Source organism: Pseudomonas sp. WAC2, from assembly GCF_030403525.1.
Taxonomy (GTDB): Bacteria; Pseudomonadota; Gammaproteobacteria; order Pseudomonadales; family Pseudomonadaceae; genus Chryseomonas; species Chryseomonas luteola.
In genome coordinates, this window is record NZ_JAUEPD010000002.1 from 1 (window position 1) to 112,770 (window position 112,770).

Annotated in this window: 114 protein-coding genes (1 of these 114 only partly in view); 52 read left to right on the top strand and 62 right to left on the bottom strand. The window is 55.7% G+C overall.

Annotated elements, in window-relative coordinates:
* Positions 1–142: 142 nt before the first annotated feature.
* The 9 genes from birA (at position 143) to QWJ10_RS04035 (ending at position 6,347) form a co-directional block, all read left to right on the top strand.
* Positions 143–1,099: a bifunctional biotin--[acetyl-CoA-carboxylase] ligase/biotin operon repressor BirA gene (gene birA, locus QWJ10_RS03995; protein ID WP_289924544.1), complete on the top strand. Its 957-nt coding sequence runs from the start codon at positions 143–145 to the stop codon at positions 1,097–1,099.
* Positions 1,089–1,838 carry a type III pantothenate kinase gene (locus QWJ10_RS04000; protein WP_289924545.1) on the top strand — a complete coding sequence of 250 codons (750 nt, stop codon included), beginning with the start codon at positions 1,089–1,091 and terminating at the stop codon, positions 1,836–1,838. Before birA ends, QWJ10_RS04000 begins: the two co-directional genes overlap by 11 nt.
* Before the next feature lie 253 nt (positions 1,839–2,091).
* A complete protein-coding gene (locus QWJ10_RS04005) occupies positions 2,092–2,499 on the top strand; it encodes a DUF3301 domain-containing protein (protein WP_010795495.1) in 408 nt (135 codons plus the stop codon).
* Positions 2,500–2,866: 367 nt separating this feature from the next.
* Positions 2,867–3,175 (top strand): hypothetical protein, encoded by a 309-nt coding sequence (locus tag QWJ10_RS04010; protein ID WP_125887813.1) that lies wholly within the window; start codon positions 2,867–2,869, stop codon positions 3,173–3,175.
* A gap of 98 nt (positions 3,176–3,273) precedes the next feature.
* On the top strand, positions 3,274–4,068 hold the full coding sequence (locus QWJ10_RS04015) for an SDR family oxidoreductase (RefSeq protein WP_074825128.1): 795 nt from the start codon (positions 3,274–3,276) through the stop codon (positions 4,066–4,068).
* Positions 4,034–4,567: a hypothetical protein gene (locus QWJ10_RS04020; RefSeq protein WP_162997600.1), complete on the top strand. Its 534-nt coding sequence runs from the start codon at positions 4,034–4,036 to the stop codon at positions 4,565–4,567. The genes QWJ10_RS04015 and QWJ10_RS04020 overlap by 35 nt, the downstream gene beginning before the upstream one ends.
* A 219-nt stretch (positions 4,568–4,786) precedes the next feature.
* A complete protein-coding gene (locus QWJ10_RS04025; protein ID WP_289924546.1) occupies positions 4,787–5,683 on the top strand; it encodes a MurR/RpiR family transcriptional regulator in 897 nt (298 codons plus the stop codon).
* Between the two features lie 77 nt (positions 5,684–5,760).
* Positions 5,761–5,916 carry a hypothetical protein gene (locus QWJ10_RS04030; RefSeq protein WP_019364271.1) on the top strand — a complete coding sequence of 52 codons (156 nt, stop codon included), beginning with the start codon at positions 5,761–5,763 and terminating at the stop codon, positions 5,914–5,916.
* Positions 5,917–5,921: 5 nt separating this feature from the next.
* Positions 5,922–6,347 carry a DUF1810 domain-containing protein gene (locus QWJ10_RS04035; RefSeq protein WP_289924547.1) on the top strand — a complete coding sequence of 142 codons (426 nt, stop codon included), beginning with the start codon at positions 5,922–5,924 and terminating at the stop codon, positions 6,345–6,347.
* Positions 6,348–6,361: 14 nt separating this feature from the next.
* On the opposite strand, the gene QWJ10_RS04040 is transcribed toward QWJ10_RS04035, so the two are convergent.
* The 8 genes from QWJ10_RS04040 to yidD all read right to left on the bottom strand — a co-directional run bounded on the left by QWJ10_RS04040 (position 6,362) and on the right by yidD (position 10,914).
* Positions 6,362–6,715 (bottom strand): hypothetical protein, encoded by a 354-nt coding sequence (locus QWJ10_RS04040; RefSeq protein ID WP_289924548.1) that lies wholly within the window; start codon positions 6,713–6,715, stop codon positions 6,362–6,364.
* A gap of 141 nt (positions 6,716–6,856) precedes the next feature.
* Entirely contained in the window at positions 6,857–7,999 is a 1,143-nt protein-coding gene (locus QWJ10_RS04045) for a hypothetical protein (protein WP_122041829.1), read from the bottom strand.
* Positions 8,000–8,082: 83 nt separating this feature from the next.
* Positions 8,083–8,586, bottom strand: a complete 504-nt coding sequence (locus QWJ10_RS04050) for a hypothetical protein (protein ID WP_026003746.1) — start codon at positions 8,584–8,586, stop codon at positions 8,083–8,085.
* Positions 8,587–8,818: 232 nt separating this feature from the next.
* Positions 8,819–9,316 carry a hypothetical protein gene (locus QWJ10_RS04055; RefSeq protein ID WP_019364277.1) on the bottom strand — a complete coding sequence of 166 codons (498 nt, stop codon included), beginning with the start codon at positions 9,314–9,316 and terminating at the stop codon, positions 8,819–8,821.
* Positions 9,317–9,477: 161 nt separating this feature from the next.
* Positions 9,478–9,606, bottom strand: coding sequence for a hypothetical protein (locus QWJ10_RS04060; RefSeq protein WP_289924549.1), 129 nt, complete (start codon positions 9,604–9,606; stop codon positions 9,478–9,480).
* A 55-nt stretch (positions 9,607–9,661) separates the two neighbouring features.
* The gene (locus QWJ10_RS04065; protein WP_019364279.1) at positions 9,662–9,799 is read right to left on the bottom strand and encodes a hypothetical protein; all 138 of its coding nucleotides are present in this window, start codon (positions 9,797–9,799) and stop codon (positions 9,662–9,664) included.
* Between the two features lie 242 nt (positions 9,800–10,041).
* Positions 10,042–10,539 carry a hypothetical protein gene (locus QWJ10_RS04070; protein ID WP_289924550.1) on the bottom strand — a complete coding sequence of 166 codons (498 nt, stop codon included), beginning with the start codon at positions 10,537–10,539 and terminating at the stop codon, positions 10,042–10,044.
* 120 nt (positions 10,540–10,659) lie between these two features.
* Positions 10,660–10,914 carry a membrane protein insertion efficiency factor YidD gene (yidD, locus tag QWJ10_RS04075; protein ID WP_122041835.1) on the bottom strand — a complete coding sequence of 85 codons (255 nt, stop codon included), beginning with the start codon at positions 10,912–10,914 and terminating at the stop codon, positions 10,660–10,662.
* Between the two features lie 126 nt (positions 10,915–11,040).
* Here yidD and pcaQ point away from each other — a divergent pair, with 126 nt between their 5' ends.
* From pcaQ to QWJ10_RS04125, 10 genes are all read left to right on the top strand, one after another.
* Positions 11,041–11,976, top strand: coding sequence for a pca operon transcription factor PcaQ (pcaQ, locus tag QWJ10_RS04080; protein ID WP_125887805.1), 936 nt, complete (start codon positions 11,041–11,043; stop codon positions 11,974–11,976).
* A 107-nt stretch (positions 11,977–12,083) separates the two neighbouring features.
* Positions 12,084–12,806 (top strand): protocatechuate 3,4-dioxygenase subunit beta, encoded by a 723-nt coding sequence (pcaH, locus tag QWJ10_RS04085; protein WP_289924551.1) that lies wholly within the window; start codon positions 12,084–12,086, stop codon positions 12,804–12,806.
* Between the two features lie 10 nt (positions 12,807–12,816).
* Complete coding sequence (gene pcaG, locus QWJ10_RS04090; RefSeq protein ID WP_019364283.1) at positions 12,817–13,419, top strand: protocatechuate 3,4-dioxygenase subunit alpha; 603 nt, start codon at positions 12,817–12,819, stop codon at positions 13,417–13,419.
* On the top strand, positions 13,419–14,477 hold the full coding sequence (gene zapE / locus QWJ10_RS04095) for a cell division protein ZapE (protein ID WP_019364284.1): 1,059 nt from the start codon (positions 13,419–13,421) through the stop codon (positions 14,475–14,477). Before pcaG ends, zapE begins: the two co-directional genes overlap by 1 nt.
* Before the next feature lie 321 nt (positions 14,478–14,798).
* On the top strand, positions 14,799–16,508 hold the full coding sequence (locus QWJ10_RS04100; RefSeq protein ID WP_289924552.1) for a subtype B tannase: 1,710 nt from the start codon (positions 14,799–14,801) through the stop codon (positions 16,506–16,508).
* 256 nt (positions 16,509–16,764) lie between these two features.
* Entirely contained in the window at positions 16,765–17,697 is a 933-nt protein-coding gene (locus tag QWJ10_RS04105; protein ID WP_289924553.1) for a 4-hydroxyproline epimerase, read from the top strand.
* A 5-nt stretch (positions 17,698–17,702) separates the two neighbouring features.
* Positions 17,703–18,839, top strand: coding sequence for an FAD-dependent oxidoreductase (locus tag QWJ10_RS04110; protein WP_289925038.1), 1,137 nt, complete (start codon positions 17,703–17,705; stop codon positions 18,837–18,839).
* Positions 18,836–19,072: a 2Fe-2S iron-sulfur cluster-binding protein gene (locus QWJ10_RS04115; RefSeq protein WP_019364288.1), complete on the top strand. Its 237-nt coding sequence runs from the start codon at positions 18,836–18,838 to the stop codon at positions 19,070–19,072. The genes QWJ10_RS04110 and QWJ10_RS04115 overlap by 4 nt, the downstream gene beginning before the upstream one ends.
* Entirely contained in the window at positions 19,069–20,334 is a 1,266-nt protein-coding gene (locus QWJ10_RS04120) for an FAD/NAD(P)-binding oxidoreductase (protein ID WP_289924554.1), read from the top strand. The genes QWJ10_RS04115 and QWJ10_RS04120 overlap by 4 nt, the downstream gene beginning before the upstream one ends.
* Positions 20,335–20,433: 99 nt before the next feature.
* On the top strand, positions 20,434–21,195 hold the full coding sequence (locus tag QWJ10_RS04125) for an AraC family transcriptional regulator (RefSeq protein ID WP_202801398.1): 762 nt from the start codon (positions 20,434–20,436) through the stop codon (positions 21,193–21,195).
* On the opposite strand, the gene QWJ10_RS04130 is transcribed toward QWJ10_RS04125, so the two are convergent.
* Positions 21,192–22,112 carry a dihydrodipicolinate synthase family protein gene (locus QWJ10_RS04130; protein ID WP_019364291.1) on the bottom strand — a complete coding sequence of 307 codons (921 nt, stop codon included), beginning with the start codon at positions 22,110–22,112 and terminating at the stop codon, positions 21,192–21,194. The two genes, QWJ10_RS04125 and QWJ10_RS04130, sit on opposite strands and share 4 nt — an antisense overlap.
* Positions 22,113–22,324: 212 nt before the next feature.
* Between QWJ10_RS04130 and QWJ10_RS04135 the strand changes: the two genes are divergently transcribed.
* The 7 genes from QWJ10_RS04135 to pcaC all read left to right on the top strand — a co-directional run bounded on the left by QWJ10_RS04135 (position 22,325) and on the right by pcaC (position 30,332).
* Positions 22,325–23,170: an IclR family transcriptional regulator gene (locus tag QWJ10_RS04135; protein ID WP_010795470.1), complete on the top strand. Its 846-nt coding sequence runs from the start codon at positions 22,325–22,327 to the stop codon at positions 23,168–23,170.
* 208 nt (positions 23,171–23,378) lie between these two features.
* The gene (locus QWJ10_RS04140; RefSeq protein ID WP_019364292.1) at positions 23,379–24,719 is read left to right on the top strand and encodes an MFS transporter; all 1,341 of its coding nucleotides are present in this window, start codon (positions 23,379–23,381) and stop codon (positions 24,717–24,719) included.
* A 254-nt stretch (positions 24,720–24,973) separates the two neighbouring features.
* A complete protein-coding gene (pcaF, locus tag QWJ10_RS04145; protein WP_073449465.1) occupies positions 24,974–26,179 on the top strand; it encodes a 3-oxoadipyl-CoA thiolase in 1,206 nt (401 codons plus the stop codon).
* A gap of 256 nt (positions 26,180–26,435) precedes the next feature.
* Positions 26,436–27,725: an MFS family transporter gene (locus QWJ10_RS04150; RefSeq protein WP_010795467.1), complete on the top strand. Its 1,290-nt coding sequence runs from the start codon at positions 26,436–26,438 to the stop codon at positions 27,723–27,725.
* 15 nt (positions 27,726–27,740) lie between these two features.
* A complete protein-coding gene (locus QWJ10_RS04155; RefSeq protein WP_289924555.1) occupies positions 27,741–29,111 on the top strand; it encodes a 3-carboxy-cis,cis-muconate cycloisomerase in 1,371 nt (456 codons plus the stop codon).
* A gap of 10 nt (positions 29,112–29,121) precedes the next feature.
* Positions 29,122–29,910: a 3-oxoadipate enol-lactonase gene (pcaD, locus tag QWJ10_RS04160; RefSeq protein WP_150346781.1), complete on the top strand. Its 789-nt coding sequence runs from the start codon at positions 29,122–29,124 to the stop codon at positions 29,908–29,910.
* Positions 29,911–29,921: 11 nt separating this feature from the next.
* Entirely contained in the window at positions 29,922–30,332 is a 411-nt protein-coding gene (pcaC, locus tag QWJ10_RS04165; RefSeq protein ID WP_010795464.1) for a 4-carboxymuconolactone decarboxylase, read from the top strand.
* Between the two features lie 55 nt (positions 30,333–30,387).
* Here the strand turns inward: pcaC and QWJ10_RS04170 are convergent, their stop codons facing one another.
* A complete protein-coding gene (locus tag QWJ10_RS04170) occupies positions 30,388–31,671 on the bottom strand; it encodes an OprD family porin (protein ID WP_019364297.1) in 1,284 nt (427 codons plus the stop codon).
* A 569-nt stretch (positions 31,672–32,240) separates the two neighbouring features.
* Complete coding sequence (gene sseA / locus QWJ10_RS04175) at positions 32,241–33,092, bottom strand: 3-mercaptopyruvate sulfurtransferase (protein ID WP_289924556.1); 852 nt, start codon at positions 33,090–33,092, stop codon at positions 32,241–32,243.
* A gap of 204 nt (positions 33,093–33,296) precedes the next feature.
* On the opposite strand from sseA, the gene epsC reads away from it, so the two are divergent.
* Complete coding sequence (gene epsC / locus QWJ10_RS04180) at positions 33,297–34,244, top strand: serine O-acetyltransferase EpsC (RefSeq protein ID WP_289924557.1); 948 nt, start codon at positions 33,297–33,299, stop codon at positions 34,242–34,244.
* A gap of 288 nt (positions 34,245–34,532) precedes the next feature.
* Here epsC and QWJ10_RS04185 read toward each other — a convergent pair whose 3' ends face one another.
* Positions 34,533–34,664, bottom strand: a complete 132-nt coding sequence (locus QWJ10_RS04185) for a hypothetical protein (protein WP_010795460.1) — start codon at positions 34,662–34,664, stop codon at positions 34,533–34,535.
* Positions 34,665–34,959: 295 nt separating this feature from the next.
* On the opposite strand from QWJ10_RS04185, the gene QWJ10_RS04190 reads away from it, so the two are divergent.
* The 3 genes from QWJ10_RS04190 to QWJ10_RS04200 all read left to right on the top strand — a co-directional run bounded on the left by QWJ10_RS04190 (position 34,960) and on the right by QWJ10_RS04200 (position 37,637).
* Complete coding sequence (locus QWJ10_RS04190) at positions 34,960–36,102, top strand: hypothetical protein (protein ID WP_289924558.1); 1,143 nt, start codon at positions 34,960–34,962, stop codon at positions 36,100–36,102.
* Between the two features lie 280 nt (positions 36,103–36,382).
* Positions 36,383–37,330 (top strand): curved DNA-binding protein, encoded by a 948-nt coding sequence (gene cbpA, locus QWJ10_RS04195; protein WP_289924559.1) that lies wholly within the window; start codon positions 36,383–36,385, stop codon positions 37,328–37,330.
* Position 37,331: 1 nt separating this feature from the next.
* Entirely contained in the window at positions 37,332–37,637 is a 306-nt protein-coding gene (locus tag QWJ10_RS04200) for a chaperone modulator CbpM (RefSeq protein ID WP_010795457.1), read from the top strand.
* A 43-nt stretch (positions 37,638–37,680) separates the two neighbouring features.
* On the opposite strand, the gene QWJ10_RS04205 is transcribed toward QWJ10_RS04200, so the two are convergent.
* From QWJ10_RS04205 to QWJ10_RS04220, 4 genes are all read right to left on the bottom strand, one after another.
* The gene (locus QWJ10_RS04205) at positions 37,681–38,379 is read right to left on the bottom strand and encodes a TIGR04211 family SH3 domain-containing protein (protein ID WP_074825042.1); all 699 of its coding nucleotides are present in this window, start codon (positions 38,377–38,379) and stop codon (positions 37,681–37,683) included.
* 481 nt (positions 38,380–38,860) lie between these two features.
* Complete coding sequence (locus tag QWJ10_RS04210; protein ID WP_010795455.1) at positions 38,861–39,451, bottom strand: NUDIX domain-containing protein; 591 nt, start codon at positions 39,449–39,451, stop codon at positions 38,861–38,863.
* 134 nt (positions 39,452–39,585) lie between these two features.
* Positions 39,586–39,948 carry a hypothetical protein gene (locus QWJ10_RS04215; protein WP_019364305.1) on the bottom strand — a complete coding sequence of 121 codons (363 nt, stop codon included), beginning with the start codon at positions 39,946–39,948 and terminating at the stop codon, positions 39,586–39,588.
* Between the two features lie 135 nt (positions 39,949–40,083).
* A complete protein-coding gene (locus tag QWJ10_RS04220; RefSeq protein WP_010795453.1) occupies positions 40,084–40,308 on the bottom strand; it encodes a hypothetical protein in 225 nt (74 codons plus the stop codon).
* Between the two features lie 251 nt (positions 40,309–40,559).
* On the opposite strand from QWJ10_RS04220, the gene QWJ10_RS04225 reads away from it, so the two are divergent.
* Positions 40,560–41,360 (top strand): glycosyltransferase family 9 protein, encoded by an 801-nt coding sequence (locus tag QWJ10_RS04225; protein ID WP_289924560.1) that lies wholly within the window; start codon positions 40,560–40,562, stop codon positions 41,358–41,360.
* 38 nt (positions 41,361–41,398) lie between these two features.
* Here QWJ10_RS04225 and yedF read toward each other — a convergent pair whose 3' ends face one another.
* Both yedF and yedE read right to left on the bottom strand, forming a co-directional pair.
* A complete protein-coding gene (gene yedF / locus QWJ10_RS04230) occupies positions 41,399–41,671 on the bottom strand; it encodes a sulfurtransferase-like selenium metabolism protein YedF (RefSeq protein WP_026003751.1) in 273 nt (90 codons plus the stop codon).
* Positions 41,616–42,863 carry a selenium metabolism membrane protein YedE/FdhT gene (gene yedE, locus QWJ10_RS04235; RefSeq protein ID WP_289924561.1) on the bottom strand — a complete coding sequence of 416 codons (1,248 nt, stop codon included), beginning with the start codon at positions 42,861–42,863 and terminating at the stop codon, positions 41,616–41,618. The genes yedF and yedE overlap by 56 nt, the downstream gene beginning before the upstream one ends.
* Positions 42,864–43,098: 235 nt before the next feature.
* Between yedE and QWJ10_RS04240 the strand changes: the two genes are divergently transcribed.
* From QWJ10_RS04240 to QWJ10_RS04250, 3 genes are all read left to right on the top strand, one after another.
* Positions 43,099–44,109, top strand: a complete 1,011-nt coding sequence (locus QWJ10_RS04240; protein WP_019364309.1) for a hypothetical protein — start codon at positions 43,099–43,101, stop codon at positions 44,107–44,109.
* Between the two features lie 115 nt (positions 44,110–44,224).
* Complete coding sequence (locus QWJ10_RS04245) at positions 44,225–44,491, top strand: DksA/TraR family C4-type zinc finger protein (RefSeq protein ID WP_019364310.1); 267 nt, start codon at positions 44,225–44,227, stop codon at positions 44,489–44,491.
* A 355-nt stretch (positions 44,492–44,846) separates the two neighbouring features.
* Positions 44,847–46,790, top strand: coding sequence for a methyl-accepting chemotaxis protein (locus tag QWJ10_RS04250; RefSeq protein WP_289924562.1), 1,944 nt, complete (start codon positions 44,847–44,849; stop codon positions 46,788–46,790).
* 57 nt (positions 46,791–46,847) lie between these two features.
* Here QWJ10_RS04250 and QWJ10_RS04255 read toward each other — a convergent pair whose 3' ends face one another.
* Positions 46,848–47,447, bottom strand: coding sequence for an NUDIX domain-containing protein (locus tag QWJ10_RS04255; protein ID WP_289924563.1), 600 nt, complete (start codon positions 47,445–47,447; stop codon positions 46,848–46,850).
* A 235-nt stretch (positions 47,448–47,682) separates the two neighbouring features.
* Between QWJ10_RS04255 and QWJ10_RS04260 the strand changes: the two genes are divergently transcribed.
* Positions 47,683–48,492, top strand: a complete 810-nt coding sequence (locus QWJ10_RS04260) for a DsbA family protein (protein ID WP_289924564.1) — start codon at positions 47,683–47,685, stop codon at positions 48,490–48,492.
* Positions 48,493–48,563: 71 nt separating this feature from the next.
* Here the strand turns inward: QWJ10_RS04260 and ureC are convergent, their stop codons facing one another.
* From ureC to QWJ10_RS04375, 23 genes are all read right to left on the bottom strand, one after another.
* Positions 48,564–50,264, bottom strand: coding sequence for an urease subunit alpha (gene ureC, locus QWJ10_RS04265; RefSeq protein ID WP_289924565.1), 1,701 nt, complete (start codon positions 50,262–50,264; stop codon positions 48,564–48,566).
* A 185-nt stretch (positions 50,265–50,449) separates the two neighbouring features.
* The gene (locus tag QWJ10_RS04270) at positions 50,450–50,755 is read right to left on the bottom strand and encodes an urease subunit beta (RefSeq protein WP_289924566.1); all 306 of its coding nucleotides are present in this window, start codon (positions 50,753–50,755) and stop codon (positions 50,450–50,452) included.
* The gene (locus QWJ10_RS04275; protein ID WP_289924567.1) at positions 50,752–51,288 is read right to left on the bottom strand and encodes a GNAT family N-acetyltransferase; all 537 of its coding nucleotides are present in this window, start codon (positions 51,286–51,288) and stop codon (positions 50,752–50,754) included. Before QWJ10_RS04275 ends, QWJ10_RS04270 begins: the two co-directional genes overlap by 4 nt.
* A complete protein-coding gene (locus QWJ10_RS04280; protein WP_010795440.1) occupies positions 51,281–51,793 on the bottom strand; it encodes a GNAT family N-acetyltransferase in 513 nt (170 codons plus the stop codon). Before QWJ10_RS04280 ends, QWJ10_RS04275 begins: the two co-directional genes overlap by 8 nt.
* Positions 51,794–51,800: 7 nt before the next feature.
* Entirely contained in the window at positions 51,801–52,103 is a 303-nt protein-coding gene (locus QWJ10_RS04285) for an urease subunit gamma (RefSeq protein WP_010795439.1), read from the bottom strand.
* Positions 52,103–52,942: an urease accessory protein UreD gene (locus QWJ10_RS04290; RefSeq protein ID WP_289924568.1), complete on the bottom strand. Its 840-nt coding sequence runs from the start codon at positions 52,940–52,942 to the stop codon at positions 52,103–52,105. The genes QWJ10_RS04285 and QWJ10_RS04290 overlap by 1 nt, the downstream gene beginning before the upstream one ends.
* 91 nt (positions 52,943–53,033) lie before the next feature.
* Positions 53,034–53,732: an urea ABC transporter ATP-binding subunit UrtE gene (gene urtE / locus QWJ10_RS04295; protein ID WP_125887782.1), complete on the bottom strand. Its 699-nt coding sequence runs from the start codon at positions 53,730–53,732 to the stop codon at positions 53,034–53,036.
* Between the two features lie 99 nt (positions 53,733–53,831).
* The gene (gene urtD, locus QWJ10_RS04300; RefSeq protein ID WP_289924569.1) at positions 53,832–54,665 is read right to left on the bottom strand and encodes an urea ABC transporter ATP-binding protein UrtD; all 834 of its coding nucleotides are present in this window, start codon (positions 54,663–54,665) and stop codon (positions 53,832–53,834) included.
* Positions 54,662–55,741: an urea ABC transporter permease subunit UrtC gene (urtC, locus tag QWJ10_RS04305; RefSeq protein ID WP_289924570.1), complete on the bottom strand. Its 1,080-nt coding sequence runs from the start codon at positions 55,739–55,741 to the stop codon at positions 54,662–54,664. Before urtC ends, urtD begins: the two co-directional genes overlap by 4 nt.
* On the bottom strand, positions 55,738–57,312 hold the full coding sequence (urtB, locus tag QWJ10_RS04310) for an urea ABC transporter permease subunit UrtB (RefSeq protein ID WP_289924571.1): 1,575 nt from the start codon (positions 57,310–57,312) through the stop codon (positions 55,738–55,740). Before urtB ends, urtC begins: the two co-directional genes overlap by 4 nt.
* A gap of 108 nt (positions 57,313–57,420) precedes the next feature.
* Complete coding sequence (gene urtA, locus QWJ10_RS04315; protein WP_289924572.1) at positions 57,421–58,695, bottom strand: urea ABC transporter substrate-binding protein; 1,275 nt, start codon at positions 58,693–58,695, stop codon at positions 57,421–57,423.
* 291 nt (positions 58,696–58,986) lie between these two features.
* Positions 58,987–61,740, bottom strand: a complete 2,754-nt coding sequence (locus tag QWJ10_RS04320; protein ID WP_289924573.1) for a hybrid sensor histidine kinase/response regulator — start codon at positions 61,738–61,740, stop codon at positions 58,987–58,989.
* A 93-nt stretch (positions 61,741–61,833) separates the two neighbouring features.
* Complete coding sequence (purD, locus tag QWJ10_RS04325; protein WP_010795431.1) at positions 61,834–63,117, bottom strand: phosphoribosylamine--glycine ligase; 1,284 nt, start codon at positions 63,115–63,117, stop codon at positions 61,834–61,836.
* 123 nt (positions 63,118–63,240) lie between these two features.
* Entirely contained in the window at positions 63,241–64,848 is a 1,608-nt protein-coding gene (gene purH / locus QWJ10_RS04330) for a bifunctional phosphoribosylaminoimidazolecarboxamide formyltransferase/IMP cyclohydrolase (protein WP_289924574.1), read from the bottom strand.
* Positions 64,849–64,927: 79 nt separating this feature from the next.
* On the bottom strand, positions 64,928–65,248 hold the full coding sequence (gene fis, locus QWJ10_RS04335) for a DNA-binding transcriptional regulator Fis (protein ID WP_010795429.1): 321 nt from the start codon (positions 65,246–65,248) through the stop codon (positions 64,928–64,930).
* Positions 65,245–66,240 (bottom strand): tRNA dihydrouridine synthase DusB, encoded by a 996-nt coding sequence (dusB, locus tag QWJ10_RS04340; protein WP_289924575.1) that lies wholly within the window; start codon positions 66,238–66,240, stop codon positions 65,245–65,247. Before dusB ends, fis begins: the two co-directional genes overlap by 4 nt.
* Positions 66,241–66,417: 177 nt before the next feature.
* Positions 66,418–67,695 (bottom strand): DUF3426 domain-containing protein, encoded by a 1,278-nt coding sequence (locus QWJ10_RS04345; protein ID WP_197870851.1) that lies wholly within the window; start codon positions 67,693–67,695, stop codon positions 66,418–66,420.
* A gap of 105 nt (positions 67,696–67,800) precedes the next feature.
* Positions 67,801–68,676: a 50S ribosomal protein L11 methyltransferase gene (gene prmA / locus QWJ10_RS04350; protein ID WP_289924576.1), complete on the bottom strand. Its 876-nt coding sequence runs from the start codon at positions 68,674–68,676 to the stop codon at positions 67,801–67,803.
* Positions 68,677–68,756: 80 nt separating this feature from the next.
* The gene (gene accC / locus QWJ10_RS04355; RefSeq protein WP_019364327.1) at positions 68,757–70,103 is read right to left on the bottom strand and encodes an acetyl-CoA carboxylase biotin carboxylase subunit; all 1,347 of its coding nucleotides are present in this window, start codon (positions 70,101–70,103) and stop codon (positions 68,757–68,759) included.
* Between the two features lie 16 nt (positions 70,104–70,119).
* Complete coding sequence (accB, locus tag QWJ10_RS04360) at positions 70,120–70,575, bottom strand: acetyl-CoA carboxylase biotin carboxyl carrier protein (protein ID WP_010795424.1); 456 nt, start codon at positions 70,573–70,575, stop codon at positions 70,120–70,122.
* 87 nt (positions 70,576–70,662) lie between these two features.
* On the bottom strand, positions 70,663–71,115 hold the full coding sequence (gene aroQ, locus QWJ10_RS04365) for a type II 3-dehydroquinate dehydratase (protein WP_019364328.1): 453 nt from the start codon (positions 71,113–71,115) through the stop codon (positions 70,663–70,665).
* Between the two features lie 124 nt (positions 71,116–71,239).
* Complete coding sequence (locus tag QWJ10_RS04370; protein ID WP_289924577.1) at positions 71,240–73,021, bottom strand: protein-disulfide reductase DsbD; 1,782 nt, start codon at positions 73,019–73,021, stop codon at positions 71,240–71,242.
* 90 nt (positions 73,022–73,111) lie between these two features.
* The gene (locus QWJ10_RS04375; RefSeq protein ID WP_019364330.1) at positions 73,112–74,740 is read right to left on the bottom strand and encodes a PleD family two-component system response regulator; all 1,629 of its coding nucleotides are present in this window, start codon (positions 74,738–74,740) and stop codon (positions 73,112–73,114) included.
* A gap of 208 nt (positions 74,741–74,948) precedes the next feature.
* Between QWJ10_RS04375 and QWJ10_RS04380 the strand changes: the two genes are divergently transcribed.
* From QWJ10_RS04380 to speA, 4 genes are all read left to right on the top strand, one after another.
* Positions 74,949–76,004 (top strand): DUF2333 family protein, encoded by a 1,056-nt coding sequence (locus QWJ10_RS04380; protein WP_289924578.1) that lies wholly within the window; start codon positions 74,949–74,951, stop codon positions 76,002–76,004.
* Between the two features lie 137 nt (positions 76,005–76,141).
* Positions 76,142–77,131 (top strand): aldo/keto reductase, encoded by a 990-nt coding sequence (locus tag QWJ10_RS04385; protein WP_019364332.1) that lies wholly within the window; start codon positions 76,142–76,144, stop codon positions 77,129–77,131.
* A gap of 188 nt (positions 77,132–77,319) precedes the next feature.
* On the top strand, positions 77,320–77,691 hold the full coding sequence (locus QWJ10_RS04390; RefSeq protein WP_010795418.1) for a translation initiation factor Sui1: 372 nt from the start codon (positions 77,320–77,322) through the stop codon (positions 77,689–77,691).
* 94 nt (positions 77,692–77,785) lie between these two features.
* A complete protein-coding gene (speA, locus tag QWJ10_RS04395; protein WP_010795417.1) occupies positions 77,786–79,699 on the top strand; it encodes an arginine decarboxylase in 1,914 nt (637 codons plus the stop codon).
* Positions 79,700–79,734: 35 nt separating this feature from the next.
* Here speA and mtgA read toward each other — a convergent pair whose 3' ends face one another.
* Positions 79,735–80,430 carry a monofunctional biosynthetic peptidoglycan transglycosylase gene (mtgA, locus tag QWJ10_RS04400; RefSeq protein WP_289924579.1) on the bottom strand — a complete coding sequence of 232 codons (696 nt, stop codon included), beginning with the start codon at positions 80,428–80,430 and terminating at the stop codon, positions 79,735–79,737.
* Positions 80,431–80,497: 67 nt separating this feature from the next.
* Between mtgA and QWJ10_RS04405 the strand changes: the two genes are divergently transcribed.
* From QWJ10_RS04405 to trmB, 4 genes are all read left to right on the top strand, one after another.
* Complete coding sequence (locus tag QWJ10_RS04405; RefSeq protein ID WP_074824961.1) at positions 80,498–80,869, top strand: DUF423 domain-containing protein; 372 nt, start codon at positions 80,498–80,500, stop codon at positions 80,867–80,869.
* Between the two features lie 76 nt (positions 80,870–80,945).
* A complete protein-coding gene (gene thiS / locus QWJ10_RS04410; RefSeq protein ID WP_010795414.1) occupies positions 80,946–81,146 on the top strand; it encodes a sulfur carrier protein ThiS in 201 nt (66 codons plus the stop codon).
* 18 nt (positions 81,147–81,164) lie between these two features.
* Positions 81,165–81,959: a thiazole synthase gene (locus tag QWJ10_RS04415; RefSeq protein WP_074824958.1), complete on the top strand. Its 795-nt coding sequence runs from the start codon at positions 81,165–81,167 to the stop codon at positions 81,957–81,959.
* A 113-nt stretch (positions 81,960–82,072) separates the two neighbouring features.
* The gene (gene trmB / locus QWJ10_RS04420) at positions 82,073–82,744 is read left to right on the top strand and encodes a tRNA (guanosine(46)-N7)-methyltransferase TrmB (RefSeq protein ID WP_289925043.1); all 672 of its coding nucleotides are present in this window, start codon (positions 82,073–82,075) and stop codon (positions 82,742–82,744) included.
* A 42-nt stretch (positions 82,745–82,786) separates the two neighbouring features.
* Here the strand turns inward: trmB and QWJ10_RS04425 are convergent, their stop codons facing one another.
* The 9 genes from QWJ10_RS04425 to QWJ10_RS04465 all read right to left on the bottom strand — a co-directional run bounded on the left by QWJ10_RS04425 (position 82,787) and on the right by QWJ10_RS04465 (position 91,148).
* Positions 82,787–83,110, bottom strand: a complete 324-nt coding sequence (locus QWJ10_RS04425; protein WP_122041877.1) for a DUF3392 family protein — start codon at positions 83,108–83,110, stop codon at positions 82,787–82,789.
* Between the two features lie 13 nt (positions 83,111–83,123).
* A complete protein-coding gene (gene hemW / locus QWJ10_RS04430) occupies positions 83,124–84,281 on the bottom strand; it encodes a radical SAM family heme chaperone HemW (RefSeq protein ID WP_289924580.1) in 1,158 nt (385 codons plus the stop codon).
* A complete protein-coding gene (gene rdgB, locus QWJ10_RS04435) occupies positions 84,278–84,871 on the bottom strand; it encodes an RdgB/HAM1 family non-canonical purine NTP pyrophosphatase (protein ID WP_019364339.1) in 594 nt (197 codons plus the stop codon). The genes hemW and rdgB overlap by 4 nt, the downstream gene beginning before the upstream one ends.
* 130 nt (positions 84,872–85,001) lie before the next feature.
* Positions 85,002–85,601, bottom strand: a complete 600-nt coding sequence (gene metW, locus QWJ10_RS04440; RefSeq protein WP_010795408.1) for a methionine biosynthesis protein MetW — start codon at positions 85,599–85,601, stop codon at positions 85,002–85,004.
* A 10-nt stretch (positions 85,602–85,611) separates the two neighbouring features.
* Positions 85,612–86,751 (bottom strand): homoserine O-acetyltransferase, encoded by a 1,140-nt coding sequence (locus QWJ10_RS04445; RefSeq protein ID WP_122041879.1) that lies wholly within the window; start codon positions 86,749–86,751, stop codon positions 85,612–85,614.
* 106 nt (positions 86,752–86,857) lie between these two features.
* Positions 86,858–88,813 (bottom strand): dynamin family protein, encoded by a 1,956-nt coding sequence (locus QWJ10_RS04450; protein WP_289924581.1) that lies wholly within the window; start codon positions 88,811–88,813, stop codon positions 86,858–86,860.
* Positions 88,814–88,971: 158 nt separating this feature from the next.
* Positions 88,972–89,604: a YggT family protein gene (locus QWJ10_RS04455; protein WP_010795405.1), complete on the bottom strand. Its 633-nt coding sequence runs from the start codon at positions 89,602–89,604 to the stop codon at positions 88,972–88,974.
* Positions 89,605–89,613: 9 nt separating this feature from the next.
* Positions 89,614–90,432, bottom strand: a complete 819-nt coding sequence (proC, locus tag QWJ10_RS04460) for a pyrroline-5-carboxylate reductase (protein ID WP_289924582.1) — start codon at positions 90,430–90,432, stop codon at positions 89,614–89,616.
* Between the two features lie 11 nt (positions 90,433–90,443).
* Entirely contained in the window at positions 90,444–91,148 is a 705-nt protein-coding gene (locus QWJ10_RS04465) for a YggS family pyridoxal phosphate-dependent enzyme (RefSeq protein WP_019364343.1), read from the bottom strand.
* A gap of 73 nt (positions 91,149–91,221) precedes the next feature.
* Here QWJ10_RS04465 and QWJ10_RS04470 point away from each other — a divergent pair, with 73 nt between their 5' ends.
* Both QWJ10_RS04470 and QWJ10_RS04475 read left to right on the top strand, forming a co-directional pair.
* Positions 91,222–92,256, top strand: coding sequence for a type IV pilus twitching motility protein PilT (locus tag QWJ10_RS04470; RefSeq protein ID WP_010795402.1), 1,035 nt, complete (start codon positions 91,222–91,224; stop codon positions 92,254–92,256).
* Complete coding sequence (locus QWJ10_RS04475; protein ID WP_010795401.1) at positions 92,256–93,395, top strand: PilT/PilU family type 4a pilus ATPase; 1,140 nt, start codon at positions 92,256–92,258, stop codon at positions 93,393–93,395. Before QWJ10_RS04470 ends, QWJ10_RS04475 begins: the two co-directional genes overlap by 1 nt.
* Before the next feature lie 3 nt (positions 93,396–93,398).
* On the opposite strand, the gene QWJ10_RS04480 is transcribed toward QWJ10_RS04475, so the two are convergent.
* The 3 genes from QWJ10_RS04480 to QWJ10_RS04490 form a co-directional block, all read right to left on the bottom strand.
* On the bottom strand, positions 93,399–94,817 hold the full coding sequence (locus tag QWJ10_RS04480) for a UdgX family uracil-DNA binding protein (protein ID WP_289925045.1): 1,419 nt from the start codon (positions 94,815–94,817) through the stop codon (positions 93,399–93,401).
* Positions 94,818–94,819: 2 nt separating this feature from the next.
* Positions 94,820–96,031 carry a putative DNA modification/repair radical SAM protein gene (locus QWJ10_RS04485; protein WP_074824925.1) on the bottom strand — a complete coding sequence of 404 codons (1,212 nt, stop codon included), beginning with the start codon at positions 96,029–96,031 and terminating at the stop codon, positions 94,820–94,822.
* 97 nt (positions 96,032–96,128) lie between these two features.
* Positions 96,129–96,797: a C40 family peptidase gene (locus tag QWJ10_RS04490; RefSeq protein ID WP_197870873.1), complete on the bottom strand. Its 669-nt coding sequence runs from the start codon at positions 96,795–96,797 to the stop codon at positions 96,129–96,131.
* A gap of 208 nt (positions 96,798–97,005) precedes the next feature.
* Here QWJ10_RS04490 and QWJ10_RS04495 point away from each other — a divergent pair, with 208 nt between their 5' ends.
* Positions 97,006–97,422, top strand: a complete 417-nt coding sequence (locus tag QWJ10_RS04495; RefSeq protein ID WP_197870875.1) for a TM2 domain-containing protein — start codon at positions 97,006–97,008, stop codon at positions 97,420–97,422.
* A 39-nt stretch (positions 97,423–97,461) separates the two neighbouring features.
* On the opposite strand, the gene QWJ10_RS04500 is transcribed toward QWJ10_RS04495, so the two are convergent.
* The 7 genes from QWJ10_RS04500 to gshB form a co-directional block, all read right to left on the bottom strand.
* Positions 97,462–98,733, bottom strand: a complete 1,272-nt coding sequence (locus QWJ10_RS04500; RefSeq protein WP_289924583.1) for a dihydroorotase — start codon at positions 98,731–98,733, stop codon at positions 97,462–97,464.
* Positions 98,734–99,732: an aspartate carbamoyltransferase catalytic subunit gene (locus QWJ10_RS04505; protein ID WP_019364347.1), complete on the bottom strand. Its 999-nt coding sequence runs from the start codon at positions 99,730–99,732 to the stop codon at positions 98,734–98,736.
* An 18-nt stretch (positions 99,733–99,750) separates the two neighbouring features.
* Positions 99,751–100,263 carry a bifunctional pyr operon transcriptional regulator/uracil phosphoribosyltransferase PyrR gene (gene pyrR, locus QWJ10_RS04510; RefSeq protein ID WP_019364348.1) on the bottom strand — a complete coding sequence of 171 codons (513 nt, stop codon included), beginning with the start codon at positions 100,261–100,263 and terminating at the stop codon, positions 99,751–99,753.
* The gene (gene ruvX, locus QWJ10_RS04515) at positions 100,260–100,721 is read right to left on the bottom strand and encodes a Holliday junction resolvase RuvX (RefSeq protein WP_019364349.1); all 462 of its coding nucleotides are present in this window, start codon (positions 100,719–100,721) and stop codon (positions 100,260–100,262) included. The genes pyrR and ruvX overlap by 4 nt, the downstream gene beginning before the upstream one ends.
* Entirely contained in the window at positions 100,722–101,291 is a 570-nt protein-coding gene (locus QWJ10_RS04520; protein WP_289924584.1) for a YqgE/AlgH family protein, read from the bottom strand. It lies immediately after the preceding gene.
* A 51-nt stretch (positions 101,292–101,342) separates the two neighbouring features.
* Positions 101,343–102,236, bottom strand: a complete 894-nt coding sequence (locus QWJ10_RS04525; protein ID WP_122041887.1) for an energy transducer TonB — start codon at positions 102,234–102,236, stop codon at positions 101,343–101,345.
* A gap of 108 nt (positions 102,237–102,344) precedes the next feature.
* Positions 102,345–103,307, bottom strand: a complete 963-nt coding sequence (gene gshB / locus QWJ10_RS04530; protein ID WP_010795390.1) for a glutathione synthase — start codon at positions 103,305–103,307, stop codon at positions 102,345–102,347.
* A 229-nt stretch (positions 103,308–103,536) separates the two neighbouring features.
* On the opposite strand from gshB, the gene pilG reads away from it, so the two are divergent.
* The 6 genes from pilG to QWJ10_RS04560 all read left to right on the top strand — a co-directional run.
* Positions 103,537–103,944 carry a twitching motility response regulator PilG gene (pilG, locus tag QWJ10_RS04535; RefSeq protein ID WP_010795389.1) on the top strand — a complete coding sequence of 136 codons (408 nt, stop codon included), beginning with the start codon at positions 103,537–103,539 and terminating at the stop codon, positions 103,942–103,944.
* A gap of 39 nt (positions 103,945–103,983) precedes the next feature.
* A complete protein-coding gene (gene pilH, locus QWJ10_RS04540; protein ID WP_010795388.1) occupies positions 103,984–104,349 on the top strand; it encodes a twitching motility response regulator PilH in 366 nt (121 codons plus the stop codon).
* Between the two features lie 24 nt (positions 104,350–104,373).
* Positions 104,374–104,910 carry a chemotaxis protein CheW gene (locus QWJ10_RS04545; RefSeq protein ID WP_019364353.1) on the top strand — a complete coding sequence of 179 codons (537 nt, stop codon included), beginning with the start codon at positions 104,374–104,376 and terminating at the stop codon, positions 104,908–104,910.
* A gap of 183 nt (positions 104,911–105,093) precedes the next feature.
* On the top strand, positions 105,094–107,124 hold the full coding sequence (locus tag QWJ10_RS04550; RefSeq protein ID WP_010795386.1) for a methyl-accepting chemotaxis protein: 2,031 nt from the start codon (positions 105,094–105,096) through the stop codon (positions 107,122–107,124).
* A gap of 30 nt (positions 107,125–107,154) precedes the next feature.
* Positions 107,155–108,039, top strand: coding sequence for a CheR family methyltransferase (locus tag QWJ10_RS04555; RefSeq protein WP_125887761.1), 885 nt, complete (start codon positions 107,155–107,157; stop codon positions 108,037–108,039).
* 19 nt (positions 108,040–108,058) lie between these two features.
* Positions 108,059–112,770, top strand: the 5' portion of a protein-coding gene (locus QWJ10_RS04560; RefSeq protein WP_289924585.1) for an Hpt domain-containing protein. Its footprint extends 2,347 nt past the window's final position; 4,712 of the gene's 7,059 nt are visible here — the first part of the coding sequence; it begins with the start codon at positions 108,059–108,061; its stop codon lies beyond the right edge, outside the window.

The following is a 112,770-nucleotide window of genomic DNA, read 5'->3' on the forward strand; positions in this document are numbered from 1 at the left end:
TTTCCGAACTCAGAAGTGAAACGATGCATCGCCGATGGTAGTGTGGGGTTTCCCCATGTGAGAGTAGGTCATCGTCAAGCACCTATACCCAAAACCCCCAGGCCTAACCGCCCGGGGGTTTTGCTTTGTGTGGATAAAAAATATGGCTGTTTCCCTACTACTTGAATGCCTTGCTGATGGTCAGTTTCATTCCGGAGAAGAGTTGGGGGCGCTTCTAGGTGTTAGCCGTAGTGCCGTCTGGAAGCAGCTGCAAGGAATAGAGCAACGTACAGGTTTATCTTTTTTTAAAGTACCTGGAAAAGGGTACCGTCTCGCTGAACCTCTCAATCTGCTGGCAAATAGCCGGATAGACTTTGATGAGTGGCCAATAGAAATCCTGGATACGATTGACTCTACGAATGCTGAGGCGCTGCGGCGTGTCATGGGGCAGCGTGGCCACGCGCCTTTCGTGCTGTTGGCTGAGCACCAGACCTCTGGCAGAGGGCGTCGGGGAAGGGCCTGGGTTAGTCCATACGCAAAAAATCTCTACCTGACAGCAGCTGTTACCATTCATGGTGGTATCAAGCAGCTTGAAGGGTTGAGTCTGGTAGTGGGGCTTGCGGTTGCTTCAGCACTAAAAAAGCTCAGCTTAGTTGATGCTGGTTTAAAGTGGCCTAACGACATTCTCCTGTTTGGACGCAAGCTATCTGGCATTCTTATCGAGTTGTCAGGTGATCCTGCTGATAGCTGTACGGCAATTATCGGCATTGGCTTGAATGTGAATATGAGAAATGCAGACAATATCGATCAACCATGGATTTCCTTATACGAGGCGCTCGGTAGGCCCATTGATAGAAACCAGTTGGCTTCTAATGTGTTGCATGAGTTAAGTGATTATTTGAAACTGCATCAATCACATGGCTTTGCTGCATTGAAGGATTCATGGGAAGCCAATCATTTGTGGCAGGGACGAGAGGTGATTCTTTCTGCCGGTGCCAATCAAATCGAAGGTAAGGTGCTGGGTGTTGGATTGGATGGATCACTTAGATTAAATGTTAATGGCTACGAAAAGTCTTTTAATGGCGGTGAGCTCAGTTTGAGATTGCGTAATGATTCTTGAGCTTGACTGCGGCAACAGCCTGATCAAATGGCGCGTTCTATCTAAAATTGATGGCGTTGTTGCCAGTGGTATTGCTCATTCTGATGATGAGTTGCTTGTAACGCTTGAATCTCATGAAAGCCTCTCCCTCAGCCATGGTCGGCTTGTCAGCGTTCGTAGCGATCTGGAAACTACAGGCTTAATTGAACGACTAGACAGCACGTTTGGTTTTTCATGTCAGCAGGCAAAACCCGTAGCATCGTTTCTTGGTGTAAAGAACGGATATTCAGACTATGAACGCCTGGGGATGGATCGTTGGCTTGCCCTTTTAGGCGGCTTTAAGCTGGCGGGTAACAAAGCATGTGTCGTGATTGATCTGGGAACCGCCGTTACTTCAGACTTTGTTGATCAGACTGGACAGCATGCGGGTGGCTTCATCTGTCCGGGGATTCCACTCATGCGTCGAGAATTGCAGACGCATACTCGTCGAATTCGCTATAACCCAGAACTTGAGGCCACCAACGGGCATCCTCTGCCTGGAAGAAATACGATGCATGCTGTTGAGGGCGGATGCGTGTATATGCTCCGCGGATTTGTGAGGATGCAATATGATTTAGCCCTTGAGCTGCTAGGGGCTGATTTTGCTGTCTTTCTTACAGGGGGAGACGCTGAGCTGGTAAAAGACGTCATTCCCACTTCTCGTGTTGTGCCTGATCTGGTCTTTGACGGTTTGGCCTTGGCTTGCCCTGTGGACTCATAAATATGCGATGGCTTTTCGTTTTCCTGTTGGCATTGAATGTGTTCTATTACGTGTGGAACCAACAGCAGGCGCCTTTGCGCGCAAAGGAAATTACTCCGCTAAGCTTGTACAAGAGCGAGCGTGACAACATACGTTTGCTACATGAGCCTGAGGCACCCTCAATGGGCGTTGGGGCTAAGCAATAAGCTAGCAGGGGCTGAATGGCTTTCTTGGTATTGAAGCGCTTGGGACGGCTTGGTTTAGGTGATTATTCATGCTGACCTTAGGTAACATTTTTGGATTTCTTCTGGTGGCCTCAGCTTGCGCTTGGCTATGGCATTCCCATGGTTTGCGTGAACGTGCGCTCGCTTTGGCCAAAGAGCATTGTCGCAAGCGTGATGTAGAGCTGTTGGATGAGAATGTAGCGTTCCGCCGGTTTTCTTTTATGCGCGATGCTAAAGGCTTCAAGCGGTTTGCTCGCGTTTATGATTTTGAATTTACCGCTACTGGCGAGCAGCGTCTGGCAGGTAAGGTAGTGCTGTTTGGTTACCGCTTAGGGCTTATTGAATTTGCCCCTTATGCGGTACCTGAGGCGCCAATGCTCAATGACCCGCGTGTGGTTGATATGGCTTCATGGCGACGTGCCCGTGAAGAAAAAGAGGATCGCCGCCGAGCCGACTGATCCATTGTAATTGCATCATGTTACCAATGATCCTTCTCCTACCGTAATAGCCGCTGTTGAGCCTCTTGGGTCGCTTAGGCCTTGTAGCCAACGTAACATCGCCAGGCTGGAAACGGTTCTGCAAACAGCACTTCAGCAAACGCCTCATCATTCTTTATCGGCTTCTTTTAGCATCATTGCTGTAGAAACCTTTAGCACCTCTAATCTGCTAGCCCGCGCATAAGCCTGGTAAGACTCATGAGCTAGCAGTGTGGTGACATCCATCCGAAGTGTTTGAATCTGTTTTTTGTGTTATGCGACCATTTATAGCTGCCGAACATCAGGACAATTTTATCCTGCGTTCAATTGGGCTGGACGATTCGGCTTTGTGCTGGAGCAAACAACCACATCTATTTCTGACTTGGAGATCGCACCGTTGAGCAGCAATGTCGTCTCGATCAAACCTGACAGCCTAGAAGATCAAGAGCAGCTAGAGGCCCAGCTGAGTTTCTTACAAAAGGCCTCTTTGAGATTGATGCATCGCAACGGTACAAAGGCGACCCTATTGGTTCTAGAGCGCTGGAAGACCAGTGACGATGAGATTCAGGTCGTGTTTACTCCCGGTGTCGTTGAAGCCTTAGGATCGTTGGAGGGTCGTGAGTTGCTCAAGGCAGCCATGAACGCTGCAACAGCCTGAGCGGCGCCAGGGACCTTTGCGCTGGATTTTTCGTCAGACTCGAATAATGGACTAGCCGTTGTGCTCATTGGCTCTTTTAACGTGTCTGGAGATTTTTCATGCAGATCGATCTTTCTGGTAAAACGGCAATCGTAACCGGCTCTACTCGTGGTATTGGTTTCGCTATTGCGAAAGGATTGGCTCAGGCAGGAGCGACTGTAGTTATAAACGGTCGATCGGCTCCATCAGTAGATAAGGCGGTTAGTCTCCTGCAGCAGTACGTACCGGATGCGACATTACGTGGAGTGGTTGCGGATGTCGGGAGCGTTGACGGATGTGCTGTATTGAAAGCTGCTGAGCCTGAGGTTGATATTCTAGTCAACAACACGGGTATATACGGGCCTAGAGACTTTTTTGAAACGGGCGATGATATTTGGACGGAGTTTTTCGAGGTCAACGTGATGTCTGGCGTTCGGCTCTCTCGGGAATATTTGCCTGGCATGGTCTCGAGGCAATGGGGGCGCGTAATCTTTATTTCTTCTGAATCAGCGCTCAATATTCCGGCCGACATGATTCATTACGGCTTTACCAAAACAGCCAACCTGTCCGTGGCGCGTGGATTGGCCAAACGGATGGCTGGTACAGGCGTGACAGTTAATTCCATTCTGCCAGGTCCAACGCTTTCTGAAGGCGTAGCGGAGATGCTCAAGGAGGCGAGCGAGCGTACTGGTCAGACTCTAGAGGAGGTGGCCGCTGATTTTGTAAGGGAAAACCGACCTAGCTCCATTCTCCAGCGTGCAGCAACTACAGAGGAAGTCGCTAATCTGGTTGTCTACACAGCTTCTCCTCTGGCTTCAGCGACAACGGGTGCCGCGTTGCGTGTTGATGGTGGTGTTGTCGACACTATCGCCTGATATGTCATTGTTAAACTGGCTAGGGGTGTGGCTTCTTGGCAGTATTGTCTTAGCGACCGTCAGTGAGGCTGCGCCTTTGTCTCTTGGATTGGACAAGGCGCAGCTCGAACGGAGAATTCCTGCCTATTTAGCGGTGCTGCCTAGCTGCAAAGCCCTGATGCTGGGAGCGCCACACCCAATGAAGGATGAGGCCGGGTGGGTATATTCCGCTCGGGGCGCGTCCAGCTTTGACATGTCAGTAGAGACTACAGGCGAGCAGCTTACGCGTATCACTGTAAAAGCAGCAGCGCCTGTTTCTGATGCAGTGCTGCGCGATATGCGGTGCATAACTTATGCGCTGATGCGTGCGGTGGAACCTAAGTATTCAGTTTCGCATTTGGCTTTATCGTCTTCAAAACAGCTTTGGAGACTTGCGCAAAGCGAGCCTTATAGTCAGCTGTATTTTTTTACAGCATTTGAAGTACGGCTGGCCCCTGTTCAGCTGGTTGTACAGCGATAATCTAGTCCAGAACAAGTCAATAAATTATTTTTCTAAAAAATTTTGTTTAGAAAAATAATCCTATGTTCTAAGCTGATATTCCGGCGAATGACAACGAAGCGAGCCGCCTTTAAATTCCTTTCTTTTGCAAATATTCCTGAAGAATGAAAGCATTTTCGACTACGTTGGCGTCTGGTTTCGCTAAGTGCTTGCTGTAACGATTCATCTAAAGGATTCGAAATGCTTAATACTGATTCTTCAAGCTCTTCCCTTGTAGCGCCTACTAGTGTGGAAACTCTGCAGCAGATGATTACGGCTGAGTACGAGTCTCTGCCTCGTCAGCTCAAGCGTGTAGCGGCCTACATGAGCCAGCAAAGTGATCGTGTCATGGTTGATCGTATTAGCGATATTGCCCGCCAATGCGAAGTACACCCTTCGGCAATCGTACGGTTCTCTCAGCGTTTCGGCTTCAAAGGCTTCAGTGAAATGCAATCCCTATTTCGTGAGGCTTATACGCATAAGGCAACACCTGTCCAGAACTATCAGCAGCGTATCCGGCGAATGATCGCCAACAAGTCTCAACCGGCTGCCGGAAGCGATTTGGCACGTGAATGCATAAGTGCCACACGTTCAGGACTGGATAGATTGGGAGATGAGCTGGACGATCAGGCGTTCGAGAAAGCGGTCGACCTGCTGGTCAATGCGGAGAACATTTATGTAGTGGGGGTTCGTCGTTCATTTGCGGTAGCGCACTACCTTGTTTATAACCTGCAACACACCAACAAGCGTATTCATCTTGTGTCTGGCCTTGGCGGTAGCTATCGAGAACAGATGCGTAGCGTACGAGCCAACGACCTCATCGTAGCCATTAGCTTTACGCCTTATGGCAAGGAAAGCCAGCAGTGCGTACGTATCGCTCAGCATAATCAAGCTAAGACGCTCATCATTACAGACAGCCAGTTGTCACCCCTGGCCAAGCGAGCCAGCGCATTGTTGCTGGTCAACGAGGGCAGTGCATTCGCTTTTCGTTCCCTGAGCGCAACGCTATGCCTTTGCCAGGCACTGTTCATTGCTCTGGCCTACCGCCTGGAAATGAAAGTGGATGAAATGCATGAGCAGGTGGGTTTCGATGACTGAATTTGCTCTTCAACTGTTGGGCACTACTGGCTGAGGATATTGCCTAAGCAGTACGTACTGAATCAATGAGGTGCATCATGGCCGACGAACATGCGAAGCGCAGCACGGCGGAAACGCCCGAGGAAGCCAGCAAGGTAGGTGAGGTGAACAAGTCCCAGAATGAGAAGGGAGGAGAGCAGCGCCGTACCAAATTCAACGAGCCAGAGGATCCACAGTCGCAGCGCTCACGGTAATCCACATGTCAGATCGTCATGATTTGCAACGCTTCGTGAGCGCTCAAGAGACTGTTTGGCAACAAGTGATTGCAGAACTCCGCTCAGGTCATAAACGTACCCACTGGATGTGGTTCGTATTTCCGCAGTTGCAAGGACTTGGGCATAGCGCCATGGCGAGGCGGTATGCCATATCCGGGCTGGATGAAGCTACTGCCTACCTTGAGCATGAGCTTCTAGGGAGTCGGCTGAAAACGTGTTGTGAGATTGTGAATAGCCTGGAAGGGGCGTCGGTAGCGCAGATTTTTGGTCATCCTGACGATTTGAAATTTCATTCATCAATGACGTTATTCGCACACGTTGCAGGGGAGCAGAGCCCTTATCAGGCGGCGTTGATCAAGTATTTCAATGGCCAGGAGGACGCTCAAACGTTGCGGTTGCTGAAGCAATAATACTCGCTACGTGCTTAGGCGCGGGTGTCTTTGTTTTCTTGCAGAGAGTCGCCTAGTTGCTTATGGACTTCAGGTTGCTCAATTCCATCGACCCACCATTTCAAATGAGCACTGACCATTGTCTGAGGGGCGAAGCCCAGTTTGTTACGTACAGGGCAGGCTCCGTCTTCGCTTGCCTTGACCTCACCAGCTTGGCGGGATCGGTTATTGCCGGCTTTGCCACTGGCCTGAACAATCATCTCAAACCGTACGGCTTGCCCGCTGCCTTTGAAACAGAGCTCTATGGAGGCTTGCTGTGGTGAAATTGCACTCAGGTTCAGATTGGCCTCTACAGGTGGAGTCGAGGCGGCAAGTAACATGGCAGTCATAGGCAGGGCGAAGAGTCCAGGCATGTCAGTCTACGTTACGATCATATGAACAGGCTGGAGATCAGAGTAGCGCATCTTTGACCTCCTTGTGCAGACGCCCTCTAAATGAGGGCGTCCAAGGTACTGCTCAGATGCAAGCGCTTACTGCTGGGTAATGACAGCGCTGTTACCAGTACCCGTCTGCGAGATGGTTGCAGAGTTGCCGATGGCAAACTCACCACGCTGCGTAATAGCAGCTTGGTTAGCTACCCCGGACTGGTAGACAACGGCATTGGCGGCCAGCTGCGATTCCAGCTGTTGAACGGTAGCGATGTTGTCGCTGCCATCCTGAGTAACGCTGGTGTAGTTGCTGTCGCCGCTCTGGCTTACATCAGCCGAATTGTTGGTGCCTGAAGTGGCGCCAGTCAAGTTGTTGCCACGACCAATCTGGGAAACGCTCAGCGTGTTGGCTGTGCCGTTCTGATCAAAATACAATTCGTTGAACTTACCATCCTGGAAGCTGGTAATAGCGTTGTTATCGCCGCGCTGGGAGATAGTGGCGAAGTCTGGACCACTGTACCCATCCTGGACCATGGCCACGGTATTGGCAGTGCCGTCCTGAGTAACGGTAGCTGTTTGTCCGTCGCCCGTCTGGGTCAGGGTAATGGCGTTGTTATCGCCTGTCTGGGCCAGTGTTGCAGAAGCCGTCATACCGCTTTGCGTTACTTCAACCTGGTTGCCATTGCCGGTCGCGGTAGCGCTCAGCTGATGGGCATAGCCATCCTGGTTTACGATGTGGGAGTTGTCGTTGCCATTCTGGTCGATGGTAGCCACGCTGCTGTTGGACATGCCGTAAGCAACCCCACCACCCTGGGTGACTTCAGCCACGTTGTTGTTACCCAGCTGGACAACCTGGGCTTGGTTGCCGTTGCCGGTCAACTGATAAACCGTAGACGAGTTGGTGTCGCCAGTTTGTGTTACGGCTACCTGGCTGCTCTCCTGAGCCTCCTGATAGATGCTCGAGTAATTGTCGCTACCTTCCTGTGCAGTGTTGGCAACGTTATTTGATCCGTCCTGGTACTGATAGGAAGTGCTATTCAGGGCAGCGCTCTGGGTCAGGGTTGCAGCATTACCATTACCGATCTGCTCCTGAATGCTCTTGCTGTTTTGAGTGCCGTTGATTTGTTCGGTCGTAATGGAGTTGTTGTCTCCATCCTGAGTAGTTTCAGCAGAGTTCATCTCAGCAAAGGCGTGTGAGCTGAGAGCGATCAGGATGGCGGCAGCAAGAGGCTTGAAGCTGTGCATGATTATTCCCTTCGTAGTAATCACAATAACGAGAAATGAAAATGTCGACGTTCTAATGCGTGATGTTTAAACATCCGTTGTTATCAGTACTGACGTACCACTGCGGTTTGGTTATTACCGTATTGCGTAATACTGGCCTGTTGACCGGTACCGTTCTGCTCAATGGAAGCGCTGTTATAAGCGCCGTACTGGTTGATCAGTGCGACGTTTGCCGAGCCGATCTGGGTAATGGAAGCCGTGTTGCCATAACCAGCCTGGGTAATAACTGCGGAGAGGTCAGCCCCTTGCTGAAGGATAAAGGCCTGCTGATCGTTACCAAGTTGTGAGATGAGCGCCTGTGAGTTAAGGCCTTGTTGGCTTAAGGTGGCCTGGTTGTTGTTACCGTTCTGCTGGATTTGAGCAACCAATCCGCCAGCCGATGCTGTAGCTGCCAGTGCGCGCGGGTCAGGCGTACCGGCAAGGTCTGAAGTCGTCGTGGCGATATCGAAATTATCAAGCAGATCAGCCGCCTGGAGCGGCGGTACAACGAGGCTCATGCCAGAAAAGGCGAGCGCAAGTCCTGAGCACAATCTTTGCAGCGAATTCATGGCTAATCCCTGTATAGCGCTGTGCGGATTGTTGGCCGTACAGGCGAAACTGGGTATCAACCAAAAGATTGAAAAGATGGGGCATTTAAGCCATAGAGGGATTAATCCATGGCTGCCGGAGGAGGCGGATCTAGAGCTGGCCAGGCCCGATGAACGGTACACCTAGCCAACCTCTACCATCAAGAGGCGTTAACTGATCTGGCTTTTGCTAAGCATTGATGGCTCCTTGGGCTCAGTATTGGCGAATGACAGCATTCTGATTGTTTCCGTATTGGATAATGCTGGCTTGCTGACCAGTACCATTCTGTTCGATGGCAGCATTGTTACCGTTGCCGTACTGACTGATAACAGCAGCATTTGCTGACCCGGTCTGGGAGATCAGTGCGCTATTGGCTTCTCCTACCTGCTTGATGACGGCAGCCAGGTCTGAGCCTTGCTGCAGAATATAAGCCTGCTGGTCATTACCCTGTTGAGTAATGGTTGCCAGGGAGTTAAGCCCTTGCTGACTCAAGGTGGCCTGGTTGCTGTTGCCATTCTGCTGGACCTGAGCGACGAGACCATTGACCGAGGCGGCAGCCAATGCACGTACCTCGGGTGTGCCAGCCAAATCTGTCGATGAGGAGGCAATATCGAAGTTATCGAGCAGGTCAGCAGCCTGTAAAGACAGTGGCGCTGCAAGGCAGCTTACTACCAGGGCCGTTTGAGAAAGCAGTCGTTGCAACATGGTCATGGCTAACTCCTGTTTAGCACTTACAAGTTTTGCTGACGGGTTCCCGCTTCGCTATCAATCTAAAGATTGAAACTTTAATCAAAGCGAAATAAAAAAGACTTAATTCTCTGGTATGGCCAACAGCAGGCGCTGCTTTACAGAGCGGCGCAACTCCTGTCCATTCAGGGTGATCGCTGGCTGGTGCCATTGCCTTCCTGACGATAGTCCAAATCGTTAAAATTGCCACTCTGAGTCAGCATGGCCTGATTGTTTATTCTCTGCTCCTCTACCGTGGCAGTGTTGATCGACACAGCACGATTGGCTGCTCCAGGGAAAGCGTGTTGCCATTGCCCGTAATCGATGCGGTTACGATAGGGCTTTCCCATTCTCGGGGAGGAAAGCGTTGTTGCCTGCCTGGTTGAGGCTTGCATTATTAATGACGGCTAGGGCAGGCAGGCCAAGCTTGGACAAAGCAGCCGCAACGCTAGGTTTCACCATAAACATGACGTGCTCCTTGTAGTTATCGGGAAGGTAAAAGCCATACAGCTCTAACAGGCAGACAGCCGAACGCTACAGAGCATTGCCTGTAAGCGAGCTGTAGAAGTGAGCTAGGGCGGGATGCGGTTTTATTCTAACCTTTGTCAAACAAGTCTCTGCCGGCTGGGAATCGGGAGAGAGCACAGGAATAGATTGGACCTTGCACATGACATCGTCCTTTGACTTCATGAACAAGCGGCATTGAGCCGCTAGCGCTGTTGAACAGTGATGCTCTGGTTGTTTCCGAACTGGATAATACTGCCCTGTAAACCGGTGCCGTTCTGGTCGATCAGCGCTTCGTTATAGGCGCCATACAGATGGATAGCGGCTTGATTAGCCGAGCCTCGCTGAATGATAGAAGCGTTATGGCCCTGGCCGCTTTGCAGAATGACAGCGGTCAGCTCTGTACCACTTTGCAGCATGGCTGCCTGATGATTTCTACCGAGTTGTTGGATAAGTGCCTGACTGCCTAATCCGGTTTGGGTGAGAAAGGCCTGGCTGTCGCTGCCCTGCTGGATAACGGTGGCCGCTATGCGGTCGGCAGTCGATTGACCAAGGGAACCCTGGGCCTGCCGGGCGGCTACATCCGAGACCGTAGAAAGATCGAAGTTATTGAGCAGGTCCGCCGCGTTGGGCGTCTCGATGGAAAAGCCGAGACATGAAACCAGCAACGCAAACCTCAAACTGATCCGCTGCAGTACGTTCATGGCTATTTCCTCAATAGCGCTTCGTACTACGTTATCGCGCAGGGCGGGCCACTTGGGTATCGCTCTAAAGGGTGAAATTGCTCGCCTTTTAAATAGGAGAGGAACTAGGCTGATCTCGTATTAGTGGCAGCGGTTCGAGTGTTTATCCTGGGTTTTGCAATGACAGGGAGGAACAGGGTCGATACCGCCCGGATGAAACGGGTGGCAGCGCAACAAACGGCGAATGGTCAGCCAGCTGCCACGCAAAGCGCCATGGGTCTGTAGGGCCTCAATGGCGTAATGCGAGCAGGAGGGATAGAAACGGCAGCGTGGGCCAATCATAGGGCTGATGAAGAGCTGGTAACCTTGTAGCAGAACGATCAACACTTTCTTCATGAGCTGAGGGGCTTATCTGGCAGCAGGGCGTGGGACGGTCATTTTACCGGGTATGGCAGTTGGGTCGAGTGACTTGCCGACGGGTTGAGGTTAACAATGGCAGTCTGCTCCTGACGCTGGCGCGATATGAACATCGATACCCGTATTAAATTTCGACATCTCCTGTGCTTTATTGAAGTGGCTCAGCACCGCAGTTTCGCCAAGGCGGCCCATGCCGTGTCGGTTTCTCAGCCTGCCATTTCCAAGACCCTTAAGGAGCTTGAGGGCATTCTTGAGGCGCGCCTGTTCGAGCGGGACAAGAATGGCGTAGTGCTGACGCAAGCCGGTCAGGCCTTCATGCGTTATGCAGGCCCCTGCGTCCAGGCATTGCGAGACGGGGTCAATACGGTACGCAGCGGCGGGATGCAGGGTGGCCAGGTACGGGTCGGTGTACTTTCGACAGTGGAAAGTCTGGTTATACCGGAGGTCATCAGGCGACTCCACGAACGCCACAGCGGGCTCACCATCAGTGTTACGACAGGCATGAGTACCTATCTACTCAATAAACTGAGAGTAGGTGAACTGGATATTGTGGTGGGGCGCATGACGGACAACCCTGAAATCCGCGGCCTGAACTTCGAGCACCTGTATAGCGAGTCGATGACGTTGGTGGTTCGAAACGGTCATCCGTTGCAAACAGCGACTGGAATTGACCGGCAACGACTGGCGGACTATCCCTGGGTTCTTCCGTTGACGGGCACCACAATTCGTCAGTACGCCGAAAGCTTTCTGGTGCAGTGTGGGATCAGCCTGATGTCGCAGCGGCTGGAGACGCTTTCGCCAGCGCTGAGCCGGCGCTATGTACTGTTAAGTGATGCCGTCTGGATTGCGCCTCTGGATGCCGTGGAGACCGACATCAAGGCTGGTGTGCTGGCTGAGCTGTCTCTAGGCGTTCAGGAGCCGGGTGGCTCGATTGGCTTGTGCCGCAATAATACGGCAACGCTTCCGCTGGCGGCGCAATGGTTCTGTGAGGTTCTACGGGAAGTCGCCAGCGAGCTGGTTGCCGAGCGATCAGCTTCATAACCATTTGGTTATGAATGATTGCCGTCATTTCAATTGGCTGGCCTGCGGCATTGCGCCACACTCCGGGCAACCCTTTTGATGGGTAAGGCTCTTAGTGGAGTAAAGCCATGAATAATAATTCCAATGACACTCGCTTTGTCGCCCGTGACCGTAACTGGCATTCCCATGCCTATACGCCTGGTTATAAGTCGTCTGTACCCCGTTCACCCCGACAGGCCTTGGTCAGCATTCAGCAAACGGTTTCTGAACGTACCGGTCCGGATTTTTCTCATCTTCAGTTGGGCAAGCACGATAACGATCTGCTGCTGAACTTCAATAATGGGGGCTTGCCGCAGGGCGAGCGAATCATTCTGTTTGGACGAGTAGTCGATCAGTTTGGTAAGCCCGTACCGAAGACGTATGTAGAGATCTGGCAGGCTAACGCTGGTGGACGGTATCGCCATAAGAACGACGTCTACCTGGCGCCGCTCGATCCCAACTTTGGCGGTGTAGGACGTACCCTGACCGACAATGATGGCAACTATGTATTCCGTACCATCAAGCCGGGGCCTTATCCGTGGCGTAATGGGGTGAATGATTGGCGGCCTGCCCATATCCATGTTTCGGTTATGGGACCTTCGATTTCCACTCGATTGATTACGCAGCTGTATTTCGAAGGTGATCCGCTGATACCGATCTGCCCGATCGTGAAGTCGATTGCAAACCCGGAGGCCGTGCAGACACTTATTGCACGCCTGGACATGACCATGGCTAACCCGATGGACTGCTTGGCTTACCGTTTTGACATTGTGACGCGTGGCGCACGTCAAACCCATTTCGAGAACCTGTGAGGAGGCGATCATGACTACGACATTTCTGCCAGAGACGCCTTCACAAACCGCAGGCCCTTACGTTCACATCGGTCTTGCGCTGGCCGCAGCTGGTAATCCGACGCGTGACATGGAAATCTGGAATGATCTTGCCAAGCCGGATGCGCCAGGCCAGCACATCATGCTGACGGGGCAAGTGTTTGACGGCAACGGCAATCTGGTGCGAGACTCCTTTCTAGAGGTCTGGCAAGCCAATCACGACGGTGTCTACGATCCGGTTTATCATCCGGAAAAGGCATTTAACAGCTTTGGCCGTACGGCTACTACCTTTGATGCCGGTGAGTGGTCGGTGCAAACGATAAAGCCGGGTAAGGTGATGGACAGCCAGGGCAGGCCCATGGCGCCGCATATCAATCTGGCGCTGTTTGCCCGTGGCATCAATATCCATCTGCAGACCCGTATCTACTTTGAGGACGAAGCGGAAGCCAATGCGATTTGTCCAGTGCTCAACCTTGTCGAGCCACCTCGCAGGCCGACTCTGATCGCCAAGCGCTTTGAAGAAAACGGCAAAGTGATTTACCGTTTCGACATGCATCTGCAAGGTCCGCAGGAAACTGTCTTTTTCGATTTCTGATGGCTACATCTGAACCGCTCAACGTGGGCGAGTTAATTCGGCAACATTTCGCTGCCGAACTGGCCGCCCGTCACTATCAGGCCGATGCCGCCCAAGAGGCGGCATTGGTGCATCTGGCTGACTGGCTTGATCGCTTTCTGGCCGATCGTAAATCCTGGTTTAAAAAGCCGTCTGCGGGCGTCTATATCTGGGGCGATGTAGGGCGAGGCAAGAGCTTTGTCATGGACGCCTTCTATACGGCCGTCCCCATTACGGAAAAGCGTCGCGTGCATTTTCATTCCTTTCTGCAGGAGTTGCAGCGGCGGATGCGTGACTATGCCGGCCAAGCCGATCCTCTGGCACAGGTAGCCCGGGAAATCGCTCGGGAAGTACGTCTGCTGTGCTTTGATGAATTTCATGTGCATGACATTGGCGATGCCATGCTGTTGGGTCGTATGCTCAAGGTGCTGGTAGATGAGGGTGTCGGGCTGGTGATGACATCCAATTACAAGCCGGAGGGCCTGTGCCCAAACCCGCTGTATCGAGAGCGCTTCAAGCCGATCATTGCATTGATCGAAAAGCGCTTCGATGTGCTTGCCATCAACGGCGAGGTCGATTATCGGCAGCGCAGCGACGAGCAGACCCTATGGGGGTATTACCTCTGGCCAGCGTCGGCGGGCGGTGTGAAGCGTTTGCAAACACTGCTGGACCTGTCTGCTGCCGCTACGACGGACGCTACCCTAGACGTCAATCATCATCCCCTTTCGGTGCGCGCGTATGAGGGGAAGCGGATCTGGTTGGACTTTGCCGACCTCTGTGAGCAGCCTCATTCGACCTTAGATTACCTCTGGATTGTCGAGCACTTTTCGCACGTTGGCATCAGCGGGCTTGATTGCCTGGCGCGCCAGTCTGATGCCGTTCGACAGCGTTTTTTAAACCTGGTGGATATCGCTTACGACCGGGGCGTGACTCTGATCCTATCCAGCGAAGTGCCTATGGATGAGCTGGCCGGGGATGCCACTGTGGATTTTGCCCGGACGCTGAGCCGGTTGAGGCAGCTTGGAGTAGAGCGGCTTTGAATCAGGACTCAACAGAAGGATAGGCCAATAGGTTTCATGTTATGAAGCGGTGAGGCAGCACCAAGCCCTTTACCCTTGGAACAGTGTTTTACTGCAGATGCCGATAAGGAAAAGGCATATCTCAACAATCCGAATGTACTCCTGTCTCGCAATTCCCATGCTTGGATTACAGCGTATGGGATGGCTTCTACTGTAGCCGGGATCATGGAGCACTATGCCTGCAAAGCCTTTGACATAGTTGCCCCACGATTCAACTGTATAGCTACAGCCAGTAAGACCTCATTGTGGGAAAACAATAATAAACCTCGTTAGGAGAGCACTATGCGGAGTACCTTTTTGAAGCGTCGCGCTGGCACATTGGCCTTGTGCGGCATGCTTGGTGTAATGGCGGCTATGTCTGCCCATGCAAGTAGTCATCAGGCTTCGCTTCGCTTCAATCCTGCCAGTGGCGGAACAGTGGGGCAGGTCACTGTGTATGGGCAGACCGTCACCTACACTGCCTATACGGTGAGCTATGTTGCCAAGCCCAATGATCCTGCCAAACAGGTCATGAGCATTTATATCCCTGCGAATGCTACGCAAGGCTCCCCCATCTTCATGCCGCTTAATACAGGTGGCTACATGGAGCTCGATCTCCTGACACCCGCGGATGTCACTATTGATAATGTCAACTCTTCAGGTAGTGGTTCAGGCTCAGCTATTGCCGCCGCCTTGGCCTTGTCCAAAGGCATTGTCGTAGTGTCTCCGGCTGGCCGGGGCCGTAATACCACCATGCTTGTCAATGGCGTGACCACAGAGGTCGGTAATGGCCCGGCTGCACTTGTGGATCTGAAGGCAGCGGTGCGATATCTGAAATACAACGATTCGGTCATGTTAGGTAATGCCAACAAGATCGTAGTAAGCGGCACCAGTGGCGGTGGGGCAATGACCTCGCTGCTGGGCACTACTGGAGACAGTGCTGTTTTCAAGCCGTACCTAGATGAAATCGGTGCTGCACCCAGCAGTGATAGCGTGTATGCCGCTTCGCCGTTCTGCCCGATCACAGACTTGGATAATGCCAATGCGGCCTATGAGTACTTTTTTTATGGCTCTGGCATTACTACGGCTAATCCTGGCCGTACGGCACCAATCACGCTCAGTAACAATGATCAGCGCCTTTCTGCGGTCATGGCGCAGATGTATCCAACTTATCTCAACCGGTTAGGACTGAAGCATCCTGATACGGGTGTACCGCTCAAGCTGAACAGCTACAGCCCTGATGCGGTAGCGGGCGGTTCCTATCGAAACTACGTGTACAGTCTTTTCAGTGCATCTGCGACGCGTTTTATTATTGACTCCGGTTATGTGAGCGCAGATGGCAGCCTGAATGAGGCTGGTCAGACCTATATGGCAACTGCCGAGACGGTAAACGGTGTCAAATCGGGCCTGACACCCGATAGCGTCATTACGTGGAATGCAAATACCCGCACGGCAACCCTGAAGAGTTGGAAAAACCTTCTCGTCTACATGAACCGTATGAAGCCGGTCGGTGCGTTCGATAACGGGTTCTACAACGTGACGGGTGAGATGGATCTGTTCAATACCGATCCTGCCGCGTTGAAGAATGATATTACCGTTGCCGAGGGTTGGAATCATTTTGACCCGAACCTTAAGGACGCGATTGCGAAGGCCGGCTTGAGCGAAGTTGAGGGCTATACCAGCATCAAGAACTTCCGCGTACGCAGTGACGTTGCCCGTTGGGCCGCCATGATGAACCCGATGTACTACGTACTGAGGTACAACGGGCATGGTGGTATTGATGTGAATCCTTATGCTGCCACTGTGTACGGAACAAGCTCGGTGGCCAAGCACTGGCGTATTCGGGTGGGCTCTTATGATCGCGATTCTTCACCCTTCGTCTCGGCCAACCTGGCAATCGCCCTGCAGAATCGAGGATTGAACGTAGATTACAAAATTGCCTGGAGCCAACCTCACTCTGGCAACTATGACAATACCGATATGATTGACTGGATTGCTGGCCTTTCCAATTAGATCCGCTTTCTGAAGCGCTCAGCCTACGTGAGTATGTTTGACGTTTACCTTGCAAAGGCCTAGCTCTCTTGTTTGCAGTAACTGCTCCGTCTTTATGGCGGAGCAGTTCATTAATACGGTTAGACAAGACAGGCGTGCCGCTCCTGTATATCACTCAGTTAATTGTGCTGATTTCGTCCTCCCGCCGAGCGAAAAATACCAAGCCGATTTTGCGTTGACACGCCACGCTGTAAGCCTCTTTTGCGGAGGTGGCGCCATGAGACGTATCCAGGTTATCGACTCCCATACGGGCGGTGAGCCGACTCGTTTGGTCATCGAGGGATTTCCCGATATGGGGAAAGGCCCCATGGCGGAGCGGTTGAAACTGTTGCGGCATGAGTACGATGACTGGCGGGCTACTTGCGTGCTTGAACCCCGTGGGAGCGATGTGTTGGTGGGTGCGCTCCTGTGCGAGCCGGTAGATCCTGAGGCCTGCGCCGGCGTTATTTTTTTCAACAACTCCGGCTATCTGGGGATGTGTGGGCACGGCACGATTGGGCTGGTGCGATCGCTTTATCATCTCGGTCGGATTGACGTAGGGCGGCACCGGATCGAGACCCCTGTAGGGACAGTAGAGGCAACGCTGCATGAGGACCTTTCCGTCAGCGTGCGGAATGTACCTGCGTACCGCTATCGCAAGGATGTTCCGTTGGAGGTGCCCGGCCTGGGCATAGTGAGGGGTGACATTGCCTGGGGTGGCAACTGGTTTTATCTGATTGCCGATCATGGCCTGCAGGTGAACAGCGACAACCTTGACGCGCTGACCGAGTACAGCTGGGCAGTACGGCAGGCGCTTGAGGCGCAAGGCGTACGCGGCGAAAACGGCGGTGTGATCGATCACATCGAGCTGTTTGGAGGCGATGAATGCGCGGACAGCCGCAATTTTGTGCTCTGCCCAGGCAAAGCCTATGACCGCTCGCCCTGCGGGACAGGAACCAGCGCCAAACTTGCCTGCCTTGCTGCGGATAGGCATCTGCAGCCGGGTGAGCTCTGGCGGCAGGCCAGCGTGATCGGCAGCCTTTTCGAGGCCAGTTATGCGTGGGAAGGGGAGCGGATCATTCCCACTATTCGAGGCACTGCCCATATCAGCGCCGAGGCCACGTTGTTGATTGATGAGGCTGATCCCTTCGCCTGGGGAATTCGGCTGTGAGCCTTCTGGCACGCACCGCTGCGGCAGATGTTGTTATCGTGGGAGCCGGTATCGTAGGGGCTATGTGTGCCTATGAATTGGCTGCCCGAGGCTTGTGCGTTCGGGTCATCGACAATCGAAGCGGTGGTGCTACCGGCGCGGGGATGGGCCACTTGGTTGCCATGGATGACAGTCCTGCCGAGCTTGCGCTCAGTCATTATTCCATAGAGCTCTGGAATGCGTTGCGTGAGCGCTTGCCTGAAGCATGCGCCTATCGTAACTGCGGGACACTGTGGCTGGCGGCGAACGATAATGAGTGCGCGTTAGCAGAGGCAAAGCAAGCCAGGCTGGCTGAGCATGGCGTTCAGTCGGGTTGGGTCACTGCCTCTTCGCTACGGCAATTAGAGCCGATGCTGCGCTCTGATCTGGCAGGTGCGCTGAAGGTGGGTGACGACGGGATCCTCTACGCTCCGGCAACCGCGCGCTGGCTGCTCGGCCAGCACGGCAATCGAATCACCGTTCAGGAGGAGGAGGTCATCCGGGTCGAGGGTAATCGGTTATGTCTGAGCGATGGTCTCTGGATGACGGCACCCGCTATTCTGCTTGCCAATGGCCTGGGTGCCTGCCGGTTACTCCCGGAGGTGCCGTTAAGGCCGAAGAAAGGCCATTTACTGATTACAGACCGATACCCCGCCTGTGTCACCCATCAACTGGTGGAGCTTGGGTATGCTGCCAGCGCTCACGCCAGTGATGGAACCTCCGTCGCGTTCAATGTGCAGCCAAGGCCTACAGCACAGTTGCTGATCGGCTCATCCCGACAATTCGATACCCTGGATAAGCGCGTCGAATTCGATGTGCTAGGTCGTATGCTCACGCGTGCACAGCATTACTTACCCGCCTTGGGCGAGTTGAATGCCATTCGCAGCTGGACAGGTTTTCGTGTTGCAACACCGGATGGTTTGCCTTTGCTCGGACAGTATCCTGGTCAACCGGGCCTATGGCTGGCGCTGGGCCATGAAGGGCTGGGCGTTACCACCGCACCAGCCAGTGCACGGATGATCGCTGCTCAGTTACTAGGTGAGGCGATTCCTCTCGATTCCACTCCGTTCCGGCCTGAGCGCTTTGTAAATGCGGCTTCCACCACCCAGGAGGCAACGGCATGATCACGGTGTATCTCGACCGGCAACCTATAGTCGTTACGGGCGGACTGACAGTTGCCGCCTTGCTGGCATTGAGCGAATCACCGGTGGCACGGCTGTCCTGTACAGGTCAGCCACGTGCACCGTTTTGTGGAATGGGTATTTGCCAGGAATGTCGGGTAACGATTGACGGTCGCCGGCAGCTGGCCTGCCAGACGCTGTGCCGTGAGGGCATGCAGGTAGAGCGTACGGTATGACGGGGCTGAACAGGCTGTCTTGTGATATCGCTATCGTAGGCGCTGGGCCGGCAGGTCTGGCAGCAGCCAGGGCTGCATCCGCCAGCCAGCGCTCCATTGTGGTCATCGATGATAACCCCCGGCTAGGCGGCCAGATATGGCGCGACGGGCCAGGAGTGGTACTGCCCATATTGGCGCAGGATTATCGAAAGGTTTTATCTCAGCCTAATGTTCGGTACTTGGCAGGAACGCGCATCGTAGCTGCGTTGGCACCAGGGGCCTTGTTACTGGAGGATGCACAGTCAGGTTGCCGGCTGGACTATGGGCAATTGATCCTGTGCTGTGGCGCACGGGAATTGCTGTTGCCGTTTCCGGGCTGGACATTACCCGGCGTGACGGGCGCCGGAGCGTTGCAGGCCTTGATCAAAGGGGGCGCACCTGTGGCAGGTGAGCGGCTGGTGGTAGCAGGAAGCGGTCCGTTATTGCTGGCTTCTGCCGGAACGGCCAGAGCAGCCGGCGCTGTGCTTACAGGCGTCTATGAACAGGCGGCCCGTCAGCAAGTTATATCGTTCGGTACCGGGTTGCTGCGCTGGCCTAACAAGCTCACCCAGGCATTCAGGTTGCTCTCGACTCACTACCGCTGGGCGAATTATGTCGTTGAGGCCCTGGGGGATAATCGTCTGGAGGCTGTGCGTATTCGCCAGGGTGGCCATGATAAGGTCGTACCCTGTACGCGTCTGGCCTGTGGGTTTGGTCTGGTGCCCAATACTGGACTGGCGAGTCATCTGGGGTGTCAGCTTGAGGGTGATGCTGTAGCGGTCGATCGCTATCAGCAGACGAGCCAGACAGGTCTCTATGCGGCCGGTGAATGTACAGGCGTTGGTGGTAGTGAGTTGGCGTTGATCGAGGGCGAAATCGCCGGTTTGGCGGCTATTGGCAAGGTTGAACAGGCAGAGACTCTGTTCATACGTCGCGAGCGTTGGCAGCGGTTTGCCCGACATGTGCAAGCGCATTTCAGATTGCGACCTGAGGTCAGGCAACTGGCCCGTGCGGATACGCTGATTTGCCGCTGCGAGGATGTCGCCCTGTCTGCTCTGGTGGGAGAGCAAGGATGGGATGCGGCAAAGCTTCAGAGCCGGTGCGGTATGGGAGCCTGCCAGGGACGTGTCTGTGGCACGGCGGCTCGCGAATTGTTTGGCTGGGCCTTGCCGGAGCCCCGTATTCCGTTGGTCCCTGCACGGGTCGAGACGCTTATGGCATGCTCAGAGACGGATATATCCTGAGCGCATTCGCGCCACCACTCATAAGAGGTGCTCATGCTTCAGATGATGTCTCCTATAGCCGAACGCGACAGGCAGGCTCCAGGTTTTGCTCCTGAGCAGATGACAGCCTGGTGTGAGGGGCTTGCCGCAGAGCGCCCTGAAGACTTAGAAACCTTGCTTAACAGCGTTGCGCTGATTGCTCCGCTTCTCAATGCGATTCCCAATGTGGTCTTCTTTATTAAGGATCTAGACGCACGTTACCTCTTGGCCAACCTGACGTTGGCGAGACGGTGTGGATTCAAGACGGTTGCGCCTCTCTTGGGCAAGACGTCCGCTGAGGTCTTTCCGGCGAATCTAGGACCGCTCTATACCGAGCAGGACCACGAGGTGCTTCGCGGAGCGATCATCGAGGACAAGCTTGAGCTGCATTTTTACAACGGTCGTGAGCCAGGGTGGTGTCTGACCTACAAGCTGCCCTTGAAAGGGCATTCAGGGCAGGTGTTGGGCATGGCTGGCATTTCCTATGACTTGCAAGCCGCGCAGGATAACCACCCGGCGTATCAACGGCTTGCGGCGGTCGATAAACACATTCGTGCTCATTACACCCGTCCGATCGCACTGGCAGAGCTGACCGCCATCGCAGAGCTTTCCGTGGCTCAGTTGGAGCGCTATTGCAAGCGGATCTTTCATCTCACGCCCCGCCAGATGATCCATAAGGTGCGTCTGGAAAAAGCCTCCCAATTGCTGGCGACGACGATGCCGATCACCGATATTGCCTTGCAGTGCGGCTACACCGATCACAGCGCCTTCAGCCGCCAGTTCAAGGCACTGACGGGACTCACGCCCCGGCAGTTTCGGCAGGCTGCCAGCGACGCAGCTTAAAGCCCGACGTCAGGCAGTGCAGGACGTTGGGTCAGCGCGTTGTCCACAATCGCTTTCACTTCATCACGGGCAGCCCCTTCGAGGCTCAGGCGAGGAGGGCGGGTGACGGCTGAACCACGGCCTAGTATCTCTTCGCAGAGCTTGATGCACTGGACCAGGTCAGGGCGGGCGTCCAGATGTAGCAGGGGCATGAACCATTGATAGAGCGACAGGGCTTCGTCGAAACGCTTTTGCATGGCGAGGCGGAACAGGGTTTCGCCTTCCCTGGGAAACGCATTGGACATTCCGGATACCCAACCGACGGCCCCTACAGCAATGCTTTCAAGCACTACATCATCCAGGCCGGCAAAGAGTACGAAGCGATCACCTACAGCGTTGCGCAGGTCAATAAAGCGGCGAGTGTCACCAGAGGAGTCTTTGAAGCAGACGATATTCTCGCAGTCCTTGAGCGAGGCCAGGATGTCCGGCGTAACGTCGTTCTTGTACACCGGCGGATTGTTGTAGACCATGACCGGAAGATCGGTCGAAGTCGCAACGCTGCGAAAGTGCATGGCGGTTTCGTGGGGCTTGGCAGAGTAGACCAGCGCGGGCATAACCATCACACCGTCCACGCCAGCAAAGCGCGCCTCGTTAACCATCTTCTGCGCGAAGGCGGTAGTAAACTCTGCTACGCCGGCAATCACGGGTACGCGTCCGGCCGCCGCCGCCTTGGCGGTCTCGATGACCGATAGCTTTTCCGTCGTGGTAAGCGAAGTGTTTTCTCCAACGGTGCCGCACACTACAAGTCCGGACACACCATCCGCCACGAGATTGCTGATCACGCGGTGAGTGGCGTCCAGATCCAGAGAAAAGTCAGGCTTGAACTGAGTGCTGACAGCCGGAAAGACGCCGCGCCAGTTGATCGCTTGATGCCCCATGGTCGTTATCCCTTTGGCAATAGACAGATGCCTACAGGGTGAACCGCCACCGCTCTTATGGCTTGAGATTTTTCCCCAGGTGCGAGGACGAAATCGGCACAGTGACGATCTGTAAGTGGCCTATAAACGAACAAGACTGCGTTTGTCGTATTGCGATTATCGATCAGATGCTTCGATAATCGGCCAAATCAGACAGCGGCCGGGCAGAGATCATGGATAACTCGAATTCGCGTGACCCTCACAGCTTTGGCGCACCGCCTATCATTGCATCGCCGGCCAAGCGGATCGAGGCCTTCACGGGCGATCCAAACTTCATGACGTCCCTTGCACGTGGCTTGGCTGTGATCCATGCCTTTCAGGAGCGCAAGCGGCATCTGACCATTGCACAGATCAGCCACCGAACCGAGATCCCCCGCGCGGCGGTTCGGCGTTGCCTGCATACGTTGATGAAGCTGGGCTACGTGACCACCGATGGACGGACCTATTCACTATTACCCAAGGTGCTGACGCTGGGCCATGCCTATCTGTCATCCACGCCCATGGCGCTCACCGCCCAACCCATTCTGGATCGCCTGAGCGAGCAGCTGCATGAGGCCTGCTCCGTCGCCACGCTTGAGGGCGATGAGGTGTTGTACATCGCCCGGTCCGCCACACCGCTGCGGCTGATTTCGGTCGATCTGAGCGTTGGCAGCCGGCTTCCGGCCTACTGCACCTCCATGGGCCGTATTCTGCTGGCGGCTCTGGATGATGCTGCCCTTCAGGATTACTTCGAGCGTGCTGACCTGCAAATTAAGACCAGTCGCACACTGCATACGCCAGAAAAGCTGTTGCCCTGTCTCGAGCAGATCCGGCAGCAGGGCTGGTGCGTCGTTGACCAGGAACTGGAGGTCGGGCTTCGTTCATTGGCCGTACCGGTACTGGATGCCTCCGGTCAGGTCATGGCTGCCATGAACGTGGGCACCCATGCCAGCCGCATCACCCGGCAGGAGCTGGAGCGTCGTTTCCTGCCCCTTTTACTCAAGGCCAGCCAGGAACTCAGCTCCAAGCTCTTTCACTAAAACTGTTCGTTAATCGAACCTTTAGCCGTTAATCGAATTGTGCAGTGCGTGCCTGCTCCGTAGGGTAGAGGCACGTTGCCAGCCGGCACGCCTGATAAAAACAACAGAGTCCGCCTATGTTCTGCATGATTTCTCCCGTGAGCGGGATGGTGCATGCGCATCGCTCCGATGCGCTTTCTTTATATTCGTGGATGATGGAGGCCTTATCATGATGGGGGCCTCGACGAACACGACTCTCGATGTTCAGACATTTATCAATGCCCAGCCGCTGAGCCGCTATCAATGGCGAATCGTGGTGTTGTGCTTTTTGATCGTTTTCCTGGATGGCCTGGACACTGCTGCCATGGGGTTTATCGCACCGGCGTTGACCCAGGACTGGGGAATCGATCGAGCAAGCCTTGGACCAGTCATGAGCGCTGCCCTGGTCGGGATGGTGTTTGGTGCGTTGGGCTCGGGACCGTTGGCGGACCGGTTCGGCCGTAAGGTCGTGCTGGTTGCCGCCGTTTCCATCTTTGGACTTTTCAGCGTGATCTCGGCCTACAGCGGTACGGTGGATCAACTGGTGATCCTGCGTTTTCTGACCGGCCTTGGCCTAGGTGCCGCCATGCCGAATGCCACGACACTGCTGTCTGAATACACCCCGGAGCGGCTTAAGTCGTTACTGGTAACCAGCATGTTCTGCGGCTTCAATTTGGGCATGGCGTGTGGCGGGTTCATCTCTGCCAAGCTGATTCCGGCGTTCGGTTGGCATAGCCTGCTGTTGCTCGGGGGCTTGCTACCGATGGCTCTGGCAGTGGTGCTGCTGCTGTGGTTGCCGGAATCGGCCCGCTATCTGGTGGTGCATAACCGGGGCGTGGCACGGATTCGCAAGGCCTTGCTGCCCATCGGCCCAAGTATCGTGCAGCAGGCCAGGGAGTTCAGCGTACCAGAGCAGCGCACAGTCAAGGCGCGCAATGTCTTTGCCGTTATTTTCTCCAAGGCGTGTGGGCTGGGCACGGTGCTGCTCTGGCTGACCTACTTCATGGGACTTGTCATCGTATACCTGCTGACAAGCTGGTTGCCTACCCTGATGCGCGACAGCGGTGCAAGTATGGAGCAGGCTGCATTCATCGGAGCCCTGTTTCAGTTTGGTGGCGTGCTTAGCGCGGTAGCCGTGGGCTGGGCGATGGACCGGATCAATCCGCACTGGGTCATTGGCACGTTTTACTTGTTGGCTGGTGTCTTTGCGTATTGTGTCGGGCAGAGCCTGGGTCACGTGACGTTGCTGGCTACGCTGGTATTGGTTGCAGGGATGTGCATCAACGGTGCGCAGTCCGCCATGCCTTCATTAGCGGCACGCTTCTACCCGACCCAGGGTCGTGCCACAGGGGTGTCCTGGATGCTGGGTATCGGACGCTTCGGTGCCATTCTGGGGGCCTGGATGGGGGCCACTCTACTGGGGCTGGGATGGAATTTCGAGCAGGTGCTGACTGCGCTGGTGGTGCCTGCTGCGCTGGCTACGGCGGCTGTAGTGATCAAGGGTATCGTCAGTCATTCTGATGCGTCATAAGGCCTTTTCGATTCACGCAACCGCATACGGGAATAGATAAACGTGTTCGATAATCGACCGTAGATTCGATTATCGGATTGTCTGCTTACAGCCTTGCGGCTTACTGTTCCGTTCAACATCACTCGCCTGGTCTTCCGTCCGGGCGAGTACGACCCAGGTAGCTGGCACCCTCGATTTCAGGTGCTGCTATGACCGTCACACCGCCTCCTTACCCATGGGCCATCGGCCCGACCAGGAGCGGTATCAGGAGCCTCATGATGCGTGATGTATTCATCTGCGATGCCGTTCGTACACCTATTGGACGCTTTGGCGGTGCGCTGTCCAGCGTCCGTGCCGATGATCTGGCGGCTATTCCGCTCAAGGCGCTGATGGAGCGCAACCCTGGAGTGCAGTGGGCGGAAGTCGATGAGGTATTCATGGGCTGCGCCAACCAGGCGGGCGAGGATAACCGTAACGTGGCGCGTATGGCGCTTCTATTAGCAGGCCTTCCGGAAACCGTACCGGGCGTTACCTTGAACCGCCTTTGCGCGTCGGGAATGGACGCTGTAGGGACGGCTTACCGCGCCATTGCCACAGGTGAGATGGAGCTGGCCATTGCCGGCGGTGTGGAATCGATGTCCCGCGCTCCGTTCGTGATGGGCAAGGCGGACACTGCGTTTTCCCGCGGACAGAAGATCGAAGACACCACCATCGGCTGGCGCTTCGTGAACCCATTGATGAAACAGAAGTACGGTACCGATTCCATGCCGGAAACGGCAGACAATGTCGCGCAGGATCACAATGTTTCCCGGGCCGATCAGGATGCCTTTGCGTTGCGCAGCCAACAGCGCACGGCGGCTTCCCAGGAGAGCGGCTTCTTTGCCGAAGAAATCGTGCCGGTGCGAATCGTCCACAAGAAAGGCGAGACGATCGTCGACAAGGACGAGCATCCACGCCCTGATACCACGCTGGAGATGCTGGCCAAGCTCAAGCCCGTCAATGGGCCCGACAAGACCGTCACGGCGGGTAATGCCTCGGGTGTGAATGACGGCGCTGCGGCCATGATCATCGCCTCGGCCGAGGCCGTGCAGAAGTATGGCCTCAAGCCTCGCGCCCGCATTCTCGGTATGGCAAGTGGCGGCGTTGCGCCACGTGTCATGGGAATCGGCCCAGTGCCGGCGGTGCAAAAGCTGCTGACCCGTCTGGGGAAAACCATTGAAGACTTCGATGTGGTGGAGCTGAACGAGGCCTTTGCCAGCCAGGCCCTGGCGGTAGTGCGAGGCTTGGGATTACCGGACGACAGTGAAAAAGTAAATCCGCAGGGCGGCGCCATTGCACTGGGTCATCCGCTGGGGATGAGCGGTGCACGCCTGGTCATGACTACCGTGCATTGGCTGGAAAAGACCAACAAGCAGCTGGGGCTCGCGACCATGTGTGTTGGGGTTGGACAAGGTCTGGCGCTGGCAGTCGAGCGCGTTTGAGGTCAATGTCTTGGGCGCCTCGTACAACGGGGCGTTGATGAGGAATAAGGGTGATCTGCGCCAGCGCGAAGGATTTGCGGCTTTGCAAAGGAGAGAATTGTAAAAGGACATGTCTCACCAAGGCCTGCGAATCCGTCACGCGTAGGCGGCACACCCTGCGACAGGGCAAAGGCTGCCCTCTGTAGGGTCATTCACCGGCACGTCAGGATCGATTGCGTGCCGGACTATTCCTATTTCAATGACAAGAGCGGATCGAATGACTACCAGTTCCTATACGTTGGAAGAGCGTCGTAAAAGAATCTTCGCCATTGTCGGCGCCTCGTCTGGCAACCTCGTCGAGTGGTTCGACTTTTACGTTTACTCCTTTTGCTCCATCTATTTTGCTCACGCGTTTTTCCCCTCAGACGACCCCACCGTTCAACTGCTTAACACTGCCGGTGTATTTGCCGCAGGCTTTCTGATGCGACCCATCGGTGGCTGGATCTTCGGTGGGGTGGCCGACCGTTATGGGCGGCGTACGTCAATGATGATCTCCGTGCTCATGATGTGCGCCGGCTCACTGGTGATTGCCTGCCTGCCCACCTACGACAGCATTGGCTTCTGGGCGCCGCTTCTTCTGCTCATGGCGCGACTTTTCCAAGGCTTGTCGGTCGGCGGTGAATACGGCACTACTGCAACCTATATGAGTGAGGTGGCGCTGAAGGGTAAGCGCGGATTTTATGCCTCGTTCCAGTATGTGACGCTGATTGGCGGACAGTTGCTGGCGGTGCTGGTGGTGGTCATCCTTCAGCAGGTCTTGTCCGAAGAGGAGCTGCGTGCCTGGGGCTGGCGTATTCCTTTTGTAGTGGGTGCGGTTGCTGCCGTGATTTCGCTGCTGCTGCGTCGCTCGCTTGAGGAAACCACGACGGCAGAAAGCCGTGCTGCCAAAGAGGCGGGTTCGCTGTCGGCTCTGTTCAAACATCACAAGGCGGCGTTTTTCACTGTGCTGGGATATACCGCCGGTGGCTCGCTGATTTTCTATACCTTTACAACCTACATGCAGAAGTATCTGGTCAACACCGTAGGCATGCATGCCAAGACGGCCAGCGGCATCATGACCGGTGCGCTGTTCCTGTACATGCTGATGCAGCCGCTGTTCGGTGCCTTGTCTGACCGTATTGGCCGCCGCGCTTCCATGTTGTGGTTCGGTGCGCTCGGCGCACTGTGTACCTATCCTATCCTGCTGACCCTGAAAACCACGACCAGCCCGGTCATTGCCTTTGGCTTGATCATCCTCGCGCTGGCTATTGTAAGTTTCTATACCTCGATCAGTGGCTTGGTAAAAGCCGAGATGTTTCCGCCACAGGTGCGTGCGCTAGGGGTAGGGCTCTCCTATGCCGTAGCCAATGCCTTGTTTGGCGGTTCGGCCGAATTCGTTGCGCTGAACTTCAAAGCCATGGGGCATGAGAATCTCTTCTACATCTATGTGTCCTGCATGCTGGTAGTGGCCTTCCTGGTAAGCCTGCGCCTGCCGCGCAGAGCCAGCTATCTGCATGACGATCACTAATAAGGATAAATGCATATGAGTCAGCGTCCGACCCATCAACTCTTCGATGCCTACTTTACCCAGGCCGCGATGCGTGATGTCTTCAGTGATAGGGGACGTTTGCAGGGCATGCTGGATTTCGAAGCCGCCCTGGCGCGAGCCGAAGCCGCGGTCGGCCTGATTCCCAAGGATGCCGTCGCACCGATCGAGGCGGCTTGCCGTGCCGAGGCCTATGACCTTGCCGCGTTGCAGCAGGCCATCGTGAGCAGCGGCAACTCGGCCATTCCGCTGGTCAAGGCACTGGGACGTGAAATCAAGCGTACAAGCCCCGAGGCTGAACGCTATGTGCACATGGGCGCCACCAGTCAGGACGTCATGGATACCGGGCTTGTGCTGCAGGTCCGCGCGGCCCTCGCGCTGTTGGAGGACGATCTGACTGCCTTGGCTGATACTTTGGCCAAACAGGCTCGGCGCTATGTGGATACGCCTCTGGCCGGACGAACATGGCTGCAGCATGCAACGCCCGTCACGCTGGGTATGAAGATTGCCGGCTGGCTAGGCGCAATTACCCGTCATCGCCAACGGCTGGCTGAGCTCAAGCCGCGTGTCCTGGTGCTGCAGTTCGGTGGGGCGTCGGGCACACTGGCGGCGCTCGGTGACAAAGCCATGCCGGTCGCCGAGGCGTTGGCTAAAGAACTTGACCTGACACTACCTGATCAACCCTGGCATACCCAGCGGGACCGCTTGGTAGAAGCCGCCAGTATGTGCGGCATGATTGCCGGAAGCCTGGGCAAGCTGGGGCGTGACCTTTCCCTGTTGATGCAGACAGAAGCGGCGGAGGTTTTCGAGCCGGCCGGGCAGGGGCGGGGTGGTTCCTCGACCATGCCTCACAAGCGCAATCCGGTCAGCGCGGCAGTCCTGATCAGCGCTGCGACCCGCATTCCCAACCTTGTCGCCACCATGTTCGCAGCCATGCCTCAGGAACACGAGCGCAGCCTGGGTCTCTGGCATGCCGAATGGGACACCCTGCCTGATATTTTCTGCCTCACTTCGGGTGCGCTGGAACAGGCGTTGCTGGTAGCCGAAGGGCTGGAGGTTGATGCCGAACGCATGCGCACGAACCTGGAGCTGACCCACGGACTGGTACTGGCCGAGGCCGTCAGCATTACCCTTAGCCAACGTGTCGGTCGTGAGCAGGCGCATCATTTGGTCGAGCAGTGCTGCCGTCGTGCGGTCGAGCAGAAGTGCCACCTGCGTGAGGCGCTCGGGCAGAACGAGACCGTGAGCGCCGAGCTGTCTGCCGATGAGCTGGATCATCTGCTCGATCCTGCGCACTACTTGGGACAGGCCCGCACCTGGGTAGAACGCGCCTGTGCCGAACACCATTCACTGACGTCTGCTCGCTAGGAGGATTCCTGTGCCAACTGTGCAACTCGCCGAGGGCGAACTGAATTACCGTTTCGATGGCCGCGAAGACGCGCCGGTTCTGGTGCTGTCCAACTCGCTGGGCACTGACCTGCATATGTGGGATGACCAGATTCCCGCTTTTACCGAGCATTTTCGCGTACTGCGTTATGACACACGGGGCCATGGCGGCTCCACCGTCACGCCCGGTCCGTACACCATTGAGCAATTGGGCCATGACGTCCTGGCGCTGCTGGATGCGCTCAAGGTTCAGAAAGCCTTTTTCTGCGGACTGTCCATGGGTGGACTGACCGGGCAGTGGCTGGCAGTGAACGCCAGTGACCGTATCCAGCGTGTCGTTATCTGTAATACCGCTGCCAAGATCGGAACGGCAGACGGTTGGAACGACCGTATCGATACGGTACTCAAGGGCGGTCAGGCGGCCATGGTCAACCTGCGCGATGCCTCCATTAGCCGCTGGTTTACACCTGAGTTCTCTCAGGCAGAGCCAGCCAAGGTCAAGCGCATTACCGACATGCTCGCAGCTACCTCGCCAGAAGGGTATGCCGCCAATTGTGCTGCCGTGCGTGACGGTGATTTTCGTGAGCATCTCAAGGCCGTCACCGTTCCGGTGCTTATCGTGGCGGGTACGCACGATGCCGTCACCACACCGGCCGACGGTCATTACATGCAGGCTCAGATTCCGAATGCCGAGTATGCGGAATTCGATGCTGCGCATCTTTCCAATGTACAGGCCGGCGAAGCATTTAGTCGCCGTGTCCTGGCTTTCCTGACGGCTTAGGAGATCCCGAGATGGACGAACGCGAACGTTATGAAAAGGGCATGGAGGTCCGTCGCGCGGTATTGGGCGATGCCCATGTGAATCGCAGCCTGGAAAAGCTCACGCCATTCAACGAGGAGTTTCAGGAGATGATCACCCGGCACGCCTGGGGTGATATCTGGACCCGTCCGGGCCTGCCGCGGCATACCCGTAGCCTGATTACCATTTCCATGCTGATTGGGATGAACCGGAGCGAAGAACTCAAGCTGCATCTGCGCGCCGCTGCCAACAACGGTGTAACGCGCGATGAGATCAAGGAAGTGATCATGCAGAGCGCCATTTATTGCGGTATCCCGGCGGCCAACGCGACCTTCCATTTGGCCGAGTCGGTATGGGATGAGCTGGGCGTGGAGTCACGCCAAACTCAATATGAAGGGCAGTAGGCAAGGCGTTAAAAAAAGCCCGTCGAAAGACGGGCTTTTTGTATCGACCTGGCGCTTACAGAATCGAGATCGGGTAGCTGAAGATTAGGCGGTTCTCGTCGACATCGTTGTTGCTACCATAGTCGCGACGAACCATGGAGTTTCTCCAACGCATGTTCAGGTCCTTGAGCGGGCCGCTCTGGAAGGTATAGGCCACATCGAAGTTACGTTCCCATTCCGAGCCGTCATCATTGGCAGCGTTGACGTATATGTTGTCACCATGACCGTAACGCGCCATGAAGGCCAGACCCGGAATACCCATAGCAGCAAAGTTATAGTCGTAACGCAGCTGCCAGGAGCGTTCCTTGGCATTGTCAAAGCTCTGGGTAAACATGTCGTTTACGATACTGCCGCCGCTGGTGCCGTTGACGCTCAACCAGCCATTGTCACCGCTAACGCGCTGATAGCCCACGGTAAACTTGTGGCCGCCAATACCGGCTGACAACTGTCCGGTGAACAGTTTGTTGTCCAGGTTGCCCGCACGCGCCTGGCCTTCCTCTTCACCGGTGAAGTAACCCAGGTTCGCGCCCAGGCTCCAGTCCCCGAACTTCTGGGTATGGGTCAGGTTGAAGAAGTTCTGCTTGTAGACATCTTCGAACTGCGCGTGCCATACGCCAACCATGGTGCGCTTCTCGTTGAAGGTGTATTCACCCCCTACATAATTGAAGCGATCCGAAGAGGCTGCACGAATCTGACGGGCACCGCCGGTCGTGATGGACAGATCCTCCATGTTGGAGGAGTTACGCAGGCTCACCTGACGAATCTGCGCAGCATAGAACGTGAAGCCGTCCAGTTCCTTGGAGGTCAGTGTCGCACCGCGGAATGTCTGAGGAAGCAGACGACCATCGTTGAAGCGAAGCACCGGTACGTTAGGCATCAATTCGCCTAACAACAGATCAGTCTTGGAAATGCGAGCCTTGAAAGTAGCGCCCAAACGACCGAAATCATCCGCGGCACGCCCATCATCATGTACCGGCAGCAATTGAGTGCCAGCGCGGCCCCGACCGCTATCCAGCTTGATCCCATAGAGCCCGGTCAGGTCTAGACCAAAACCTACGACGCCCGGCGTGTAGCCCGAGGTTGCCGTCATAATGAAACCTTGTGCCCATTCTTCGACCTTACTCTGCTGAGTGTTACTGCTATTACGAAAATCCCGGTTGAAGTAATAGTTGCGGGTCATTACGTTGACTTTGGCGTCCTCCAGGAAACCTTCGGCATGAGCAGCCATCGGTAATGCCAAGGCCAGCGCAAGCGGTGTGCATCCGATAAACGCAGGAACAGAGAGATAGCGAAGGGTCATTATTGTTGTACTCCCATGAGTAATGATGCCGCACCTGAGCGCAATCTCTTACGGATTGATTTATCAGAGGCGGAGAAGCCCTGGTCCTCAGGGCAATTCATGTCCGGCCTGAATGGGCAGCCGAACCTAAGCGGACGCGCAAACGCCTCCACAAAATCTGGAAGAGGGGGGAATATCGGACGGGGAAGATAAGGCCGTGCAGGGTGCGATCTTCAACATTCAGGTTATTCCATTATTAAATTTATTGTGGAATTCACCCTTGTGCCTTAAGGCCAGGGTTGTACGATGACGTGCCGCGATAATGCTATCGATTCGCTACCTAAAGCAATAGCCATTTGTTCGTTTATCGCACTTGAAAGACCGTATGAGACAAATGGCTTAACTGCTTGCCTGATAATACTTTTAAGTAGCACGCAAGCAGCCGAGCCCTGAAAGAGCGTGGCTCAGAGCAAGAGAACTATCTTGTTCGAGGCCATAAAAAAGGCGTCTATTAGACCAAAGAATGATCCCTCGAGCCCATGCCGCTTTGGTGGAGCGGTACCGTCAGATGAGCGATACCGCGGGAATGGTCAGGCCTTTCCCGTCGCTTTGGGGGTGTCTGCACGCGAGCCCCACTCTGTCCAGGAACCATCGTACAAAGCCCCTTCCGGTAGGCCTGCCACTGCCAGTCCCAGGAGAAGAACGGCTGCTGTCACGCCACTGCCGCAGCTGGTGACCACTGGTCGTGAGCCGTCCGCACCAGAGTGCGCGAAGCGCGCGCGAAGCGTTTCGACATCCTTGAACGTTCCGTCAGCATTGAGAAGATTGGTATAGGGCAGGCTGGCGCTACCTGGAATATGCCCGGAGGCCAGGCCTGCACGCGGCTCGGGCACCGACCCCTCGAAGCGATTGGCCGCGCGTGCATCCAGTACCAGCTCGAGGCGGCTGTCGAAGTTGGCCTGGATATCGCCCAGGCCCCGTAGCATTCTGGCGTGGAACGTGGCTTCGAACGTCTGGGCCGGTACGGCAGGTGTGGGGCCTTGTTCTACGGGCCGATGTTCGCTCTGCCACTTGGGAAGGCCTCCATCGAGCACTGCGACCTGATCATGGCCGAAGAGGCGAAACATCCACCAGGCACGCGCTGCTGAAAACAACCCTTTCTGGTCATAAACCACAACGCGGGACTGGTTGTTGACCCCCAGCTCACCTACCCGCCGGGCGAAACGACCCTGAGAGGGCACCATGTGCGGTAGCGTTGTGTCCTGATCTGAAATCTCTTCGATATCGAAGAAGCGAGCACTAGGTAAGTGAGCAGCCTCATACTCGGCGCGTGCATGTTTCGACTCGTTGGGCAGGTAGACACTGGCATCGAATATCACCAGGTCTTTGTTGCCTAATGCGTTGGCAAGCCACTCGGTACTGACCAGGGGGCCAAACGTCATAAGAGTTCTCCTGTATGAATGTTTCACTCGTGGTTGCCTTGACGCCAGGCGGTGCGGCGTTGGCAGGTCTGTCCCCATCCTATCCGATCGGGCAGACGATGCGGTAAGGTACGAGCATGCGTTGGGGCACGCTTGATCAGCCGCAACGTTTTATTGTCGAACCCAGGACCGGCTCGCGCCGGTTCTTTTTCCAGGAACGTGGTAATGAGCGATTCAAATGCGGTGCGGGGTAAAGCCCCGGGGATCAACTGGCAACTGGAACGAATCGTAGATGAGCTGCATGACGCTCGTAACGAATGGCGTAGCCAGCATGGCCGAACGCGAGAACTGAGCAGCCGTGAACTGCCGTCGCGAGCGGTAATGAGCGAGATCCTTGAGTCGCTCTGTAGCGCCTTGTTTCCGCTCCGTCTGGGACCCAGTGACCTGCGTGCGGAAAGCGAAGACTTTTTCGTAGGGCATGTGCTGGACCGTGCATTCAATGCTCTGTTGGGGCAGGTACGGCTGGAGCTATGTTATACCGCTCGACAGCGGGGAACCTCTGAGTGCGCGGTCGAAGATCCGGCGCAGCGCATTGTGCAGGACTTTGCCTTGGCATTGCCTGATCTGCGGCGTCTTTTGGATACCGATGTGCTGGCAGCCTACCGTGGCGATCCGGCGGCGCGTAGCGTGGATGAGGTACTGCTGTGCTATCCCGGTATTCTGGCCGTGATCTACCATCGTCTGGCGCATCAGCTCTACCGTTCTGACCTGCCCCTGCTTGCGCGCATGATTGCAGAGCTGGCTCATTCGGCGACGGGTATTGATATCCATCCAGGTGCGCAGATCGGCCCCAGTTTCTTTATCGATCATGGTACCGGCGTGGTTATCGGCGAGACAGCCATCATTGGCGAGCGGGTTCGGATCTATCAGGCAGTGACTTTAGGTGCTAAGCGCTTCCCGGCCGATGAGTCCGGTAATCTGCAAAAAGGGCATCCACGCCATCCGATCGTCGAGGACGATGTGGTCATCTATGCCGGCGCGACCATTCTGGGACGCATCACTATCGGAAAAGGCTCCACCATTGGTGGTAATGTCTGGCTGACGCGTAGTGTTCCGGCGTTCAGCAACGTGACCCAGGCCAACTTGCAAGGATGCTCCAACAGCGATCAGTAAAGGTGTCGCTCGGCAGGCTAACGCTTCAATACGCAACATGCCCTGACTGCCACAGGCATGAGGGGCACAATTGCTATCCAGGAATGATTGCGCCGGATGTCGAAGGCGGCAGCCAGGCTCTCAACGCTGCTGCGTTCGGTGATCCTGATCAGACTGATGGCCAACCCGTGGGCGCATCCGTGATGAACAGGCGTTGGGAAACAACAGGCACAAAAAAAGGGTTGAAGCTATAGGTATATAGTCTTCAACCCCAAGACCGAGTAGAAGAAATCCGATCGACTGATCAGATCATGGTGAAATCGGGTCGCTGGCAGGGAAGGTTTCCTCTACGGCCTGGTCTAGCTGGTCGTCATCGACGTCACGATTATCGAGGTCTTCGTTTTCAGCGTTCTGGTTTTCGGGGTGCTTGATGTCGCTCATGTTCGTCTCCCGTTCGGGCCTTATTCAGGCGTTATCCATTAGGCCGTAAGGGCGTCGTAAGGTTCTAACCGCCCATCCATAAGGTGCCGGTTATCGCTTGGCAAAAGGCAAGACGCACATATTTTCAATCTTTCGGTTGATACCCGTCGCTGCGCTAAACGGCGAATATAGCCTCCCGATTCACAATGCCTGATCGCTAGGGTGCCCTTGCAGGTTCTTGCGCAATGGTAATGCGGTAAAGGTCTTCCAGGCCTTGCTGTACCTCTGGTGGAAATAAACATTCATGGAGAGAGCTATGTTTATCTTCAAACCGCTCGCCGCTGCCGTTCTCGCGGTGTTAGCCACGCAAGCCTTCGCTGAAAACAATACGGCCCGACAGGACCAGCACGGTGTGCTCAATACGGCTACGATCGAGCAGTCCGGCTCCGGTAATGCTGTCAAGCAGTCGCATAGCGGTTACGCCAATGAGGCTCGCCTGACTCAGGCCAATAGCCAAGCCGGTACTGCACAGCAGGCACAGGCGGGCAATTACAACGTCGCGACTGTCGAGCAGGCTGACTCGGCCAATGCCTACTCCAACCAATACCAGTATGGCTGGAACAATCAGGCGTCAGTCTCTCAGCAAGCTTCCGAATCGGCTTCAGTCAACCAGAGCCAGACAGGCACTGCCAACGAAGCTGAAACCGAACAACTAAACACGACCCAGGCAACCTCCCGGATTACGCAAAACGGCAACACCCATTGGGCCCATACGCTGCAGGAAGGGGCCGTGGCCATTGAAGTATCCGTTAATCAACAGGGCGACAATCACACCGCTCTGCTGTGGCAGCGGGACGGCTCCAATAACGTTGCGACGGTCATTCAGACAGGGAACGATACCTCCGCCAATATCTACCAGCTGGACAGCCAGGGTTCCGTGGCCACGCTTGAGGTCAGTGGTGTGAATACCTCGGCCTATGTCACCCAGCGCGGTACGCAGCAGCAAGCCGCTGTCCGTATCGACGGTCAGAATGGCGGCGCCCTGGTCACTCAGGAAGGCAGCAATAACGACGCAGACACTACCCAGAGTGGTGTCTCGAACAGTATCGATGCTTTCCAGGCAGGTGACTGGCAGGCCGCTCAGCTCAGCCAGGTGGGTGACTACAACATTGCGACCGCCAACCAGACCGGGACCGGTAACGAGTTCTATGCCGACCAGACCGGCAACAGTAACGTCCTGTACGGCACGCAAGAGGGTAGCGACAACATCCTGAGCGCTTCGACCGAAGGCTCGCTCAATGAAATCACCATCGGGCAGCAGGGCGATCGTAACGTGGCGTATCTCAGCCAGCTGAGCGGGTCGGATAACCACATCACGCTACAGCAGACCGGTGCTGATCTACGGGTCAATCTGAGCCAATCCGGCGCAGGCAACCGCGTCAATCTGATTCAGCAGTAAAACTGATCCTTCCTCGCGCACCGCCTTCGCACAGGCGGTGCGCGCCTGAAGCCGCTTGGCAAACGGCTGCCTTCCGTGTCTTTTTCGCAACCGGCACTGGATTCCTGGCGTACTGTCCACATCTTTATCGAAGGGTGTTTGTGTCGTGCACTGACCTGTATCAGCGCCATACCGGGCTGATAGGGCTATGGTTATAGACAGGCACGATCACCGGGCAGCGGCAGGCCTGTCATGGCTGTCTGCTTTTGACTGTTGTCGATTGACGAGACGGTGAGGTTCGATGGAATTCAAAGATTATTATGCGCTACTGGGCGTCGACCCGGGCGCAGACGAAAAAGCGATCAAGACCGCATACCGCAAGCTGGCGCGCAAATATCATCCAGACGTCAGCAAAGAGCCGAATGCGGAAAACAAATTCAAGGAAGTCTCCGAGGCCTATGAGGTTCTCAGAGATCCGGAAAAACGAGCCGAATACGATCAACTACGCCAGTACGGCCGGGCCGGGCAGCAGTTCGAGCCGCCGCCAGGCTGGGAGTTCAACGGCAATTTTGGCGGAGGAGACGGGCAGTACGAGCGGCATTTTTCCGATTTCTTCGAATCTGTTTTTGGTGCCCGACCCGGTAGTGGGCGCGGCCAGGAGCGTAGTGCCGGACGAAGAGGGCAGGATGTGGAAATGGAACTGCCGTTGTTTCTCGAAGACACGCTGTCGGACGAGCCGCGGACCATCAACTATCGGGTGCCTAGCTATAGCGCGAACGGGTTGCGTCACGAGAGCGTACCCAAGAGCCTGAACGTACGCATTCCGGCAGGTGTGACCGATGGCGAGCGAATCCGGCTGAAAGGGCGGGGCGCCCCAGGGCTCAATGGCGGACCCGACGGCGATCTTTATCTGGTTGTCCGGCTAGTTCCTCATCCACTCTTCGATGTCGACGGGCATGACCTGCTTCTGACCGTTCCGCTTGCGCCCTGGGAAGCTGCACTGGGCGCCAAGGTAACTGTCCCCACCTTGAGCGGAAAACTGCAATTGACCGTTCCGGCCAACAGCCAGGCGGGGCAGCGTTTACGTCTCAAGGGTAAGGGGTTGCGAACCCGGAAGGGCGGCGCAGGAGACCTATACGCCGTGATCAAGATTGTCATGCCCAAGACTCATGATGAGGCTACTCGGAAACTATGGGAGCAATTGGCGAACAAGGCCAGCTTCAACCCCAGAAGTGAGTGGAGGGACTGAGATGACCACCGTAATCGTGGAATTTGACATCGAAGAGATCAGCCAGCTGGTCGATACGCCAGTGACTCACATCGTCGAGCTTGTCGAGCATGGCATCGTCGAGCCACGCGGGCCGCGGCCAGAGGTATGGGTATTCGACCTGTCAGCGTTGCATACGGTACGCCGTGCCGTACGGCTGCAACGAGAGCTTGAGCTGGACTGGGCGGGCATCGCACTGGCGCTCGACCTGCTGACCCAGGTAGAAACCCTGCGTATGGAAAACCGCATGCTCAGGCAGCGGCTTGCCCGCTTTGTGCTTGATGAATAAGAGGAGGGCTCCAGGCACACATGTTGTACCTGGAGCCTGCCCTTTAGAACCAGCGATCGTTGCGCTTTCTGCGACCCGCAAATGACGGCAGGATCAAACCTGCCAACAGGCCGGCTCCGGCAATGCTGCCTCCGTAAACGAGATAGCGCATCATGACATCCTTGTTCTCATCACCCAGGCGCGCCTTGACGCTGCGAAGTTCGGACTGTGCGTCGGTCAGTTCAGCATCTAGCTGGCGCCGGGTCTGCTCAAGTTCATCTATGCGTGCTTTGCGGGCGTCCATGGTTTCCTGCATGCCCTGAACGCGGGATTTCCAGCTGTCATCGATCGTCTTGAGCTTGCTGCTCAGCTCGTTTACCTGCTGTTCCAGTTGCGGTACACGCTCTACCGGGCCAGGCTGTTCCTGCAGTTCGCTGGAGCGAATCCATACCAGGTCACCGCTTTCGCCTCGGATCTGGCTGTAATCACCTTGGGTGTTGACCAGCTCGACTTTCTGGCCGGACTTGAGTGATCCAACGATACGATAGCCATCGGTCGGGCCGCTGCGAACATACGTGGACAGCGTATCGCTGACCCAACGGTCAGCCGCCTTGTTCTCCTGGGCCTGTACCTGACCCAGACCTGCTGTAAGGGCTGCTCCGAGCAAACAGGCGCTCCAGGTAGAGCCTTTGGAAAAAATGCGTGTGCCCTTGGCTAACGGGGTACGAGAAAAAAGGGCTGCGAGAAAAGTGGGCATAGGCATTAAATGGTCATGTAATAAAAGTATGAGAGCCTGGACAAAAGGCCATCTTTTGGAAAGGGCCGTACCGTAACAAGCCTGGCCTATGATCAGCAATCACCTCATGCAGAGTTTGTGCATGTAGCACGCCGCGCAGGGACCGTCAAACAGGGTATATGCCAAATTCTGGCTAGAACCTGAACGATCCACACCTTTTCAGGCCAGTAAGCCGGAATATTATTTCCTGATGCGTCTATCCGGTGCTTGCATATCACGGTCTTGCCAGCATATTGGCTGGCCACTGATTCAACTGATAAGAGGTGTGCGACCTCCTGCAAACGCAGAGGTTTCTGCCCTTGCAGGAGAGGGGTCTAAAAGTGTGAAACGGCTTGAAAATCTGGTTAAAGCACGTCCTGGCCATGTTCAACGAAGAGCATGGTCGTAGACCGCAAGGTCTGCAGCAGGATATTCGCTTTGAGAGGCGGATTAGCCATGTGTACGATGTCTAGCGCTTAGGGAACAAGTAGAGCGCTGCATAGTGCACCAGCATGATGGTCTTGGCGTCCAGAATGCGTCCGGCGCGAATCATGTCCAGCAACTCATCGAAGCCAAACTCCATTACTTCGATGTCCTCACCTTCATCAGCCAGCCCGCCCCCTTCGCTTCTATGTGTATCGCTATCGTATTCTGCCGCGAAGAAGTAGAGTTTTTCCGTGACCGAGCCCGGGCTCATGTAGGCTTCGAACAGCTTGGTGACATGATGGAGGTGGTATCCCGTTTCCTCTTCGATTTCAGCGCGGATGCGCTCTTCAGGCGCGGCGTTGTCGAGCAGGCCGGCCGGCGTTTCGATCAACATGCCATCAGGAATGCCATTGAGATAGGTCGGCAGGCGGAACTGTCGGATCAGCACAATGGTACGGCGCTCCAGGTTGTACAACAGTACCGTCGCGCCGTTGCCGCGGTCGTAGGTCTCACGGGTGTGCTGCTGTCGTGATCCATCACGCCGCTGGTAATCCAAGGTGTACTTGGTCAGCACGCCCCAATCATTGGCAAGAATTTGTGAGTCGAGGATACGGATGGGCGAGGAGTCGGTCATGAAGAGTTCTCAAAAGAGGGTATTCAGGCGGGCTGATGCCGGGCTCAGGTGCTGGGTATTGATGAGCATGCCAGTGCATCTTGGCAGCGGTGTGTCAGAAGGGAAACCGGCGCGGTAGCCGGTTTCCTGAGCCGTTATGGTTTGGCTATATGCCAGACACCACCTTTGCCATCGCCAGTCTTGTCACCAGCCTTTTTGTCCTGGACGAAGGTATACAGCGGCTTGCCCTTGTAAGTCCACTGCATGGCGCCATCTTCACGCTCGATCACGGTCCAGGCCTCCGAAGGCTTGCTACCGGCCTCTACCTTGAGCGGCGGCCAGTTTTCCGCACATTTGCCATTGCAACTGGAGACACCTTCGGTGTCCTTGTCGTAGGTATATAACGTTCTGCCCTGGTCATCGACTAGGACACCTTCTTTTTCCATCGCCGGGGAGGCTGCCAGCGCAGCGCTGGAGGCCAGAAGGGCAGTTACAGCAAGCAGGGCTTTGACAGTCATGGTGGTCTCCATGGGTAAACAACTTGTTATAAGCAGTTTCCTTGTCACCTACACACGGACCGGTGGTGCCGGATAGTGTTCCTTACAGGTTCGGCTCCAAGGCTTTTTCGACATGCCTTGTATAATGCTTCTCATCTATAACGTGGCAACCAGTTTGCCAATGGCGTCCAGTGCCAGCGCAAGCAGGGCGGCAATCCCGACAGAGCCTATAACCAGAGCCTTACCCCACCATACGCCCCATTTCACTAGGCCGGCCACAATGCCAACAGCGCACAGCAGCAGCCCGAGCTGAAGATAGTAAGTCGTCCAGGCCAAGGTCTGAATGAACAGCAGCCATAACTCGTTGAGTTCCTGGTACATCAAGCGCTCCGGTATCCGATCAGCCCACACTATCGCACGTCTGGCTGAAAAGCCGTGTGCCCCTGTGGTTACCCTGTGACGATGCTGTCGACAGCATCGCTCAGAACCGATGGAAATACCCGCTTACACCTTTGAAAGGTGTCTGCTTAACGAAACGCTCACGAATGCAGTTTGGTTAAGCAAATCTTAAGGATGAGCCTGCTAGTCTCCTGGCACATTTTGGGTTCGGCATTACATTCGGGAGAAATCGAATGGGATGGGGTGACGAGCTGATGGCTGCGGGTCAGGCCCGCGTGCATTACGAAAAGACCCGGCAGAAAGTGGTGTTCGTGGATTGTGAGGGGCAGCCGCGCTGGTCAGAGATCTGGGAGAATAATCCCTATATTCTCAAACAGCCGGAGCCAGGGTGCGTCACGATATGCAACGCCCCCAAGAGGCGTCCGTATATCTACCGCAAGAACAAGAAAGTCTGCGAGTGGCAGGTCTTTGAACTGGTGCCTGGCGAGATATTTTTCTCTGCCCAGGAACTGGCGTTCGGCCGACAACATGCCCAGGGCGCGATTGTCATTGAGCCCCATACCAAGGTGACCGATTCCAACAAGGCTTGGCTCTGGGAGCGTTGGGAACAGCTGGCTCGGTGCGGGTTCGACTTCGTGCAGTTGGGACCGAAGGGAACCCGGCTGCTTCCGGGGGTACGGCATGTCGTGACGGCCAGCTTTCGCGAAGCGGCGGCCGTACTGGCTCATGCCCGGGGTTTTGTTGGGGCTGAAGGCGGAATGCACCATGCTGCTGCAGCGGTTTCGACGCCAGCCGTGGTGCTGTTTTCAGAGTTTATTTCGCCGCGGGTCACGGGTTACCTGGGCCACATCAATCTGTATCAAGGCAAGACGCCGTTGGGTAATGGCGCACGGCTGCCCTGCAAAAAGTGCCGGGCGTCCATGCAGGCGATCACTGTCGATCAGGTGGTGTCGGCATTGAATGAATTGATGTCAGTCGGCTCAGCCATAAGGCCCGGTGTTGCCATGGCGCACCGAGTGGCTGCCGAGGCGTAAGTCGAAGGGGGCCTCCGGAGATGACTTCTGACTCCTGACTACACGGTGACGCTGGCTGCCGTCTGGCCTACCTTTTCCGCAGGGACTTCGATCAGGAAGCGGAACAGCGAGCCATGCTGCTCGACGCTACGGCACAGATAGCCATAGCGTTGGGTATCCTCTGGAATGCCATGTACCGACTGCGCACAGTCGGTAATGACTTCAAGCAATTGACCAGCCTGCATCGTTTCCAGGGTTTCCAGTGTAGCGATGGCGTTATAGGGGCAGTGTTCGCCCCTCAGGTCGAGAGACAGATCCGGTTGTGTGCTCATGGACTCTCCTGGAGGTGCCGAAACGGCGAGCGTTGAGTTGAACCAATAGCAGGGCGATGCCCAGGCCGATAAAGGTTAGTAGCAAACCATAGCCAGGGCCGACGGCTTTCAGTAAGTCGATCTTGGGATAGGGAAGCGCCAGTGCATTACCCAGCTCGTCCCAATACACTGCCACCAGCGTACCGCCAATCACATTGCCCAGGCCCACTATCCAGAAGTGCACCTGTCCTTCCACGGCGCGGTACATCCAGCCGGTCTCGCAGCCACCGGCCAATACGATGCCGATACCAAAGAGCAGGCCGCCAATAATGGCGTTCGGGCCCATCCAGAAAATCTTGGGCGCAACGCCCAACTGAATCGCACCAAAAGTGCCAATGGACGCAGCCGCCATCCCCAACAGAATCCCTTGGGCAGCCCGAGTGCGGCCGGTCGTCCAGATGTCACGGGCGGCGCTGGTAAAGCAGATCTGGGCCCGCTCGATCAGGGTGCCGAACAAGAGCCCGAATATGCAGGCGATACCCAATACAAAGGAGGCCTCGAATCGCCAGGCGGCCAGCAGTGCCGCGGCACACAGTATGGCGATGCCCAGGCGGGATTGTGTTCTGGCCCGACGTGCAAGCGCATCTGGGGAAGGCATGGGCGAGCGGGTTTTGCCAACCTTGAGTGGCGCTCTCAGAAAGGGCAGCAGGCTGAGCTTTACCCCTATCCAGGCTCCTGCGACAGTCGCCAGCATGAAAGCCCAGGCATGCAGGGAAAACATAGGGATGCCGGTAAAAAAGGCTGCCAGATTGCATCCCATGGCCAGGCGAGCACCGAAGCCTGCAACGATCCCACCAATCAATCCCTGCAGCAGGCGCCTACGACTGGTAGGCCAGCGCCAGCCCACATTGCCTGCGAACAACGCCATGCTCAAGGCACCGAGAAACATGCCGGCGATCATGACGCCATCGATCCGGTCCAGCGGGGTGCCCTGCAAACCGATGAGCTTGAAATAGCTCCATTCCTCAGGATGGAGGCCGAACCAGGACAGTACATGTCCTCCCCAACGGGTAAATTCTCCGGTGACGGCCCAGAACGTATGGGTGAGCGTGAAGTAATACGCCGAAAGGACACCCAAGGCGACCAGTGTCGGAAGGGGAGCCCAGAAGCGGACAAGGTACGTTTGACGAAAATGAGCGAGACCGGCGAACACGTGGCAAAGCCTCTGAAAGGGAAACGCGTAGTATAGAGCAACCCTTCATTTTGTAGTGGCTTTAGGCGTCATGCCGTCGAATTTTGAAAGACCCGGACATGAACGGTATTTCCCGCGCGGGCCCTTAACAGGGCACAATAGAGGTTGCGCAAGAGCCGCAGTCACCTCTGTTTTACGATAATGATTGATGGAATGGATTGCCTCCTTGAGGCTGCCTTACAACGCATAGGACATCATGCCCGTATTTACGCCTCGTCAGATTCTTCTGGTTAGCTGGTTCGTTATTCTGGCCAGCCTCATGTTGGTTTTTCCGCTTGGATTGGTCCCCAGTCTGTTTGCCGGTCTGCTGGTCTTTGAACTGGCCAATATGCTGGAGCCTCGCCTGCAGGGGCTTATTTCCGGTGATCGTGCCCGTATCGTGGCGGTAGCCCTGCTGGTGACCCTGGTTGTCTGTGTCCTGGTTGTATTCTTTGCGGGCGCGATCAGTTTTGTACTGCATGAAGTTCGCAATCCGGGCAGTCTGATCGATAAATTCATGGCGCTCACCGAGCGTGCCCGTGGGCAACTTCCGATGGCGCTCGATAAATACCTGCCCGCCAGCGCCGAAGATTTTCGTCACTCGGTCAATGAGTGGCTGGGTGCTCACTTAGGTGAGCTGCAGACCATTGGCAAGGATGCAATACACACGTTTGTCACCCTCGTGATCGGCCTGATTCTCGGCGCTGCCGTTGCCTTGCAGCGCAAGCGCAGCAGAGCCCAGGAGCGCCCGCTGTCCACCGCGCTGCTGGACCGTGTGGCGCTGCTGTCAGAGGCGTTTCGCAACGTGGTTTTTGCCCAGGTAAAGATCTCTTTTATCAATACCATTCTGACAGCCGTCTTTCTTGCGGGTGTGTTGCCGCTCTGTGGCATCCACTTACCCCTGATCAAGACAATGATCGTAGCGACCTTCATTCTGGGGCTGCTGCCCGTGATCGGGAATTTGCTCTCTAATACCCTGATTCTGATCGTAGGGCTGTCGGTTTCGCTGTGGGTGGCAGTATCCGTAGGGTGCTATCTGGTCGCTATCCACAAGCTTGAGTATTTCCTCAATGCGCGCATTGTCGGAGGGCAAATCAAGGCCCGCTCCTGGGAGTTACTGTTAGCCATGCTGGTTTTTGAATCGGCTTTCGGCCTACCAGGACTTGTGGCTGCGCCTATTTATTACGCCTATCTCAAAAGTGAGCTGACGCGAGCAGATCTGGTGTAAACGAGTCATAGAATGTCATTGGTCGGCTACGGCAAATAACGTTGTGCTGGCCTCTTGTTATAGGTGCAGATGTACCCATATCAACAGGATGTCTCACAGCTAATGGGAGAGTCCTATGGCCAGTGGTTGGGCAAACGACGGGGCGGTTCAAGAGCAGATCGACAGCACCATTGAAGATGCTATCCAGCGTGCTCGAAGCCAGATGGCGCGTGGTGAAAGCCTGACGCACTGCGAAGAGTGCGATGCGGTTATTCCCGAGGCTCGACGCCAGGCAGTAAAAGGTGTGCGCTTGTGCGTTAACTGTCAGGCCGCGCACGACAAGGAGCAGGCCAGATTCAGCGGCTATAACCGACGCGGCAGTAAGGATAGTCAGCTACGCTAGAGAGTAGTAGGAGCAAGGCAATAGAGTCACCTTGCTGCTCGTTAAAGCCTTATAAACGCAGGGCTCGCTACTGCACGCTACGCGTATTTCATGGAGTCTATTGACGTTGCCTTTTTAAAAGGCAACGCCTTATCGTCCGGTTTTTATTGTTGCCGTCAGTCACCCACTCTCCAAAAACCATTCTCTCCCCGTAAAGTTCTTCTTCTGTTCGTCGATACGCGTTGCACTACTTATTCGTTTACTCAAAGAACGTCTAGACGCTAGCTGTGCCCTTGCATTTAGGGTTACCGCTTAACTATCTCCAGATCTCTTTGCAGCATCTCTTCTAGTCGCGGAATTCGAGGCACGTTACGTTATGCGTCTTTGGCGAAACAGTATCCAGTGGCAGCTTATCTTGAGTATGGGCGCCGCCTTGGTCATTAGCAGTTTGGTTGTAATCGGTATCTATGCCTATGCCTTGAATCGGTTAACCGATCGTTATCTGCTTCAAGAGGCTATGCCGACCAGTGTCAAAGCGATTCGAAATGATCTTGAGCGAGTACTGACCGTCCCGCTGACCACGGCCAGTAATATGGCCAACAATACATTGATTGCCGACTGGTTGAGTGCTGGCGAAGCTGTCGAGCAACAGCCTCAGTTCGTACATTATTTATCGAATCTCCAACAGCATTACAACGCGCTCGTGTCCTTTATCATCTCCAAGGATTCCGGCCATTATTTTACGAACAAAGGCCTGGATATCACGCTCAAACCTGGCGAAGCGAACAGTAAGTGGTTTTATGACTTTCTGGCGAGCGGACAACAGCGTTTGATCGTGATCGACATTGATAACAATACTCATATGCCCACCTTATTTATTGATGAGCGCATCGAGCGCGACGGCCGCCTGTTGGGTGTAGTAGGGCTGGGCTTCAGCCTGACAGCATTGTCAGACATGATTCGTGACTTCCGTTTTGGCCAGCAGGGTCAGGTGTATTTAGTCAGTCCAGACGGCAAGGTGAAAATCCATCCCCAGGCTGAGCTGAATGACAAAAAGATGCTTGAGCAGTTAGTAGGAGCTGGGCCCGCTCAGCAACTGATTGCCAAGGCAAAAGGCGCTGACAGTCAGGCTGTGATGTTTGAGCGGGATGGCCAGGAATACGTAGCGGTAGCTGAGCCAGTCGAGTCGCTTGGATGGACGCTGGTCAGCGAGGTGCCGCTTTCCGAGGTTTATGGCCCTGCTCAAAAGGCTTTGTTTGTCATTTCAGGTATTAGTCTAGCCGTTGTTCTGGCATTTCTGGGACTGGTTGTCTGGATGGCGCGCAGTATTGTTCGACCGATTCGTCAGGTAACAACCGCGCTGATCGATATTGGTAGCGGTGATGGCGACCTAACGCGTCGGCTTGATGAAAGCCGCGCGAATGAACTAGGTGATCTGGCGCGTGGCTTTAACCGATTTGTTGAAAGTTTGCGCGAGCTGATCGGTAATGCCCTGCATACCAGCGAGCAGCTTCGGCAGAATGTGGTCCAGGTTGCTCAGGTAGTGGATAGCACATCGACGCGAGCGACCCAGCAGCAGCATATGACCGACATGGTGGCTACCGCTGTGCATGAAATGGGGCTGACCGTGCAAGAGATCGCACGCAATGCCGGCGCTGCAGCTGAGGTCTCTTGCAGCACTCAGGAAGAGGCGGTATCCGCTAAGCAGGTGGTTGGGCAATCTATCCAGTATGTCCAAGGGATGTCGGCCGATATTGAGGAGGCGGCAAGCGCTGTAGGTGCCCTGGCTCAACAGGTCGATACCATTGATGAGGTTTTGCTGGTAATTCGTAGTATTTCCGACCAGACAAATTTGCTGGCGCTCAATGCAGCCATTGAGGCAGCACGTGCAGGGGAAATGGGGCGTGGATTTGCCGTGGTGGCTGATGAGGTTCGTACCCTGGCTGGCCGTACCCAAAGCGCGACCTCTGAAATTCAGCGCATGATTGGTGAACTCAAAGGGCGTGCTGACGAGGCCGTTGCCTCCATACGTGCTGGACAATCGGCTACTGAAACGGGCGTAGAGGCCAGCAGACAAACAGGCCGATCATTAGATGCCATTGCTGCTCATGTCGAAGAGCTTACGGATAGAAACCATCAGGTGGCGACCGCTACTGAAGAGCAAAGCTCAGTAACGGAAGAGATCAACCGAAACGTTCAGGGTATCGCTGATCTTGCTCAAACAACGGTCAAGGATGTGAATGCCTGTCGTGCGGATTGTCAGGAACTGTCTCTTATGGCCGATCACTTGGCTACGCAAATGGCACGGTTCCGCCTGTAAGGAACCGCGTTCGGGCGAGTGGGCTTAGTAAGCTTACTCGCCCGAAAATGGCTGACATTACGCTACAGGTTTATCGAATACGTGTAACGCTGCGTGATAGAGCAGGGTGATGGTCTTCATGTCTTTGATCTGCCCCTGCCTGATTAACCCCAGCGCTTCATCGAAAGGCATTTCCAGTACCTCGATGTCCTCACCTTCTCCCTCCAGGCCGCCACCGTCTTCCTTGCGGTTACTTGACTCGTATTCAGCCGTGAAAAAAGAGAGCTTTTCCGTCACGGAGCCGGGGGTTGAGTAGGCTTCAAACAGTGGCGTGACATTCTGGATGTCATAGCCGGTCTCTTCACGGATCTCTTCCTTAATACGTTTCTCAGGAGACGCCTTATCAAGCTTGCCGGCTGGTGTTTCGAGCAACATGCCGTCTGCTACGCCATTGACGAAGGCAGGAAAGCGAAACTGCCGGGTGAGCACAACGGTCCGCTGCGCCCGGTTATAGAGGAGCACGGTAGTGCTGTCGCCTGCATTGTAGGTTTCCCGGGTCAGCTGTTGCCACTGACCGTTACGGCGACGGTAATCGAAGGTGTGTTTCTTGAGTACGGAGAAGCCTTCGGAGAGCACTTCGCTCTTGACTATCCGGATGAAGTCAGCTTGATCAGTCATTTACATTTACCTCGCTAAAACCATTCGGACTCTCATTCATGGCAAACGTCAGTTGAAGGCGACCAGCTGCCCCAAGGCATTCTGCTGGATTGCCTTCAGGTGTGCCGAATGCCTCAGGTTTGTGCCTGTTCAATTCAACCTGTTTTTGTAAAGGCCTCGGCATGCGGTACGATCATGAGCTTTCCGCCCACCGGCGGAGTGCTATTTCCCCTCGTTCATAGCCAAGGAACCACAGATGCAGAATTTCAAAGGTCGGACGCTGCGTGCCAAATCAGCTTTTGCAGCATTGGTTCTGGCCTGCGCTCCCTTTGCCCATGCCGATAGCAGTGTTGGCGGTTTCAATGCCAGCCAGCAGGATGCGATTGGCAAGATCGCCGCGGATTATCTGATCAAGCACCCTGAGGTGCTGGTTCAGGTCAGTCAGGCGTTGCAGCAGAAACAACAGGAAGAGCAGATCAGTCAGCTGACCGTGGGTGCCGTAGCTTCCGCCGATGCCTTGCTCAACGATGCCAAGACGCCTGCCGTAGGGCCGAAGGATGCCAAGGTAGCGATCGTCGAGTTTTTCGATTACCAGTGCATCTATTGCTATCACATGTCCGAAACGGTCGAAGGGCTGATCAAGGCGAACCCCAACGTTCGCTTCATCTTCAAGGAGTTCCCGGTCTTTGGTGCTCGCTGGCCGGCCTCCATCCTGGCGGCGGAAGCCGGTCAGTATGTGTATGCGAAGAAGGGTGGTGAGGCTTACCTGAAATACCATAACGGTCTGTTTGCAACCGGCAAGAACGAGGGCAAGCTGACCGAGCAGGACGTGGAGAAGGCTCTGAAAGCCGTTGATCTGAAGCTGGCCGATGTCAAGGCTGACGCGAAGACGCTAGAGTCCCAGATCCAGGCCAACATGGACCTGGGCAGCAAGATGCAGATCCAGGGTACGCCTACGTTCGTAGTCATGCCGACCAAGGGCGCAACTGCAGACAACGTGACCGTTATTCCCGGCGCGACCGATACGGAAAACCTGCAGAAGGCCATCGACGCCGCCAGCAAGTAATTCCGTTTCTCTAAGGCAGCGTTACCGCTCAGAAGCGGTAACGCTGCCTTGGGGCTTCCGCAAGACCCTCATCAAAACAGAAAATACCGCTGCGCCATTGGCAGGACTTCTGCCGGTTCGCACCACAACAACTGCCCGTCTGCTTTCACCTGATAGTTCTGTGGATCGACCTCGATGGTTGGCAGATAGCCGTTATGGATCAGGTCAGTCTTTTTTACCGTACGGCAGCCTTTTACGACGCCAATCCGCTTTTTGAGCCCTAACTGGGCAGGTATACCTGCGTCAAAAGCAGCTTGGCTGATAAAGGTCAGGCTCGTGGCGTGACGCGCACCGGCGTAGCTTGCGAACATGGGGCGATAGTGAACCGGTTGTGGCGTAGGGATGGACGCGTTGGCGTCGCCCATCAGGCTCGCCGCAATGGCACCGCCTTTTAGGATCAATGAGGGTTTCACGCCAAAGAAGGCCGGGCGCCACAAGACCAGATCTGCCCATTTACCCACTTCAATAGAGCCCACCTCATGGCTTACTCCGTGGGTAATGGCCGGGTTGATGGTGTATTTGGCAATATAGCGTTTGGCGCGGAAATTATCGTTGCCGGGGCCGTCTTCAGGCAAGGCGCCACGCTGCTTCTTCATCTTGTCGGCGGTTTGCCAGGTACGGGTTATGACCTCGCCTACCCGGCCCATGGCCTGGCTGTCAGAACTGATCATTGAAAACGCGCCCAGGTCATGGAGGATATCCTCGGCAGCAATGGTCTCGCGGCGGATACGACTCTCGGCGAAGGCTACGTCTTCCGCGATGCTTGGGTCGAGATGATGGCAGACCATGAGCATGTCCAAGTGCTCATCAATGGTGTTCTTGGTAAACGGCCGGGTTGGATTGGTGGAACTGGGCAACACATTGGGGAAACCGCAGGCCTTGATGATATCCGGCGCGTGTCCACCCCCTGCACCTTCAGTGTGATAAGTGTGAATGGTGCGGTCTTTGAATGCGCCCAGGGTCGTCTCGACGAAACCAGACTCATTCAGCGTATCGGTATGGATTGCAACCTGGATATCGTACTGGTCAGCCACTGCAAGGCAGTTATCGATAGCTGCCGGTGTCGTGCCCCAGTCCTCATGCAACTTAAGGCCAATAGCACCAGCCTTGATCTGCTCTATTAGCGGTTCGGGGACGCTCACATTGCCTTTGCCGGTAAAGCCGATATTCATGGGGAAGGCATCTGCGGCCTGGAGCATGCGCGCCATATGCCAAGGGCCGGGCGTTACGGTAGTCGCATTGGTGCCCGTTGCTGGGCCTGTGCCTCCGCCGATCATGGTAGTCACACCACTCATGAGGGCCTCTTCGATCTGCTGCGGACAGATGAAGTGAATGTGACTATCGATGCCGCCTGCTGTGAGAATCATGCCTTCCCCGGCGATGACCTCTGTTGCGCCACCAATAGCAATCGTTACTCCCGGCTGGATGTCCGGGTTGCCTGCCTTGCCGATGGCTGCAATACGGCCATTCTTGAGGCCGACGTCCGCCTTCACGATTCCCCAGTGGTCAAGAATCAGCGCATTGGTGATCACCGTGTCAGCCACGTCGGCTGCGCAGCGCTGACTCTGGCCCATGCCGTCGCGGATGACCTTGCCGCCTCCGAACTTGACCTCTTCACCGTAAACGGTGTGATCGTGCTCGACCTCAATCCACAGGTCCGTATCCGCCAGACGCACCTTGTCGCCCGTAGTGGGACCGAACATGTCGGCATAGGCTTGGCGTGAAATCTTCATATCACTCATCCTGATCGTGTAGGGAAGGGTGGCGCAGCGCCGGTCCCGTTCTGTGTTTCGGGTGTGGGTTGGTAAGGGGTATTACTGCCTTTAGGCGGCGCGCCTTGACCATCCTGGCAATGGGATGGAAGGTGCGAAGCGATACCCATCATCAAGACTGATGTTTATTGCATCGGAGCTGCGCGTTATAAATGGCCCATCACACGGCCAGCAAAGCCATACACGATACGGTCGCCTGCCAGCTCCACCAGCTCTATATCGCGTGACTGACCCGGCTCGAAGCGTACTGCCGTACCCGCCGGAATGTTCAGGCGCATGCCACGGGCCTGCTCACGGTCAAAGGCGAGGGCATCGTTGGTTTCGAAGAAGTGATAGTGAGAGCCGACCTGGACAGGGCGATCCCCCGTGTTGGCTACCGTCAGGCTCAAGGTTCGACGACCGGCATTGAGTTTTATATCGCCGTCTTTGATCTGGTATTCGCCAGGGATCATGAGAAGCTCCTGAGCTGCTTGTAGTAAAGGGCGGTCGGGTGATAGGTGCCGTCGGGGTTCGCGGCATAGTCCGGGATCTCCCCGACACGCTGATATCCTAGGTATTGATAGAGCTGTTCGGCGCCTGAACCCGCCAGCGTATCGAGGTAGAGCAGGGTGCGACCCATGTCCAATGCAGCGCTTTCCAGCGTGATCATCAGCCGATGTGCGATGCCGTGCCGCCGAGCGCCTCGTAGTACCATCAACTTTTGTACTTCGGCGCGCTTGAGGCCATTGCGTTTGGTCGCTGGCGCCAGTTGCACGCTACCGGCCACCGCCCGGTCACCTAACAGCGCAACCCAGAGATGAAGGCTGCCATCTGCGATGTCCTGTTGAACGCTATCCAGATATGCGTCAACTTCGGCATCGCTCAGATCAGCCAGAAACCCGATCGAGGCGCCGCCTGTAACACAGTCACGCAAAAGGGCGCCTAAGCCCTGTTTGTAGTGCTGAAATGCTTCTGCATCGATGCGTTCAAGGGTGACGTCAACCATGATGGGACTCCAGCTTGAGTTGCATGAATGTAAGGTCCAGCCATCGATCGAACTTGCGGCCCACTTCCGGCATCTGGCCGGTCGTTACGAAACCCAGTCGTTCATGCAGGCGGATCGACGCGGTATTACCGCTCTCGATAGCCGCCACCATCATGTGTAGATTGGCGTTGCGGGCATATTCGATCAGGGCCTTCATCAGCATGGGGCCGATGCCCTGACCCCGTTGATCGCTGCGTACGTACACCGAATGCTCGACGGTATGACGGAAACCCTCAATGGTTCGCCAGGTACCATAACTGGCATAGCCGACTACTTCACCGGCAGCATCACGGGCAACCAGTACGGGAAACCCCTGAGCCGTACGGTCTGCCAGCCAGGTACGGCGGTTGGCTAGATCAACCAGGGTCTCGTTCCAGATCGCCGTGGTGTTTTCCACGGCGTCGTTGTAGATGGCCAGAATGCCAGGCAGATCGGATTCGTGGGCAGGAGCGATAGAGCACGTCATAACAGCCTCAGGCAATCGGTTGGTGTACGGTTACAAGCTTGGTCCCATCGGGAAAGGTAGCCTCTACCTGGATGTCTGGAATCATTTCCGGAACCCCTTCCATGACCTGTTCGCGGGTAAGCAGCGTGGTGCCGTAGTGCATCAGCTCGGCTACCGTCTGGCCGTCCCGGGCGCCTTCGAGCAGGGCGGCCGATATGAAAGCCATGGCCTCGGGATAATTGAGCTTGAGGCCCCTGGCCAGACGCCGCTCAGCCACAAGACCGGCAGTGAAAATCAATAGCTTGTCTTTTTCGCGAGGTGTCAAATCCATCAGGTGCTCCAGATACGGGGAGGGACGGCGCGGCGGCCCAGCAGGGCAGGGCGTAACAGCGTCCAGAGTTCGATCAGCCAGGCACGTGCCGCCAACGCTTCATCGGCAAGGCAGCGAGCTATCAGCAGGCCAGGGAGTTGTGAAAGATCGCCACGGCCCTGGCACGGCAGGGCGCGGCAGGCCTGTAGCAGGGACTCGTCAATATCGCCTGTCACGATCAGCGTGGCGAAGACAGGATATCCGGCGAGTCCAATAGGCGACTCCAGTAAACGGTCGCCTCCGGCAATGCGCTGACGCTCATGCCATAGCAGATAGCCGTCGCGGTAGATGTCCAGATGAGACTGGAAGTGTCCTGTAGCAAAGCGCTCTTGGCTGGCGGGGCGACCCAGGGCAACCATGTCCCAGTAAAAAAGGCGGGCGTCACCTTCAAGATTGATACGGGTAGCCAGCTCGGCCTGCGCACCCGAGAAGACAATGGTTTCCTGAGGTAGCCATTCCAGCGTGGCGTCGGGCCCGACGGCGAGTGTGAGACACTGATGAGCCGGGCCTGTCGCGCGATACCACTTGGCGGCACCCGGACTGGTCAGTTGCGCCCAGGCCTGCTCACCGACACGAGCATTGATTGCCAGGCGATCTCCGCCGGCAATACCACCAGGTGGGTGAACAATGATGTGCTGGCACACCTCCGGTCCCTCCGCGTGCAAATGCTTCTGCACCCGCAGCGGACCGGCATGCCGCCGCATGACCGGACGAGTCCAGTCACCCTGGCGTGCATAGGCCAATTCCAGCTCGGCCTGCCAGGCAGGGGTAAACAGGGCGGATGTAATTGGTGCGTTCATCGGTTCTTATCTGTTTTGGTTTACCGTCAGCATCATTACGCTGAACTGACGGGATCATGGCATGCCGCCTGGGTGCTCTGGCAAGCGGTTTTCAAATGGCGACCAGACCGCGTACGCCGTCGGCCTCCATCTGTGTACCCTGGCCGCGCTGGATGATTTCCCCACGAGACATCACAAGATAGTGATCGGCCAACTCGGCGGCAAAATCATAGAATTGCTCCACCAGTAAAATGGCCATATCGCCTCTGGCCGCCAGCCGCTTGATGACCGTACCGATCTCCTTGATAACGGACGGCTGAATGCCTTCGGTGGGCTCATCAAGAATCAGCAGGCGAGGCTGACTGGCCAGGGCGCGGCCAATGGCGAGCTGTTGCTGCTGACCGCCAGACAGATCACCCCCTCGGCGATGCCTCATCTGCTTGAGAACAGGAAACAGCTCATAGATAAAGTCAGGGACTTCCTTGGCTTGTCCGGCCGGAAAGCGAGACAGGCCCATCAGCAGATTTTCCTCTACGGTCAGTCGGGGAAAGATCTCACGGCCCTGCGGTACATAGGCAATACCGGCATGCACCCGCTGGTGCGGCTTGAGCGTGGTAATTGCATTGTCTTCCCAGAGCACACTTCCCTGTTTCGAGGGTATAAGACCCATCAGGCACTTGAGCAGCGTCGTCTTGCCAACGCCGTTTCGGCCCAGCAGACACGTGACTTCGCCAATTCTTGCCTCAAAGGACAGGCCGCGCAGGATGTGGCTACCACCGTAATACTGATGAAGTTCGTTAACCTGAAGCATCGTTGTTCCTTATGGACGCATGAGCGAGAAGGGCGATACCTACTCATCAATTGCCAGCTGCACAGCATTGCTGGGCTTGATCCACGCTACGGGGCGCTTTCATCGACCTAGATAGACCTCGATGACCTGCTCATTGGCCTGTACTTCGGCAAGCGAGCCCTCTGCCAGAACATGCCCTTGGTGCAGCACGGTGACATGGTCAGCGATGGTGTCGACAAAGCCCATGTCATGCTCCACCACCATGAGCGAATGCTTGCGAGCCAGCGACTTGAACAGTTCCGCCGTAAACTCGGTTTCGGCATCTGTCATGCCGGCTACCGGTTCGTCCAGCAGGAGTAACTGGGGCTCCTGCGTCAGTAGCATGCCGATTTCCAGGAATTGCTTCTGCCCATGGGAGAGCAACCCGGCCGGTCGATGACGCGACTCGCTCAGGCGGATCGTGGTCAGGATGTCTTCGAGTCGCTCCTTCTGCTCACCACTAAGCGTTGCTCGCAAGCTGGCCCAGACAGACTTGTCGGCTTTTTGTGCCAACTCCAGGTTTTCATACACGGTAAGCGCTTCGAATACCGTAGGCTTCTGAAACTTCCGACCGATGCCTGCCTGAGCGATTTGCACCTCGCTCATCTGTGTCAGGTCCAGGGTTTCGCCAAAATAGGCCTTGCCAGTATCGGGACGGGTCTTGCCGGTGATGACGTCCATCAGGGTCGTCTTGCCGGCACCATTGGGCCCGATGATGCAGCGCAGTTCTCCCACGCCGATGTAAAGCGTCAGGTCATTTAGCGCCTTGAACCCATCGAAGCTGACACTGATATCCTCTAGGGTAAGAATCGTGCCGTGGCGGGTATCGAGACCGCCTGTAACACGGTGGCCCAGCCCGCTCGATTCGCTGCCTAGGGAGGCATTGAGCAGCTCAGGTACAGGAGCGGCTTTCATAGGTCTTTATCCTTACGGATCAGTCCGATCACGCCCTTGGGAAGATAGAGGGTCACTACGATGAACAGCAGGCCCAGAAAGAACTGCCAGTACTCGGGAAAGGCAACGGTGAACCAGCTCTTGGCGCCATTGACGATGCCCGCACCAATAATCGGGCCAATCAGCGTACCGCGGCCGCCCAGAGCCACCCAGATGGCAGCCTCGATGGAGTTGGTCGGAGCCATTTCGCTCGGGTTGATAATGCCCACCTGAGGTACGTACAGCGCACCCGCCAGACCACAAAGCACCGCCGATAGCGTCCAGACGAACAGTTTGAAGCCGCGTGGATCGTAGCCGCAGAACATGACGCGGTTCTCCGCATCGCGGATGGCGGTAAGAATGCGGCCGAATTTACTGTGTGCGAGTTGCCAGCCCAGAAGCAGGCTGCCTACAAGCAGGGCGACTGTCAGCAGGAAAAGCATGGCACGCATGCCCGGTGAGGCGATCGGGAAGCCGAGCAGGGTGGTGAAGCCGGTGAACCCATTGTTGCCGCCAAAACCGGTCTCGTTACGAAAGAACAGCAGCATGCCGGCAAAGGTCAACGCCTGGGTCATGATCGAAAAGTACACACCCTTGATGCGTGAGCGAAAGGCAAAAAAACCAAACACAAAGGCAAGCACACCAGGTGCAAGTACGACCAGGCACAGCGCCCACACAAAGTGCTGCGTACCCGCCCAGAACCAGGGGATTTCCGTCCAGGACAGAAACGACATGAAGGCCGGGACGCCTTCTCCGGCAGACTGGCGTACCAGGTACATGCCCATCGCGTAGCCGCCTAGGGCGAAGAACAGGCCGTGGCCGAGCGACAGCAGGCCGGCGTATCCCCAGACCAGGTCCAGGGCAAGCGCCACGATGGCATAGCAGAGAATCTTGCCTACCAGTGTCAGGGTATAAGCCGACACCTGTAATAGGTGGTCGGGCGGTAGCAAGGAGAGAAGCGGCAAGGCAAGCAGGCCAACCAGGGCTAATCCGCCAAGGGCCAGGGTCCAGCGCGGGCCGGCTTTTTGCGCAAGCGTAATGGTCAGGGGCTGGTTCAATCGATAACCCTCCCTTTGAGAGCGAAGAGGCCTTGGGGGCGCTTCTGGATAAACAGGATGATCAGTGCGAGGATCAGGATCTTGCCCAGTACTGCGCCGATCTGTGGTTCGAGAATCTTGTTGGCAATGCCCAGGCCGAACGCAGCCATGACGCTTCCAGCCAGCTGGCCAACCCCGCCAAGCACCACGACCAGAAAGGAGTCGATAATGTAGCCCTGACCCAGGTCAGGTCCGACGTTGCCAACCTGCGACAGCGCCACGCCACCCAGGCCGGCAATACCCGAGCCCAGGCCAAATGCCAGCATGTCGATGCGCCCGGTCGGCACGCCGCAGCAGGCTGCCATGTTGCGGTTCTGCGTCACGGCGCGGATATTCAAGCCTAGCCGGGTCATATTGAGCAGACTCCAGGTGAGAACCAGAACCGCAATTACAAAACCAATGATGATCAGCCGGTTATATGGCAGCAGCAGATTCGGCAAGACCTGGATACCGCCCGAGAGCCATGCCGGATTTGCCACTTCCACGTTTTGGGCCCCGAACACGACGCGCACCAGCTGGATCAGCATCAGGCTGATGCCCCAGGTAGCCAGCAGGGTTTCAAGTGGGCGGCCGTACAGATGGCGGATCACGGTACGTTCCAGTGCCATGCCAATGACCGCTGTGATAAGAAATGCCACAGGCAGAGCCAGCAGTGGATAAAACGCGAGCCAATCGGGCGCCAGACGCTGGAACAGCAGTTGAACCACGTACGTGGAGTAGGCGCCCAGCATCAGCATCTCGCCATGGGCCATATTGATCACACCTAGCAGGCCGTACGTGATGGCAAGGCCCAAGGCTGCCAATAGCAGAATCGAGCCCAGGGAAAGGCCGGTAAAGGCCTGTCCAAGCAGATCACCGATCAGCAGGCGACGTTCCACCTGTTTCAGACTGGTTGTTGCGGCCTTGCGTACATTGGCGTCGGTCTCGTTGGCGGGATTGGTCAGCGCCTGCAGGCGCGTGCGTGCCTGGGGCTCGCCTGTATCGCCCAGCAGGCGCACCGCAGCCAAACGCACGGCAGGATCAGGATCGGTCAACTGTAGGTTGGCCAGGGCAAGGCTCAACGCCTGTTTGACGTTTTCATCTGCCTCGATATGCAGGCGCTGTTCGAGCAGCGTACGCTGTTCTGGCTTGGCTTCCTGCCGTAATGCCTGTGCGGCGTGCAGACGTGCCGAAGCATCGTCGGACAGGAGCTGGTGGCTCGCCAGGGCATTGCTGATCAAGACCCGGAGCCGGTTGTTCAAGCGGAAGCTTTTCGGCGTGCCGACAGGCGCTACTGTAGAGTCACCTTCTGCGGCATGCAGTGTATTGCCGCCCTTGTAGAACACGTGCTTTTCATCGTCGATGACTACGGTGTTGTCCTGCAGGGCTTGTAGAAAAGGTAAGCGGTCAGGGCTGGGCTCAGCCGACCAGGCTTGTAGTAGCTTGATCTGTTCGGCGCTGCTGGCGGCGGCGAAATCACTGGCCGGGCCGGCGCAGGCCAAGCCGGTAGCGCTCAGCAGCAAGGCAGTCAATAAAAAGGAAACCAGGCGCATGTTTTCTCTCGTGTGTGCAGGGGCTGCACCCTCGGGCGCTTCGTGGCGAAGCAGACACTGGCAAGCGAAAGGCTCCCCAATGCCCGCGACGCGTTATCAACTCATGCGTTAAAACGTACCCTTGACTGGATGATCCGGCTTCTTGTCATTGCCGGTGATATAAGGGCTCCAGGGCTGTGCGCGGATGGGACCTTCGGTCTGCCAGACCACACTGAACTGACCGTCATCCTGGATCTCGCCGATCATGACCGGCTTATGGAGGTGATGATTGGTCTTGTCCATGGTCAGGGTGTAGCCGGAGGGAGCCTGGAAGCTCTGATCAGCCAGCGCATCACGGACCTTGTCCACATCGGTCGATTTGGCCTTCTCGACGGCCTGCGCCCACATGTGGATACCTACGTAGGTCGCTTCCATCGGGTCATTGGTGACAGCTGTAGCGGCGTTGGGAAGGTTATGGGCCTTGGCATAGGCCTTCCAGTCGGATACGAATTTCTCGTTGACCGGATTTTCGACGGACTGAAAGTAGTTCCAGGCTGCCAGATGACCGACCAGTGGCGCCGTATCAATACCACGCAGCTCTTCCTCACCCACCGAGAAAGCCACTACCGGTACGTCTGTTGCCTTCAACCCCTGGTTGGCCAGTTCCTTGTAAAAGGGCACGTTGGAATCGCCGTTGATGGTCGAGACCACAGCGGTCTTGCCGCCGGCAGAGAATTTTTTGATATTGGCAACGATGGTCTGATAGTCACTATGACCAAAGGGGGTATAGACCTCTTCGATATCCTTGTCGTCTACGCCCTTGCTATGCAGGAAGGCGCGGAGGATCTTGTTCGTGGTACGAGGATAGACGTAATCGGTGCCCAGCAGGAAAAAGCGCTTGGCGGCACCACCATCCTCGCTCATCAGGTATTCCACTGCCGGAATGGCCTGCTGATTGGGCGCTGCGCCGGTATAGAACACGTTGGGCGACATTTCCTCGCCCTCATACTGAACGGGGTAGAACAACATGCCGTTCAGCTCTTCAAAAACCGGTAATACGGATTTGCGAGAGACGGAGGTCCAGCAGCCAAATACCACGGCTACCTTGTCCTGAGTCAGTAGTTGGCGTGCTTTTTCTGCAAACAATGGCCAGTTGGAAGCAGGGTCAACCACCACCGGCTCAAGCTTTTTACCGTTTACGCCGCCCTTGGCATTGATTTCATCGATGGTCATTAGCGCCATGTCTTTGAGCGATGTTTCAGAGATCGCCATGGTGCCGGACAGGGAGTGCAGAATACCGACCTTGATGGTGTCGGCAGCGTGCGCAGCGCTGAAAGGGAAAAGTCCGCTGAACAGCAGGGCGCTAGCGGCCAACGTTGTCTTGAGTAGGGGACGGCGCTTCATGCATGGCTCCTGGATGATCGTGCTCGATTGTGGGTAAGCCTTTTCGGCTTTAATCGATGCATTTCACTATCCATGCCAAACTGCCACAGCCTTTGATTTGACTAGGCTTTCATGCTCAAAGGCTGGCGGCGTAGTAGACGTGCTGCCTTCTTTTGGTGCTCTGGGTAAATACGAAAAACCAGGCGGCCCTTTTTTGGGGCGCCTGGCTTGGGCCGCTATTTGGATGAATTATAAGCAGCCTATTGGACGAGTCAGGCAGCTACATGGTGAAGAAGTCACGTAGCTGCCACCTTACTTCTTTGTTTCGCCTCGCTCGCGTTCGCCAGCCCAGAACTGAACAAGGTCACGCAATTGAGACAACTCTACAGGCTTGGCCATATGACCATCCATTCCGGCTTCCTGGGCGCGCTCCTTGTGTTCGGAAAGGATATGCGCCGTCAGCGCCACAATCGGTGTTCGTGGGCGGTTCTCACGGGTCTCCCACGCACGCATGCGTTCGGTTGCTGTAAAGCCATCCATTTCCGGCATCTCGCAGTCCATCAATACGAGGTCGTATTGGGTCTGTTGCATGGCTGCCAGGGCTTCGAGACCATTTGTAGCTGTATCCGGCTCTATGTTGATCTTTTTCAACATGCCACGAATAACCTTGGTTGAGATGATGTTGTCCTCGGCAACCAGAACCTTGAGGTCGTTTGGCAGAGGCGCCGACTGGGTCTCTCGAGGCGTCTCGCCCAGCGGCTGGCTGCGTCGGGAGAGTTCATCGGCCAGTGTGGCCTTCAGTGTGTAGCCTGCTACAGGCTTGGTCAGGACACGCTTGATACCCGCGTTGCGTGCAATGATCTTGCTGGGCGCGTTAGTGATACCGGTCAGCATGATCAGTAGCAGATCATGGCTCAGGTTGGGATCTTCGTTGATCCGTGCGGCCAGTTGCATGCCGGTCATGCCTGGCATCTCTTGATCCAGCAGCACGACATCGAAATATTCCTGCAGGTTCGCCTTGGTACGCAGGAGTGCCAGGGCTTCCCGCCCGGAAGCCGCCAGGGTGACGTTCATGCCCCAGGCACTGCATTGCAGCTGGAGAACCTTGCGGCAGGTTTCGTTATCGTCGACCACCAGCAGGCGGACACCATGCAAGGGACGGTCGAGATCAGCGCCGGGATTATCCAGAAGGCCTTGTGGAACGGGAAGGGTAAGCCAGACGGTCGAGCCAGCTTCAGCGCCGCTTTCGATACCCAGCTCACCCTTCATCAGCATGATCAGACGCTGCGTGATCGCAAGACCCCGATGGGCACCCGATACACCAGCTGCCAGAAACTCCCGGCTGTCCAACGTGCTGGAAACCAGGCGGTTACGGGCCTCAGGCTCCAGGGGCGTACCGCTGTCCTGAACGGCGATACGCAGGCGAGGGTTTGGCGTTCCCTGACCTTCCAGAGCCACCACCAGCAGGATCTCGCCTATTTCAGTCCGCTGGAAGGCATTATCCAGCAGGCTTAGCAACACCTGGCGCAGACGCGTCGGGTCACCCGTCATCATGCGCGGCACCTGGGGCTGGATAAAGCTGATCAGTTCAACCTGTCGATGCTCGGCCTTGGCTCTGAAAATATCAAGACTATCCTCGATCAGCGCATTGAAGTCGAATTGGACATCTTCCAGTTCGATCTGGCCAGACTCGAGCCTTGATATATCCAGAATTTCATTGATCAGGCTAAGCAGCTCATTACCTGCGCTGTGAATGGTCTGGACATAATCCCGTTGCTTGGGTGACATGGCTGTGCCTAAAAGCAGCTCGGTCATGCCCAATACACCGTTCATAGGGGTGCGTATTTCGTGGCTCATGCGTGCCAGGAAGTCTGCCTTGCCTTTGATTTCAGCCGTGTTGGCGGCTTGGTCACGGCTCATCAGGAAGTGCTTTTCAAGCAGATAACGCTGGCGCTCGCCTACGGCCACCGTAAACAGAAAGCCGGTAATCACGCTGACCATGACCAGTGCGCGTCCCAGCCATTCTGGTGAGGACCAGTAACCCATCATGCGGGGCAGGGCCAAACCACCCGCAATGATGGCCAGCAGATAGGCCAGTGCCAGCCAGCGTGCGGGCTTGAAGCCCTGTTGCCAGTATTTGACACTGATGGCGAAAAGGGTGAAAACACTTAGGCCGATGAGGCTGTAAAGCACCTCGCCGATGTATACGTCCTTGGTCAGAATCAGGAACGCGGCCGCCAGTACAAGCGCGATGAACTCGACATAAAGCACCAGCTGCAGGCGTAATGGCAGCTGCTGGCCGTTAAAGAAGGCGCTGGTAAAATAGAGCGCACACGCCATCGTTGCCAGGGTAGAGAGATCCATCAGCAACGGCGTCAGGTAGAGCTTTTCGACCAGAATCATGCTGGCCAGGCCGAAGATGTTAAAGGCGGCCACCATCTGCAGGCCGAGCAGAATGGTCAGGGCAATACCGGTACTGCTGCGCCGGTAGAAGAGCTGCATCATGTTGAAGATCATGAGCATGCACAGGCAGCCCAGCAGCGTGCCGAACATCAGTAGCCGGAAGGCGATGGTGATCTCGGCATTGGGCGCAATCTTTAGAAAGGCACGAATCGGACTTCGGCTTTCCATGCGGACAAAAACGTCCAGCGGGCCGGCGGTACTCGGCAGGGTAAACAGAAAGTCGCGGCTGGGCTGCTCACGGTAGTTACCGGGGCGTGCGATGCCGGTTCGATTGAGGGACAGGGTCCTGCCATCACTCAGGGCATAAAAATCGATATATGCCACGTTTGGTGCAATGGCCCGTAGAACGCGTGAGGCATCCGAGGCGGGCAGGCGGGTGTAAAGCCAGATTGCTCCCTCATCAGCGGGGCGATGGGTTTCCTGGCCTGGGAGCGATCTGAACTCAGAAAGCCGCTCACGCACATCGCTCAGCTGCAGGCTACCCTCTGGATCATCCAGGCGTGACCATGCCGCCATTTCGTCGGCAGCCACAGGAAACGAGGCATACAGGAAAGCCAGCACAACGCTGGCAAGCAAACAGATGGCGGTCCTGAGCCGGCGCACGAAAATTCCCTTCGTAAGTTGAATTCAGAGTATAGCGAGCCGACCAGCAGGGATAAATGCTGCCGGACATCTTCGTGACGTCCGGCAGTGGTATTAGCTGCGTTCGCGAGCTATCGCACGATAACCGATGTCGTTGCGGTAGAAGCAGCCGTTCCAGTTGATCTGTCTGGCTAGGGCATAGGCATTCTGCTGTGCCTGAGCCACGGAGTCACCTAGTGCCGTGGCGCACAGGACGCGGCCACCACTGGTCACGACCTGATCTTGGGCTAATGCTGTGCCAGCATGAAAGACCTTGCCGTCGGCAGTGACTGCCTGTTCCAGGCCGGAAATGACGTCTCCCTTGGCGTAATCTCCAGGGTAGCCACCTGCTGCCAGTACGACACCCAGGCTGGGTCGAGGATCCCACTGGGCATCAGCCGTATCCAGCTGCTCAGCCAGCGCTGCCTCGACCAGTGCTACCAGACTGGATTGCAGGCGCAGCATGATCGGCTGCGTTTCAGGATCGCCAAAGCGGCAGTTGAACTCGATGACCTTGGGAGCGCCGTTCTTGTCGATCATCAGGCCAGCGTACAGAAAACCGGTATAGACATGACCTTCAGCCGCCATACCCTGTACCGTGGGATAGATTACTTCATCCATGATGCGCTGATGGATATCAGTAGTGACCACCGGAGCGGGTGAGTACGCACCCATGCCGCCGGTATTTGGGCCGGTGTCTGCATCGCCTACACGCTTGTGATCCTGACTGGTCGCCATGGGCAGTACGTTATGGCCGTCGACCATGACGATAAAGCTGGCCTCTTCGCCCTCCAGGAACTCCTCGATAACAACACGAGCACCCGCATCGCCAAAGGCATTGCCTGACAGCATGTCACGTACGGCAGCCTCAGCTTCTTCAAGCGTCATGGCGACGATTACACCCTTGCCTGCAGCAAGGCCGTCGGCCTTGACTACGATAGGTGCGCCCTTTTCACGTAGGTAGGCAAGGGCAGGCTCAATTTCAGTAAAGTTCTGGTATGCCGCTGTAGGAATCTGGTGGCGGGCCAGGAAATCCTTGGTGAAGGCCTTGGATCCTTCCAGCTGGGCAGCGCCTGCCGTAGGGCCGAAGCACTTCAGGCCACGTGAGCGAAACAGGTCTACGACGCCTTTTACCAGAGGGGCTTCTGGTCCGACGATTGTCAGGGCAACGTTTTTCTCGGCAAAGTCCGCCAGTTGCTCCAGGGCCAGGACATCAATAGCGACGTTTTCACATTTATCTTCGATGGCCGTACCCGCATTACCCGGCGCAACGAATACCTTTTCAACGCGAGGATCCTGTGCCGCCTTCCAGGCCAGCGCGTGTTCTCGTCCGCCGCTGCCAATGATCAATACATTCATGTTCGCTCCTTCTAGGGCTCATGCCGGCCAGGGCATGAGCCCGCAGTGATGCAAGATGTCCAGAGCCTCTCGTCTGCGCAGTGGCAGATCAAGGCTCCGGACAATACGGCAAAGCCGGTTTGATTAGTGACGGAAATGACGCATGCCGGTAAAGACCATGGCCATGCCTGCTTCATCGGCAGCCGCAATGACTTCCGCGTCACGCATCGAGCCGCCGGGTTGAATCACGGCGGTAATGCCGGCCTTGGCAGCATTGTCGATGCCGTCACGGAAGGGGAAGAAGGCATCGGATGCCATGACGGCTCCTTGCACGGCCAGTCCGGCATGCTCGGCCTTGATGGCAGCGATGCGGGCAGAGTTGACGCGGCTCATCTGGCCAGCTCCTACGCCTACGGTCTGGCGATGCTTGGCATAAACGATGGCGTTGGACTTCACAAATTTGGCGACTTTCCAGGCGAACAGCAGGTCCTGGATTTCCTGCTCACTGGGCGCGCGCTGAGTAACGATTTTGAGATCGGCCTGAGTGATCATACTGATGTCGCGGCTCTGTACCAGCAGGCCACCGTTTACTCGCTTGAAGTCCCAGCCGCCCACGCGATCGGTGCTCCATTCGCCGCATTCCAGCAGTCGAACATTGGCTTTGGCTGCGACGACCTCGCGAGCGGCAGCTGATACCTTGGGTGCAATGATGACTTCGACGAACTGGCGCTCGACAATCGCCTTAGCCGTTTCGCCATCCAGCTCGCGGTTGAAAGCGATGATGCCGCCAAAGGCAGACTCGCTATCAGTGGCATATGCCAAGTCATAGGCCTTGCGAATGCCGCCATCCTCTTCAGAGGCTACCGCAACGCCACAGGGATTGGCATGTTTGACGATAACGCAGGCTGGAGCATCAAAGCTCTTTACGCACTCTAGGGCTGCATCGGTGTCAGCCACGTTATTAAAGGAAAGCTCCTTGCCTTGAAGCTGGGTTGCCGTGGCAACACTCGCCTCTTGGGGCTTGCCTTCTACATAGAAAGCAGCGCTCTGATGCGGGTTTTCACCGTAGCGCATCTCTTGCGCCTTGATGAACTGGGTATTGAAGGTACGGGGAAAGCTGCTGCGGCCCTGGGTGGACAATACTTCAGCCGTCTGGTCAATCGTGCCCAGGTAATTGGCAATCATGCCGTCATAGGCTGATGTATGTTCGAACGCTTTGAGGGCCAGATCGAAACGCTGTGCATAGGTCATGCCGCCATGCTTGAGGCTTTCGATGATCTGAGCGTAATCGCCGGCATTGACGACGATAGCAACGTCCTTATGATTTTTCGCGGCTGAGCGAACCATGGTCGGACCGCCAATATCGATATTCTCGATGGCAGTCGGCAGGTCGCAGTCTGGCTTGGCTACAGTTGCCTCGAAGGGGTAGAGGTTAACGGCTACCAGATCAATCGGCTGGATGCCGTGCTGACCCATGACGCCATCATCCGTACCGCGGCGACCCAGAATGCCACCATGAATCTTGGGATGCAGCGTCTTGACGCGACCGTCCATCATTTCTGGAAAGCCGGTGTAATCCGCCACCTCCACTGCCGGGACATTATTGTCGCGCAGCAATTTATAGGTGCCGCCAGTCGAAAGAATCTCGACACCTAATGCTGCAAGCTCTCGGGCAAAATCAACGACGCCAGTCTTGTCGGAGACGCTGATCAGCGCACGGCGAACGGGAAGGCGGGCGGTTTGGTCTGTCATCACAAAGTCCATCGGTCAGGCGAGAGGAAGGGCTGTCCAGAACCGGACCTTGCTCGACCGGCTCTGGGCATCATGAGAATCAGAGCAGATCGTATTGCTTGAGCTTCTTGCGCAGGGTGCCGCGATTCAAGCCGAGCATCTCAGACGCCTTGGTCTGGTTGCCCTTGACGTAATTCATTACGCTTTCCAGCAAGGGGGCTTCGACTTCACACAACACCATGTTGTAGACATCGGTAACCGGCTGGCCGTCCAGGTGAGCGAAATAGTTGCGAAGCGCCTTTTCAACGCTGTCTCGCAGGGTCTGGCCTTCCTGCAGCGGTGCCGTCAGGTGCTGCTTCAGATTGGCATTGTCGCTCACAGGCGTGATTCCAGTCATAGAGTTATCGGTCAACGAAGTCATGCCACTTCCTTCCCATCAGATGGGCACTGCGCGAAAAAGGCGCAAATGCTGGCGTGTTGTGCGTCCATATCTTGGAGACGGTTGAACTGAGCGCGAAAGTCCTGGGCGCCAGGAAGAGCTGAAAGATACCAGCCTACATGCTTGCGAGCGATCCGTACGCCCATTTCGGGGCCGTAGAAACCATGCAACTCGGACAAATGGCCCAGCAGGATCTGTTCCACTTCGCCAAGGGTCGGTGCCGGCAGATGCTGGCCTGTACGCAGGTAATGATCGATCTCTCGGAAGATCCAGGGTCTCCCTTGCGCCGCACGGCCAATCAGCAGAGCATCGGCACCGGTATGGTCCAGCACGTAGCGAGCCTTTTCCGGTGAGTCGATGTCACCGTTGGCAAAAATCGGAATGGAAACCGCCTGCTTGATTTCAGCGATGGTGTCGTATTCCGCTGTCCCGGTATACAGATCGGCCCGCGTCCGTCCGTGCACGGAGAGTGCCGCAATACCGGCCTGCTCTGCAATGCGGGCAATCGTCACGCCATTGCGATGTTCATGGTCCCAACCTGTACGGATCTTGAGCGTGACGGGCACGTCAACGGCGGCTACGACGGCATCCAGGATATCGGCTACCAGCGCTTCATCTTTCATCAGCGCCGAACCGGCTGCCTTGTTGCAGACCTTTTTAGCCGGGCAACCCATATTGATGTCGATGATCTGTGCACCCAGCTCGACATTGCGCTGTGCCGCTTCAGCCAGCATGGCTGGATCGCCGCCGGCAATCTGCACCGAGCGCGGCTCGGCCTCACCGTCGTGAATCAGGCGTAGCCGTGACTTGCGGCTGTTATACAGACGAACGTCGCTGGTTACCATTTCCGATACGACCAGACCTGCACCAAGCTGACGACACAGCTGGCGGAACGGGCGATCAGTCACCCCGGCCATTGGCGCGAGGATCAGTGGGTTGGGCAATGTATATGGGCCGATGCGTACCATCGACATGAGTTTCCCTGGCCGAAATTACCTTATCCAATAGCAACTGCAGGCGCTTTGGAGGTACGGGTGTACTGGAAAAGGGTCGGCAATGATACCCGCTCGCCGTGTCCGGATAAAGGCTGAATTGAACAAAAACTGAACAGTTCAGCCTGGCCCGGACACCTTTGCCATATTGGAGTGTTTTTACTCGGGCGAATGAAAGCTGAGGCTGTAATTTACAGCTCGGCTGCCTGGATCAAGAATGTCCAGCGAGATATGGATAGGTGTCTGCGGTGGCATCTCGGTCTGTCCTTTCAATTCGCCGCCCAGGTATTCCCACGGCTTGAACCGACGGCTGGCAATGAGCTGCCCGTTCAGGTCGGCAAAGCGCAGTTCCAGAAGCGGGAAGGGCTGTGAGAACGTTGCCCGGTTATACAGGATCGCATCGACCTGTAGCGCGCCTGAAAACTCTGGGTGACTGCGCACAACCAGGTTGCTGCTACGGATCTGTTTTACATCGACCTTGGACGGAACCTTGCAGTCCGCCCACGCGCAGAACTGAACAAACCAGGGACGATACTGGTCTTGACGCGCCAGCTCGTCGAAATGAAAGCCAACGTACTGAGCAAACAGACCAAACAGGGCAACCAGATTCAACAGCACCCAGCCGAGCCGCTTGGCCCACTGCTTCTTCGGCGGTTGCCAGTCGAGCTGCAATGGCTCGTCATGAAGGTCGAGCAACGTGTCGTTACGCAGAGCGGGCTCAGCACGTACAGGCGTGGCTTCCCGGTCAGAGGGCGCCGTGTCGCCCACATGAGGTTCGGCCGCTTCGATCGGCTGATCGTGATTGTCCTTCTCGTCAGCCCTCAGGGATGATTCAAGCTCGGGCTCGTCTGCCTCATGCGAGGCATGTAGCCCTAGCGAGGGCTCTTCATGAGTATCATCTTCCTGGATGGTGTCGAGCGTTAAGGTCGGTTCCTGCCGCTGCTCGTTGTCAGATTCTGCACTTTCCTCGCGCAGCAGGGCCTCAGCCCAGCTTTCATCATAAGCCGGTGTGGTTTTCGAGGCGGGTTTCTGCTGCCCAAATGTTGGCAGGGGAGGAAGGCGTTGCGCCGACTCCATGGCGTCCAGCTTGGCCAGCTCTTCATCCAGGTCAAGCCCGTCCAGATCCAGGTCATCATGGATCAATAGAGTGTCCGAAGGGTGCTTGGGCACTGCTTCGGCAGCATCTGAAACATGGCTGATAGACTGGGGCTGCGTCGAAGGTGAGTGAGCCATAGGGGGCGCAGGCTGAATGACGACGGCTGTCGACTCGATGACGGGCTTGAGCGGTGTCGGCAATCCTTCGAGATGCTGAGTGGCATCGAAGATTTCAAGGCAGGCGCCGCAACGCACGTTGCCTTGGGCAATCGCCAAATGCTCCTGCTTGACTCGAAAGCGAGTACTGCAATGCGGGCATTGAGTGACGTAGGTTTCAGTCATTATGGCGATCTGGTCTGGTCCTGCGGAAAAGCCGACTAGTTTACTCTAACGCTCAAGGCTGAAAAGTGGCTCGTTGAAGCCACTTTTTGCCGCACGTCGTTCATCTTAGCGTTTTATGCCCGTAATTCTGATCCAGCCTTCGCGCTCGGCCGTAGGATCCAGCTCGAAATCGGCACTGTAGGCGGCGCGTACCTCTTCCGCCTGCTCCGCCAGAATGCCGGACAAGGCCAGTCGGCCGCCCGATTTTACCAGGCGGCTCAATTGTGGCGCGAGGCTTACAAGCGGGCCGGCCAGGATATTGGCAACAACGACATCAGCCGGTTCGTCTGGCATGTCGGCTGGCAGGTAGACCGGGAAGCGGGCTGGGTCAATGCCGTTTCGATTGGCATTGTCGCGAGAGGCTTCAAGCGCCTGTACGTCGATATCCGTTCCTACGGCACGCGTTGCGCCCAGCAGCAGTGCCGCGATGGCCAGAATGCCCGAGCCGCAGCCAAAATCGATAATCTGATAGCCTTCAAGTGGCTGTCCATCCAGCCATTCGAGGCACAGTGCAGTGGTGGGGTGCGTCCCCGTACCGAAAGCAAGCCCGGGATCCAGATGCAGGTTGACTGCACCCGGCTCGGGCGCTTCATGCCAGCTGGGTACGATCCATAGGCGCTGGCCAAAGCGCATGGGGTGGAAGTTATCCATCCAGCTGCGTTCCCAGTCCTGATCCTCGATATGCTCGATATGAAAATCAGCGCCGGTACCTGCAATAAGTGTCAGGTGTTTCGCCAGGTCCTGCTCATTGATATCTGACTCGAACAGGGCCAGCAGATGCGTCTTGCTCCAAAGAGGCGTTGTGCCCAGGTCCGGCTCGAAAATGGGCTGGTCTTCTGCATCCATGAATGTCACGGAAACAGCACCCAGGCCGAGCAGGGCATCTTCATAGGGCTCTGCCTGATCAGGGGTAATGGCGAGTCGGACTTGCAGCCACGGCATGGCGAAACCTTTCAAATACGTAAATGGGTAGTTTAAAAAGCAACGGGCCGCATGTGCGGCCCGGGCTTCAAGCAAGGCTATCAGTGTTTCAAGCCTAGCTTCTTCTCCAGATAATGGATGTTCACACCGCCTTTGCCAAAGGCTTCATCGCGTGTAAGCATGCGATGCAGGTCAGCATTGGTTTTGATGCCATCGACAATCAGTTCATCCAGTGCGTTACGCATGCGGGCCATGGCCTCGTCACGGTCACGTCCCCAGGTGATCAGCTTGGCGATCAGCGAGTCGTAGTTCGGCGGAACCTTGTAACCGCTGTACAGGTGCGAATCGACCCGTACGCCATTGCCGCCCGGCGCGTGGAAGTGCTTGACCAGGCCAGGCGAGGGCATGAAGGTCTTGGGGTCTTCCGCGTTGATCCGGCACTCGATGGCGTGTCCGGTGATCTTGATGTCTTCCTGTTTGATCGACAGCTTGTTGCCAGCGGCGATGCTCAGCATCTCCTTGACGATGTCGACACCGGTAATCATCTCGGTAACCGGGTGCTCCACCTGAACGCGTGTGTTCATTTCGATGAAGTAGAAACGGCCGTCCTCATAGAGGAACTCGAACGTACCGGCACCGCGGTAACCGATCTCAACGCAGGCCTGAACGCAGCGGGCAAGTACTTCGGCACGTGCCTTTTCGTCGATCTGCGGGGCAGGTGCTTCTTCAATGACTTTCTGGTGACGACGTTGCAGCGAGCAGTCGCGGTCGAACAGGTGAACGGCATTGCCCTGGCCATCGGACAGAACCTGAACTTCCACGTGACGCGGGTTGCCCAGAAACTTTTCCAAATAAACCGTAGAGTTGCCAAACGCAGCGCCTGCTTCGGTCTGAGTCATGCTGATGGACTTGATCAGCTCGGACTCTTCGTAAACCACGCGCATGCCACGGCCACCACCGCCGCCAGCCGCCTTGATGATGACCGGGTAGCCCACTTCGCGTGCAATACGCAGGCACTCGGCTTCGTCGGTTGGCATTGCGCCATCGGAGCCGGGAACCGTGGGTACGCCTGCCTTTTTCATCGCATCCTTCGCGGAGACCTTGTCGCCCATGAGGCGGATCACGTCTGCAGTCGGACCGACAAAGGTAAAGCCGGAGCGCTCGACCTGCTCGGCAAAGTCGGCATTTTCTGCCAGGAAGCCGTAGCCAGGGTGAATAGCGGTGGCGCCGGTAACTTCAGCTGCGCTGATGATGGCCGGGATGTTCAGGTAAGACTGAGGAGACGGGGCGGGGCCGATGCAGACCGATTCGTCGGCCAGGGACAAGTGCATCAACTCACGATCAGCGGTGGAGTGTACGGCCACCGTCTTGATGCCCAACTCCTTGCAGGCACGAACCACACGCAGGGCAATTTCCCCGCGGTTGGCGATCAGGACTTTTTCCAGCATCGCGGACTCCTGTCGATCAGACAATGGTGAACAGCGGCTGGTCAAACTCAACCGGCTGGCCGTTTTCGACCAGGACAGCGCCGATGGTACCGCTGGTTTCGGCTTCGATGTGGTTCATCATTTTCATGGCTTCAACGATGCAGACGATGTCGCCTTTCTTCACGGCCTGGCCCACTTCGGCGAAGGGCGCAGAGGTAGGAGAGGAGGCGCGATAGAAAGTGCCTACCATGGGCGAGCGAACCACATTGCCCGTCAGTTGTTGCGCAGCGGGTGCTTCGGCAGCCGGGGCAGCAACCGGAGCGGGTGCAGCAGCCGGGGCAGCGACGGGCGGAGCAGCGTAGACAGCAGTCTGTACAGCACGCTGGCTCTGACGGCTGATGCGAACGGATTCTTCGCCTTCACGGATCTCCAGTTCGTCGATTCCGGATTCTTCCAGCAGTTCGATCAGCTTCTTGACTTTACGAATGTCCATTAACGTTGGCACTCCCCTAAGGTCTGTTACGTTTAAGTTTTTGTCGGGCACATCGAGGTGTCGATTCAATGCCCGGTTATGCAGCGGCTAGGCGTTCTGTGCCTTGCCTGTCATTTCGATTGCAGCGTCAAGCGCCATGCGATAACCGCTGGCACCGAGACCGCAGATCACCCCTACGGCAACGTCTGAAAAGTAGGAGTGATGACGAAAGGGTTCTCGCTTGTGCACGTTTGAAAGATGCACCTCGATGAATGGGATGCTCACAGCCAGCAATGCGTCACGTAGCGCAACGCTGGTGTGAGTGAAGGCAGCAGGATTGATCACAATAAAATCCACGCCTTCATGACGAGCGGCATGGATTCGTTCGATCAATTGGTGCTCGGCATTGCTCTGGAAATAGTCCAGTGTATGTCCGGCCGCTTCCGCGCGACGCTTGAGATCCTGGTTGATTTCATCCAGCGTGACCGCGCCGTAGACGCCCGGCTCGCGGGTGCCCAGCAGATTCAGGTTGGGTCCATGCAGGACCAGCAGCGTAGCCATGACGACATCCTTCAACAGGCAAAGCGATGGCCGCGGACTATGCCGCATTGCTCGCTGACTGTCCAGTCGCCCGATGTTTGCTGTAAATGCCAGCACGTTGGGCGAAATTTTATCTAATTGGGGGCTATAAGGTTTCTTGAGCGCGTTCGAGGTGTTTGGCAAACGCATCCGCGCCGATTTCACCAATGACTCTCAGGTCTTGGGTTTCCTGTCCCTTGCGATCAAAAAGCTGGATTGCGGGCGGGCCAAAGAGGTGATAACGATCCAGAAGCGCACGCTGTTGTGCGTTGCTGGCCGTAATATCGAAGCGTATCAGACGAAAGGCAGTCAGTTGGGCCATGATGGCAGGATCGTTGAACACTTCACGCTCGATTACCTTGCAGCTGATGCACCAGTCGGCATACCAGTCGAGCAGAAGGGGTTGCCCCGCATCCTTTGCGGCCTTCAAGGCAGCATCCAGTTCGGCGGGCGTACTGACCGTCTGCCAATTCGAGGCGCTGGTACTGCTAGACAGGGTGGCAGGAGGTGAGGTCACTGTAAGCGGGCGAAGCGGATCTGAGCGGCCTTGCATCGCACCAATCCATGCCGCTACGGCATAGACCAGCAAGGCCAGTCCCAGAAGCTGAGCCAGCTTTTGACGGGGAGTCTTGGGTGTCAACTCCAAGGCTTCAAGGAACAACCCGGTTCCGCCGGCCAGCAAGCCCCATAGGGCCAATGACACAGGGCCGGGCAGCAGGCGTTCCAGCATCCAGACGGCTACTCCGAGGAGCAGAACGCCAAAGGCGTTTCGTACACCCACCATCCAGGCACCGGATTTGGGTAGGAGAGCCCCACCGCCTGTAGCAAAGAGAATAAGTGGAGTACCCATCCCCAAGCCCAGAGCAAACAGCTTGAGTCCACCGCCTAACGCATCACCACTGCTGCTGATGTAGAGCAATGCACCCGCCAGTGGCGCCGAGACACACGGCGATACCAACAGGCTGGAAAGAACGCCCAGCGTGGCTGCACCTAGTACGGAGCCGCCCTTCGCGCCACTGGCCAGGCGGTCGACTGGGTTTCGGATAAAGGCGGGCAGGCGAAGCTCGAACAGTCCAAACATGGCCAGTGCAAAGGCTACGAAGAATGCAGCAAAGGGAACAAGCACCCAGGCCGACTGCAGACGCGCCTGCAGATTGAGGCTTGCGCCAAAAAGCCCCATCAGCGAGCCCAGGAGGGCAAAGCACCCTGCCATGTGCACGACATACACTAGAGAAAGAAATAACCCGCGGCCTGCGGTATGAGAGCTTCTGTCCCGACCGTGAAGCAGGACTGAAGACATGATAGGCAGCATGGGCAGTACGCAAGGGGTAAAGGTCAGCCCCAGGCCTGCCAAGAAAAACAGGAACATGTCACGCCAGTGCCATGCGGTTTCTATTGTCGTTGAAGAGGGCACGGTAGCGGGTAAGGCAGAGGCATCACCCAATGCGATCTGCTTGGTTTCCGGCGGGTAACACAGCCCCTTGTCCGCGCAGCCCTGGTAGGTAATGGACAGCTGTCCGGATGCTCCTGCCTGGGCCAGCGGGACCTCGATATCCACTACATGATGATAAACCTGTACATCGCCGAACCACTCATCATGCTTGGGTTCTCCAGCCGGTAAGACAATGTCCTGTGTCAGGCCTTCAGGTTGCGTGCTGAATTGAAAGCGATGCCGATACAGGTAATAGCCGTCTGCAATAATGAAACGCAGCACCTGTTTATCAGGAGTGGATTCGAGCTGCTCCAGCCGGAACGCCTGGTCAACAGGTAGAAAGTCGCTGGCGTTACTTGAAGCGCCAAGAGTCGACGCAGGACGGTTACCGTCAAACAGGCCGGCAGAGACGGGCAGGGCGATAATCAGCAAAAGCAGAAATAACAGGCGGCGCATGACACTCTCGGCAGGTGAAACTCCCGGCCATGATACCGAAAGCGTTCGCCGCTAGCCCTCAGGAATTGTCTCCATATGCGTGATGGATTGTCAGGCTGACGGCTGGGGCTGATAGATTTCCACGCGGTTACGCCCACCACGCTTGGCCTGATAAAGCGCCTCATCAGCCTGCCTGGCCAGGCTCTTGATATCCTGGTCGGGCTGCAACTGTGCAACCCCTGCGCTGAACGTGCAGAAGAGGCTTTCCTGCTGGGCTGGATAGCAAATTTCTGAAAACCGTTTGCGGATTTCATCGATCAGTCGCAGGGCATTCTGGCTATCGGTGTCCTGCAGCACCACGGCGAATTCCTCGCCACCGTAACGGCCGATATGATCGGTCTTGCGCAGGCGCTGTTTCAGAAACAGGGCCAGGCTCTTGATGACGCGATCCCCCATAGGATGGCCATATTGATCGTTCACTTTTTTGAAGTGATCGATATCGAGCATGACAAACGACAGGCTTTTGCTGCGTCGGCGAGCCAGAAAACTCGCGTCCTCCAGGAGCTGCAAAATGTGGGTATGGTTATACAGGCCTGTCAGACTGTCTTGAACGATGCGCGCTTTGAGGTTACGTGCCCTGGCGGCGCGTGTACGCACGGTGGCGATCAAGTGGCGGGGTTTGATCGGCTTGGTCAAAAAATCATCGCCGCCTTCGCTCATGGCATCCAGCTGCTTGTCCAGATCACCTTCAGCCGAAAGGTAGATGATCGGGACGCTTACATAGCGCTCATGCTGACGGATGACCTTGGCCAGCTCCGTCCCCATGCACTCCGGCATATACATGTCCAGAATGATCAGGTCCGGGTTGAACTCGGCAAGATGCGGCATCACGGCAGTCGGGTTGAGCAGGGTGCGCGTCACAATACCAGCGCTATTCAGGGACATTTCCGTGTGCATCGCCTGAGCGCGTGAGTCGTCGACGATTAGGGCGCGGATCGGGTCGTAATAGGCGACGCGGGTCAGCGTTTCGACCTTTTCAAGCAGGTGCGAGGCATCCAGGGTGCCGGTATAGAACTCGTGGCCACCCGCGCGTACGGCTGCCAGACGCATGGCGGTGTCGGCTTCTTCATGACTGAAGAACAGCACTGGCAGCTTGATAGTCAGGTTCGCCTGGATTTCGGCTGTCAGCTGAAGACCCGCGCCCGGGCCGTTGAAATCGACTTCCATAATGAGCACTGCCGGGTGGCGCTCGGAAATAGCCTGGCGGAATGTGACTGCGTCTTCGAAGATATGAATCGTGACGCCAAAGTACTCCATTTGCAGGGCCAGGCGCTCAGAGCGCTCCCGATCCTGCAGGGCAATATAAATAGGCTTGCGCAACGGGGGCAGGTTGGTGCTTTCCAGCTGATCGCCATGGCGTAAGCCAGTGCGAGACAAGCTTTGCATGAGCTGGCTCAGTTCTGAAATCGTTGTACTGGTCAGGCGTCCCCGGTTGGCCTCGACGGCCAAAAGACAGCCAGCAATCCGTTCTGCCAGCTGGCTGTGCTCCTGCTGATCGAATCGCTGGGCATAGCGCAGGAGGCGATTGTTGGCCTCGGTCAGCTCTTCCAGGCTTGCCGTACTCCACTCCACACGATGCAGGCGTTGCCAGATTTCCAGAACATGTCTGGCCTGGGTGATGACCCTTTGGGCAAAATGGTTCTTGATACGGTCCAGTGAAGGATCGTCATGCTCGCTCATGGTAGTCCGGCTCGTCCTGAGTAAAGATCGGTGGCGATAGGCCATCACTAAAGCCTACCAGCATCGCCTTGCTAGGTCATCGGCTCAGGATCGAGCAACATTAGGACCAAGAGCTGAACGGCTTATGTACACTACCGAGCGTACTTAATCGGCAACCCCTTGTCATAGACGTGGTCGAACGCTGGAGTCGACTATAAGGAATAACATCATGCTGGACTGGAAGAATCGTACAAGCAGTTGGAGGCGGCGGACAGACGGCGCTTCGGCTGTTGGCGGCCGCCCCTGGCTGCGCGCCGTGGCTATCATCATCGGCCTTTATCTGCTCGTGATGTCTATCCTGGGTTGGTACTGGAGCCGCGAGCCGGACCGCTTTCCTGTCCAGCAGCATGCCCAGGAAGCGGCGGCTGCCGCTCAACGCAAGCTGGCCCTGGGTTATACCACGGTAGAGACACTCAAGATGGTGGCGGGCACTTTGCTCGACAAGCCAGGCGGCTATCTGTCCAACGATGTTGCGCCTCCTGGTCTCTGGCTCGACAACATGCCTTCCTGGGAATACGGCGTCCTGGTGCAGGTACGTGATCTTTCTCGTGCGCTGCGTAAGGACTTTGCCCGCTCTCAGTCTCAGTCAACGGAAGATGTCGATTTGGCCAAGGCCGAGCCACACTTCAACTTTGACAACCGTAGCTGGGCGATGCCGTCTTCGGAGTCTGAATATCGTGCGGGTATTCGCTCCCTTGACCTTTACTTGGCGCGTCTGGGTGGGCAGGAGCAGCAGCGTGCGCTCTTTTACGCGCGTGCCGATAACTTGCGTAACTGGCTGGGCGACGTAGAGACTCGCCTGGGGTCCCTGTCACAACGGCTCTCCGCCAGTGTGGGTCGCTCTCGTCTGGATGCTGACATCAATCCTAATCAGGATCTGCTCCCCGGACAGGTGCCTGAAGTTCACGAGCGTATCGTCAAGACGCCCTGGCTTCAGATAGATAACGTTTTCTACGAGGCACGTGGGCAGGCCTGGGCGCTGTCTCATATCCTGCGCGCCATCGAAGTAGATTTTGCCGATGTGCTGGCCAAGAAGAACGCAACGGTAAACGTGCGCGAAATCATTCGTGAGCTGGAGGCCGCTCAGCAGCCGGTCTGGAGCCCGATGATTCTCAACGGCAGTGGCTTCGGTGTTCTGGCTAACCACTCTCTGGTGATTGCTAACTATATCTCCCGCGCCAATGCGGCGATTATCGACTTGCGCCAGCTGATGGAGCAGGGTTGATACCTCGCCTGGCTGCAGTGTTGCGCTGCAGCCAGGCAACTTTCATTGAACGGCCTGTTCAATACCTCTCCATACGCATGTCTTGCGCTTATCAGGCGTTATCAGCCTATTCACCCCTGAGCCATACAGGAGGTCTCATGTCAGTTGAAACATTGACTATTCAAGGTATATCCCGTCCCGTCAGCCGCATCGCCCTGGGTACCTGGGCGATTGGCGGCTGGATGTGGGGCGGTAGTGATGAATCCAAGGCCATCGCCACGATCCGCAGTGCAGTAGAGCGTGGTATCAATCTGATTGATACTGCGCCCGTCTACGGTTTCGGCAATTCCGAAGAGATCGTGGGCAAGGCGCTGGAAGGAATACGCGATAAAGCAGTGATTGCTACCAAGGTTGCACTGGACTGGAATGATGACGGCCCATTCCGTAACGCTACTCCGGCCCGTATCCGTCAGGAAATCGAAGATTCCCTGCGTCGCCTCAAGACCGATCACATCGACCTTTACCAGGTACATTGGCCAGACCCCTTGACGCCCATTGACGAGACTGCCCGCGAGTTGGAAAAGCTGCGCCAGGAAGGAAAAGTGCTGGCCCTGGGCGTCAGCAACTTCTCGCCTGAGCAGATGGATGCCTTTCGCGATGTAGCCCCTCTGGCAGCGGTACAGCCTCCTTATAACCTGTTCGAGCGCGATATCGAAAAGGACGTACTGCCTTATGCCAAGGATCACGGGCTGGCGGTGTTGGCTTACGGGGCACTGTGCCGCGGCCTGCTGGCCGGTAAAATGTCACCCTCGACACGGTTTGATGGGGACGATTTGCGCAAGGTCGATCCAAAGTTTCAGTCACCGCGTTTTGAGCAGTACCTTGCAGCAGTGGCCGCACTGGAGGATTACGCCCGTGCTCGCCATGACAAGACGGTCCTGGCGCTGGCTATCCGCTGGATTCTTGATAAGGGCCCAACTATTGCGCTGTGGGGCGCACGAAAGCCCGAGCAGATCGAGGGAGTAGACGAGGCATTCGGCTGGTCCCTGAGCCAGGAGGAGCTAGACGAAATCGATAAAATTCTGACCCGACATGTGACTGATCCGGTAGGGCCGGAATTCATGGCGCCACCGACACGAAAAGGGTAATGAGCCCAGCAGCAGGTTTTCTGTGAGCCTGTCATGAAAATATCCAGCATTGACGCAAATTTGTACTTAGCATTTGCGTTCAATGCTGGTAAATTGCGCGACCTTTTGATGCGCAGCCCCTGCCAGAGTGGGGCGCTCTTGGTTGGTTCTCCAGCCTGTCGCTATCCTGACCCTGTGAGGAATGCCCGGTGGTCAAGAAAGCCTCTTCCTTTGCCGGTCTCGGCGGCCTGGTGTATTCCACCGATAGTGGTCGTCATTGCCCGGCTTGTAACAAACCTCTCGCTGACTGCCTCTGTAAGCAGGCCCCCGTGCAGGCTGGAGACGGTATTGCACGTGTTCGCCGCGAAACCAAAGGTCGTGGCGGCAAGACCGTGACCACGGTCAGTGGTGTGCCTGTGACGGCCGATGAATTGAAAGAATTGGCGAGCACACTGAAGCGGCGGTGCGGTACTGGTGGTGCGTTGAAGGATGGCGTCATCGAGATTCAGGGCGATCATGTCGACCTGCTGATTGACGAGCTGACCAAACGCGGTTTCAAAGCCAAGAAGTCCGGCGGTTAAACGAACGGTTCCACGTTCAGGCCATATCTATCCAAACTTACCGCAGCGATCTGCGGTCAACACCTTATTACCTTTCAACAGGAGAATCTGGCGGATGTCCCCACGACGTACGCGCAAAGATGACGGCAGCCAATGGACCGTAGCCGATAGCCGTAGTGTGTACGGCATTCGCCACTGGGGCGCTGGCTACTTCGCTATCAATGACATCGGCAATGTCGAAGTCCGTCCTCATGGTCCCGATGGAGAGCCCATCGACCTTCATCTACTGGTGGGGCAACTGTGCGAGGCGGGTCTTTCGCTGCCTCTATTGGTGCGCTTCCCTGACATTCTGCAAGGTCGCGTGCGGGCACTGACCGGTGCGTTCGATGCCAATATCGAGCGAATGGAATATGGTGGTCAGTACACGGCCCTGTATCCGATCAAGGTCAATCAGCAGGAAGCGGTCGTCGAGAACATTATTGCCACGCGTAATGTGTCGATCGGGCTCGAGGCTGGCTCCAAACCTGAGCTGATGGCTGTGCTGGCGCTGGCGCCCAAGGGGGGCACCATCGTTTGCAACGGTTACAAGGATCGCGAATTCATACGGCTGGCCCTGATGGGGCTCAAGCTTGGTCACAACGTCTTCATCGTGATCGAGAAGGAGTCCGAAGTCCCGCTGGTGATTGAAGAGGCGGCCGATCTCAAGGTGACTCCGCAGGTAGGTCTCCGCGTTCGCCTGTCATCGCTGGCTTCCAGCAAATGGGCCGATACCGGGGGCGAAAAGTCCAAGTTTGGCCTGTCGGCGGCACAGCTGCTGTCCGTGATCGAGCGTTTCCGCAAGGCAGGACTCGAGCAGGGGGTTCGCCTGCTGCATTTCCATATGGGTTCGCAGATTGCCAATCTGGCTGATTATCGTCAGGGTTTCCGTGAGGCCATTCGGTATTACGCCGAACTGCGCGCGCTTGGATTGCCGGTCGATCATGTCGATGTGGGCGGTGGCCTGGGGGTAGACTACGACGGTACGCATTCGCGTAACGCCAGTTCCATTAATTACGACATGGATGACTATGCCGCGACGGTCGTAGGGATGCTCAAGGAGTTCTGCGATCGTCAGGGCCTTCCACATCCAAACATCTTCTCGGAAAGTGGCCGTGCCATGACTGCGCACCATGCCGTGCTGGTCATGCAGGTAACCGATGTCGAGCGCAACAACGACGCCATGCCTGATATCGAGAATTTCTCCGACAAGCCTGAAGTCGTGCAGTGGCTGGTTGAGCTGCTGGGTGATACCGATCCGGAAATGGTGACCGAGACCTATTGGCGTGCAACCCAGTACGTGAGCGAAGCCTCTGCGCAGTATGCGTCAGGTCGCCTGAGCCTGAGTGACAAGGCGCTTGCAGAGCAATGCTACTTTGCGATCTGCCGTCGACTCTACAATCAGCTCAAGGCACGCCAGCGTTCGCATCGCCAGGTGTTGGACGAACTGAACGATAAGCTGGCCGACAAATACATCTGCAACTTCTCGGTTTTCCAGAGCTTGCCGGATACCTGGGCGATAGGGCAGATCCTGCCTATCGTGCCACTGACGCGTCTGGATGAAGAGCCGATGCGCCGTGCGGTGTTACAGGATCTGACCTGCGACTCGGACGGTAAAATCAACCATTACGTAGATGAGCAGAGTATCGAGACCAGTTTGCCGGTTCACGATGTGCGTCCGAATGAAGATTATATGTTGGGTGTATTCCTGGTAGGTGCCTATCAGGAAATCCTGGGCGATATGCATAACCTGTTTGGCGATACGGACTCGGTCAACGTCTATCAGGATGCGGATGGCACTGTGCGTCATGGTGGCATCGAGACTCATGACACCATTGAAGACATGCTTCGCTATGTGCACCTCTCGCCAGAGGAGCTGATGACCTACTACCGCGACAAGGTAGCCGGGGCAAAGCTGACTGCACGCGAGCGTACGCAGTATCTGGATGCCTTGCGTCTGGGATTGACCCGCTCGTCCTATCTCGCAGGTTGATCAAAAAAAGGCCCTGGTTATTACCAGGGCCTTTTTTATTTCATGTGCAACAGGTAGTCACTACCGCCCAACTGCCGGACCTGCTGCCGTATCCAGTTGGCACGACGACTGACGTAGGCGCTAGGATGACTTGGACTCCACTCCCTGGGGTTAGGCAGGATGGCAGCCAGCAGGCTGGCCTGTCGATCCGACAGGTACGGTGCGCCAATGCCGAAATGGTGCCGCGCAGCGGCTTCAGCGCCGAAGACGCCAGAATCCCATTCAACGCTGTTGAGGTAAACCTCTAGGATGCGTTGCTTGGGCCAAAGGGTTTCAATCAGCACGGTAAACCAGGCTTCCAGGCCTTTACGTACCCAGCTACGGCCCGTCCAGAGAAATAGATTCTTGGCAACCTGCTGACTGATCGTGCTAGCTCCACGTAGGGAACCACCGGCTTCGTTATGGCTGAAGGCCTGACGAATGGCGTCCATGTCGAAGCCCCAGTGCTCACTAAAGTGTTGATCCTCTCCTGCCACCACCGACATCTTCAGGTTGTCTGGTAGTTCACGCCATGGCCGCCATTCCCGCTGCAGATCGATGGGCTTGCCATCGATCCAGGATTCTATCTTTCGTTCGACCATGACCATCGAGCCGGGTGGGGGCACCCAGCGAAAGAGCAACACGAGCAGTACGCTCGCAGCCATGGAGATGAGTGTGTAGCGAAATAGACGGCGTAGAAGAGAGCGCACCATGCGACTTGGTCTTTAGTTATAAGCGGTCCATTATAACAATCGCTTCGATTCTGTCTGGGAGTTATCCATGCTTCGTACGTTTCTCATGCTGGCCGCCGTGTTTGGCTTTACTGGCGTCGGCCTTGGTGCATTCGCCGCCCATGGTTTGAAAGGGCGACTGTCGCCGGAGCACCTGGCTGTATTCCAGACCGGCGTGTTATATCAGCTCATACATGCCTTGGCATTGCTGGGCGTTGCCCTACTGGCGACGCATCTGCAGGGACGTCTGGTCAGCTTGGCCGGCGCCTTCTTCGCCATAGGGATTATTCTGTTCTCTGGCAGCCTTTATGTTCTGACATTGTCCGGTATCAGCAAGCTGGGCATCGTCACGCCTTTTGGCGGGCTCGCCTTCCTGGCAGGGTGGGTTTGTCTTGGATTGGTGGCCTGGCGTCTGGCCTAGATGACGATACAACGTTGGTCATCGTGGCAGAAGGGGCTAGAATGCAGCCCTTCATACATTTCAGACCGCTTCTGCCATGCGCATTCAATTGAACGGCGAATCTTTCGAACTTCCTGATGGTGCCACCGTGGCGGACTTGCTCGTCCGGCTTGAACTGACCGGAAAACGGGTGGCCGTGGAACGAAACCTCGATATCGTACCCCGCAGCCAGCACGCCGATACCACGCTTGTGGACGGCGATCAGCTGGAAGTGGTTCATGCTATTGGTGGCGGCTAGACCGCCGGAGAATCTGCCATGAACAGCAATCGTCAAGATACACCGCTTACCCTGGCCGGACGCACTTACCAGTCGCGTCTGCTGGTGGGCACCGGTAAATACAAGGACCTGGAAGAAACCCGTCTGGCCATCGAGGCGTCGGGGGCCGAAATCGTGACCGTTGCGGTTCGCCGGACCAATATCGGTCAGAATCCCGGTGAGCCTAATCTGTTGGACGTTATTCCACCGGATCGCTATACCATTCTGCCCAATACGGCTGGCTGCTATGACGCTGTTGAAGCTGTGCGTACCTGCCGTCTGGCGCGCGAGCTTCTTGATGGGCACTCACTGGTCAAACTTGAGGTACTGGCGGATCAGAAAACGTTGTTCCCAAACGTCATCGAAACCTTGAAGGCCGCCGAAACCTTGGTAAAGGATGGGTTCGATGTCATGGTGTATACCAGTGATGACCCCATCATTGCCCGTCAGTTGGCGGAGATTGGCTGTATTGCGGTTATGCCGCTGGCCGGTTTGATCGGCTCTGGGCTGGGTATCTGCAACCCCTATAACCTACGCATCATTCTGGAAGAGGCCAAGGTGCCGGTTCTGGTCGATGCTGGTGTAGGTACTGCTTCGGATGCCACCATTGCAATGGAGCTGGGATGTGATGCCGTCCTGATGAACACCGCCATTGCCCACGCCAAGGATCCTGTCCTGATGGGCGAAGCCATGAAGCACGCCATCCTGGCAGGACGCATGGCTTATCTGGCAGGTCGCATGCCACGCAAGCTATATGCCTCCGCCTCGTCACCTCTGGAAGGTCTGATCAGCTGATCAAGACGTTTCATTCCACCTTAACCTTAACGACCCGGCCTTCAGGCCGGGTCGTGCTGTCTTTGTGAATAGCCATGAGCGATCAGGAATTCGATAACGCACCCGCACGCCCAATGCGTACCATCAAAAGTTTTGTCATGCGTGCGGGACGCATGACGGAAGGTCAAAAAAGGGGGCTTGACCAAGGCTGGCCCCGCTTCGGTCTCGACCTGGATGCGGGGCTACAGGATTTTGACGCTGTGTTTGGCCGACAAGCGCCTCGTACCTTTGAAATCGGCTTTGGTATGGGTCATTCTCTGCTGGAAATGGCAGCCGCAGCGCCGGAGCAGGACTTCATTGGTGTTGAGGTCCACCGTCCTGGGGTCGGCGCGTTGCTGAATGGCCTTCTGACACAGCAGTTGTCCAATGTGCGTGTCTATAGCTGCGATGCCTTGGAAGTGCTTCGCCAGTGCGTGGCTGATGCAAGTCTGGATCGGGTTCTGCTGTTTTTCCCGGACCCATGGCACAAAGCCCGCCACCATAAGCGTCGTATCGTTCAGCCTGAGTTTGCCGAGCTGATTCGTAGCAAGCTCAGGGTTGGGGGGGTGCTGCATATGGCAACTGACTGGGAGCCCTATGCGGAATACATGCTGGAAGTCATGAGTGTCGCGCCGGGGTATCGGAATCAGGCTTCAGATGAGCGCTATGTTCCGCGTCCCGAAGAGCGACCCATCACTAAGTTCGAGCGTAGAGGTGAGCGACTTGGGCACGGTGTCTGGGATTTGAAGTTCGAGCGTACCGAATAATAAAAAAGGCCTGACAGATGTCAGGCCTTTTTTCTGCGTATCTCAGCGTCGCTCGGCTAGAACACCCAGCAGACAAGCACCGACCAGCAAGGCGGGTGCCAGGCTGTAATTGTTGAACTGTCCTAAGCCTTTCACAACCCAGGGGGTCAGGTGGGTAGTTGCCGCGCCGTAAAGACTTACTGAAGCCGAAGCCAGAACCGGAACCCGTACAAAGGTAGGCAAACTGCCCAGGCGCTGCTTCATCCAGTTGTTGATTTCAGTGCCGAACATTACCAGCAGGGTTGAAATCAGAGCCAGGGCGATCTCGGCCAGATGACCGCGGCACCAGCGAGAAGCCTCTGCAATAAGGCTAAGTAGGTAGTCCAAGCGTTATGTCTCCTTAGTCAGACAGAAAATGCTGCAGCACATCATTCAAAAAAAGCTGCCCTCGGGACGTAGGGGCCAACCTGGTCGAATCCTTCTCAAGCAGACCTTTGCCGCGTAGCGCTTCCAGTGCCCCAGATAGGCTTTCCAAGGGCTGACCGGTTCGCTGTGTATACTGCTCACTTGAAACGCCCTCTACCAGGCGCAGGGCATTCATCATGAATTCAAAGGGCAGCTCTGCTGGCGTCAGTACTCTTTCGCCTGCTTGAAAGTGCTTGGCAGGGTCCAGGTAGTCTTTGGGCAGGCGGGTCTTCCAGGTGCGAATAATCTGACCATCAGGTGCGCTCAGCTTGGCGTGGGCGCCCGCGCCAATTCCAAGGAAATCACCGAATGTCCAGTAATTCAGGTTGTGACGTGCCTGGCGTCCAGGCTGGGCATAGGCCGAGGTCTCGTATTGCCGATAACCCATTTCGGCAAGTCGAGCCTGTCCCGCTTCCTGAATATCCCAGAGGGTATCGTCTTCAGGTAGCTCAGGCGGCTGGCTCCAAAAGACGGTATTGGGCTCCATGGTGAGCTGATACCAGGAAATATGCGTAGGCGCGAGGGCAATCGCCTGTTCAAGATCTGCCATCGCATCGGCAACGCTCTGGTCTGGCAGGCCGTGCATGAGGTCCAGATTGAAGTTATCGAACCCTGCCCGACGTGCCATCTCGGCGGCTCGAACCGCTTCGTCCTGCCCGTGGATCCGGCCCAAGGCTTTTAACTTGGCATCTTGAAAACTCTGGATGCCAATTGAAAGCCGGTTGATGCCGAGCTGCCGGTAGGCGGCAAACTTGTCCTGTTCGAATGTCCCTGGGTTAGCCTCAAGGGTAATTTCGATATTGGAAGCAAAGGCAACGCGGCGTTCGACGCCTTCAAGCAAGCGCCCCAGCGCCCTGGCTGAAAACAGACTGGGAGTACCACCTCCAAAAAAGATGGAGGTCAGTGGTCGGCCATGCACATGGACAAGGTCCGCATCCAAGTCTGCCAGCAAGGCATCGACATAGGCCTCTTCAGGTAGCTCAGGCCCCGCTGCGTGCGAGTTGAAGTCGCAATAAGGACATTTACGCACGCACCACGGAATATGGATATAGGCCGACAGGGGCGGCAGTTCAAACGAGGCTGATCGAATCAAAGTCCGAGCCGCTCACGAAGAATAGTCATGGCACGGGCACGGTGGCTGATACGGTTCTTTTCCTCAGGTGCCAGTTCTGCACTCGAGCAGTCCCGCTCGGGCACCCAGAAGAGTGGGTCATACCCAAAGCCATGCTCACCTCGGGCCTCGAAGAGGATGCGCCCTTCCCAGATCCCTTCACAAACGATAGGAAGCGGGTCATCAGCGTGGCGAACCAGGGCCAGCACGCTGACAAATTGAGCGCCACGCTCGGCTTCAGGAGTGTTTTCAAGAGCTTTGAGCAGCTTTGCATTGTTCGCGGCATCGCCGCGTCCTTCTGCATAGCGTGCCGAGTAGATACCGGGCGCGCCACCCAGGGCGTCGACAGCAAGGCCGGAGTCATCGGCCAGGGCGGGCAGGCCGGATACACGCGCTGCATTACGCGCTTTGAGAATGGCGTTTTCAATAAAGGAAAGTCCAGTCTCTTCCGGTTCGACCTGACTGAATTCACCGACGGAGCGCACCTTGACGGCGTTACCCAGCATGGCTTGAAGTTCTTTGAGCTTACCGGCGTTGTGGCTGGCCAGCACCAGCTCGGACAATTGAATCATGTCGTGTCATCTCTGGTTTAAGGCGGAGACAGGCGAATGCCTGCTCGCATGATATGAAATCTGGAAAGTCGATGTACGTGATTCAGATGGCGGGTCATGACGTCATCTGAATCAGCGTGACGAACCTGTCTTACAACGACTGGCCCGTCACGCGATAAATACCGATCTCGCCCAGGAGGTTGGGCCACAGGCGGCTACCAATGCCGTGGCGGTGCTGACGGTCAACGGCCAGCCGGTCAAGCACCTTGACCTTGAGTTCATGGCACAGACGCTCGAAATCCTCAAACGTACAGAAGTGGATGTTCGGCGTGTTGTACCAGGTATAAGGCAAGAACTCCGATACCGGCATTCGACCGTTACGGGCCAGATACCAGCGGCAGCGCCAGTGACCAAAGTTCGGGAAGGTAATGATGCATTCTCTGCCTACGCGCAGCATTTCCTCAAGAATACGATCAGGGTAATGCACCGCTTGCAGGGCCTGGCTCATGACAACAATGTCAAAGCTGTTGCTGGCAAAATTCCCCAGCCCCTTATCCAAGTCCTGCTCAAGGACGTTTACACCTCTGCGAATGCACTGCTTGATGTTTTCGTCGTTGATCTCAAGGCCATAGCCGGTGACCTGCTTGTTTGTCTGCAGATAGGCAAGCAGCTCGCCATTACCACATCCCAGGTCAAGGACCCGGCTACCGGCGGGAATCCAGTCTTTGATGATATCCAGATCGGCACGCACGTTCAGGCCCTCATACAGCAATGCGATTCATATAACTAACGAAGGCTTCCAGGTACCGGGGGATCGGTAGAAGAAAAGCGTCATGCCCTTGTGGCGCGTCGATGTCGAGATAGCTGACATTCTTTTTCGCTGCAATCAAGGCATCCACGATCTCGCGTGAGCGGGCCGGTGAGAAGCGCCAGTCTGTCGTGAAGGACATGATGCAGAAATCAGCCTTTGCATCTGCAAACGTTCTGGCTAGATCACCATCGTGTGCACTGGCGGGATCAAAGTAATCCAGCGCTTTGGTCATCAGCAGGTAGGTATTGGCATCGAAGCGGCCTGAAAATTCTTCGCCCTGATAGCGCAGGTAGCTTTCGACTTGAAATTCCACACTGTGGAAGTCGTAGTTCAACTTATCTGTCTTGAGTTCGCGGCCAAACTTCTGCCCCATTGCGTCATCGGACAGATAGGTAATGTGACCTACCATGCGGGCCAGCATCAGTCCTCGCTTGGGTACGACGTTCTGCTCATAGAAGCGACCGCCATGGAATTCTTCATCAGTCAGAATGGCTTGGCGTGCCACTTCATTAAACGCAATGTTCTGAGCTGACAGTTTGGGCGCCGAGGCGATAGCCATGCAGTGACGTACACGATCAGGGTAGCTGATGGTCCATTGCAGGGCTTGCATGCCTCCCATGCTGCCGCCTACGACGGCCGCCCATTGTTGAATGCCTAGCGCATCAGCCAGACGTGCCTGGCTGTTGACCCAGTCTTCCACGGTAATGACGGGAAAGTCGGCGCCGTAGGGCTTTCCTGTAGCAGGATTGGCGCTGCCTGGGCCTGTTGATCCGTTACAGCCGCCCAGGTTGTTCAGTGCGACGACAAAGAACCGGCGGGTATCGATGGGCTTTCCTGGACCGATACAGCTGTCCCACCAGCCCGGCTTGCGATCGTCCATGCTGTGGTAGCCCGCCGCATGGTGATGGCCGGACAGGGCATGGCAAATGAGCACGGCATTGCTACGGTTTTCGTTGAGCTCTCCATACGTCTCAATGACCAGATCGTACTCGGCCAAAGACCTGCCGCAAGCCAAGGGGAGCGGCTCGGAGAAGTGAAGGACCTGAGGCGTAACCAGGCCTACGGAATCAGGGGGTATGACGCTGGGCATTTAAGGCTCTTATACGTGAGAGGGCGCCAGTCTAAAGAGCGCCATCGCAAGCGGCAAGCATCCTGCAAGCAGGGTGCTTGCCGCATCGGATAAAGGCCCGATGTGGCTAGGCGACACTTACCCCGGGAAGAGCGACAACCTTGGCATGGCGTTGGGCTGGAGCAGGGCGGCGCAACTGTCGCAAGATATCGTTGGCCTCATCAAGCTGACCTGCCAGTGTTTCGCAGTAGGTTTGCAGACGAGTCTTCTGTTGCTGAGTATCCAGCGCCTGCTGGGTCAGCGCCTTGAGCTCCAGCATATTGGATTCCAGCAACTGCTTGTGCTCGCGGGTAAACTGAATGAGGGGCAGCAGGGCAACCTCGTTCCAGCGTTTGGCTTCCCGACAGGCCTGCTCATGCACGAAGACCGCTTCCTTTACCAGCGTTGCAAAGAACCGGCGAGTCAGCACACGCTGTTCAGTAAACAGCGTTTTCATCTGACGACGGAAACGATCCGACTTCTGCTGTAGCTGGCGAAGCGCACGGATCTGCGCCTTGACACGCAAACGGGGAGCATCCAGGCGATGGCCAGGATTTTCTTCGTTGTGACGCTGGTAAATCGACTGAAGAACCTTGTTCGCACGCTCACCCTCGTAGTAAAGGGATAACATGTCGTGTTCGACGCTTTGGAAGAAGCGATGGATCGCTTCGCTGATGCCTAGTGTGGTCCAGCTTCCTGCAAGGTTATTGCGTACGTCGGTCAGGTGCCTTTCAAGGCGTGCCGGGTTCAGGGCATCGTTAAGTAGGACGGCCTGCCCCTGAAGCATCCGCTGTGTGGTGCGCAGGTTAAGTAGCCGCTTGTGATAAAGCGCATGCTCCTCACGTGTTTTTTCTATCTGCTCTGCCAGCGTTGAGCCGGTAGCGGCATTTTCCAGTAATGCATGTTGCCGCTTCATGTCCTCGAAGCGTTCGCCCAGAAGCGCATGGCTGCTCGCCAGAAGTGAAATCACCTGATTGACCACTCGGCTTTGTAGCAAACGCTCTCTGTGCCCAACGATACGGTCACAGAGCAGGCGTTCGAGGGCGGCCAGCTGGCTGCGCTCAAGCAGCGCTGTGTCATGGCGTACCTTGGCAAGCAAGGCCTGCTTGGCAGACAAGGGCAGTACATCCGTCATGGGAATGCCCAGATGACGAGCGCTGACCTCACGAATGCGCTGGATGGACTGATCGACGGATTCGTCACCATTCAGGTCGCCCCAGAGGGTATCGATCTTGTTGAGTACCGCGAACAGCGAGCCTTCCGTGTCGTCACTGGTTGGCTTGATGTGATGCTCCCACAGCTGAAGGTCGGAGGCTGTAACCCCCGTATCGGCCGCGAGCAGAAACAGTACGGCCTGAGCGGCTGGAAGCATCGAAAGTGTCAGTTCAGGCTCACTGCCAAGCGCGTTGAGGCCTGGCGTATCGAGTATGCGCAGGCCCTGACGCAGCAAGGGATGATCGAAGTTGATGATCGCATGGCGCCAGGTCGGGATTTCGACCATCCCGTCCTTGCTGGGCTTGTCCAGCTGCTCGGCATCGAATCCAAGGGATATGGCCTGCTCAACCGGCACTAGGCGCGTTTCGGCGACCTTTCCGAGCGCAGCTGCCATGAGGTCCGGCTGTTCGTAATCCAGTGCAATCTGTTGCCAACGGGCCGTATCGCTTCTCAGATCTGCAATACTGAGGTCATCCAGCCGTGATTCGATAGGTAGAAGCCGAATATACGGGGCTTCTGCCTTGATATCATAGAAGAGCTCGGTAGGGCACATGGTTGTTCTGCCAGCCTGGGACGGCAGCATGCGCTGCCCATAGTCGGCAAAGAACAAGGCATTGATCAGTTCGGTTTTTCCACGGGAAAACTCACCAGCGAAAGCCAGCGTAATGTGATCGTCGCGCAGGATCTGAACACAGCGTGCCAGGGTTTCATCAAGGCTTTGCGAATTGAGGCGATTACGAACAAGCCAGCCGCTGTAGCGATTGATCTGCTGTATGAGTTCAAGCTTCCAAGTCGCGTAGGCATCGACTTGCTGAGACAGACGCTCCATACCCCATCCCTGTCATCATCATGAGCGTAATAAAGGGCGGTACGGTGCCGTAAGGCGGGTCTTGCGTCAATCAAGACCCGACGGGATTCTCTAGGCGGTCACGCAAAGTGTGTGAATGGTTAACGATAAAGACCCCACCGAACAGATGGGGCCATCGCTTACAGGAACGGTGCGAGGACCGACGGCATGCCTGACATCATGGCCAGGTTGTTGATGACCAGCATGTCGATCAATTTGATCGCAATAAACGCGAAAATGGGCGAGATATCCAGCCCGCCCAGGTTGGGCAGAAGGCGACGGAAAGGTGCCAGAACAGGTTCGCAGATCTGGTTTACAAGCTGGGCGCTGGGGTTGTAACTGCCCGGCGCGACCCAGGAGAGAATCACGCTGATGATCATGGCGAAGAAAAAGACCTTGAGAAACAGGGACGCCACGGCAATCAACGACCAGATGAACAGATGGGCAATTGCTCCGCCGACGCCATATTGCATGGTGATCAGAGTGAGGCCGTTTATGCCTTCAACGTTGGTCAGGAGGAGCAGCAGAACCATGAGAACCAGCTGTACCAGTACTGCAAGCGCCAGTGATGCCAGATCGATGCCGCCAAAGCCTGGAATGACTCTGCGTAGCGGGCGCAGCAAGGGTTGTGTGGCCTTGACGATGAACTGACTCAGGGGATTATAAAAATCTGCTTTCACGAGTTGTAGAATGAAGCGCAGCAAAACAATGAGCAGATAGAGACTGCCAAGCGTTTGCAAAATAAGAATCAGGGCGGTATTCAATCCGTACATGACTACTCCTTATTTACCGAGCTCTTCCGCCAGCTCGGCCGAGCGGCGTGCAGCCGCTGAAAGTGCTTGTTGAACGAGGGCTTCGAAGCCGCCCTCCTGAAAGGTTTTGATGGCCTGTTCGGTAGTGCCGCCAGGTGAAGTGACGCGGCGGCGCAGTTCGGCCGGTGACGCCTCGCTGTTCAAGGCCATCTGGGCGGCGCCAAGGGCTGTCTGCAGGGTCAGCCGTGCTGATGTCTCCCTGTCCAGGCCAAGTGCTTCACCGGCCTGGGTCATGGCTTCCATCATCAGGAAGAAATACGCTGGGCCGCTGCCTGATACTGCCGTTACGGCATCCAGTTGCTTTTCGTCTTCTACCCAGACGGTAAGGCCTACGGCAGACAGTAACTGCTCAGCCTGATCGCGCTGGGTTGATGACACATGCTCGTTGGCATACAGGCCGCTGGCACCCTGGCGAAGCAGTGCCGGGGTGTTGGGCATGCAGCGCACCAGGGCACGCTCGCCTAGCCATTGAGTCAGGCTGGCACAGGTGATTCCAGCTGCAACAGAAACGATCAGCTGAGTGCCGGTAAGTGCGCTGGAGAGCTCCTCACAGACGCTTTTCATGACCTGTGGCTTGACCGACAGGACAATTACATCAGCCTGTTGGGCAGCCTCAAGGTTAGACGTGAATGTCTGAATCCCATGGTCAGACTCAAGCGCTGAGCGTTGTGCAGCGTCAGGATTGCTTGCAGTAATGCAGCTGGCCAGCAGTCCCTGTGCGAGAAGACCTCCAATCAGACTGGCCGCCATATTTCCGGCGCCGATAAAGGCGATGCGGGTATCGCTCATAGGTAAATTCCTTAATGAGAAGCAGGCGAAGGGGTTGCGCTGTAATGTCTGGCACCAAACAGTGCTGTACCGATTCGAACCCAGGTCGCGCCCTCGGCAATCGCTGCTTCCAAGTCGTGGCTCATGCCCATGGACAGGGTATCAAGATTCAGGTTCAGCGCCTCGCTGAGTTTTCGTAGGGATGAAAAGGCAACATGCTGCGCCTCAGGTTCCGTAGCGGCTTCTGGTATAGCCATCAGCCCACGTAAGACGAGGTTGGGCAGCTGAGCAACGGCACGGGCCAGCTCAGGCAGTTCTTCTGGCAAACATCCTGACTTGCTGGCCTCACCACTGATATTGACCTGTAGGCAAATATTGAGCGGGAGCATGTCCTCTGGGCGTTGCTCGGAAAGCCGCTGGGCGATTTTCAGGCGATCAACGGAATGCACCCAATCGAAATGGCTAGCGATCGAGCGTGTCTTATTGGATTGAATCGGGCCGATGAAATGCCAGATCAAGGGCAGATCTTTCAGCATCTCCTGCTTCTGGATCGCTTCTTGCAGGTAGTTCTCGCCAAAATGTTTTAACCCGCAGTTGTACGCTTCGCGTAGATCCGATGCCGGTTTGGTCTTGCTGACGGCAAGTAGACCAACGGTCTCAGGGTCACGACCACAAGCCTGCGCTGCGGCTTGGATACGGGTGCGTACTGTTGCGATATTTTCAGCTATCGTTGACATTCAACCTCGTTCTCTAAATACCGCTGCTGATAAGGCGGCATTCTACCTGCTTGTTTGTATTAAGGGAGTCTTCATGGATATCACGGAACTGCTGGCGTTTTGTGCCAGACAGGGTGCATCCGACCTACACCTGTCCTCCGGTTTGCCACCCATGATCCGTGTCGACGGCGATGTTCGACGCATCAATCTGCCTGCCTTCAACGACAAGCAAGTGCATGCGCTCATCTACGACATCATGAACGACAAGCAGCGCAAGGATTATGAAGAATTCCTTGAAACCGACTTTTCGTTCGAGGTGCCAGGCATTGCACGCTTTCGTGTCAATGCCTTCAATCAGAACCGTGGACCGGGTGCCGTATTCCGTACTATTCCCTCTAAAGTGCTTTCGATGGAAGAGCTGGGAATGGGCGATGTGTTTCGCAAGATAACCGATGTTCCTCGTGGTCTAGTGTTGGTCACCGGTCCTACAGGCTCCGGCAAGTCAACGACGCTGGCGGCCATGCTGGATTACCTGAATAACACCAAGTATCACCATATCCTGACTATCGAAGACCCGATCGAATTCGTTCACGAGTCCAAGAAATGCCTGGTCAACCAGCGGGAAGTGCACCGCGATACTCTAGGCTTCTCGGAGGCATTGCGCTCTGCGCTGCGTGAGGACCCGGATATCATTCTGGTCGGTGAGCTGCGTGACCTTGAAACGATCCGGCTGGCGCTGACCGCTGCGGAAACCGGACACTTGGTATTTGGTACGCTGCACACCACATCGGCCGCCAAAACGATCGACCGTATCGTGGACGTTTTCCCGGCCGAAGAAAAATCCATGGTTCGCTCGATGTTGTCCGAGTCGCTGCAGGCCGTTATCTCTCAGACCCTTGTCAAGAAGGTCGGCGGGGGCCGTGTGGCTGCCCATGAAATCATGATTGGGACGCCTGCGATCCGCAACCTCATTCGTGAAGACAAAGTGGCGCAGATGTACTCTGCCATCCAGACAGGTGGTGGTCTTGGAATGCAAACGCTGGATATGTGCCTGAAAAACCTGCTGGCGAAGGGGTTGATCAGTCGCGACAGCGCTCGTGAGAAAGCCAAGATTCCGGAGAACTTCTGATGGAATTCGAAAAGCTGCTGCGGCTGATGGTCGAAAAGGGCGGCTCCGATCTATTCATTACAACCGGTGTTCCACCGTCCATGAAGGTGAACGGTCGTGTTCTGCCGGTAACCAAGGAGCCGCTTTCGCCTGATCAGGCTCGGGAAGTGGTCCTTGGCGTCATGAATGAACAGCAGAGAGCGGAGTTCGCCGAAAAGCATGAATGCAATTTTGCGATCAGCTCCAGAGGGGTGGGGCGTTTTCGGGTAAGTGCGTTCTATCAGCGTAACCTGGTGGGCATGGTGCTTCGGCGTATCGAGGTAAACATCCCTACGCTTGATCAGTTGCGTCTGCCCGAGGCGTTGAAAAAACTGTCCATGACCAAGCGTGGCCTGGTGCTGTTCGTCGGGGCAACCGGCACGGGCAAATCCACGTCGCTAGCTGCCATGATTGGTCACCGCAACAAGAACTCCACAGGCCATATCATCTCGATTGAAGATCCTATCGAATACATTCATCAGCACCAGAACTGCATTGTGACGCAGCGGGAAGTGGGCCTGGATACGGAGTCTTTTGAGGTCGCGCTGAAGAACACGCTTCGTCAGGCACCTGATGTCATCATGATCGGCGAGGTGCGTACTCGGGAAACCATGGAGTATGCGGTGGCATTCGCCGAGACCGGCCACCTGTGTTTGGCAACGTTACACGCTAACAACGCGAACCAGGCGTTGGAGCGGATCATCCACTTTTTCCCGGCTGATCGGCATCAGCAGATATGGATGGACCTTTCGCTGAACCTCAAGGCCATTGTGGCGCAACAGCTGGTTCCCACGGTTGATGGTAAAGGCCGTAGGGCGGTTATCGAAGTGTTGATCAACACGCCGTTGGCGGCAGACCTGATTCGGAAGGGGGAGGTGCATGAGCTCAAGCCGCTCATGAAGCGCTCGACGGAGTTGGGCATGCAAACGTTCGATCAGGCCTTGTACCAATTGTATCGCGACGGTGAGATCAGCTACGAAGATGCATTGGCGCATGCGGACTCTGCCAATGATCTGCGCTTGATGATCAAGCTGGGCTCCGAAACCGATGCGGATCATTTGACGAACATTACTCAAGGACTCTCCCTGGATATGGGCGAGGACAGCAAGCGTTTCCGATAACCTTTAAGGCTCAAGTAGCTGCCTGGCCTGTACCAGGGCTGCGGTAAGCGCTGCTTGGGCCTGTCTCTGCCTGGCTTCCTCGGGTACGCGCAGAACATAGGATGGGTGATACGTGACGATCAGCCACCGCCCCTGCCACTGTGTAACACGACCCATATACTCACTCAATGAGCCTGGTTTTCTGTGCATCAGGGACTCCAGTGCGGTAGCCCCTAATGCAACAATGACGTCCGGCTTGATGGTATCCAGCTCGTTCTCCAGCCAATGGCGGCACGGGGCGATCTCAACGGTAGGGGTAACGTGTTTGCGTCGACGTCCCTGTGGCGTCCACTTGAAATGCTTGACGGCATTGGTCAGATAGAGCGATTCCCGCTGCAGGCCTGCCTCTCGAATAGCTCGATCAAGCACCTGCCCAGCCGGCCCTATGAAAGGGCGGCCTTGCAGATCTTCCTGATCGCCGGGCTGCTCGCCTATCAGGAAAAGCCTCGCATTGAGAGGCCCCTCGCCTGGAACGGCTTGAGTGGCGCGCTGCCAGAGCGGGCAGCGACGGCAGGTTTCCAGGGTGCTTGGTTGTTCGCGTACCGGTAATACCTCAGCAGCTGATACGGGTACCGTTTTTCCTGTCTGTTCGCTTACGCTTTTCGCTTGGGCCGTTCGCTGCGCACCGGTGCGCGCCTCGCTAAGCAGTGTGGGGATCAACGGTCCCTCCGGCAGGTCTTTCCAGAATCGCCTGGGCATATGTCCCGTCATAACCTTGGGGTTGGCGCGGGCGGGATTGAATGTGCTTGCGTAATAAGCCATCCAGAGGCGCTCGCCATCATCACGTTGCTGTTTAGCAAGCGCTTCCAGTCCTGTGGGGCAGGGGGCCTCGAGCGTTAATGTCTTTCCATCCCATAATGCGGCTGCCTCCGGTGTGGCGATCAGCCAGGAGGTATTCCCCATCCGGTTGCAGAAATGTGGGGCGGCCAGCGCCAACACATCATGAGCCGGCTCATGCCACGCAACGTAGTGGGGGTTACCCGCATGCTCGCCCCGCTGTTTAAAGCGTAGGAAGGCATGTAAATGATGAATTTCTCGTCTGACTGCCTTGGCCCAACGGTGCAATTCGCTACCATCCTCGTCACCGGCCAGCATAGCTGCTTGATCACCCCGTACGACTCGCCACAGGACACGGTATAGCAGTGCCCAACGCTGGGGATGTCGATAACAGGCTGCCAAGTTCAATAAGTCTGCAAGTTGCCTGGGTACTCGGATAGTTGATGAGGCCGTTTCCAATGGCTGTGCATCTGCGGTAGCAAACAAATCATTTGATAGAGGCTCGGTTTGCCAACTGATTTCATGGGGCGCTACGTCCTGCTCTAACAACTGTCTGGCTACACGCCGCCAACCTGCAAACGAGCCGTCAAAGGAAACAGTGCGCATAGTCACCAGAGCGCCAATTGGGCAGGCTTTTCACTGAGCTGAGTACGAAGGTGCAAGGACTCCGCAAGCATGGAGCTGGGGCGATAATCGTGAACAATGATGAACGGCCTGGCTTTTTCCAGGCTGCAACGAAGACGAATGAGATCTGCATAGCGGATACGCCGTTGCTGTCTTAAGGTCACGAGGCGCTTGGCTGACAGCATCCCAATGCCTGGGACCCGGGCAATCAACGCAGGCTCCGCCTGATTGAGATCGAGGGGAAAGGTGTCACGGTTACTCAGAGCCCAAGCAAGCTTCGGATCGATATCCAACGGGAGATTTCCACCTTCCGTTGGTAATTCCGTAGCCGTAAAACCGTAACCTCTAATAAGAAAATCTGCTTGGTAAAGCCGATGTTCGCGCAGTAAAGGCGGAGGTATGAGGGGGACGGAGTTTGGACTATCCGGGATGGGGCTGAACGCCGAATAGTACACGCGTTTCAGCTGATAGGCGCCGTACAGGGTTTGCGCGGTATCCAGTATGGTCCGGTCATCAGTAGCATCAGCGCCTACGATCATCTGCGTACTTTGCCCAGCCGGTGCAAAGCGTGGAGCATTCTTTTCAGCGGCTGTTTCCTCCAGACCAAGGCGAATCGTGCCCATGGCTTTTTTGATACTGCGAACCTCTTTTTCAGGGGCAAGACGTGTCAGGCCCGATTCGGTAGGCAGTTCGATATTGACTGAAAGACGATCGGCATAAAGCCCTGCCTTGGCGATCAGTAAGGGATCTGCGTCAGGAATAGTCTTTAGATGAATATAACCTCGAAACTGATGCTCTTCGCGCAGTAACTGGGCCACTCGGATCAGCTGCTCCATCGTATAGTCTGCTGAGCGGATAATCCCTGAGCTCAAGAAAAGACCGCTGATGGTATTGCGCCGATAAAAATCGAGCGTAAGTTTTACGACTTCTTCCGGCGTGAAACGGGCGCGGGGGACATTGCTGGACCTACGATTGACACAGTATTGGCAATCGTAGAGGCAAAAGTTGGTCAGCAGGATTTTAAGTAAGGAAACGCAACGGCCATCAGGCGTAAAGCTGTGGCAAATACCCATGCCATCTGTGGCGCCTAGACCATCCTTACCCTTGGATGAGCGCTTGGGTGCTCCACTACTGGCACATGACACGTCATATTTGGCGGCGTCAGCCAAAACGATGAGTTTGTCGGTCAACTCCATGAAGCAGCCCCTTATACTGTATATGTGCACAGTATAAAGGGCTGCAGAAAGTCTTCAACCGCTTCTGCTCAACGGTGGGCTTACGGTAGCGCTATCGTTAGGACTTGTGGGGATTAGGCGCACTACGTGGGCGGACCTGCTGTTCACTCGTGGCGACCATCTGGGGAAGAACACGCTTGGCTGAGGCGAAACGCGTTTTCCAGTAGGGGCGGCTGAGATGATCAATCCGTACGCTTTCTCCACGACGTGGTGCATGGATAAAGCGGTCATGGCCCATATAGATTGCAACGTGATCAACGTTACGGCCGTGGATCTTGAAAAAGATCAGATCGCCAGGTTTTAGATCCTTTTTTCCAACCTTCATGCCATCCATGCGAGCCAGCTCCTGAGAGGTACGAGGTAGCTCAAGATTCTGGACGTCACGGTATACATAATTCACGAGTCCGCTACAGTCAAAACCATGCTTAGGTGTTGTGCCGCCCCAACGGTAGGGTGTCCCTAGTACATCGATTGCGCGGTTGACTACTTTGGTGCTTTCCTTGGACGCAGCATGCTGAGCGGCAGCATGTGCTTGCACAATGGTTCCCGCCTTGGGCTTGGCAGGAGCATAAACGTGTTGTGTACGTGCCTTGGGTTTATTGGCACGTGGTGCTGACTTGGCATGAGCCGGAGCGGCAGCGCGAGCACTAACGGCTTCTTTGGCCTGGACTGCCGTCACAGGCAGTACCAAACAGGCTGATAGCCAGGTAATGAGTAAAGAGCGCATTGTCGACGGACCTGATAATCAAAATCGCGCAACTTTATATCAGATCGATAGTTTTATTTCCGCTCCGCCGGTCGAGATATTTATCAAAAATCAGCGGTTCATGTCGCAAAAGGTTTCTATACCAGTTGGAATCACTGGCAGAATGACCAGTGAAATCAAAAAATCTTGCTTATGAAGCAGACATTACCGCTCTGTGACTGAGGTTGTCATGAAGTACCAAAACGATACGCATAGCAAAGCGCTTGGATACCTGTTGTGGATTTTTGGCTTTCTGGGTGCTCATCGCTTTTATTACGGAAAGCCGGTTACCGGCACCATTTGGTTTTTTACGCTAGGCCTTCTAGGGGTTGGCTGGCTGATCGACCTGTTCCTGATCCCCAGCATGGATCGTGAGGCAGATATGCGGTTCCAGGGCGGTCGCGTCAATTACAGCATTGCGTGGATACTGTTGACCTTTCTAGGCATTTTTGGCGTCCATCGGTTGTACATGGGTAAATGGATTACGGCCATTCTGTACTTCTTTACCGGCGGATTTTTCCTGTTAGGTGTGCTGTACGATTTCTGGACGCTGAATGATCAGGTCTCCATCGAGAATCGGCAGAAAGGAGGCGGTATTCTAGGGTAGGGATGAGCGAACCCGCTGTACACAGCGGGTTCGCTGGTTTCAGGCCTGATACGTTGTCTTGCCTGCAACCAGTGTATGGCGAACCCTTCCTGGCAGCTCTACGTCCATGAATGGCGTATTGCGCCCGCGTGAAAGCCAGGGCTTGCCTACGGTGGTACGCTCTTCGAGCGAGAAGAGGACGATATCGGCTGGAGTACCTACTGATAACTGACCGGCAGGCAGATCCAATACAGAGGCAGGGCCACTTGTTAGCCTGTGAAGGGCAGTCGATAAATCCAGTAATCCTTCTTCTACAAGCTTCAGGGTCAGAGGTAACAACAGTTCTGCACTGCTGATACCGGGCTCGGTGGCTGCGAAAGGCGCAAGCTTCGCATCTTCTTCATGCGGCTGGTGATGACTGGCAATGGCCTGTACTACGCCGCTTCGTACTGCTTCACGCAACGCCTGCCTGTCTCGCTCAGTGCGAAGAGGCGGCTGCACATGGTAAAAACTGGAAAACCCTTCAAGCCGTTCATCAGTAAGAAACAGTTGATACAACGCTACATCGGCGGTGACAGGGAGCCCCCGTGCCTGCGCTTCAGCAATCATCTCGATTCCGCGGGCGCTGGTCAGCTGGCTAAAGTGTGCTCGTACGCCGCTTTGCTCAATCAGAAGAAGGTTTTGGGATAGGGCAACGGTTTCAGCTGTCTCTGGTATGCCAGCAAGACCTAGGAAGCTAGCGGTAGGGCCCTCATGAGCCAGCCCGCCTTCTGCTAGATCAGCATCCTGAGACGTAAAGATAACCTTCAAATCAAAGGTCGCTGCGTACTCCAGTGCTCGCCGAAGCGTGCGCATGCCTGCCATGGGAGCCAGCCCATTGGTAAAGGCTACACAGCCTGCACTGTGCAATGTAACGAGTTCGGCAAGTTGCTCTCCGGCCAACCCTTTTGTCAGGGCACCAACAGGAAAGACACGCGCTTTACCTGCCGCTTGCGCACGATCCAGAATGAGTTCGGTGACCGCAGTAGTATCCAGTACGGGCTTGGTAGAAGGCGGACAACACAGGCTGGTTGTACCACCTGCTGCCGCTGCCTGCGTTTCGCTTTCTATAGTGCCTTTTCGGGTATGGCCTGGTTCGCGGAGCGACACATTCAGATCAACAAGGCCGGGAGCTGCTATCAGTCCAGAGGCATCAATTACAGCTTCTGCCTTGAAACCAACAGGAGCTTCACCCAAGGCAATGATATTGCCTTGGGAAACGTGAATGTCGGTTATTTGATCGAGGCGGGTGGCGGGATCTATTACCCGCGCCTTGATAATGCTCAGAGTCACTTAGATATTCTCCTGCTCAAGTTGACGCTGGGCTGTTTGCCCGCTCATTGCCATGGATAGAACAGCCATACGTACGGCAATGCCGTAGGTCACCTGATTGAGAATCACAGATTGACTCCCGTCAGCGACGGCCGATTCTATTTCCACTCCACGGTTGATCGGTCCGGGGTGCATGACAATTGCGTCTGGTTTAGCCTGAGCCAGGCGTTGTGTGGTCAGTCCGAACAGCTTGTAATACTCGCCTTCGCTGGGCAGTAGCCCACCCTGCATCCGTTCGCGTTGAAGACGCAGCATGATGACTACATCCACATCTTTCAGTCCGGCCGTCATGTCCGTAAACGTTTTTACGCCATAACTATCTTCAAGGCCGATGGGCAGGAGTGTGCGTGGTGCGACGACGCGAATGTCCTGGCATCCCAGAGTCCGTAGCGCCAGCATATTCGAGCGCGCCACGCGGGAGTGCAGGATGTCGCCAACAATCGCTACAGACAGTTTTTCGAAATCACCTTTGTGACGGCGAATGGTGAGCATATCGAGCATGCCTTGTGTGGGGTGTGCATGGCGGCCGTCACCGCCATTGATGATTGCTACCTGTGGACAAACATGCTCAGCAATAAAATGTGCAGCGCCGGAGTCGGCATGTCTGACTACGAACATGTCCGCCGCCATGGCTTCCAGGTTTCGTAAGGTATCGAACAGTGTTTCGCCTTTGCTGGTCGAGGAAGTCGAAACATTCAGTGTGATGACATCGGCAGAAAGCCGCTTGGCCGCCAGCTCGAAAGTGGTTCGAGTCCGGGTTGAGTTTTCAAAGAAAACATTGCATACCGTTTTGCCGCGCAACAAAGGTACTTTCTTGACTGCGCGTGCGCCTACCTCAAGAAAGGAGTCTGCCGTATCAAGCAGTTCGGTCAGCAGAGGGCGAGGTAAGTCATCCAGGGAAAGAAAATGGCGCAACTGACCATTGGCATTCAGTTGCAAGGAACGCGTAGCGTTGGTCATGGCGGTAAGCCTTGGGTGTCAAATAGCAGAAGAAAGGGCTTTTCGTTCAAAGGCCAGGGGAGTGGGCCCTGTCAGCTTGATGCGTTCATCCGGACTTAAGGGGAGCGTTTGGCCAACGATGTCCGGGCGAATAGGAAGTTCGCGCGCCTCCAGATCCAGCAGGCAGACAAGGGTCACGCTGGCTGGTCGGCCATAATCGAACAATTCATTCAATGCCGCACGAATAGTGCGCCCGGTCATAAGCACATCGTCAACCAGAACAAGGTGCCTGCCTTCTATTTCAAAGGGGAGGGCAGAGGGTTGTACCTGTGGATGCAACCCATTCTGAGTAAAGTCATCCCGATAGAATGAAACATCCAGGGTGCCTAGAGGCCATTCATTCTGAAGAGCATCCAGTAGCGCTTGAGCAACCCAGACGCCTCCGGTTCGGATTCCCACCAAGCAGGGTTCGCTAATACCCTTACGCTCAAGGTGGCGAGTCAATTGATCCGCCATTTGCGGAATTAGATCGGTAGGATTCGGGGTGCTCATGCATTCTCCTGCGGAGGCTCGGGTTTGACCGTCTCGGCTTGGGCAGTAAGCCAGCCTTCAAGGAGCATGGCAGCGGCCAAGGCGTCGACAGGGCGCTCACGGTAACCATCACGCTGGCCTTGGGCAAGACGTACACCCTTGGCTTCGTATGTGGTCAGGCGCTCATCGTGGGTGTAAACAGGTAGATTGAATCGACCATTGAGGCGTCGTGCGAATTTCTCCGCACGTGTACTCATCTCGCTAGATGTACCGTCCATATTCAATGGAAGGCCCACTACCAGCGCATCGGGTTGCCACTCTTTAAGCAGGCTCTCAACCTTCGACCAGTCCGGCACACCATTTTGTGCTTTGAGAATGCATAGCTCTCGAGCTTGGCCTGTTACAGGCTGACCCACCGCAACGCCTATCTGGCGCGTGCCGTAGTCAAATCCCAGTACCAGCTTAAATGAGGAAATCATTCAGGCATGACCCGATTGGCTGGTCAATAAGGATAGGTTGATACCTAGCTGGGCCGCTGCTGCTTTCAAACGAAGCTCACTGGGAACATCGAACAGAATGGATGGGTCGGCCTCGCAGGTAAGCCAGGCATTTTCAGCCAGCTCGACTTCAAGCTGGCCTGCTTCCCACCCGGCGTAGCCCAGGGCAATCAGGTGCTGCTCGGGCCCGTGGCCATCGGCTATGGAAAACAAGATGTCCTGAGAGGTGGAAAGTGCCAGCTCACCCAGCCCCAGTGTTGCCTGGAATTGCGGACCGGATGGATGAAGAACAAAGCCGCGCTCGACTTGCACTGGTCCGCCGTTATAAATGGCAGTGCTTCTAGAGGAAAGCGGCGGCGCTTCATCAGGGCGCAGCTGTTCCAGAACATCTTCCAGATTTAATGCGCTGGGCTTGTTGATGATAATGCCCATGGCACCATCCTCGCCGTGCTCAACCAGATAGATGAGCGTCTGGGCAAAGTTGGAGTCCGCCATGTGCGGCATGGCGATCAAAAGATGGTTTTTGAGGTATTGCGGAGTGCTAGCGTTCATGCTGCTAGTTTCTAGCTTCACGTAGGAAGCTTCAAGCCTAACTCAACAACATTATTGGCTGGCGAGTCGGTCTCCACGCTCAAAGCGCCATGTCCGTATGATTTCAAGCCTGTCGATATCGCTGAGGTCTCCGCTAAACGGTGCAAATGGCGCAGCCAGGCGCACAATGCGCAGGGCGGCCTGATCAAGCACGGTTTGTCCAGAGGACTCGAGGATTTGAACCTCGTAAAGCGAGCCGTCTCGGTTGATAGAGACCAGCAGGCGAAGACTTCCGTAAAGTCGTTCGCGGCGGGCTTGTTCTGGATAGTTCAGGTTGCCGACTCGCTCGATCTTCTTGCGCCAGTCTTCCTTGTACCAGGCGCCTTTGTCCTTCATGGTAGAGGCTGCATTGATCCGGTAGATCTTTGGCCGCTTGGCATACTGCTGACGCTCCTGGGAAAGCTGGGCCTCAAGGCTGGCTATTTCGCTTGAGATCTGAGAATTATCAAAGTGAGGTGTTTCTCGGGCGACAGCTTCAGGCTCGGGTTTTTCTTTCCGGGTAGATGCCTTGTCCTGGCGTGCCGACTTGGTCGTGACGGCGGCCTTAGGGGTCTTGGGTTCAGTGGTTTGCCGAGGGGAAGTCGGCTTGACGGCAGGCTTTATCTCGCTGTCTTTGAATGGCACCTCCTCTGTAGTGCTAGGTGCCAGTGCCTTATCAAGCGTGCCGCTACCCTGCTGATTTTCCTGGGCCAGAAAATCCGCTTTCTCCGGCGCCTTGTCGCTCTTGAATGAGGCGAGTGTAATCTCAAGTGACTTGCTGACTTCACTAGGTTCCGGCATGGAAAAGCCCAAACCCAAAATCAGAACGACATGAACCAGTGCCGCTATAAAGAGGGTAAAGCCAAGGCGGTCTGCAGGGCGAACGGCAGAGGCGGCAGGCAGCGTATTTGGGATAGCGGCATTCATGATGAGTAGTTGAGATTACGCTATGAGAAAACTGCTAACCGGCAGGACGATCCTGTCGTGCCGGTTGATGACTATTTGAGGAAGTCTGAAGAGAGTTGGGACAAATGTCTATCGTCCAGGTCTCATCGCCACCTTCTTTTCGATGACATCCATCAGCCGCTCAGCGATGCGGGTATCGTAGGCGTTATCAATTTCCCGAATACAGGTAGGGCTGGTCACGTTGATTTCCGTCAGATGCTCGCCAATTACATCCAGTCCTACAAATAGTAGGCCACGCTTGCGAAGCTCAGGTCCTACCTTAGCCGCGATCTCCCTGTCCCTGTCAGACAAGGGCTGCGCGACACCCCGGCCACCCGCCGCCAGATTGCCTCGGGTTTCGCCTTGAGCCGGTATTCTGGCAAGGCAGTACTCCACGGGTTCGCCATCGATCATGAGTACACGCTTGTCGCCACTCTTGATAGCCGGTAGGTAGCGCTGCGCAATGATCTGTTGTGTTCCGTGCTGTGTCAGCGTTTCCAGTATGACCGACAGGTTCGGGTCGCCTTCGCGGTGTCTGAAGATGGACGAGCCACCCATTCCATCGAGCGGCTTGAGGATGACGTCCTGATGGGTTTGGGCAAATTCCCGAATCAAGTCGGCACGGCGACTGACCAGTGTAGGGGGTGTCAATTCTGGGAATAAAGTGGCAAAAAATTTCTCATTGCAGTCGCGAAGGCTGGAGGGCTTGTTAACAATCAATGATCCTTCCCGCTCTGCCTGTTCCAACATATAAGTAGCATAGACATACTCATTGTCGAAGGGTGGATCCTTGCGCATCAGAATGACGTCTAAGTCTGCAAGAGGAATGTCCAGCTCATCATGCAGGTCGTACCAGTGTTCAGAATTTTGATGTACCTTCAATAAACGGCAGCGCGCACGAGATTTGCCGTCAAGGTGGTACAGGTCCTGCATCTCCATGTAATGTAGTGTCCATCCACGCGCCTGAGCAGCCCACAACATGGCAAGGGAACTGTCTTTTTTGTAGGCAATATGGGCAATGGGATCCATAACTATCCCGATGCGTATGCTCATTGATCGATTCTCCAAAGCAAACGGTTTGACGGCTCTGATCGGCCGACACTGATGAATGCTCAGAGTGGCGATAGCGCGCTTAGTTATCAAGAAAAACCGGTAGTCCGGTGGTTAATAGATAGACCCTGTAGACTGTGCTAAAAAGATTCGATTTCCAGTCGATAGCTTAAAAGGGCTGGAATGCATTGATAAAGGCGTCATAACTCGCCTATGTGGTGGTAAAGCAAACATGGAACAGTACTCCGAAGGTCTGAAGGTAATGGTAATCGATGATTCGAAAACGATTCGTCGAACCGCCGAGACGCTTCTCAAGAAAGTAGGCTGCGAAGTTATTACTGCCGTCGATGGATTCGATGCGCTCGCAAAAATTGCGGATAACCATCCCAACATCATTTTCGTTGATATCATGATGCCTCGTTTGGACGGTTATCAGACCTGTGCGCTTATCAAGAACAATAGCGCATTCAAATCGACGCCGGTCATCATGCTTTCTTCGCGTGACGGCCTCTTTGACAAGGCTAAGGGTCGGATCGTTGGGTCCGATCAATACCTGACCAAACCGTTCAGCAAAGAAGAGCTGATTGGCGCAATAAAAAACCATGTGCCTAATTTTACCCCAGTCGAGCATACGTCCTGAGGCGTCTGGTTCGTGGTACTGACCAAGTAGGATTCGAAAATGGCTAGAATTTTGATAGTCGATGATTCACCGACTGAAATGTACAAGCTGACCGCCATGCTGGAAAAGCACGGCCATCAGGTTCTCAAGGCTGAAAACGGTGCTGATGGCGTTGCCTTAGCTCGTCAGGAAAAGCCCGATGTCGTTCTGATGGACATCGTGATGCCCGGTCTGAACGGTTTTCAGGCAACCCGCCAGTTAACCAAAGACAGCGAAACCAGCCAGATCCCTGTCGTTATCGTGACGACCAAGGATCAGGAGACCGACAAGGTCTGGGGCAAGCGTCAAGGTGCGCGTGATTATCTGACGAAGCCGATTGATGAAGACACATTGTTGAAAACCTTGGCTGGTGTACTCAGCGCTTAAGGTCATTCAAGGCAGGATCTTCATATGAATGGAAGCCATACTCCTTATACCCTTTTCGCTCAGATCGATCAGCGATGCCGGGACCTGGCGGCGGGATTGCCTGCTCAGCAGGAGGTGGTGCGCTCATGGAGCGGGGTCGGGTTCCGCATGGGAGGCCGTCTGTTTGTTGCTCCAATGGGGGAGGTGAGCGAAATTCTCCATGAGCCTCGTTATACCCTTTTACCTGGCGTTAAAAACTGGGTGAAGGGTGTAGCCAATGTTCGCGGACGCTTGCTTCCCTTGATGGATCTCAATGGATTTCTGGGCGGCGAGTCATCGTCTATTCGTGCTCAGCGCCGTGTTCTGGTTGTTGATCACCAGGACATTTATGCTGGACTGATCGTCGATGAAGTGTTTGGTATGCAACATTTTTCAATCACTTCCTTCAGTGAAAAGTCCGCTGCGCCGATAGAAAAGCTAGAGGCTTTCATTCACGGGGTTTTTACCCGGGAATCGGAGTGGTTGGTTTTCAGTCCACACGCACTGGTTCAACACCAGCAGTTTTTAAACGTTGCCGCTTAGCGCACAACGTAACATCAGTATCGCCACGCTTCTCTGTATAAGACATGCAGGCGGACACATCCATGCTGAACGAGAGCCAGTCAAGCTGGCCATCTAATTGCATGGGCAATGGATTGTGGGGCCAAATGAATTGGCTTTATCACAAAGGAATATGCAATAAACCGGTCCAGGCGGGGGCCAGCAATGAAGAAAACGAGTACGGGGAAAACGAGTCCTTTGGTCGCCGGCCTTTTTGTCGCGCTGATCATTTCAATTGTTCTGCTTTTCGCAAACTTCGCGTATCTCAGTACGCAAGCCAACCACGATAAGCAATATCTTGAGCATGCGGGTGAGTTGCGTGTTCTCTCACAGCGTATTTCCACCAACGCAAGTGAGGCTGCAACAGGTAAGCCCGAGGCATTCAATCAGCTTAAGGCGGCTCGTAACGAGTTCGAAAGACGCTGGGATATCTTGCGTAACGGTAATGAGCTAGCAGGTTTGCCGCCTTCTTCATTGTCTGTTGCCCCACAAATGGAAGCGGTACAGGCTGAATGGGATCGTGTCCGGAAAAGTGCGGATGACATTACGGCCAGTGAACAGACCGTACTATCATTGCATCAGCTTGCGACTACGCTTGCCCAGACGATTCCCCAATTGCAGGTAGAGTACGATGAGATCGTTAACATCCTGCTGGAGCGTAAGGCACCCGCTGAACAAGTAGCGGTCGCGCAACGTCAGTCACTCCTGGCTGAGCGTATTCTCGGTTCGGTTAACAAGGTGCTGGCTGGCGATCAGTCTGCTGTTCAGGCCGCCGATAGTTTCGGTCGTGACGCCAGTATGTTCGGCCGTGTCTTGAACGCGATGCTTGAAGGCAACGCTTCGATGAACATCGCAAAAGTGACTGACCCTGAAGCTGTTAGCCGTTTGAATGAGGTTAACGAGCTGTTTGAATTCGTTTCCGGCAACGTGGACGAAATTCTAGGTACGTCTTCTGAACTGCTTGTCGTTCGTGAAGCAGCCAACCAGATTTTTGCCAGTTCACAGCAGCTTTTGACCAAAGCGTCAGATCTGGCGCAAGGTTATGGCAATGTAACGGCTGAGCGACGTATCAACGTCCTCGGTAACTACGTTCTGGGTCTTATCGCATTGGTATCGATTATTTCAATCGGTCTTATCATTGTAAAAGAAGCACGTCAGCGTCTGGCTGAAACCAATGAAAAGAACCAGCGTAACCAGGCTGCGATTCTTCGCTTGCTTGACGAAATTGCAGACCTTGCCGACGGTGACCTGACCGTAGAGGCAACCGTTACCGAAGACTTTACAGGGGCGATTGCTGACTCGATCAACTACTCGATCGACCAGTTGCGTGACCTGGTTAAAACCATTAACCAGACAGCGGTTCAGGTATCGGCAGCTGCTCAGGAAACTCAGTCAACCGCTATTCATTTGGCGGAGGCTTCCGAGCATCAGGCGCAGGAAATCGCCGGGGCTTCTGCCGCCGTTAACGAAATGGCAGTTTCTATTGACCAGGTATCGGCTAACGCCTCCGAGTCGACTGCGGTAGCAGAGCGCTCTGTATCCATTGCAAACAAGGGCAACCAGGTCGTACATAATACGATCGTGGGCATGGATAACATCCGTGAACAGATTCAGGACACCTCCAAGCGGATCAAGCGACTGGGTGAGTCCTCTCAAGAGATCGGTGACATCGTTAGCTTGATTAACGACATTGCCGACCAGACAAACATTCTGGCTCTTAATGCGGCCATCCAGGCTTCGATGGCTGGTGATGCGGGTCGCGGCTTCGCCGTGGTAGCCGATGAAGTTCAACGTCTTGCTGAGCGCTCCTCTGGCGCAACCAAACAGATCGAAGCCCTTGTAAAAGCGATTCAGACCGATACCAACGAAGCTGTTATTTCCATGGAACAAACGACCTCCGAAGTAGTTCGCGGTGCCTCTCTGGCCCAGGACGCGGGTGTGGCGCTCGAGGAAATTGAAAAGGTTTCCAGAGCGTTGGCAGGTCTGATCCAGAACATTTCCAATGCTGCGCGTCAGCAGGCGTCGTCTGCAGGTCACATCTCGAACACCATGAACGTCATTCAGGAAATTACTTCGCAAACCTCTGCCGGTACTACCGCTACCGCTCGTAGCATTGGAGACCTGGCGAAGATGGCGAATGAAATGAGACGTTCGGTTTCGGGCTTCAAGCTGCCAGAAGATCAGTCTCCTAGCTAAGTGCACAGCTCGTACGGAGCGGCGAGAGGTATGGACGCTATCGCAACGAATGTCGAGCATCCCCAGGGCTGGAGTTTCCAGCCCTCGATGGAAATGCTGCCAAGCGAATTCATCGCTTGGCAGCATTTGCTTGAAAGTCGTGTCGGGATTGTTATCGACATCGCGAGGCGTCCATTTTTTCAGACCCATTTGACGAGCCGCATGCGAGCGCTGGGTATCAACGATTACGCAGACTACTATCGATATGTAACACGGGGAGTGACGGGCGCAAGGGAATGGGCTGATCTGCTGAATCACTTAACCACGCAGTTCACTCAGTTTTTTCGCCACCTTCCTTCCTTCGAGACGTTGGAGGCTTATTTGAGTCAGCGTATCCAATTGGACAGCGAGGCAACCTTATCTTTGTGGAGTGTGGGTTGCTCCAGTGGAGAAGAAGCTTACTCAATGGCAATAACGGCCTCAGAGACCTTCCGCAAGGCGGGTTTATCTGAGCGCTACGGTGTCTTTGCTACAGACATTAGTTCACATGCCTTGAACAACGCTCGTCTTGGAATATATGCCTCTGAGAAAGTTAAGCATTTAGATAGTTCGCTGCTTGATCGCTATTTTTCAAATCATGCAGATGGAACGTTTTCCATAGCTTCCGCTTTGAAAGCTCGCCTGTGTTGCGCGCGATTGAATGTGCTCGAGCTTGGTAGAACACCCATATCTGGCATGGATGTCATTTTCTGTCAAAACCTGCTCATTTATTTTCGTCGGTGGCTTCGTAAAGACATTCTCAATCAGCTTGTCAGCAAGCTGAACCCCGGCGGACTTTTAGTAATTGGCGTGGGAGAGGTCACTGGCTGGAGTCATCCAGACCTGATCCCGGTCGCTGATGAGCATGTTTTGGCTTTTACCCGCAGGGTAGCTTAACGGTATGAATGGAGTGAATATGGCAGATCGGCACGATTATGTCGCTCTGGAGTGGGTGAAGGGTGAGATTGCCGAAACGCTGAAGCAAGCCCAGCATGCACTTGAAGCTTTCGTTGAGAATCCTCAGGACACTACCCGGATTCGCTTCTGCCTGACCTACATTCACCAGGTCCACGGCACCCTGCAGATGGTCGAGTTCTATGGCGCGGCGCTGCTTGCCGAAGAAATGGAGCGGCTGGCCGAGGTGCTTCAGAACGATCCGGCAGCAGCCCAGAGTGATGCCCTTGAAGTTCTGATGCGAGCCATCTTACAACTTCCATCCTATCTAGATCGCATTCTCGGTGCCCGTCGCGACCTGCCGATGATGGTGCTGCCGCTTCTGAACGAACTGCGTGCAGTCAGAGGCGAGAAGCCTTTATCCGAGGTTAACTTCTTCTCGCCAGCTTCTCCGCCCTTTGTACCGCTTCTCGAGCCCGAAGAGCTGGCTCGCAGACAAGCAACCGATTGGCCGGTAGTCGTACGCAAACTCCGTCAGGTTTTACAAGTTGCACAAGTCAGCCTGTTCCGTAACCAAGGTGTTGCCAGTCACCTCAATTATCTGACGAAGGTGTTCGAGCGTCTTGAGCAGTTATGCGCAGGCAGTCCGCTTGGTGAGTTGTGGCCAATGGCTTCTGCTCTTATTGAAGGGCTCAGCGCTGGCGTCTTCGAGAACGATAGCGGTGTACGTGTGTTTCTGCGTCGCATCGATAATGAGCTGAAGCGGCTGCTGGCAAACGGAACAGCGGCACTCAATGTGCCAGCTTCTTATGATCTGACACGCGATCTGCTTTTCTATCTGGGCCAAGCTACAAGCGATACGCCCCGGGTCAAGGAAATAAAGGCTCTCTACAAGCTCGAAGAAGCGCTGCAGATTTCAGGGCAGGGTGATACTGGAAACAATGGAAGCATTGGTCCGGATCGCGATGCGATGCGCTCCGTGGTGACAGCTCTATGCGAAGAGCTGGTGCGTATCAAGGACAGCCTTGATTTGTATGTACGTAGCGACCGTCAGCAGTCTAGCGAGCTGGGCGCACTGCTGCTTCCCTTGAAGCAAATTGCAGACACGTTGGCTGTCCTGGGCTTTGGCCAGCCGCGTCGCGTCATTCTAGATCAGATCGATCAGGTCTCGGCGCTGGCCGCTGGGGATGTGCCCAGTACCGATTCTGCGCTCATGGATATCGCAGGTGCGTTGCTTTATGTCGAGGCAACACTGGCGGGCATGATTGGCGTGACGGATCATGGCGATGATGAGGAGTCTCATCTTCCCACGACAGACGTTGCCCAGGTACATCAGCTTGTCATTAGAGAGGCGCGTAACGGTCTTGAACAGACCAAAGATGCCATTATCGAATTCATAGCCTCTCAGTGGAATCATGAGCATTTGTTGCCGATTCCCCAGTTGCTGACCCAGGTTCGAGGCGGCCTGGGCATGATTCCTCTGGAGCGTGCAGCAGGCCTGGTTGAGGCATGTAATCGCTATATTCAGCAAGAGCTCCTGGCTCGCCAGGTCGTTCCAGACTGGCAGAGCTTGGACACGTTAGCGGATGCTATTACCAGTGTCGAATATTACCTTGAGCGTCTCGCTGACGACTCCAATGCACAGCAGGAGCTGATTCTTGATGTAGCGGAGGAGAGTATGGAAACCTTGGGTTATCCCCTGGTATCCAGTTCCACTGATGTGCCTCTGGTTGTAGAGGAAGTAGCTACAGAGCCGACGCCGGACGCAAGCGCTGACACCGCGATGAGCGATGCTGATGCAAAGGTTGAAGAGCCTGCACACGCTGAAGCGGTTGATTCGCTCGAAAGCAGCTCTCCTGAAGCCAGCACCGCTTCTGGTGTTGACGGCCTACAGGAGGACGCCACATCACTTGAGCCGACGGCGGAGGAGGCGCTTTCTCACGAGCCCTCGACAGAGCCAGAACTGCCTGCCGACGCAGCTGCCGGTGCCTTGGAAACCAGTGATGACGCGCAGGAAGCCACTGCGTCTCTGGATGCAACGCAGCCGACTAAGGCTGAGGCGTTACCTGAACACGTCGATACAGTAGCTGACGCCTCTCTCCCTAGTCATGGCGAAGAGACAGGTATGGATCTGGGGGAAGTCATGGCCTCCCCTGTGCAGGCTATCAATCCGCCTGCAAAAGAAGTTCCTCCCTCTATTCTTCCTCCTCCTGTTGATGAGGAGCCTGTCGATGAAGACTTGAGAGAGGTCTTCATCGAAGAGGCAGAAGAAGTACTTGAAACGCTTAACACGTATATTCCCCGCTGGCTGACTAATGCCTCGGATCGTGAAGCGTTATCTGAGAGCCGTCGAGCCTTCCATACCCTGAAGGGCAGCGGGCGCATGGTGCGCGCCTTGATCATTGGCGAGCTCTCATGGGCAGTTGAAAATCTTCTCAACCGTGTCATCGACCACAGTGTAGAAACCTCTGCCGATATTCAGCATGTAGTAAACGAGGTCGTACAGCTACTGCCGCAGCTGATTGATGAATACGAGTTGAATGCTCAGCGTCAGCGTAACGATGTCGATTACCTTGCAGCAGCGGCTCATGCGCTGGCCCGCGGGCTTCCGATTCCAGACGCGCTTGAGTCTTCTGAACAGGTAGAGCCTGCTTCTGAGGTTGAGCCCGGTTCTCAGGATGAAAATGCTGACGTCGAGGCTCCGGTTACGGCTGTAGACCATGCTGAAGAGCCAGAGCCAGAGCCAGAGCCAGAGCCAGAGCCAGAGCTTAGCCTTGAAGCTGATGACGAAAAGTCGCTGGATGCGCAGGTCACAAGCGAGCCTGTGCTTGAAGAGCTGCCTGAGCGTGAAAATGTTGATCCGTTGCTACTGGATATCTTCCGTAATGAGGCGGAGGCTCATCTTGCAATAATTGCGGAATACCTCGAACAGGCGGACCCTGAGGTACCTCAACAGGTTACTGATAATCTGCTGCGTGCCTTGCATACCCTCAAGGGTAGCGCTCATATGGCAGGTATTTCAGCGATTGCTGACCTTGCTTCGTTGTTGGAGCGTGTTGTTAAGGAATACAAGGCAAGCCATACACCGTTTGGCTCTGAAGAGCAGCAGGTACTGGCGGATGCAGCGTATTCGATAGAGGACGGCCTCAGACAGTTGAGTGACGACCATATCGATATTCAGCTTATCGATAATGATGCCTTATTGGCTCGATTGCAGGATCTGCTGGAGCAAAGATCCGAGCAGACCGCTTCGATCGATGCGGCAGAGTCGAATACGCATCACAACCGTCAACGTCTCTCCGATTTTCTTATCGAGAGCATGGATATCCTGCTCAAGGCCGATGGGCTGCTAGAGGCCTGGCAAGCAACGGGTGATGATGCTCATCATGCTGCCGCGCTGTCTGCTGAGTTTACTCATTTCTCTGATCGGGCCGCTAACGCGGGACTTTCAGACGTGGAGGCGTTGAGTTCGGTTCTTTGCGAGGTCTATCAATCTTGCATTAGTGCGCATATTCCTCATCGCGACGCGTTCTTCGAAGAGGTGCTGGCTTCCCAGGAAGCCTTGGTCAGCATGCTTAACCAACTGGCCGTGGGGCTTAGAGCCACACCTCAGGGTGAGCGCATCAATGCATTGCATTTGCTTCTTGCTGAACTGGATGCTACTGAGACTGAGACTGAGACTGAGACTGAGACTGAGACTGAGACTGAGACTAAGGCAGTGTCGGCTGATCATATCGATCCGGTAGTCGAGTCCTCTGCGATCAGTACGGCCGAGCCCGTTGCACAGGCTCCTGCTATTCCAGTTGACGATGAGCTTGACAGCGAGATGGTGGCCATCTTCCTGGAAGAGGCGGTCGACCTGCTTGATAGTGCTGGGCAGGCACTTGAGCGCTGGTTCAAGGAGCCGACCAACCATAACAATCTCTGGATTCTGCAGCGCGACCTACATACCCTCAAGGGCGGGGCGCGGATGGCTGATATCGAGCCCATCAGCCTTTTGGCCCATGAGCTTGAGACGTTATACGAGGGGCTTGTTGACGGTCGTTACCAACCAAGTGACGACTTAAAACCGCTGCTCCAGCGTTGTCATGACCGCTTGGCTCAGCAGCTTGACCAGTTGCAGAATCATCAAGCGCTTAGTCAGCCTGATGACCTGATCGATGCGATTCAGGCCTATCGGCAGGGTATACAGCGGACGCAGCAGGTCGAGCAGGATGAAGACGCTGCGTATTCCGAGGACACGTCAACGTCAGAGGTACAACCTTCCGAGCCTCTGGACGAGACTGACGAGGAACTGATCGATATTTTCCTTGAGGAAGGTTTCGATATTCTTCAAAGCGCGGCAGGTTCTCTGCAACGTTGGCAGATGGACACGCATAACAGCTTTGAGCTGGAAGCCTTGCAACGTGACCTGCATACGCTCAAAGGCGGTGCCCGTATGGCTGACATCACACCCGTCAGCGATTTGGCCCATGAGCTTGAGTTCCTATACGAGGGATTGAGTGCAGGACGCCTCCGTTCAAGTGAGCACTTGTTTAGCCTTCTACATCAAAGCCACGATCTGTTGCTTGAGATGCTGGAAAGTGTCCGTAACCGCCAACCTGTACCGTCTGGTCAGCGTCTGGTGGAGGCCATTCATGCTTTCCGTACCAGCACGGATCAGCAGTTGGAGCATCCTGTCAGCATTACATTGCCGCCTGCTCAAGTAGAAGACTCCGATGAAGACGAAATTCT

What these genes read in the sequence shown, in the direction of transcription:
- QWJ10_RS04520 (WP_289924584.1), bottom strand. Translation starts at nt 101,291, where the DNA reads ATGAACGCTAGCACTCCGCAATACCTCAAAAACCATCTTTTGATCGCC.
- QWJ10_RS04255 (WP_289924563.1), bottom strand. Translation starts at nt 47,447, where the DNA reads ATGACTGATCAAGCTGACTTCATCCGGATAGTCAAGAGCGAAGTGCTC.
- QWJ10_RS04205 (WP_074825042.1), bottom strand. Translation starts at nt 38,379, where the DNA reads ATGCCTATGCCCACTTTTCTCGCAGCCCTTTTTTCTCGTACCCCGTTA.
- QWJ10_RS04040 (WP_289924548.1), bottom strand. Translation starts at nt 6,715, where the DNA reads ATGACTGCCATGTTACTTGCCGCCTCGACTCCACCTGTAGAGGCCAAT.
- QWJ10_RS04550 (WP_010795386.1), top strand. Translation starts at nt 105,094, where the DNA reads ATGAAGAAAACGAGTACGGGGAAAACGAGTCCTTTGGTCGCCGGCCTT.
- QWJ10_RS04490 (WP_197870873.1), bottom strand. Translation starts at nt 96,797, where the DNA reads ATGCGCTCTTTACTCATTACCTGGCTATCAGCCTGTTTGGTACTGCCT.
- rdgB (WP_019364339.1), bottom strand. Translation starts at nt 84,871, where the DNA reads ATGATTCAATTGTCCGAGCTGGTGCTGGCCAGCCACAACGCCGGTAAG.
- QWJ10_RS04025 (WP_289924546.1), top strand. Translation starts at nt 4,787, where the DNA reads ATGCTTAATACTGATTCTTCAAGCTCTTCCCTTGTAGCGCCTACTAGT.
- zapE (WP_019364284.1), top strand. Translation starts at nt 13,419, where the DNA reads ATGGCTACATCTGAACCGCTCAACGTGGGCGAGTTAATTCGGCAACAT.
- urtA (WP_289924572.1), bottom strand. Translation starts at nt 58,695, where the DNA reads ATGAAGCGCCGTCCCCTACTCAAGACAACGTTGGCCGCTAGCGCCCTG.
- pcaF (WP_073449465.1), top strand. Translation starts at nt 24,974, where the DNA reads ATGATGCGTGATGTATTCATCTGCGATGCCGTTCGTACACCTATTGGA.
- QWJ10_RS04000 (WP_289924545.1), top strand. Translation starts at nt 1,089, where the DNA reads ATGATTCTTGAGCTTGACTGCGGCAACAGCCTGATCAAATGGCGCGTT.
- QWJ10_RS04045 (WP_122041829.1), bottom strand. Translation starts at nt 7,999, where the DNA reads ATGCACAGCTTCAAGCCTCTTGCTGCCGCCATCCTGATCGCTCTCAGC.
- pyrR (WP_019364348.1), bottom strand. Translation starts at nt 100,263, where the DNA reads ATGAGCACCCCGAATCCTACCGATCTAATTCCGCAAATGGCGGATCAA.
- ureC (WP_289924565.1), bottom strand. Translation starts at nt 50,264, where the DNA reads ATGAAGATTTCACGCCAAGCCTATGCCGACATGTTCGGTCCCACTACG.
- purH (WP_289924574.1), bottom strand. Translation starts at nt 64,848, where the DNA reads ATGACAGACCAAACCGCCCGCCTTCCCGTTCGCCGTGCGCTGATCAGC.
- QWJ10_RS04210 (WP_010795455.1), bottom strand. Translation starts at nt 39,451, where the DNA reads ATGACCGACTCCTCGCCCATCCGTATCCTCGACTCACAAATTCTTGCC.
- QWJ10_RS04345 (WP_197870851.1), bottom strand. Translation starts at nt 67,695, where the DNA reads ATGACTGAAACCTACGTCACTCAATGCCCGCATTGCAGTACTCGCTTT.
- QWJ10_RS04445 (WP_122041879.1), bottom strand. Translation starts at nt 86,751, where the DNA reads ATGCCCAGCGTCATACCCCCTGATTCCGTAGGCCTGGTTACGCCTCAG.
- QWJ10_RS04140 (WP_019364292.1), top strand. Translation starts at nt 23,379, where the DNA reads ATGATGGGGGCCTCGACGAACACGACTCTCGATGTTCAGACATTTATC.
- QWJ10_RS04285 (WP_010795439.1), bottom strand. Translation starts at nt 52,103, where the DNA reads ATGGATTTGACACCTCGCGAAAAAGACAAGCTATTGATTTTCACTGCC.
- pcaG (WP_019364283.1), top strand. Translation starts at nt 12,817, where the DNA reads ATGACTACGACATTTCTGCCAGAGACGCCTTCACAAACCGCAGGCCCT.
- QWJ10_RS04480 (WP_289925045.1), bottom strand. Translation starts at nt 94,817, where the DNA reads ATGCGCACTGTTTCCTTTGACGGCTCGTTTGCAGGTTGGCGGCGTGTA.
- QWJ10_RS04450 (WP_289924581.1), bottom strand. Translation starts at nt 88,813, where the DNA reads ATGGAGCGTCTGTCTCAGCAAGTCGATGCCTACGCGACTTGGAAGCTT.
- QWJ10_RS04245 (WP_019364310.1), top strand. Translation starts at nt 44,225, where the DNA reads ATGGCCAGTGGTTGGGCAAACGACGGGGCGGTTCAAGAGCAGATCGAC.
- yidD (WP_122041835.1), bottom strand. Translation starts at nt 10,914, where the DNA reads ATGAAGAAAGTGTTGATCGTTCTGCTACAAGGTTACCAGCTCTTCATC.
- ruvX (WP_019364349.1), bottom strand. Translation starts at nt 100,721, where the DNA reads ATGATTTCCTCATTTAAGCTGGTACTGGGATTTGACTACGGCACGCGC.
- pcaQ (WP_125887805.1), top strand. Translation starts at nt 11,041, where the DNA reads ATGAACATCGATACCCGTATTAAATTTCGACATCTCCTGTGCTTTATT.
- QWJ10_RS04250 (WP_289924562.1), top strand. Translation starts at nt 44,847, where the DNA reads ATGCGTCTTTGGCGAAACAGTATCCAGTGGCAGCTTATCTTGAGTATG.
- QWJ10_RS04035 (WP_289924547.1), top strand. Translation starts at nt 5,922, where the DNA reads ATGTCAGATCGTCATGATTTGCAACGCTTCGTGAGCGCTCAAGAGACT.
- QWJ10_RS04005 (WP_010795495.1), top strand. Translation starts at nt 2,092, where the DNA reads ATGCTGACCTTAGGTAACATTTTTGGATTTCTTCTGGTGGCCTCAGCT.
- epsC (WP_289924557.1), top strand. Translation starts at nt 33,297, where the DNA reads ATGAGCGATTCAAATGCGGTGCGGGGTAAAGCCCCGGGGATCAACTGG.
- QWJ10_RS04260 (WP_289924564.1), top strand. Translation starts at nt 47,683, where the DNA reads ATGCAGAATTTCAAAGGTCGGACGCTGCGTGCCAAATCAGCTTTTGCA.
- mtgA (WP_289924579.1), bottom strand. Translation starts at nt 80,430, where the DNA reads ATGGTGCGCTCTCTTCTACGCCGTCTATTTCGCTACACACTCATCTCC.
- pcaC (WP_010795464.1), top strand. Translation starts at nt 29,922, where the DNA reads ATGGACGAACGCGAACGTTATGAAAAGGGCATGGAGGTCCGTCGCGCG.
- QWJ10_RS04465 (WP_019364343.1), bottom strand. Translation starts at nt 91,148, where the DNA reads ATGTCAACGATAGCTGAAAATATCGCAACAGTACGCACCCGTATCCAA.
- cbpA (WP_289924559.1), top strand. Translation starts at nt 36,383, where the DNA reads ATGGAATTCAAAGATTATTATGCGCTACTGGGCGTCGACCCGGGCGCA.
- QWJ10_RS04475 (WP_010795401.1), top strand. Translation starts at nt 92,256, where the DNA reads ATGGAATTCGAAAAGCTGCTGCGGCTGATGGTCGAAAAGGGCGGCTCC.
- speA (WP_010795417.1), top strand. Translation starts at nt 77,786, where the DNA reads ATGTCCCCACGACGTACGCGCAAAGATGACGGCAGCCAATGGACCGTA.
- QWJ10_RS04495 (WP_197870875.1), top strand. Translation starts at nt 97,006, where the DNA reads ATGAAGTACCAAAACGATACGCATAGCAAAGCGCTTGGATACCTGTTG.
- QWJ10_RS04405 (WP_074824961.1), top strand. Translation starts at nt 80,498, where the DNA reads ATGCTTCGTACGTTTCTCATGCTGGCCGCCGTGTTTGGCTTTACTGGC.
- trmB (WP_289925043.1), top strand. Translation starts at nt 82,073, where the DNA reads ATGCGTACCATCAAAAGTTTTGTCATGCGTGCGGGACGCATGACGGAA.
- QWJ10_RS04240 (WP_019364309.1), top strand. Translation starts at nt 43,099, where the DNA reads ATGCCCGTATTTACGCCTCGTCAGATTCTTCTGGTTAGCTGGTTCGTT.
- thiS (WP_010795414.1), top strand. Translation starts at nt 80,946, where the DNA reads ATGCGCATTCAATTGAACGGCGAATCTTTCGAACTTCCTGATGGTGCC.
- QWJ10_RS04220 (WP_010795453.1), bottom strand. Translation starts at nt 40,308, where the DNA reads ATGTACCAGGAACTCAACGAGTTATGGCTGCTGTTCATTCAGACCTTG.
- proC (WP_289924582.1), bottom strand. Translation starts at nt 90,432, where the DNA reads ATGAGCGATACCCGCATCGCCTTTATCGGCGCCGGAAATATGGCGGCC.
- urtD (WP_289924569.1), bottom strand. Translation starts at nt 54,665, where the DNA reads ATGAAAGCCGCTCCTGTACCTGAGCTGCTCAATGCCTCCCTAGGCAGC.
- QWJ10_RS04380 (WP_289924578.1), top strand. Translation starts at nt 74,949, where the DNA reads ATGCTGGACTGGAAGAATCGTACAAGCAGTTGGAGGCGGCGGACAGAC.
- QWJ10_RS04105 (WP_289924553.1), top strand. Translation starts at nt 16,765, where the DNA reads ATGAGACGTATCCAGGTTATCGACTCCCATACGGGCGGTGAGCCGACT.
- QWJ10_RS04415 (WP_074824958.1), top strand. Translation starts at nt 81,165, where the DNA reads ATGAACAGCAATCGTCAAGATACACCGCTTACCCTGGCCGGACGCACT.
- accB (WP_010795424.1), bottom strand. Translation starts at nt 70,575, where the DNA reads ATGGACATTCGTAAAGTCAAGAAGCTGATCGAACTGCTGGAAGAATCC.
- QWJ10_RS04545 (WP_019364353.1), top strand. Translation starts at nt 104,374, where the DNA reads ATGAATGGAAGCCATACTCCTTATACCCTTTTCGCTCAGATCGATCAG.
- QWJ10_RS04290 (WP_289924568.1), bottom strand. Translation starts at nt 52,942, where the DNA reads ATGAACGCACCAATTACATCCGCCCTGTTTACCCCTGCCTGGCAGGCC.
- purD (WP_010795431.1), bottom strand. Translation starts at nt 63,117, where the DNA reads ATGAATGTATTGATCATTGGCAGCGGCGGACGAGAACACGCGCTGGCC.
- QWJ10_RS04130 (WP_019364291.1), bottom strand. Translation starts at nt 22,112, where the DNA reads ATGGGGCATCAAGCGATCAACTGGCGCGGCGTCTTTCCGGCTGTCAGC.
- prmA (WP_289924576.1), bottom strand. Translation starts at nt 68,676, where the DNA reads ATGCCGTGGCTGCAAGTCCGACTCGCCATTACCCCTGATCAGGCAGAG.
- QWJ10_RS04070 (WP_289924550.1), bottom strand. Translation starts at nt 10,539, where the DNA reads ATGAACGTACTGCAGCGGATCAGTTTGAGGTTTGCGTTGCTGGTTTCA.
- QWJ10_RS04055 (WP_019364277.1), bottom strand. Translation starts at nt 9,316, where the DNA reads ATGACCATGTTGCAACGACTGCTTTCTCAAACGGCCCTGGTAGTAAGC.
- QWJ10_RS04150 (WP_010795467.1), top strand. Translation starts at nt 26,436, where the DNA reads ATGACTACCAGTTCCTATACGTTGGAAGAGCGTCGTAAAAGAATCTTC.
- QWJ10_RS04030 (WP_019364271.1), top strand. Translation starts at nt 5,761, where the DNA reads ATGGCCGACGAACATGCGAAGCGCAGCACGGCGGAAACGCCCGAGGAA.
- pilG (WP_010795389.1), top strand. Translation starts at nt 103,537, where the DNA reads ATGGAACAGTACTCCGAAGGTCTGAAGGTAATGGTAATCGATGATTCG.
- QWJ10_RS04050 (WP_026003746.1), bottom strand. Translation starts at nt 8,586, where the DNA reads ATGAATTCGCTGCAAAGATTGTGCTCAGGACTTGCGCTCGCCTTTTCT.
- QWJ10_RS04135 (WP_010795470.1), top strand. Translation starts at nt 22,325, where the DNA reads ATGGATAACTCGAATTCGCGTGACCCTCACAGCTTTGGCGCACCGCCT.
- yedF (WP_026003751.1), bottom strand. Translation starts at nt 41,671, where the DNA reads ATGAGCACACAACCGGATCTGTCTCTCGACCTGAGGGGCGAACACTGC.
- QWJ10_RS04120 (WP_289924554.1), top strand. Translation starts at nt 19,069, where the DNA reads ATGACGGGGCTGAACAGGCTGTCTTGTGATATCGCTATCGTAGGCGCT.
- QWJ10_RS04225 (WP_289924560.1), top strand. Translation starts at nt 40,560, where the DNA reads ATGGGATGGGGTGACGAGCTGATGGCTGCGGGTCAGGCCCGCGTGCAT.
- aroQ (WP_019364328.1), bottom strand. Translation starts at nt 71,115, where the DNA reads ATGGCTACGCTGCTGGTCCTGCATGGACCCAACCTGAATCTGCTGGGC.
- QWJ10_RS04385 (WP_019364332.1), top strand. Translation starts at nt 76,142, where the DNA reads ATGTCAGTTGAAACATTGACTATTCAAGGTATATCCCGTCCCGTCAGC.
- QWJ10_RS04270 (WP_289924566.1), bottom strand. Translation starts at nt 50,755, where the DNA reads ATGATCCCTGGCGAATACCAGATCAAAGACGGCGATATAAAACTCAAT.
- QWJ10_RS04470 (WP_010795402.1), top strand. Translation starts at nt 91,222, where the DNA reads ATGGATATCACGGAACTGCTGGCGTTTTGTGCCAGACAGGGTGCATCC.
- QWJ10_RS04280 (WP_010795440.1), bottom strand. Translation starts at nt 51,793, where the DNA reads ATGACGTGCTCTATCGCTCCTGCCCACGAATCCGATCTGCCTGGCATT.
- gshB (WP_010795390.1), bottom strand. Translation starts at nt 103,307, where the DNA reads ATGAGCATACGCATCGGGATAGTTATGGATCCCATTGCCCATATTGCC.
- QWJ10_RS04275 (WP_289924567.1), bottom strand. Translation starts at nt 51,288, where the DNA reads ATGGTTGACGTCACCCTTGAACGCATCGATGCAGAAGCATTTCAGCAC.
- QWJ10_RS04170 (WP_019364297.1), bottom strand. Translation starts at nt 31,671, where the DNA reads ATGACCCTTCGCTATCTCTCTGTTCCTGCGTTTATCGGATGCACACCG.
- QWJ10_RS04485 (WP_074824925.1), bottom strand. Translation starts at nt 96,031, where the DNA reads ATGGAGTTGACCGACAAACTCATCGTTTTGGCTGACGCCGCCAAATAT.
- QWJ10_RS04455 (WP_010795405.1), bottom strand. Translation starts at nt 89,604, where the DNA reads ATGTACGGATTGAATACCGCCCTGATTCTTATTTTGCAAACGCTTGGC.
- pcaH (WP_289924551.1), top strand. Translation starts at nt 12,084, where the DNA reads ATGAATAATAATTCCAATGACACTCGCTTTGTCGCCCGTGACCGTAAC.
- QWJ10_RS04065 (WP_019364279.1), bottom strand. Translation starts at nt 9,799, where the DNA reads ATGTTTATGGTGAAACCTAGCGTTGCGGCTGCTTTGTCCAAGCTTGGC.
- sseA (WP_289924556.1), bottom strand. Translation starts at nt 33,092, where the DNA reads ATGACGTTTGGCCCCCTGGTCAGTACCGAGTGGCTTGCCAACGCATTA.
- QWJ10_RS04155 (WP_289924555.1), top strand. Translation starts at nt 27,741, where the DNA reads ATGAGTCAGCGTCCGACCCATCAACTCTTCGATGCCTACTTTACCCAG.
- QWJ10_RS04375 (WP_019364330.1), bottom strand. Translation starts at nt 74,740, where the DNA reads ATGAGCGAGCATGACGATCCTTCACTGGACCGTATCAAGAACCATTTT.
- QWJ10_RS04125 (WP_202801398.1), top strand. Translation starts at nt 20,434, where the DNA reads ATGACAGCCTGGTGTGAGGGGCTTGCCGCAGAGCGCCCTGAAGACTTA.
- QWJ10_RS04525 (WP_122041887.1), bottom strand. Translation starts at nt 102,236, where the DNA reads ATGAATGCCGCTATCCCAAATACGCTGCCTGCCGCCTCTGCCGTTCGC.
- urtE (WP_125887782.1), bottom strand. Translation starts at nt 53,732, where the DNA reads ATGCTTCAGGTTAACGAACTTCATCAGTATTACGGTGGTAGCCACATC.
- birA (WP_289924544.1), top strand. Translation starts at nt 143, where the DNA reads ATGGCTGTTTCCCTACTACTTGAATGCCTTGCTGATGGTCAGTTTCAT.
- fis (WP_010795429.1), bottom strand. Translation starts at nt 65,248, where the DNA reads ATGACTTCGTTGACCGATAACTCTATGACTGGAATCACGCCTGTGAGC.
- urtB (WP_289924571.1), bottom strand. Translation starts at nt 57,312, where the DNA reads ATGCGCCTGGTTTCCTTTTTATTGACTGCCTTGCTGCTGAGCGCTACC.
- QWJ10_RS04190 (WP_289924558.1), top strand. Translation starts at nt 34,960, where the DNA reads ATGTTTATCTTCAAACCGCTCGCCGCTGCCGTTCTCGCGGTGTTAGCC.
- QWJ10_RS04200 (WP_010795457.1), top strand. Translation starts at nt 37,332, where the DNA reads ATGACCACCGTAATCGTGGAATTTGACATCGAAGAGATCAGCCAGCTG.
- QWJ10_RS04185 (WP_010795460.1), bottom strand. Translation starts at nt 34,664, where the DNA reads ATGAGCGACATCAAGCACCCCGAAAACCAGAACGCTGAAAACGAAGAC.
- pilH (WP_010795388.1), top strand. Translation starts at nt 103,984, where the DNA reads ATGGCTAGAATTTTGATAGTCGATGATTCACCGACTGAAATGTACAAG.
- QWJ10_RS04505 (WP_019364347.1), bottom strand. Translation starts at nt 99,732, where the DNA reads ATGACCAACGCTACGCGTTCCTTGCAACTGAATGCCAATGGTCAGTTG.
- dusB (WP_289924575.1), bottom strand. Translation starts at nt 66,240, where the DNA reads ATGTCGATGGTACGCATCGGCCCATATACATTGCCCAACCCACTGATC.
- QWJ10_RS04370 (WP_289924577.1), bottom strand. Translation starts at nt 73,021, where the DNA reads ATGCGCCGCCTGTTATTTCTGCTTTTGCTGATTATCGCCCTGCCCGTC.
- QWJ10_RS04115 (WP_019364288.1), top strand. Translation starts at nt 18,836, where the DNA reads ATGATCACGGTGTATCTCGACCGGCAACCTATAGTCGTTACGGGCGGA.
- QWJ10_RS04215 (WP_019364305.1), bottom strand. Translation starts at nt 39,948, where the DNA reads ATGACTGTCAAAGCCCTGCTTGCTGTAACTGCCCTTCTGGCCTCCAGC.
- QWJ10_RS04100 (WP_289924552.1), top strand. Translation starts at nt 14,799, where the DNA reads ATGCGGAGTACCTTTTTGAAGCGTCGCGCTGGCACATTGGCCTTGTGC.
- QWJ10_RS04015 (WP_074825128.1), top strand. Translation starts at nt 3,274, where the DNA reads ATGCAGATCGATCTTTCTGGTAAAACGGCAATCGTAACCGGCTCTACT.
- accC (WP_019364327.1), bottom strand. Translation starts at nt 70,103, where the DNA reads ATGCTGGAAAAAGTCCTGATCGCCAACCGCGGGGAAATTGCCCTGCGT.
- QWJ10_RS04555 (WP_125887761.1), top strand. Translation starts at nt 107,155, where the DNA reads ATGGACGCTATCGCAACGAATGTCGAGCATCCCCAGGGCTGGAGTTTC.